This window comes from Moorena sp. SIO4A5, assembly GCF_010672005.1.
Lineage (GTDB): Bacteria > Cyanobacteriota > Cyanobacteriia > Cyanobacteriales > Coleofasciculaceae > Moorena.
In genome coordinates this window covers 1-99,651 of record NZ_JAAHHZ010000028.1, presented here as the reverse complement: position 1 = coordinate 99,651, position 99,651 = coordinate 1, and the positions used below count along the sequence as shown (strand labels likewise).

Below are 99,651 nucleotides of genomic sequence, written 5' to 3'. Positions count from 1 at the left end.
AGCTGCGGTATCTGAGGGAGCCTGTATGGTTCAGGGAACGATTAATGGTTATGGTGAACGTTGTGGTAATGCTAATCTCTGTTCTGTGATTCCTAACTTACAGTTGAAGCTTGGTTATTCCTGTATTGAGGATAATCAGCTGGCCAGACTGACCCAAGCTAGTCGTTTAATTAGCGAGATTGTCAATCTTGCTCCCAATGACCATGCTGCCTTTGTGGGTCGTTCAGCCTTTGCTCACAAAGGTGGCATCCATGTGTCAGCGGTGGCAAAGAATCCTCTGACCTATGAACATATTCAGCCAGAACAGATTGGTAATCAGCGTCGGATTGTAATTTCTGACCAGTCGGGATTGAGCAATGTCTTAGCAAAAGCCCGTAGTTTCGGTCATGATTTGGATAAAAAAGACCCCGCCTGTCGCGAAATCCTGGAACGCCTCAAAGATCTAGAAAATGAAGGGTATCAATTTGAAGCAGCGGAAGCCAGTTTTGATTTGTTGATGCGGGATGCTTTGGGATATCGAGAACATCCCTTTGAACTCAAAGGCTGTCAGATACATTGCGATATGCTACAAGGGGTCCGTAAACCCTACAGTAATTCTGTGGCAACCATTAAAGTATCTGTTAACAACCAGGATATTTTGGAAGTAGCAGAAGGGAATGGACCAGTGTCAGCCCTTGATGCAGCCTTGCGCAAAGCCTTAGTGAAGTTTTACCCAGAGATTGCTGATTTTCATCTAACTGACTACAAAGTGCGGATTCTAGATGGTGCTGCTGGCACATCGGCTAAGACAAGGGTGCTAGTGGAATCGAGCAATGGAGAAGAACGCTGGACAACTGTGGGGGTTTCTAGCAATATTCTCGAAGCGTCCTATGAAGCTGTGGTGGAAGGCATTGAGTATGGTTTGCTGTTGGAATCTTCAGCAAAAACACCATTGAGCAATTCCCCAGCCCTGAAAGAGCGGTAATTAGAGCGCTAATTAGTAATTAATATTTGCTATTTGCGCACTAAGGTGATACCCAAAGTAGACTATCTAGCTTAGCCTTGGTGAGAACCTCTTGGGGAGGTAACTTATGATAAGGTCCTTCCCAGTTAAGGGGTTGATAGACGTATAGGATTGAGGCATTTTCCTCAAACCTACAAATCACTTTACCAGTGGACCCTTCCTCACCTGGCAAGCAGTCTAGTTTCTCTTGTCCAGGAGTGGCTGAGTAGGCTATTCCTACTTTCACATCCTTTGGACCAGGGATGCGATCGCTTAGTATTTCAATCCTGCCGATTTTTTGCTGGGAGATGTCGGCATCGATTTCCACTACCGGGCTATCTTGCCAGTATGCTTTGAAAATATCGTAAGTTTCGCCTTCAGCAGAGGTGGTTTCTTTTTTTACGGTATAACTGGGCAAAGCACTCTTGATGGTATCAGCATCAAAGTTGCTGGTTTTGTTGAGTGTTCCCAAACCTTCCGGAGTCAGCCTGAGATTAGACTTAGTTTCAGGCGGGGAAGGTTCCTTGGTGCAAGCGCCCAGGATACTGGTGACTAGGACTATGCTGGTTAGGGTAAACAGTGTTTTTCTATACAATAGACCTCTCCAAAAACTTGAAAGTATCTCAGTAACTGCTTTTCAGCAGCCAAATTGAGCAAGTCAATTTTAGGTTGAGTTAACGCTATAACAGGCTTGACGAAGCTATTGATGTTAATTTAGCACCAAAACTATGAGTATAGAAAACCTCAATTGTTTCAGCCCTTTAATGAGATGCCTTTACCCTGCAAGTGAGTTTGAGTAAGCTTAATGAAGGCAAGCAGCAGGAACAGCAGGGAGATGGAAAACCTCCGGGTTCAGCAAAACCGAGTGTCTGGCTTAGTTTAACACTTTTCCCCCTGTTGGTTAAGCCACTCAAGTAAATGCTTATTAATTTCTTGTGGCTTTTCCAATTGAAGCCAATGATTGCATTTAGATATTTTTATATATTTCCACTCCGACTGCACTAGAGCACTCGATTTCCTCATCTGTTCCTCAGCCATAAAGTTGTCTCCAGAACTCCAAATACCAAGAGTTGGAACTTTTATTAAAGTTAGCTGTGATTGTTGTTGGCGAAGTGAAGATAAAATAAATGGAAGTATCGGATTAGCTTTTTCCCAGACTTGAATATAAAAAGGTTTTTTTTCAAGTAAAAATTTTTCAACTACATTTTCTTTGTCGGGGTGACCACGCAGTACCCACCTAAAAATCAATCCATTCATTGCACGATATATAGGGATTGCCACAGGTAAGGGGTTGAAAATTAGATACCAGCTTTTTAGGATTGACTCTAGGGAAAAGTTTTTTACTAATGCCAGAGGATGCCCTACTGATAAGGCAACATATGACACGAGCCGTTCTGGATACCTTGTGGCTAATTCCCAACCTACTACTGCACCGTAATCGTGAGCAATGCAATGGGCTTTTTCCAGATTCAGTGCGTCCATCAATCCGATCACATCAGCAGATAGGGAGGCGAGGGTATATTTATTTAAGTCTTCAGTTTTTTCACTCTGCCCATGACCAAGCCAATCAAGACAGATAACACGGTATCCAGATTGTATCAGAGCCGGAATCTGAAATCTCCATAAAGAACTGTCATCCGGCCATCCATGTAGCAGGATTACGCTATCGTTTCCATTACGCGAATCTTGGACATAATATTCACAACCGTTAATTTTGATATAAATTTCTTCCATATTCCCGTTAATCCGAACTTAGGTTGAATAAAACCAGCGAAAGTAGACCGCTACCAGCAGTGTAATTCCTAGCTCAACAATACCGAAAGCGATGACAGCACCCTCTATACCCATTTTTTGAAAATTCTCTACTGCAATCAGTAGTACAATTCCTAAGTTCCGCGAGGCAGTCGTCAAGGTCACTGATTTCCGCGTGCGAGTTTGAGAACCACCTAGTCCCCAACCACTGACCAAAGTCACGACGGTAAATAGTACCATAGCGGTAAAGGACAGCCATCCAATACTAAAGAGTATGTCGAAATTTTGGCACAGAACCAGAAGCAGGAGTGCTACAAACAGAATATCTGAGAGCATCTTGACTGGAGAAAGTAAGCGCTTGGCAAGTCGCACACTCTTGTGGCGAATAGCAAAACCAGTAAGTAAAGGAAGTAACTGAAAGAATACCAGGCTCCAAATAATGGGCAGAGTGTTGATGAGTGTATCTTCAACCCCAGCGTAACTTAAGCGAACCATCAAGGGTGTGATGCCCACTGCTAAGATCGATAAAGTAAATGTCAGGCCAATAGCAGAAGCCAGATCGCCACCAGCAATAACAGCTAATTTTGGTGCAAAGGGTGCTCCTGGCGCTGCTGATGCAAGCAAGAGAGTTACTGCTGTAGTTTTTGGTAAAGCAAGCCCCTGTGTGAGTAGCAAAGCCGCGATCGGTACAATCAGGAAGTTGATTAACAACGAACGTACTATCAAATCTGATTTGCGAAATGTACGCAGGATATCCTCTATCGTAAGTTTAAAGCTAACCGACAGCATTAGGGTTGTAATGAATAATTGCAACAGAAATGTAACTAGCACGAGCAATACAGCATCTCATCTAATTCGCGTTCTTCTCCTGGGAGAGTCTGTTCAATTTCGCCAATTGCGTTGGAATAATCGGATATTAGCTCAGTAATAGTGTCAGAGCTAGACATTACCAGTTCTGCCGGTGTCCCAGATAAAACTCTTTCAAGTTTCTGTTCAAAATTAAGTTTTGCCCAAGTAACAGTACGATATAGACGCTCCGAACCAGAACGTTTAAAAGCACCTTCAACTGCAGCTAGTAGGATTGCTAGAGTAACTACTTCGCCAGTACAAGCATAGAGCCAGCGACTAGCGACACTCCTCTCGGAAAAAGGAATTTTAGAACTAGTGTAGCGAGCGTTAATTTGTTCCACCGCTACTTTTAAGATATCAGCAATTTGAGGTGCTTCCAGACCCTGGCAAATAAATTGGTATAATTCTTCGCTTTTATTGCTGATTTTAGAGCCAATAAACATATTCAAGGTTTCAGTAGGTCCTTCATAAATGCGAAGAATCCTAGAATCGCGCAGAAGTTGAGGTGCAATATTTGTTTCGATATAACCCCGACCTCCTAGCATCTGAACCAGGCTATCAGCCGCTTGCCAGAAGAACTCTGGACCAACTATTTTGCAGGCAGCATAAGCCTCTACAGGAATAGCACATCCGTCATCCAGTAGCTTAGCAATTCGAGTTACTAAGCTTTCAACAGCCATAATACCTTCTGTAATATCGGTCAATTTAGCCAGTGTTACTGGATTTTTTAGCAATTGACCTGTTGATATATTTCGGCGTTTTGCATAACGAAGCATTAATTGAGCGCAACGTTTCATTCCCCCAAGACTAGCTGCTGTAATTCATAATCGCCCGTGCATCATCGCATCTTGGGCAGCTTTCATGCCTACGCCCATTTCACCTAACAAATGCTCTGAATCTATAGAAACGTTATCTAGATAAACAGCATTTTGAACCATACCACGCAACCCCATAGTCAGTGCTTCGGGACCTTGCCGTAGACCAGTGGTTCCTTGACGAACTACAAAACCACTAACTCCTAGGTATTGCCCTTCAGCATCAAAGGTCTGGACAAAAACATTGATTACGCTTGCCCATGCTGCGGAGCCAATCCAGATTTTTGTACCTTGCAATCGCCAACCTCCTTGACTATCGGGTGTGGCTTTTGCGGAAATAGCTTGAGGGTTTGACCCTGCTCCTGGTTCTGTGAGGGCAAAAGCAGCTAATTCTCGACCTGTAGCAATGAGGGGAAGAAGTTCATCTCTGAGTTGATCACCAGCATAGTTCATCAAGGGACGAATCCCAAGGACATTATGAACGCCAACAAATGAGGCCAAAGTCGGATCGATAGCCCCTAATTGCTGTATTACACGCAAAGTATCTTGATTACTCAGACCAATACCACCGTAGTTCGGTGGAACCTGCATCCCCAAGAGTCCACGATTTCCTAGATCGAGCACGATATATGGTGGGATGCAACGGCGTTCATCGATTAGCCGAGAATTGATGCGCTCATTTGCGTAGCTACGAAGCCACTCGAGTAAATCATCAGCACGTGCTTTGCTTTGTTTATCTTGAGATAACATCTGTTAATTGGTTCTTATTCCAAAACTATAACTCTTGACAAATCTTCATGTATTTGTTTTTATTAGTATTTTTATACTTACTTTATAAAGTAGTTTTACCTTCTAATGTAATCAGGTTTGTAGTTAACCCTAAATACCAAGTAATCAGTCGATCTAAGACCAGGTCTGGCAATAGTTTTGATAACCAAATATTGATCTTGGCATCTAATCCGATAACATATCGAGTTTTTGGCCTTTTCTCAATCAGTCTCAAGCTTGGGTACAATTATACCTCACGATCCCATAGCACAAGCGATTGAACAGAGCCAGAGTCAACATCAAAGAAAGCGTAGCCTCCCTACGGATGTAGTAGTTGCCCTGTTAATAGGGATGAGTTTCTGGGCAACTGACTCGATTGTCGATGTCTTCAAAAATCTGATGGCGGGACTGAATGGGACTTGGATTCGTCAGCTAGTCCGTCTAAAAACTCCAACTTCTTCATCAATTAGCGAAGCCCGCCAACGAGTTGGTCCAGCGGTAATGACTCGTTTATTTGAGTTAGTAGCACGTCCGATGGCAACAGTTAAAACTAAGGAAGCTTTCTTAGGTGGACTAAGATTGATGGCAATTGATGGCACTGTCTTTGATGTGCCCGACACCGAAACTAATAGCAGAGTTTTTGGCTATCCAGGAACGAGAAAGGGAACGAAAGCAGCTTTTCCGAAAGCCAGATTGGTGTTGTTAGTTGAGCTAGGGACTCATTTAATTACGGATGCCTTGATTAGTCCTTATCGAATCGGAGAAAGAGTCAGAGCCAGAAAACTCCTTCGTGGAGTTGGACCGGGAATGCTTGTCATGTGGGATAGAGGATTACATTCATTTAGGATGGTGTTGGAAGCCCTTAAGCAAAAATGTCACATTTTGGGTCGTGTTCCTGCTAATGTTAAGTTTGAAGTCGTCAAAATTTTGCCGGATGGCTCTTATCTATCATGGATTGCTCCTGACCGAAAATCCAAGAAGAAAGGAGCTACCCGGAAACCGGTTCGGGTGATTGAATATGTGATAGAAGAAAACGGAGTTGAACAAGTATATCGTCTGATTACAGATTTGGTTGATGTGGATCTATTTCCGGCTCTGTTACTGGCTCAAGAGTACCACTGGCGCTGGGAAGCCGAGAATACTCTTGACGAAATGAAGACTCATCTCAACGGTCGAAAAACGTTGATTCGCTCGAATAATCCCCGTGAAGTTATCCAAGAAATTTATGGTTGGTTGTTAGCACATTATTGCATTAGATGCTTAATGTTTAAAGCCGCCGAAAAAGCTGAAATTTCTCCTTTAAGATTAGGATTTACTGGAACCCTCAGAATAATGCGTCGTGCTGTTCCCTTGTTTCAGCAGGCAGTACCAGAAGAGATAAATTTATTTATGAGCTGGCTAATTGCAGAGATTTTAGATAATCAAATCCCTGCAAGAGAGGGTAGAATTAATCCACGAGTTGTCAAAAAGTCTCGGTCAAAATTCAATGCAGCTAAACCATACCATCGAAAACAAGGAACCAAATTACAACAATTAACCTTCAAGACGGTTAAAGTTGCTTAGATAAACAATGGTTTTGTTCTAACTCTTCAATTAAGTTACCTTATTATCAATTCTTCTGAGTTCTTCTTTCTTAGCCTCTTCTGATAGTTTGACACAAGGAAGGTAAAAATTCAGAATTAATCTGAGCCCTTGTTCGCGTAAATAACACGCGAACAAATACTTCCCTCTTTCCTTAACCGAGCAGTATTGGCCCAGCGCCTCCTAAGCGATGGCCGGATTGCCTGGGAAGTCTACACTGAACCCAACGGGTCAGTGTAGGAGCTGTCACCTAACTTCTCAACAAAAAAACTGATTTTGTTGACTGACTCAATCCTTTACTAAGTTAGACTTAAGTCTTCTTAAGCCATTACTGGGATACCCTCCTGACTACGCGATCGCTGAGTTTTCAGCAAAGAAATATTAGTAGTTAACAAGAAACTGGCAAAGCTAGCAATAGCAATAATTGGAAGAATCGATGTATCAGACAGAACGCTAAGAATAACCGTGCTACTGACCGGTGTTTTGGTGACCGCCACATTCACCGCTGCCATCAGGCAAAGCATAGCAATGGTGGGGTGAATTCCGGGTAAGGCGATGGAGATAGCTAAACCCAGATTGGCACCGATGAAAAATAGAGGAAAGATAAATCCGCCTCTAAACCCACCGTGGAGGGTAAAACTGATCGCAAACATTTTTGCCAAGGCAATCCCTAGTAACATGGTTACCCCCAAAGTGGGACCTTGTTCAATCACTGTTTCAATTTGCTCCTCACTAAAAAATAGGGTTTGGGGAAAGAATACAGCAATCAACCCAATAGATAATCCGCCTAGTGTAGCTAGCAAAATATGGCGATGTTCAATAGATTTAATCCAAGACTTGGTAAAGCGAAAGATATAGATAAACACGATAGCAGCTAATCCACCAGCAACCCCGAGTAATGCACCCTCAATTAAATTTAGCCAGGATAGAGCAGGTAACGTATCAAAAAGGTTAAAGCGGTAAATTCCTCCCACATCTAACCCAGTACCAAAGCGGAAAACAGAGAAGCTAAAAATTGACGCGACAATGGCTGGTACGATGGCTTCATAGTATTCCAGACTCCGGCGGTGGGGAATTTCTAGGGCAAACAATGCCCCCCCGATCGGCGCACCAAAAAAGGCACCAAGAGCAGCACTCATCCCGCAGAAGGTCAATATCCGGATATGGCTGATTGCCAGTTTAAGCTTGACTCCTAGCCAGCTACCTAAGCTACCATTAATCTGTACCAATGGTGCTTCTGGTCCTGCACTCCCCCCAGCGGTGATGGAAATTAGAGAGGTCACAATCATGCCAGGAGTTTGACGAGGCTCCATCCTACCTGGATCGTGGACTTTTTCGATCACCAACGCCATTTCACCGGGTAACCCCAAGAAGTAGAGGGATAAGCCCACGAAAAACCCACCAATGGTAGTGGCAATCCACACATAATTCCAAGAGGGTAGCCAACTCGGGAAATAGGGTTCTAGAAATTCGGGTAACCAATGCCAAACAAAATGCAAACACTGTTCTAGGACAAAATAGTAGCTAGTTGCTACTAATCCGCCAGCAATGCCAATTCCTGTAGCGCAGAGGATTAGCTTGATATAGCCTAGCTTGACGGGTTTATTGTCGCTATCTGATTTTTCCGTCTGATTAGTCCTTTGATTTACTGATGATACTTTAGCCGTCTCTGATGTCATTGTTGTCATGACCCAGTTGTCTTTTACGAAAATTGGTTATTTTTTCATCATGGACAACAAGAACTTAAATAGATAGAGTTACTATGTATGGGGTACATGAAATTAAATTGCTTTTTACATAAAAAATTGTTTAATGTATATTTTGCATAAATTTAAAATGTTTTTTGCATAAAGTAGTTTTCATAACCTTTAAAACTGACTTATCATTAACAATGGAAGCCCTTGGTGAATCAGGGGTGATCGGTTAGGGGAATTTTGCCCTCGTCTAGTCTGATGGTTCAATACCTAACATTGATTGAGGTAAGCCTGACAAGAGTTTGCCTGAGTCGGGGGTGTTGCTACAGACTACAACAAACCCTCCGAGTGCAACTCCTCTAATTGGTAAGCCAGATGCAGCAGCTAGTCCACAACTGCTCGCTTCAAATCATTGGTCTAGCTGCAAAGCACTGGCTTAAGGTTTTAGCTGTAAGCATTCAGCTGTAAAAAAAAAACAAAATTTGGGTTTGAGACGAAACCTTGGAGAGGGTAGCCAATGAGCGTCGGCAGGTTATGAGTAATAGTTTTAAGTCTTTTGTAATAAGGCTACCCTCTCCTACGGTAACTTTAAAGGACAGCAGCTGACAAGAAGTATCCCGGGATTTTAAACTTTATAGTTGGTGACCGTAGTGCTGAAACTTTTAAAAAGCTTTGGAAAATCGTAAAGCGATGCAGCGCGGTCTTGGGGAGGCAGTGCGGTCTTGGGGGTTCCCCCCATGAGCAACTGCCGTGGTTTCCCCCATGAGCGACTGCATCAAGACAAGGCTGGCATAGCTTTTGGTATGTCACTGATAAATATATTGTTTATCAAATATTTATCAGTGACATTGACCATTTAACAAAAAAAAGTTATATGACTAGAATCGAGAGTGAAAATACGAGATTGAGACACTACTTGGCTAGGCTACATCGACGAACTCTGTGTTACTCTAAATCTCAAGAGATGTTGAAGTTATCAATCAGGCTTCTTATTTATTATTTAAAGTTTCATACAATCCCAGTTTTTGCTTAACCATTCTATTATTCAGCAACGCCTGGCGTTTTACCACAGAAGATGCACGAGTCAAACTCAAACACCAAAACCGCTGTTTTTGAAACTACTGATGAAGACTCCTCTGTCTAATGCACTCTTTAAGAGTGGTCATTCCACTACGCCACTCCCTATTCCCTACTCCCTACTCCCTGTTCCCTTCGCTAAATAACAAAATTATAGGCAATCTTACCATAAATCACCACAATTTCAAGTTATCCTTGTTCAAAGATGTGGGATGGGGCGCGGGAAGGGTGGGAATAATGTGCCTCATCAGGATGAGAAACAATATAGTTACCATAATACTTATCATAGTTATCTAGTTATTGCTGGCTTCGTGCTCTGTTAAATCTGACCAAGTCTGACCAATTCTGACTAAGTACGGTTTCAGGTTCTTAGCCAAGAAATTTTTATAATGGTTCATAACTCAAGAGGGAAACCAGATTCCCCTGGTGAAGGGTCATATGCTAAGAGACTTTCAACTGCTGAACTTTGTTGGGTGAGGATTTATGTTAAAAGAGCGTAAACAGCAATTTCGGTTATTGGCTGGAGCCATAGTGTTATTGGTATCAGTATGCCTGGGAGTTGTATTCTTAGGTGTCACCGTAGCAAATCAACTAGAGGAAAAAGAGGAAAACAAGACTGCCAGCCAAGGCTTAACGGAGTCAACAGGCAAATCCGCTGTAGCACGGCTGGTTTCCCTGCCACCTCAACAACGAGCAACTAACCTAGATGCCTTTGCCTCCGGTCCGAAGTCTCGGGAACAGTATCGCGCCCGTTATCTGTTGGCATCGGATTTAATTCAACAAAATCAACCAGAACAAGCCCTAAACCATCTCGAAGGACTTGAGTCAGATTATCCGGTTTTAGCATCCCACGTTGTCCTCAAACGTGCTCAAGCTTACCAAGCCATGGGGGATAGCGCTAAGGCTACAGCAGCCTGGGGTACTATCCTGAAAAAGTACCCCAACCAAGCAGTGGCAGCAGAAGCCCTTTATCATCTAGGCAAATCTAATCCTAAGCACTGGGACGATGCGATCGCAAAATTTCCCAGCCATCCCCGTACTCTAGAAATTGTCCGACAGCGCCTCAAAGCCAATCCCAACCAACTCCCATTACTATTACTCTTAGCCAAGCACACTCCTAAAGCCTTAGGAATGCAGGAGATCCGAGACCGGATCGTTGACAAGTACCCTGAGCAACTCACCCCCGAAGACTGGGAAATGATTGGCACTGGTTACTGGGAAACCTGGAAATATGGCAAAGCTGGTAAAGCCTACGCTAAAGCCCCCCGCACTCCCCGCAATCTCTACCGGGCAGGTCGAGGGCTTCATTTAGATACCAAAGCAACCAAAGGCAAAATCTTTTATCAACAGTTAATCAGCGCCTATCCCAATGCCAAAGAAACCGGATTAGCCTTAAGGCGTCTTGCTAGTATATCTAAGCCACCAGAAGCCTTAGCTTATCTGGATCAAGTCATCCAGAATTATCCCGATGAAGCTCCTCAAGCCTTGCTCGACAAAGCCAAAATCCTAGAAAAGCTCAACAGCAAAGTGTCTGCTGGCCAAGCTCGGAAGTCGGTATTGACCCAATATGCTAGTTCTGATGCTGCGGCTAATTATCGTTGGCAAATGGCTCAAAAAAAAGCAGCAAAAGGCCAGCTACAACAAGCATGGCAATGGGCGCAACCGATTACCACCAACAATCCCGATAGTGACATCGCTGCCCAAGCTGGCTTCTGGGTAGGTCGATGGGCAAGTAAGTTGGGGCGTCCTAATGATGCTAAAGCTGCCTTTGAGCATGTACTAGCTCGTTATCCAGAATCCTACTATGCATGGCGGTCGGCCAACTATTTAGGCTGGAATGTAGGGGACTTCACCTCCGTGCGCTACTTAATGCCAAAAGTGGTCAGACCCCAAGCTAGACCTTTACTAACCGACGGTTCTGCTACTCTCAAAGAACTGTACAAGCTTGGTCAAGATCAGGATGCTTGGGCTCTGTGGCAAGTGGAATTAGGAGACCGTAAGGAACTCAGTGTCTCAGAGCAATTTAGTGATGGTTTATTGCGGCTAGGGATTGGGGATAATCTCAAAGGCATTAACCAAGTCTGGAGCCTAAAACGACGAGAGACTCCCCAAGAACAAGCCGAATGGGCAGCACTGCGTGACGACCCAAAATACTGGCATGCTCTATTTCCCTTCCCTTTCCTAAATTCAATTGTTAACTGGTCTGGTCAACGGGAGCTTAATCCCTTACTCGTAACTGCCCTAATTCGCCAAGAGTCTAGATTTGAACCAGAAATCCGTTCCGTTGCTGGTGCCATGGGTTTAATGCAAGTGATGCCAGCAACAGGTAGTTGGGTTGCCCAAAAAATCCAGTTGAAAGAATACAATCTTAAAAACCCTGATGACAACATTAAATTGGGGACATGGTATCTAAGCTTTACCCACCAACAAAATAGTAATAACTCCCTATTAGCCGTTGCCAGTTACAATGCCGGTCCCGGTAATGTATCCAAATGGGTGAATAGATACGGTTTTAGTGACCCCGACGCCTTTATTGAAAAAATCCCCTTTCGAGAAACCAAAGGTTACGTGAAAACAGTGTTTGGTAATTATTGGAATTATTTGCGACTCTATAATCCTGATATTTCCCGGATGGTAGAAGCTCACGCTGCTACTAAATCCGTAGCATCATCCAATTAATTTTAGGGAGTAGGGAGTAGGGAGTAGGGAGTAGGGAAGTGTGGGGAGATGGGGAGATGGGGAGATGGGGAGATGGGGAAATAGGGAGATGGGGAGATGGGCAAATTTTTTGGTGTTTTGATCAATCACCATTGGTTTTCATATTAATGAGATACAAAGCATTTTTTCCCGATTCCCGATTCCCGATTCCCGATTCCCGATTCCCGATTCCCTGTTCCCTTTTATCGCCATAAAACTGCCCTTTTGTATTCAGAAAATCAGTAACGAATCAATCTACTGGTTACAGTTTTGATATTTGCTATTAACTTAACCGGAGCTACTTTAGGATTGAGATCCACGAGCAGATGGAGGTGGTCACTTTCTCCGTTCAACTCTATCAGGTTGCATTCCCACTTAACACAAGTTTCAGAGCAGATTTGCTGCGCGCCTGTTCGCGCAGCGGAGGCCGTAGGCCACATCAAAATTTGTTGTGATCTAACTTGACGTCTGTTTATCGTCTTACTGTACACCTTGTAATAGTAAGACGATAAACAGACCTGTTTTCTTTTGTATAATTACCTTTCATAACTATAGGATAAATGCTACAATACTAGTATGATAATCACTTACTGCTACCGAATCAAGCCAAGTCCTGAACAAATTGTCACCATGGAACGGTGGCTCGAATTGCTTCGACGCCACTGGAACTATGCATGTTTGACAAAGGCTTGATTGGCTCAATCGGACTCGTTCCCCGATTGATAGGTGTAGTCTGGTAAGTGAGCCGATCGGTGAGATTCCAGAAGAGGTAAATTACTACACTCAACAAACAGCCCTTAAGGAGACAAAACGACTGTTTCCTGAATATAAAAAAATTTATGCAGAGACTCAACAAGTTAATCTGCAAAGGTTAAACAAAGCCTGGGAAAGATGGAGAAGACCTGACGCAAGTGGTAAACGTGGGGGTAGACCTCGCTTTAAAAAAGCTGGAGAACTTAGATCGTTTGTATTCCCTAGGGTCAATAATTCTAAGGCTGGGGCACACTTGGTTGATGGTGTTTTAAAGTTAAGTCGAATCGGGTCAATGCCTGTTGTAATGCATCGACCATTGCCTGTTAGCGAAGCTTGCCCGAAGGGCGTGGGTTTTGTCCTTAAGCAATGCACCATTGTCAAGAAGGCTGATGGTTGGTACTGCTGTCTTTCAATGAAAGACGACACTGTACCTGAACTACTATCCATAGATTCAGTTAAGTCTGCCGTTGGTATTGACGTTGGCCTAGAGAAATTTTTGACCACATCTGACGGAGAGGCAGTACCTATTCCGCAGTTTTACAGGAAAGCTCAGGATAAACTTGCTCAGGCTCAAAAAGTAATGTCGCGCCGCGTCAAGGGTTCTAAGAATTGGAAAAAATCAAAGCATAAAGTAGCTTTGTTGCACCTTCACTTAACCCGTTGCCGGAAGGAATTTCATTATCAGGTTGCTCATTGGCTATGTAGTAAATACGACCTAATTGCTCACGAAAATTTAAACATCAAAGGACTCGCTAGAACTAATTTAGCAAAATCAATACATGATGCGGCCTGGGGAGCATTCTTGGAAATATTGCAAGCAGTGGCGGTTAAACGCGGTTTGTTAGTTCAGGAAGTTAACCCACGTGCCACAAGTATCGAGTGTTTTAGTTGTGGTTCTAGGGTCGAAAAAACTTTAAGCGTTCGCATTCATTGTTGTTCCAGTTGTAAAGTTAAAATTGACCGCGACTGGAACAGTGGTATCAACATTTTGAATCGTGGACTATTGGCGGTTGGACTGCCGCTTAATGGCTGTGGTAAATCGGTACAGGATATCGTTCGCGTAGCGGAGGCATCCGCCGAGGAGCAGCAAGTCTCATTCGTGAGTTTGAGAAGCCCACATCATAATCTTTGATTTGATGTGAGAGTAGTCACAGCAGCTAATCCTAAGAAACCTAACAGTGATGTGGTTTCAGGAACAGGGGCAGGCTGAACATCAAGACTTTGGTTAGCTGGTTTAAAAAGACTGCTTACCTCTATACCATTGGCATCAATTGCAGAAGTAACAGTAACTGCTAAGTCAGGCAATCCATCATTCTTAAACCCAGGAAGTACTTCGTAAGTTGCCCCAACTATTTCTAGAGTAGAGTTTGGAGAAACTCCAACTGAATCACTACGTTGAAAAAGTACTGTAGGTATTCCAAAGGGTGGGTTTTCTACTGGGCTCCCGCTAAAGTCTGAAAAAGCAGCTCGATCTGCATCTGTCCTAAATACGTCTAGAGTAATAAGCTCAGTAGGATCTTGTTGAAAAAGAAGGTCCAATGACTGTAAATTAGCGGTGAGACCGCTAGTATCTAAAATGAAAGAGAAATCAATGGTGTCACCAACATTGACTTCAAGGTCATTGATGGCATCTTGGTCTAATTGTGACCCAGTCGGAGTGAAGGATACCGAGGCTCCATAAGCTGGAGTAACTGCGATCGGCGAAGCCGCGCCAAAGGCGATCGCTCCCAGGAATACTAAAGAAGCACTAATGTGAGTTAATTTCATCAGTTTTGATATAAAAAACTACTATCAATAGTTAATCAAACATTGTTTGATTTAATTTTGAAGAGTAAGTAAAGTTAACTAAAAGATTAAGTGATGAAAGGAAAAACTAAGCCTAAATGCGATTGACCTTGGCCTTTGGGCCACGCTACGCGAATGGTCACGCTTCGCGAATGCATCTGAATATATGGTTCTTCAGTACCTACTATGCTAAGAGGATATCTGAAAAGTTTTTTGATACTGAATTTTGCCCCCCTAGCCCCCCAACTTTGGGGGAAGAGTCAATTTGCTTCTAAAAGTCCCCCGAGCGAGGGATTGCTCGCTCGGGGGATTTAGGGGGCTTGGATGTAGCAAATGAGACTTCTCAGACAACCTCTAAATTTCCAGTTAAAAAAACTCAGAAAGCTTGCTGAATAAGGGTTATAAGGCAATTTAACTAATAAAATTTTCTGAATACTGCCTCTTTACCCTGCTCCCTGCTCCCTTTGCCAAAGTGTTTATTAGACCTCTTGTAAAAGTATTTTTCTGATAGTGTTTCCCTGGCCGTAGGCCACGCTACGCGAACAATTCTTGTCCACTGTTCCCTATTCCCTGTTCCCTGTTCCCGACTTCTGCAAGAAGTCTAATATTAAGTTATCTCCTTTACTTTAAGGGGTACCCAGAGCCAGCCTGTGGCCTAGGAAAACTCTTAGGCTGGCTCTTCCCGTGGATTTGATTGTCCACACTTTGATTATAGCATAAAAATTTAAATATTATAGCATATTTTTAAAAGTTTTGTAACAAATTATTGAGAGAGTCGCCAGAGGTATAGCGCTACGCGCTTTTCAGATTTATTTGAGGCTGATTTCCTGTCTTGATGCAGCGCAAAGTAGCCGATAATCTATCCAAGATTTCGGCTCTAATGGTAATCTATTTAGTTGGTAGACACCCGATGAGGCGTTCGCGTAGCGTGGCCTAAAGGCCATGGCTTGAGTATCTACTTCATTCTTCTGTGGACAGGCATGTGATTATTTCGAGTCTGGGGCTAACTGTTGCACTACTGTTTTGGGATCTTTGTCTATTTCCTCTGTATATGGATTGAGGTCAATATCAGGATAGAGTTTTTGCGCTTCTTTGAATTTTTTAACAGCACTCTTGAGATTTGGCTCTTTTTGTAAAATAGCCCTACCTTGTCTCACCAGAAATTCTGCTTTGGTTTTATCTTCCCAACTGGCATGCTTAAGACAAGCTTCTCCTGCTTTATTATTTTTAGGTGCAACGAGGTCAGGATGAAATTGCAGCTGATCACATCCCTCTTTTAACCAATCTTTCCAATTTCCACCCCGCCACAACCGCACTGTTTTGTCCCAACTCCCACTGAGAATCTGTTTGCCATCTGGGCTGAAGGCGATATCAGTGACATTATTAGTATGACCTTCTAATATATGGAGAGGTTGACCGGATTCTGTGTCCCACAAACGCACTGTTCTGTCCCAACTGCCACTGAGAATCTGTGTGCCATCTGGACTAAAGGCGATATCAGTGACAAAATTAGTATGACCTTCTAATGTATGGATTAGTTGACCGGTTTTTGTGTTCCACAACCGCAAGGTGTTGCCGGAACTGCCACTGAGAATTTGTTTGCCATCTGGACTAAAAGCGATATCAGTGGCATCCTTAGTATGACCTTCTAATTTATGGATTAGTTGACCGGTTTCTGCGTCCCACAACCGCAAGGTGTTGTCGTCATTGTCACTGAGAATTTGTTTGCCATCTGGACTAAAAGCGATACCAGTGGCATCCTTAGTATAACCTTCTAATGTATGGAGAGTAAGACCTGTTTCTGTGTCCCACAACCGCAAGGTGTTGTCCCAACTGCCACTGAGAATCTGTTTGCCATCTGGACTAAAAGCGATCGCATTGACAGTATTTGTATGACCTTCTAATTTATGGATTAGTTGACCGGTTTCTGTGTCCCACAAACGCACTGTGTTGTCGGAACTGCCACTGAGAATCTGTTTACCATCTGGACTAAAAGCGATATCAGTGACATCAGCTTTATGACCAACAAATGTATGGATTAGTGTACCGGTTTCTGTGTCCCACAACCGCAAGGTGTTGTCGAAACTGCCACTGATAATCTGTTTGCCATCTGGACTAAAAGTGATCGCATTGACCCCACTTGTATCACCTTCTAATGTATGGAGAGGAAGACCTGTTTCTGTGTCCCACAACCGCACTGTTCCGTCCCTACTGCCACTGAGAATTCGTTTGCCATCTGGACTAAAAGCGATATGATCGACAAAACTAGTATGACCTTGTAATTTATGGATTAGTTGACCGGTTTTTGTGTCCCATAACCGCACTGTTCCGTCCTCACTGCCACTGAAAATCTGTTTGCCATCTTGACTAAAAGCGCTCACATTGACACTACCAGTATGACCTTCTAATGTATGGATTAGTTGACCGGTTTCTGTGTCCCACAACCGCATTGTGCTGCCCATGTTACTGAGAATTTGTTTGCCATCTGGACTAAAAGCGATATCAGAGACAAAATTAGTATGACCTTCCAAGGTATGGAGAGGTTGACCGGTTTTTGTGTCCCATAACCGCACTGTGTTGTCGGAACTGCCACTGAGAATTTGTTTGCCATCTGGACTAAAAGCGATATCATCGACACTATCTGTATGACCTTCTAATGTATGGATTAGTTGACCGGTTTTTGTGTTCCACAAACGCACTGTGTTGTCCCTACTGCCACTGAGAATTCGTTTGCCATCTGGACTAAAAGCGATATCATCGACCCAGTCTGTATGACCTTCTAATGTATGGATTAGTTGACCGGTTTCTGTGTCCCACAACCGCACTGTGTTGTCGGAACTGCCACTGAGAATCTGTTTGCCATCTGGACTAAAAGCGATATTATAGACTCCACCTATATGACCTTCTAATGTATGGATTAGTTGACCGGATTTGGTGTCCCACAACCGCACTGTTCCGTCCCTACTGCCACTGAGAATCTGTTTGCCATCTGGACTAAAAGCGATATCATCGACCCAGTCTGTATGACCTTCTAATGTATGGATTAGTTGACCGGATTCTGTGTTCCATAACCGCACTGTGTTGTCCTGACTGCCACTGAGAATCTGCTTGCCATCTGGACTAAAAGCGATCTCAGTGACACTACCAGTATGACCTTCCAAGGTATGGATTAGTTGACCGGATTCTGTGTCCCATAACCGCACTGTTCCGTAGTCACTGCCACTGAGAATCTGTTTGCCATCTCTGCTAAAGACAATATCATAGACCAGCTGGCCAACATTTGTATAACCTTGTACGCGATTCCTTTCTCGAACCTTATCTAAAGCTGTCAATAAGATAGAATTAACTTCATTGATTACCTTTGGTTCTAAATTGATTACCTTTGCTTGTAAGGATTTTTGGTAATCTTGAATTTTAGCGGTTGATTCAATAGCTTGGAGCAATCCTTTTGGAGTAGATTCTACTGATAGAGAATACTTGATATTGGCAGCTTTTACTCGTAATTCTGAGTTAATTGCCTGTTTACGAGATTGTAAGCCAAAATAAGTCGATAACACTAAACCTGTACCTAACCCCAGCATAACTGCGATCGCAACACCCCAATTCCGACGAGTATTGAAGCTTTTTTGCCTGACGCTACGCTGCACAAACTCAGCTTCTACTTGGTTCAGCCAGTTATCATCAGAATTGAGTTCTTTATTCAATACATCAAGATAAGGATTGGCATTCCAAAGAAATTGTACGGTTTTATCTCTCGAATCTTTTTGTTGCTCCGGTGTCCGTTGCCACAATCGAGCCAACTGAGTATTTTTGAGTGTGTTTATTTTGTTAAAAAAGTTTTCAGCAAGGTCAAGTCTCCCATTCAACCAATTAATCGCAGCTTCAGCCTTGGCTTCAAAACCGGATGATTGTTTTTTGCTTTTAAGATTTTTCCACTCCACCGCCGCAGGAGTCAACCGCCGTTGTAGAAGTAAATTTTCCTCGTCTTTTTGTTTCCACTCCAGCAACCTTTGCCAACCCCGCACCAAAGCATCATGGGCTGGTTCCACATAGGGATTGCGATCAGCATCAACTCCATTAACCAATAACCGTACGTTAGTAAAGCGCCCAATTACTTCCTTCACTAAACCATCTTTCTGAGGCGGATATTTCAATTCTGATAACGATACGCGCCTACGGGCTAATTCTCCTCCACCTAGTGCCACCATCCGTAACATCACATGACGGATAACTTGGTCATAAGCGGGGTTTTTATTAACTAGCGCCTTATATTCTTCATCAGCCCTTTGAGTTAGTGATCGCATTACTCCCCCCAATTCAAGATAATCGGCTTGAGTCAACGCCCGGTCAATAGTAATACCCCTGTATTGTGCCTCCCGTTGCCGCCTTAAATACTTGATGAAGAATTCACTCAAGGCAAAAGACAGCAGGGGTAATGCTCCCGGCATATCCGCCACTTCATCAATTAATTGTTCAACTAAATCGTGGGGTTGAAAATACATTACCCGTGCTTGAGCCGGTTTTTCTATCGCTTCCCTTAGTTCCCCTCGTGTCATCCCTGGCACAATAAATCGTCCACTTTGCCAAAGATTTATCAGTACCGTAGTTCCCAATTGATTTAGTACTTCCGGTGCCAACTTTAAGCCCACATCTGTGATTTGGGGTTCAAAATCAGAACGTAGGGATAGTACTACCCGTAATTTATCCCCATGGGCATTTATGGCTGTGAGTATCTGTTGGAAAAACTCCTGACGCTCATCTAAGTTTTGACAGAGTGTAATAATTTCTTCGCTTTGGTCAATAAACAGTAATAACTTAGAGTTGGGGTTATTTTTCGCCCAAACATCAATGCTCATTGCCAGATTCTGCTGTGGGTTTTGTGGCTCTACCAAGGGTAACTTAGCTTCAGTCAGCACATTATTTAACCCTTGCAAGGGAGTCTCACCAGGACGGATGGGCGGCAAAATACACCATTTCTCGGTATTATCTTGCCGTAGTTTGGGAATTAATCCTGCCTTTACCAAGCTAGATTTACCCGAACCGGAAGCACCCAACACCACTGTCAGGGGATGACTTTTCACAAAATCTTCTAACTTTTCTATTAGTAATGTTCTACCGAAAAACAGTGAACTGTGTTTCTCGTCAAAGGACTTTAAACCGCGATAGGGATTTTGTGACTCATCTAATGGTGGTGCGGGGGGTAAATTAAGTTCATGTCCCGGAGAAAGAAAGATATATTCTCCCTTATCGTGCTTATTTAAACACCAAATACCAGGCGTTTGTCGTATCCGGCATTTTTCTGTGGGTATTTCGACTCGATCCCGTAAATATAAATATAATTCTGTGGCTGTAATTACCCCATCTCCAGCCGGTTTACCATTGGTAGCAGGAGGATAGATATCTGCTGCCCCTTCGAGGGCTTCTAATAATGCACTAGCAAAAGGGGAATGATGGCCGACTTGACTGCGTTCGCTATCTAAATAAAAGTTATCGAAAGCTTTTTGGTCAGAAGCTGAGGAGGTAATAATTTGCCAGGCTGGGTCACTAATAAAACGGTCGTATCGTTCTTTGTGAATTACTTCTGGTGATGTGAGTAGATCCCTAGTACTCGACCAACGGAAAGCACCAGCAAAACAGCAGTCGAGGATACCCAAGAAATGACGACAAGGTAATTGACTTAAAGCATCGTGTAACTTGGTCATGGGCAGATAACTATTAGTATCCCCCAGTAAAGCATCTTGAGGAATTAAGTAACCCGCCGGGCCATCATCCCCATTGAGAGCGACTCCATGACCAGCAAAGTAAAATAATAAGCGGTCATTTTCAGTAACTTGTTCGGGTAAGGTATGAGATAAAAATTTGTTAAACTTAGACAGAGTTGCCACTTCGTCTAGGCATTCCCAGACTTCGTAATCATGCTTCTCGCGGAGAATTTCTACTAGTTTTTTGGCATCGTTTACGGCAGTGTTGAGGGGAGAAATGCCGTTTCTGTAGTTATTGATACCGATGATAAAGGCGAGATTGCGAGAAAACATGTTATTCTCAAATGACTTCTGACTTCTGACTTCTGAACTTCTGACTTCTGACTTCTGACTTCTGACTTCTGACTTCTGCTATATGTGGGCAGTATAATCACGCTCACACAGCAGTGAGATGCTCCCTATTTATTCCTCAAGATAATCTGTTGACTTTACGCAGAAATTATTTTTTTCGTAATAAATCTTTACCTATTGATGAAAGCATCGAACAGAGAATTGCTATAGTTTATGCTTCAAGCTCCAACAATCCCCGTAAAGCCTCTTTCATCTCATCCTGACTAGTGGTGGCTGTCCCAAACTGACGCACCACAATGCTAGCGGCCAAATTCCCCAAAACCGCTGCTTCCCAGTAGGAAGCCCCCAGACACAAGCTCAAGGTCAGGGCTGCTACTACGGTATCCCCAGCACCAGTTACATCAAATACATCGGTGCGATTAAAGGCTGGGATATGCTCAACCTTACCATCACGACCAAACAAACTCATCCCCTGTTCACCACGAGTAATCAGAATTTCTTCCCCTTGAGTCAGTGCCAACAAATCTCTACCAGCTCTCAACAAATCCTCAAAACTCTTAATCCCATAGCCCACTGCTCGCTCCGCTTCTGGCAGATTGGGAGTAAAAACTATAGCGCCATGATAACGGGCCAGATCCTTCTGAGTATCTACAATGGTGCGGTCGTGAGACAAAACGGCTTCAATCACTGGTGGTGTAAACACACCATCTCCGTAATCAGAACAAACTACAGCATCCACCTGATCTAAATGCTGTTGTATTTGTGCTGCCAACTCTAACTGCTTATCCCGGTCGGGCAATTCATCTGACTTGCGGTCTATTCGCACAATCTGCTGAGTCACCGACTGACGGGCATGACCAGCAATCCGGCTTTTGGTCACAGTTGGTCGGTCTGGATCAATCACGATCGCACTAGTATCAATCCCCACCTCTTCAAACATCGTCCGCAGCACTTGCCCTTGAGGATCTTTACTCAAAAACCCAGCTACCTTAACCTTTGCTCCCAGCTTAGCCAGATTATAAACAGCATTTGCCCCACCACCAGGAGTTTGACGAGTGGTTTCATGACGTATTATTAATACTGGTGCCTCTCGTGAAATTCGTTCCACTTCACCTGTGAGAAACTCATCAAGAGTTAAATCACCAACCACCAGTACCTTGGATTGCTTAAAACCATCAATGAGCTCAAACAAACGTTGAGCTGAAGCAGCTACTTGAGTTTTGAAAGACGCAAATTCAGTCATATAGCAAAGAGAGTAGGGAGTAGGGAGTAGGGAGTAGGGAGTAGGGAGTAGGGATAATAAAATTTAATGTACTTGATAACTGTGAGCAACGCTATAGTTTAGTATTAATTAGTTTCTCCTTACTGTTACTTGAAATACCAGCGTGTCGCGTATCACCGTGTCGCGTATCAGCTTTTACCCAGACTTTCAATTCCCATTAATCTCGAACTATTAAATGCTCTCCTTTGGCCATTGCGCATTGCACATTGCCCACGCTACGCAAATGGCTGTTCGCGCACGCGTGGGCGTAGCGCATAGGCTGACGGATTAGTTGACCAGAATGTGTTTGGGATTTATTAACAAGTTTTTAACTAACTACTTGGACATCAATTCTGTTAACTGTGTTAATAAATTTAACGTTTATCAACCCTTTTCTATTCCCTGTTCCCTATTTCCTATTCCCTATTGCTATAGTATCAACCGTTATTCACATTTTTATGTAAACTTTATGTAAACTTTATGTAGTGTTTATAAATTCTACTGACCCTTGGTATAGACTTAATTTAAAAAATTAAAAATAAGTAATATCAACAAGTAATTTTCAGGGATAAATCAATGTTAAAGCTACAAAGTATCTGCCAAAACTTAGCACTAATCACTACTGGTGCGGCTTTAAGCCTAGCAGTGATTGACACTAATCCTGCCCAAGCTATTACCATTACCTATGAGTTTTCAACAGAAGAATTTTCTGGTAAGTTCAGCTATGATGACGCCAATGAAACTCGGAGAGAATTTGATTATCGTGAGCCTGATATTACCGTGGTCGAGTTAACGTATCCAGTAGATGAGATTGAGTTTTTTTTCAACAATAGAACCTATACCAAGGCGGATTCTACGAGACAGCCTGTATTGTCACTGTTTGAAGGTGCGGTAGGAGAGAGCGAGCAATTAAGTTGGGCTACAGAAGATTTTAGATTTAATCCTTATAGTGGTCCGAGTATTTTCGGAGACTTATTTACTGGATTCGAGGTAGATGGAGAGTTCGTAGACACAGCGATTGTTAGGCGGGTAGAAAATGAATCACCAGCAAGTGTACCTGAAGCTGGTACGGTTATAGGACTTAGTATTTTGGGTTTAGGTTGGCTCTCACAGAGAAAGATAGCATCTTCGCCAAGGGTATAGAAAAAACAGACTAAAAAAACCTAAGCATATCCGCTACGCGCACGCTACGCTAACAGCTATCAGCCGTCAGCCTTCAGCTTTTGAATGAAATAGGTAAGCATTTGCTAAATCTCAGTTCCCTGGCCTTTCGGCCAGGAATTCATAGTCTTTAGCCACGCTACGCGAATGGCCAACGGTTGATAGCTGAATGCTTACTCTTTTTCGAGCTGATGAGGCTTTCAATACGTGGAAGTAGCTACCATAGTTGAAACCCTTGACAAACCTTAACATACCTTGGTTAATTCACTACATATTTACCACTACCATTGATATTATTTACCTAAAACCTAGAGTTAATTTTCCTGACTATAGTACCGAAATGCAATCCCTTTTCAGGCGAACATACCGACCCTGACGTAACGCAAAATGTGGATATTTTTCAATTTGCTTAAACCCCTCAGTCTGTAGATGAGCTTTGATAATCTTCATAGTGGAAGTTGTTTCGTGATGCCGATCAACTAATCGAATAATGTGTGGGATAGCATAGGGAGATAAAAGTTCTTGCAAGTGAGTCAAGAAATCATCAAGAGTTTCACCTTCATCCAAAGACTCAATAGGTAAAATAGATGCCATCCCTACTTTACCCGATGCACCAGGAATTGGAACTCCATAAACAACCGCTTCTCGGACTTTACCCGTCGATAAAATTGCTTCCTCTACTTCCACACAAGAAACATTTTCTCCTTTCCAACGAAAGCTGTCACCCATACGGTCAACAAACATAAAAAAGCCGTCAGCATCTCGACATAGTAAATCTCCAGAACGCCACCACAAGTCACCTGGTTCAAATAAATTTCTCCAGAGTTTATCCTCATCTAGTTTTGGGTCAAGATAACCTCGATAGAAATTACCCGGAACCCGCAACACAGCCTCTCCAACTTCTCCCGGTGCAACAACTTTTCCTTGCTCGTTAACTAACGCTACATTGTTGGCATCAGGATGGTCTGGGGGAATAAAACCACAATAACCCGGTCTTCCCGTCCAATTTGTCAGTGCTGATGCTGGCATTTCTGTCGCACCGTAATGTTCTACTACTTTTTCAATCCCAAATCTTTCGATCACCTGCTCCCAGAGGGGAGATGTTAAACCATTACCAAAAATAACGCCCAGGGGATTTTTGGCATCCTCGGGTTGTTGGGGACTGTTGCTCAGATAACGCCACAGTTCGCCAATATAAACAACTGAATCACAATTGTAGGTACGCACATCCGTCAGAAATGCTCCCACAGAAAATTTATCGCGGACTACAGCACAAGCTCCCGCTTCTAAACAACTAGAAAAAGCCACAGCTAGCCCATTTCCATGATAGAGAGGCAAAGTGATGTAACACTTACTGTCATAAGACATCCCTGTTCGCAACGACCAAGCAATTCCCGCACCAATCATCCGGCGATGACTAAAGAGTGCGGGTTTACTGCGACCGCTAGTTCCGCTAGTAAAGATAATCACAACTGGGTCATCAAGCGTAACTTGACGACGGTGTTTTGCTGAAGTGCGACCCGACCAGGAACGTTCAAGAATCCAGTTTGGGTCATAGGTTTCTACTGATGGGATGGGCTGACCTATGGTAATCTTGACTCCTGAATTATGGGCTAAAGTTGATAATTTTTTATCTGATTCTCTGGCATTAAATAAAACTGCGACAATTCCTGCTTTAGCTAATCCCAAGACAGTAGCTAGGAAAACAGCACTGTTGTTTTGGTGAACCCCGATGTATTTTTGATTTGAGGAAATCGCCCATTCTGCTATTTTATCGGCTGCGCGATCAAGTTCTTGATAGCTCCAAGGGGATATAAAACCTACCTCATGAACTATTGGGCGGTGAGACAAATGAGCTACTGATTGTTCCCAGACATCCGCCCAACTATTGACGTTTTGTGCTGCTAAATCTTGCCATCTTTTGCTTTCATAACTTGCATATTTGTTGTATTGCTCAACAAGAGTATGTTCAGATATTTTTATCATCACCGATAATTCCCCTAATACCAACTGTGACAAAAGTTATATATAGCGCTTTTTATCCTAATGAAACACACAATATTTTTTCGATCTTACATGTTCCCTGTTCCCTGCTCTGAAGGCCCTGTTCCCTAACACAAAAAAATGTGTACCCCAGCTAATTTAAAACTCCTATATTTTTAATTAAAATTACTGATTACTTAACTTTTGTAGGTTTATTTATATTTTTTAAATCAATTTGTGGGCGTTAGTAAAATTCAATAGTCAGGGTTAATACTATCATAAAACTTATTTTGTTTGAATTTTATATAAAAAAATTACCATTAATTAACGCCATTTTTAATGGTTTTTTGTTGGGTATAACGAAGTTATACCCAACCTCCGATTATTCGTAATAGCCACCGTATGGGGTTATACAGTGAATTAAAAAACATATTTTTATCAAGTATTTTAAATTCATGTTTTTCATAAAATTATACAATTTATTTTCAAAAATATGTTTAGCACCATCATTTACAATCGTTATTTTATTCTTTTTGCATAGATAGTATAAAGTAATTATTGTGAATAATGATTGGTGAAAACTGGATTAGTGACTCCTAAAATTGAGTAAGCTAAAAATTTTGGTGGTGAACCTGCTTCTACATAGCATTCAAAGCCTTCTTTTTCTAACATATTTTTGATGATATTTAAGCGGTCTTGGATGTCATGAACTTCTATAACCAACTGCTGGATTTTTTGCCAGTCTGCGGAATTGATTCCCTCAAGAATTTTAAGTTCAGCTTTTTCAGTATCTAATTTAACTAAATCTATCTGACATAACTCATGTTTTTTGATTATTTCAGATATACTCGTTAAAGTTACACTAGCTTGTTTGGTTTTCAAGAAAAACTTTTCTAAAATAAATTCCACTAATCTTGCTTTCCATGGAAACGGACATATTTTAATGATTTGTGTTATGATATTATTAGTTTTTTTTGCATTTTTATTATTTAAGTTGTTAATAATTAAGTTGGTAAAGTTGTTTTTCTCTGCCGGGCTAAACTTGGCATCTGCTCCTGATAATAATGAGTAATGAGGGAAGTAATCAAACGTTGCTTTACTATCTTCGTTCCACAATCCACAATTATAGCTAATAACATTAGTTAACTGCATATTTTTTTGCATAATTTTATAAATTTGTTTAATTGGTTCAAAACAAAATAGATTGATATTGCCTTGACAATATTGATGAGCAAAAAGTGCAAACAAACCTATGTTGGCACCAATGTCAAATACTGTATAACCTGGTTTTAAAGTTATCCCATGCTGCAAATAACTTTGTCTGACAAAAATATCATCATAAAGAAAAAGTGCTTCCTCCTCGTTGAGGAAATAAATTTTTTGTTGGTTTGGCAATTCTAGTGACTTTTTCATTGTTGTTGAATCTGGTGAATTGACATCCTCCTGACGCTGCTCTTAAAAGACAGCGCACCGATTCCTATCCATCAATCAAACAACTGTGCGTTGAACGAATGACTCAAGGCGGGCTTCACTTGCAGTGCAAGTACGTTTTAGGGGTAGATTTACGCTTCCTCCACGTCCATTTAGAGTCTCATTATGCCTCTCAGCGACTGTAAATAGTAAGAGTTGAATTGATTTTTTTCAACTTTTAAAGCTTGGTTTATCGGCTGTATTAATATGATACCATACTTTGCCACTTGTCATTCCCAGACGACGCCAAACTATCGTTATGGGTAACTGCTCACCGCAATAAAGATGCTCTATTGACAACGGAGAAGCCAAATTGAACACTTGGGTGTATATAGCAATCCTAAATAGGATGTAATAAGTGATCGGCTAAAACCCAGGTAGAGCAAGGATCGAATTTCAGAAATTACCACGACCTATTAAGGAATTGCTATATTGGCTCTTATGACTCACCGTTCGCTCACCCTTGGTGAGCCATTCGGAATCACAATGTCAAAAAGCTACGACATAAGGGTTGAAGGAGATATTGGGGTTTCCCAAGACTGGGATCGCGAATCTCAAAATGCGATCGCGAATCTCAAAGTGCGATCACGAATCTCAAAGTGCGATCGCAAATCTGAAAGTGGGTTGGCAAATGAACAAACAGTGAGATATGAGTCATTGTTAGCGGACAATATCCGCTTTCGAAGAACCTGAGGACTGGAATAGCTTTACCATTCGACCCATGAAAATAAAACTATGGTTTACTCTAATTGTCAGGAAAACTCCAAGCCTGGGGGACTTCGACCAGCCAAAGACAATAATTCACATAAAGCAGCGATGTTCCAAAAGAACCGCTTCGCGAACGCATTATTTCCTTGCAACCGCATCGAAACCAAAAAACTAAACATTTGGGCGACTAACTGTGCCCCCCAATCGCTTCAAGCCCCACCACTGACTTTGCGATGTATCACAATTGGGCCATTGCTCGCTCAGCATCATTGTTATCAGGTTTGACCTCTGGATGAGACAAAAAAGTGAACCACTCATTCCAATGACGCTGTAGTCGTTGAATCAATCTCAAAGTATCTGAGGGAGGGTATCCAAGAGTGTCTCTTCTAAGACTTTTTTAAGAGAAGCTTCTACACTTTCTCGTTGGTCATTGAGAGTTTGGCAACTAAGTTTTCCTTCTTGATAATCCTGATAGCAACTGCGAGCTTGCCACAACACTAATTGCACTTTGCTCGCAAACTGTCGATTGCCTTCAAAGCGACTGGTTAAGAGGGCTTTTAAGTCTCTCTCGAGATGGGCTAAACACTTCTGCTTGGCCTGAGCTCCTTGTGGAGAGTAGGCACTAAAACAATCAAAGCGTGAGTATTCCCTCAAACTCAGCTCCCAGTAATTTCTCTAGTTCAGCACTACTGCGTGTGGGTGCTAACATCTTAGCACATACCTGGTCACTGGTAGCTACCCACAACCAATACTTAATGCCATCTATACAGTAGGTCGTTTCATCCACACACCTGACCCCTGGCTGTCTGACGTAGGGAACGCCATTGTTGGTAAGAAGGCTCCAAACTCTCTTGGAACCAGCGTTGCATTTTTGCCAGACTTCCCTGAGAAATAGGAACCCCCAAGACATATAAAGGCAAAATATTCCTGTTTACGCCACGTCAAGTTGCCCCCATACCCTAACCAGCCCACAATGCTACAGAGTCGTCCCCCATAGCTGAATCCTTCTTTGACTCCCCAAGGCATAGAGCTATAACCAGACCATCCACAATTGGGACAATTGTATAGAGGGCGGCGATATTCTCTGATTTCTATTGGTTGCTCGACTACTTCAGCTACTTGCTGGACTTTTTGTGGAGCTTCTTCTACTACCTCTAAGGAAGTAGCGCACATGGGACAGCTTTAATGCTCGATAGTCACTATTTCGTGACTGAGTGCCAAATCCGTTACGGGTAATTCCAAAGATGATTATACTTGGGACCGCGCTTTTTCCCCTTTTTGCGCTTACTTTTGTTGCTGGGCTTTTGGAGTTGGTCAGAGGAAGGAGGGACTGAACTATTTTTCGAGGAGCGGTTTTTGAGCTTCAATACGCTCCTCCAAAAATTGTTCTATCTCTTGCTGCTGCCCAAAGATTTGTCTTTGCTGCTGTTCAATCACTCGTTGTTGAAGGGATAGTTGTTGTTGCAGCTTCACGAGCCACTCAACCAGCAGTACATTGGTCACCAACTGTTCGGAGGCGACGCTCATGACGGACTGGGAATTCTCGGTGGCGGTTGGAGTCATAAGAACCAATATACATCCAAGTGTTCAATTTGGCTTCTCCGTTGTCAATAGAGCATCTTTATTGCGGTGAGCAGTTACCGTTATGGCTCGGGTTTTCTGCCGACATTATGATAAAATTGTATTTAGGTGCGGTTGAGGTTGAGGTTGAGAGTTTCTGGTGTTAATAGCTCTTGGGAACTATATTTAATTTCAACGGGTAAACCACCACTATCTAAACTGAGACGACCAGCTTCAAGAATAGCTGTTGTCTGTAAAGTTCGAGCAGCAGTCGCTAGGATATTGTCAAAATCTTTGGGTTCCGCTTTTCCCTCATTAATACTGCCTACTGCATCCACAAATCTTTCAAGACTTTGATAACCGTAGGCTCCCTGTCCAGCAAATTTGCCATCAGAGGGTTCGTACTTCATAAATAGGGGGTTAATACTAGCATATCCCCCAGATACTGTTGCAGTTGTATAACCTCGATGAGCTTGATCGACTTGTAACTCTCCTTGATGACCCATGTAGAAAAACCGTTGTTGGGAATGAACGTCAGATTTAGGGGCAATCCATGATGCCGTATGAATGGAGATTCCTAAATTCCTACTCTCGATGTTTTCCCACTGAACCGTTAGGGTAATGGTATCTTCGGTATCAATGCCTAACTCTGTCTTGGCGACTCCAGTAGCAGCTAAAGCATTTACTTGGATGGGTCTGGCCCGATCCCCTATCATCCAGTCTAATAAATCTATGTGATGAGAGTTCAAATAGTAGCTAATGTCAGAAGAGCGCCCTGCCCATTGACCAAAAGTGTTAAGTTGACTTCTCGGCTGACTCATATAGCTACTCATATAACTAAAATCTCCATAGCTGCGAGCGCGATCGCGTGCATCAGAGTACATGGGGTCAAACCTCTTGTGCATCTCTATTCCCACCAGTACATTATGTTGCTTTCCAGCCTCGATTAATTTCTGATGTTCTGCTAGAGTTTTCACCAATGGTTTAGCAACTAAAACGTGCATTCCCTGACGAATAGCAGTCATGGCGATCTCAAAGTGGGTATCATCAGGTGTCACTACAATTACCCCACTTCCTGGCTTCATCTTCTCGATAGCAGTTTGATAGGCTTGGGGATTATAGTCATTGTCATCAGGAAAAGTATGGACGGAAGCATCTATTCCCTGATACCGAGAACTAATTTGTTCGGCAAAATGATGGCGAATCCCTGGAAAACGTTTTCCATCTCGTCCACAGAGGGAAATTTGCTCTACTTTTCCACGACTTCGGAGGTCGAAAAGCACCAAGGCTACAACACCAGCACTTTTGTCAGAATTAGCTGCTGCTCCGTGAACAAAACCTGTGACATATTCACCTGTTCCGATGACTAAAATATCTGTTCCCATGTTCGGATTTTTATGAGTAATACAAAGGCGTTTTTTTAGGTTTTACGAGTACGCGATCGCTATAGGAGTTACCAAATATATTATCTGGTTCAAGTTGAGAACGTACTTTATGAAAGTCGTTCCAGTGGGGATACATTTTTTCTAATTTATCAGCATCAGGCCCGAACCTTTTTGCCCAATGGGGACGACCATCTAATTTAGCCATAATTTTTTCATAGTCATCAAAATAGGATTGACAATCAACATATTTACCGTAGGGCATATAAGTAATAACCCCGATATAGCAGCTATCTCTACCCTGACAAGGACTTAACCAAATATCATCTCCTTTGACAAAGCGCACTTCAATGGGCAAATGAACTTGATAGTCTTTTTCTTTAATCATCTGGCGAATTTGCAAGATGGCTTCAGCCGTATGTTCTATAGGAATCGCCCACTCATTAACCTGCTGTTTAAATAGACAATCAAAATTGAATTGACTGACACTGTTCCCTCGTGACTGTTTTGACTTGCTGAACATTTGTTGAACGTACCAGCGATTAACCAGGGGAATCAGACGTTGATTATAAGTAGCTAAATATAAGAGCAGTTCAAATGTATAGTAACCAATAAGTTTTTCTCTATACCAACTCTGGAAGCGTTGGAAAAAATTTTGTTTGGGAGCAGTTTTTCCAGGTGGTTTGCGAGTTGCACTCCACTCCCACACCCTATCTGCATGGGGTAAATACCAAAAACGATAGTGGTCAGCTTGCAGGCGTTCTGGTAGTTTATCCAATACAGTTTCTAGAGTTTCTGGTTGTTCTCGTACTTCTAAGTCAAATTCTTTTGTTACTTGTAATTTAAGTTCTGTGACTAATCCCAAACTTCCTAGATGGCATTTGGCTGCATTAAATAGTTGATAATTTTCATCTTTGGAGATTTTGATAACTTCTCCTAAACCTGTTACCAGTGTAATTTCCTGAATAATTGTTGACAGTACCCCATAATTTAATCCTGTGCCATGAGTTGCAGTTGCCATTGCACCTCCTACAGTTTGAGCATAAATAGAACCTAGATTGGGCAAGGCTAGTCTATGTTTTGCTAGGCTTTGATTCAAATCTTTGAGGGTAACTCCTGCTTGAGTAACAACAGTTTGACTATCATAGTTGATATTTAGGATCTGATTTAAGCGATCGCTACAAACCAAATCCTGATTACTCATAGCAATATCGCTTGGGGAATGTCCTGAACCAAATACTCGGATTTTTGTTCCCTGTTGCATTACTTGGCAAACAATGTCTCTAGCTTCTTCAGTTGAAGCAGGGTAATGTACAGAAGTAGGTATGCACTGATACTGCTCAGACCAATTGATAAATTTATTTTGATTCATATTTCCTTGTTTACGGGCAAAAAATGATTGTGAGCCGATAAATTTATTATTCCAATATTGTGACAACTCCACGCTTAATTCTGGAGTGTTTTAGTTGTTTTTATGCTCGCAACAATTTTGTCAACATTTTTTTTTTATGGTACTTTTGGCGTTCTTGACTATTCCAGGTAGTAATCCACTTAAGGTCTGATAGTTTAACCAATTTTGCCTGAGCTTGATTTTGATAAAGTTGTTGCAGTAAGGAAATAGTGGTTACTTCTTCCATGCCACCAGGTACATCCTTTATAAGTCCACTAGAAATTCCTAAAAACCCTGTTATGTTTAACTTTGATAAGTTCCACAAAGCTAAAGTATTCCAAGGAGAGGTCATACCATCTATAAATTTTACTCCAGCATCTCCTCCATGGGTTGAAATCATCTTTGCCCCCACTACCAGAGTGTCAGAGGTAAGGTGAGAATTCAAGGTTTCCACATCTGTTGATGATATATAGACTTCTAGACTTTGAAGCAAAAGTTTATCACCACCCAAATAAGTTGCTTCACATACAATCGCATTTAGGGGATGAGCTAGTCCTTTCCAGGGATTTATTAGCAGGGAAAGTACCTGTTCTGCAAACACCGAAACAATTTTGCTAATTTTGTCAAATAGTTGATTATCTGTAGCTCTTACTATATAATCAGCGTATTCTAGTACCTGATCACACCAATTTTCCACTTTACCTAATTCAGGGATATAACCATCAACACCACTATGGATTCTGGTTCCAACAATCAGAGACATTGCTATACTCAACACTAAAATTGGCACTAGTATAGTATATTGATAGGATAATGTTTATATTTCCACAATATATAAAATAACATGAAGGTACTGAGTTAATTTTATGGGGGGGTAACATGCAAGCTAAAATCATTACTCGGTAATACGTTCAACCGATCAGGACTCGTGTAAAAATAACCTGAACAGTTTTTTTTCTGGAAGCTATATCTCACAATTTATTTCCGATAAAATTTGTACAACTTATTTTAACATGGCTCCTCAGTTACTTAAAGTGCGCTTGACCCATTAAGAATTAAATTCGCCGTTCGCGTTTGGCCGTAGGCCAAAAGCGTCGCCTACGGCGAACGGAAAGCGCACCTGAGCATTCGTGGCTTCCCTTAAGGGGATTGTGCGAAAAAATAGTGGACGAAATGCATGCAAATTAACCGTCGTTGCCTCAACTATTACAAGAAGGGTGAGCGGGCTATAGAGTCAGAATTGTCTACGTTATAAGCTTTATGTCCCAGGGTAAGCGCAAGAAAAAATTGCCCATAATGTGCATTGGCTGGATCTCGGTTGCTCGTGGCTCGAAACCCCTATAATCTCGTCGAACTGTACTCGCAATAGAGTTAATTTGTTGAGAATGACGTGGTTTTTTTCTCAATAAGCTACGGCTTATTGATTCTTGCGCTTACCCTGCTTTATGTCCCCCTGTCAGGGAACATGGCCAAAGTAAATAGCGGTAGGCACAGTGACAGAGTGTGGCGCTGTCCGGCACGACGACGAGGAGCTTCTAGTCCAGCTTTCGCTTCTATAATTGCGATTTGAGACACGGGAGTAGATGCATTAAATGGAATTTGCTCTGAATCGTACCATATTCCGATTAGATTATAGCGGTTTGCGCTTAAATAGAGTATAATATAATAGATATTATAAAAATTCAATTATGAAAGCATATTCTGTTGACATAAAAACGAAAATTATCACAGCTTATCTAGACTGTGTTCGCGTAGCGTGGCCTTTGGCCAAGGCTCAATGACCCGGTTAGATAAAAGGTTTAAAGTGAGTCGCAATTTTGTATTTAAAATTATTAAAAAATTCAAATAAACTGGAAATATATCACCGGGCAAACAAGGGAATAACCGAGCATCTAAATTAGAACCATTCACGGAATTTATCAAATCTATGTTGTCAGAGCATCCATCATTAACTCTCTCGGAAATGGTGGAAATACTTGAAAAAGATAAACAAATTACTGTACACCTAACTAAGTAGGTGGGCTTAATTAAACGTTAAAAACTTGATCATTTTTACTATCTATATTTTCAGATATTGTCCACTGTTGAAGCTGATAACCTACTTCGCAACTTCGTTTGTTTATACCTTCTTTAACTGCTAAAGCTAGATCGTATTCATCCTCAAACATTCTACCAGAGATTTGATGAGTTTTAAGTTGATGCCACTCCCCCTCTATTAGATTAAGTTCTGGACTATAAGTTGGCAGAAAGAATAAATACAATCCCATTTCTAACCATTCTTTTTCTTTAGATCTTACCTGATGACTTTTATGACTTGAGGAATTATCCAAGACAATCACTGTATCTATTCCTGTTTTTAGTCGAGCTGTTTTTGCTTCTTAAGCTTCTTTGTCTTGATGCAGTCGCTCATGGGGGAAACCCCCAAGACCGCGCTGCATCGCTATCCAAAACTTTGATCAAATTATCTTTTTTTAGACTACCAAGCTTTAAAGTATAGTTAAAGCTTTTTTGGGGCTCATATATTCCTAATATATTTAGACGTTTTCCTCGTTTTTTACTTTGGGGAATTTGTTTCTGTTTTCCTACCTTTATATAACTATAACTTACAGGACTCCAAAGACTGAAACCTGCTTCATCTAAGTATTTTAGTCTGACATCACCACAAGAGGCTTGCAGACGTAACATATCTAAATCTGCTTTTTTATATTCTTTTTCTCTGGGGTTAGGATGTCGTCTTGGACTTGTTTTTGTTCGCTTCCATAAATATCCTTTTTTTTTAAGTATCTTACGGATTCTTTCGGGACTTAATTCCACTTGACGCTCTTTTTTTAAAAGAACAGATAGCTGCTTACTATTGTAAGTTCTTTCTTCATCATTACAAAGCTCTTCTAGATAGTCTATATCCGATTTTTTCCAGGTTTTTTTTTCTACCACTTCTTGGCTTATCCCAGAGTCCTTCTTTGCCTTGTATTATCCACCTATGAATAGTTTTTTTCACTGTATTCGGTGACCAATATATCCAGTCAGATATTTGATTGACTGTCCATACTTTAGGATTTCAACAGATAAATTATACTCTTTTTATAGTTCTTTTTGGACAATTATTATCAGATTTTAATTCTAACAACTCTTGAAGTTATAACTCACTTAGACGAATTTTTAATCGAGCTGGCATTACGATTTTGGGATTTTTAAACTACTTTTCTATTTTACACTTAATTACGCCCACCTACTTACCTTGAGTAGATTCCTGAAAAAACTCAACATAACACGAAAAAAAAAAGTTTATATGCCAGTCAAGCTAAAACGGAAAGAGTAGCTAATTTAAGACTTTTATATTGGCAAACAGTTACTAGTTTTTTAGTCGAAAACCTAGTTTTTTTGGATAAAACGGGGTTTAATTTAGGGAAAAAGCGCATTTATGGTCGTTCTCAAAGAGGAACCAGAGTTGTCGATTATAGCCCTTATTATAGAGGAGAACATATCACAATCTTTAGTGCTATTTCCTCCCAAGTAATATTAGGAAATATGACCTTAAATGGCTCGATTAATACTCAAATTTTATTACTTATATAAAATATGTTTTAGCCCCATCCTTATGGCCTGGTGCCGTGGTAATTATGGATAATTTATCTAGTCATAAAAATCAAAAAGTTATAGAAATATTATCAGAATTTGGAGCTAAAGTTTTATTTTTACCTCCCTATTCTCCTAATTTTAATCCCATTGAAAAATTCTGGTTTATTTTGAAAGAACATTTACGTTCATTAGTAACTATGACGAGAGATGAGTTAGAAAAGCGATGCAGCGCGGTCATGGGGGGAACCCCCAAGACCGCGCTGCATCAAGACAAGGTCTAGTTGATTGTTGTGATTCTTTGACTAAAAAACAAATAACAAAATTGTTTTCTTATTGTTGCTATTGTAACTAATCTAAGCGCAAACCGCTATAGACCTATTGCAAAAGTAGTTTTCTGATAGTGTTCTTGATGCAGTCGCTCATGGTTTGAAGTTACCGTAAGACAGTTGAGCCTTAATCAATGGAGGCGCGCTTTCCTATGGCGAATTAAATTACGGGGTCGCGCCTCAAGTTTTACCCATGCATCTGCATAGCCTACCAACCATAAAGGCTCAACGTAATCAGGTTTCGTCTCCGGGGGGAACCACGGCAGTTGCTCATGGGGGGAACCCCCAAGACCGCACTGCCTCCCCAAGACCGTAATGGTGCGTTTTCCGCATTAAGAATTAAATTCGCCACGGGTCGCACCTCTGCATCGCTGTAAGCCCCGTGGGAACCCCCTTTGGCGGCGCTGCCCCCCCAAGACCGTAATGGTGCGCTTGACCCGTAATTAAATTCGCCACGGGTCGGACCTCTACATCGCTTTGCGTCAATTCTTCTCCACTTTTCCAGTGATATGCTGTTCCGGTGATCCGCTTTTCCCTAGTTCTGCAAGAAGTCTATTTAGAATAAAATAGCCCTGGGTAAGCATTAGTTTAATCTGAGTTATTTCACAGCGTCGAAGCCTGTGCCACAAAGCTCGTTTATTTGAAACATGATAGCTGTCAGCTGATAACTGATAACTTATCCCTTACTTTGATACTCCTTCCGACCCAAACCCCCTCACTTCTGATAAAACATACAATGGTCTTCCTTTAACTTCTTCATAAATCCGTCCTACATATTCCCCCAAAATACCAATAGATACTAACTGCACAGCTCCCAAAAAGAAAATTGCAATCATAATAGTGGCAAACCCAGTCACAGGAGAATTCGGTTCAAAAATCCGCCAGTAAAGCACTAACCCTGCCATCAATAGCGCTATCGCTGTTGCTAATAATCCCAGATAAGTAGCGATTCGCAATGGCACTTTAGAAAAAGAAACCAGTGCATCTACTGCTAGGGCTAGGGATTTACGAATGGTGTACTTGATCTCACCAGCAAACCGGGGGTCACGCACATAGGAAACAGAGGTTTGCCGCAACCCTACCCAAGAACGCAATCCCCGCACGTAACGGTTGCGTTCTGGCATGGCATTGAGTACATCAACCACCCGTCGATCCATTAAACAAAAGTCCCCTGTATCTAACGGAATCTCGACATTGGCTAGACGGCGCAGTAAGCGATAAAATAGGTAAGCCGGAAAGCGCTTTAACCAACTTTCACGACGTCTCTGGGTGCGCTGAGCATAAACAATTTGATAACCCTGCTGCCATTTTTCCACTAGCACTGGAATGATTTCTGGTGGGTCTTGTAAATCAGCATCTAGGACAATAATCCCTTGACCCCGCACAAAATTTAGACCGGCAGTGACAGCAATTTGATGACCAAAGTTACGGGAAAGACTTAGGTAACATACCCTTGGGTCTTTTTGATGAAGGTCTCGCATCAGCTCTAAAGAGCGATCGCAACTGCCATCATTCACTAGAATTAACTCCACCTCCCCTAACTGATCCATTACTGTACTAATGCGTCGGTACAGTTCTGAAATACTGTTTTCCTCGTTATATACAGGAATAACCAGGGAATAGGTTGGGTTCATCGTTCTTCAACATTTTTGAATTAAGAATGTAGAATGCAGAATGTAGAATTCTAAAGTCTTAATTCTACATTCTGCATTCTGACAGACGACCTTCTAGCGCCCTAATTTATTAGGAATTCCCTGACAACCACCCGGGATTGTTTTTCTTGACTTTTCACCGCACCAAGCACAGCTGTAGTAGTGCTGCTTTTCATCCATCCGCTGGACACCGGTGAAGTTAACATTTTCGACTACTGCACCGGTGTAAGCTCCAGTGGGATAGTCAGGGGGATGGGTACGACTGCGGGGACTGGCAGTTTCTACTGAACCATAAAATAGGCGGACTCCCTTGAGGTCAGCACCAGTGAGGTTGGCTTCATATAAAACAGTGCGGGATAGATTCGCTTGCACTAAGTCACAGAAGCTGAGATTCGCTCTGACCATATTAGCTTCGCCGAGTTCTGTCCAACGCAAATCTGTATGACTCAGGTCTGATCCAGCTAACATTACATTCAGGTCAATAACCCTTATACCATAAACTCGGTCTTCTTGGTATCCTCCATAGCCATCCAACATGGGGCGTCCTAAATGATTATCCCGTCTGAGGGGAGTTAGTAAACGGGCTTGGGACAAAAATCTGAGCACTTTGGCTTTCCCATGGGCATCCACACTACTGAGAATTGCAGCGGTTCTTCCTTCGCAAAATGCCCTCTCCTGGGGCCAATCTTCTAGCAATCCCTGATCATCTAAGGCTAAATCTGAAACTCCCTGAAAGTAAGCATCAATGGTTTGCTGCTGGGTAATCATATTTTGCTGGATGGTCAGGTCTTTGGAAATGACATATTGTCGCCAAGCAATGAATACTGCTAGGACGGCAATCAAAATCTGTCCCAAAGCACCCACCCAATCAGCCCATGACCCAAATTCATCCCATTTAATCTGAACTAACCAATTGCTGATGTTTTGGTAAACACCAAGAAAGTTCAGTAAGCCACTTATTGCTGCTACCACTCCGATCGAGGCAATAACTTTGATTCTTTGTTGGGGTGGCAACAAATCAGTAAGCCATTGTTTGACAACCGGTAAAATCACTGGCAATGAAACCAGCAGCGCCACAGTAGCTCCGGATATCCCAATCCAGAGGTTATCAATCACTACCCCAAAAATCATGATAGCGATCGCACTGAGAATAATTACGCTTAGGGAGCGATTAGCAGGACTAACTGATCCAATAGTTGGTTTATTGGGCAGGTTTGACAACGGCAGGGTAGATAAATGTTGCTCCTCTTGAGTTTGGGGAGGAGATGGTGGTGAATTACCATTGGCTGAGTTCTTGGCGGTACCGTTGTTACTATGTTCAGGCTGATTGGGTGGCACAGGCTCAGGCAAGTTAGTCATGGCATTCCCAGGAAAATGAGCTCAAGGTAAAGCAACATTACAAAATAATACAGCTCTTGGACACTCTGATCGTTTTTTAGCATATTTGCACCTCAACAGATTAGCAAATTTTCAAGTGAAATCCGGTAGACTTGAATTGTGTTTTTTTGTAAGGATTCAGGTCACAGGCATTGCTACAATGCCAAAGAAGGGAGCTTCTTGAAAGTCTGCGGGATTGACTTTGAAGCAAACTAGGGTAAAGTAAACACATGAGTCACTCACCTCTCCCGCTAACTCGAGAAAGCCGTGCGCCAGTTGTCAAAAGCGGAACTGGTAAAGATGCTATTGACTCAACAGAAAGTGATTGAGGAACTACAGCTCGAAATTGAAAAATTAAAGCTTAGTCGGGACCCACGATAGTAAGACTTCCTCGAAACCCCCATCAACTGATCTACTGAAAAAATCCGAAAAAGCCCTAGAAAAGGAGGATTGTCCCACCACTGAGGCCAAAAAGAGAAAACCCGGAGGACAACCAGGTCATCGGGGAAAAACTCGTAAAGGGTTTTCCAGAATAGACCGAACCGAAATCTTGCAACCGTCTGTGTGTAGTCAGTGTGGTCAAAGAGAATTTTTAGATCAACCTATATTGGTAGACACTCAACAAGTAGCCCAACTGGTGAACAAACCAATCGAGGTAGTTGAGTACCATCGTTACCATTGTCAATGTAGCGGCTGTGGTGCGGTGACATCAGCCTCTTGGTCTGTTGAGATGATACCCGGACAAGATTTGGGGGTCAAGGTACAAGCTTTTCTGGGATGGTTAGGGAATTATGGACATCTCCCTTATAAAAAACAACAAGAGATGTTATGGGAACTGGGCAAGATAGAGATCGGTAATGGGACTTTAGTGAACACCAATCAACGGGTTGAACTGGCGATTAAACCTCATGTTGAGCAATTGTCAGAATGGGTAAAAACAGAACAACCATCTATTCATGTAGATGAAACTCCTTGGCCTGTAAAGGGAATTAAGGAATGGCTCTGGGTCTTTAGCAATCGAGATTTTTGTCTATTTCGGGCCGCTGACACCAGGGGACGTGCCGAACTGGAATCTCAGTTGGGCAGTAAATACAGGGGTGTTCTTAGTAGTGATGACTTGAATGTGTATAATGGCTATCCAGTCAGCGCTCAACAGAAATGCGCACGCCCATCTACGTCGTCATTTTCTGAGGTTAATCAAACAGCCTGGACTACACAACCGAGCGATGGTCGAAGCACTCGTGAGTCTGATTGATGAAGCTTTTCGCCATTATCGCCTCTGGCCAGAAAATGGCGATGAGACAGAGTACCAACATCTGCGTTAGGGGATTCAAAACTCAGGTACAGTTGACTCATTAAACCTGGTGGTCGGTGGCAGGAGCCGAAGCAGGTAAGTTACTGCGCTCCCTCAAACAGAAGGCTTCCCAATGGTGGTATTTTTTAGACCATCCCCAAGTTCCACCAGATAATAATCTCGCCGAGAGGTCAAAACGTTTGGCAGTCACCAAGCGTAAGGGAACGTGGTGGCTCTCGTTCTCTCTAAGGTTTCGAGCAGACCGCTAATTTACTACACGACCAGTCCAAACTTGCCGTTTTCAAAAACGGTCGGTGATGGATTTTTTGACCTTTGGTCACGCTACGCGAACGAGCAAGCTCTTATGGCTCAATCGGGTCATTTAACCCAACCTCCTTCCCTCATCCCTTCTCTCCACACCTGAATCCTTACGTTTTTTTTGGTTTTATACGTTATATCAATCCAAGCGGGAGCGACAATAACCCGTAACGTTATACCAATTTTTCAAAGTATAGACTTCTTTCAGAAGTCGGGAACAGGGAACTTCGGATCAGGGAACAGTGGACAAGAATTGACGCAAACAGTACTCCCGACTCCCGACTCCCGACTCCCGACTCCCGACTCCCGACTCCCGACTCCCTGGCCTTTGGGCCACGCTACGCGAACAAACCCAGAACTTTGTACCTCACCCGATGGAGAAGGGGTGCATCTCATATTTGTAAAAAAGATGTGAAGTGTGGGAAGTGTGGGGCGGGGGCGCGGGGCGGGGGCGCGGGAAGTGTGGGAAGTGTGGGGCGGGGGCGCGGGAATTTTTGCCTAATTGCAAAACTGAGATGCACCCCTTCCTTGGAGAGGTAGCTTAACCCTAGGTGGTCAGACTCAGCCAGTCAGTGGAGTGATCTTGGCGCGTCAGCTGGGTAAAAATGTGGTAGTGATGCTCATTTGCGCCAGAGAATCAGCTGAGGGAGACGTTAAAGATGCGATTGCACTTTTGGACATTACTCTCAAACCTCTTTAAAGTCAATGGCATGCTCCTTACGCTTTAGGGAAGCTGGTATTTGTCTATCGTCTATGGTGCATTAATTTTTATCCGCCAAACCTGCCTTTACTTACCAAATATAGGCAGTTTTTTGTGCTGATAACTTCTAGTAACATCGGATTAATTACCTCCTTGGAGGGTGGTTATTACTTTAGGATTTAGTAGTTAGTAAAAAAAATCAACTAACTACTAATCACTAACCACCCTTAACAAAATTTTCTGTATAGACCAGGGCACTCAGTTTTACTTTATTTCTTTTTAAAAATAGGAACAATAATCCGGATTTATTTGATTGAGCTTGTATTGATAATTAAGCTTTCACCCATGTAAATTATGAATCGGGGCTGATTGGGAGATTGGGAGATGCATTGAAGGCTTTTGCACAACTGGATCGATAATAAAATTTATAGCAACGGAAGTATAGTTTAAGACATAGTATTTTGGTTTAAAGGGAGCAGGGATCAAAAATATATCTTAAGCTTTACTTCCACTACTATAAATCCCTATTAGTTTACACCTGATGCTCTATAGCTTTTTTGGATCTATTTTTTTAATTAAATGGATAGTAAAATCAATCATAGTGTATGCATTTTGTTTTTTTAAATAACACCAACTTTATCCTAAAAATTAATATATATCTATTTTTTCTGAAAATAAGGATATTAATATAACGGTAAAATGGTAATACTTTTTATAAAAAATTATTGAAAACAAAGGAATTAATTTTATGCGTTTATTGATTATTCAGTATGCTGGAGATTACCGTAAAACCTTTGAACGCTTAGCTAACGGTGGACCTGAGACATACTATGCTCAGAAATATTCTGTAGATGCGGTAGCTGAAATTGGCAAACAAATTGGGGAAGTTGCAACTCTCTGTTGTATGACCGAAAAACCATACAATGAGCTACTGGAAAAAGGAGTTCGTGCCATTGGTGCAGGGTTTGATGGAAAGATTAACGTTAAAAAATTAATCCAATTGGTTGAAGATTACCATCCAACTCATTTAGTTGTTCGCACACCCATTCGGGAAGTTTTTCGTTGGGCAATTCACAATAATGTTTCAACCCTAGCCCTATTTGCTGAATCTATTCCAACCAGAAAGGTGCGTAACAAGTTTCGTAATTATTTACTAAGCCAATTATTAAATAATGATCAAATCCAATGGATTGGTAGTTATGGGATTGATTCCTCCCGAGTACTCCAGGACATAGGAGTCCAATCTGACAAGATAATTCCTTGGAGCTTTATTGTTACTGAAACCCCAGAATCTTGGTTACCAAAAACTCTACGATCAGAGGAAAAGTATTGGCAAATATGTTATGTTGGCTCAATGAATTTAGCTAAAGGGGTTGGTGATATATTAGAATCTATCGCTAAATTAAAAGCTAATAAATTTCCAATCAAATTGAAGCTAGCTGGTTACGATAAAACCGGTTTCTTTGTCAATAAAGCTAAGCAGCTACAAATCGAAGACTGTGTAGAGTTTCTCGGACTAGTACCAAGTAATACGGTAGTTCCTCTGATGAGAGAATCTGATCTGGTATTAGTTCCTAGTCGCCACGAATTTCCAGAGGGTTTCCCACTAGTAATTACTCATGCCCTTTGCGCTCGAACTCCAATTATTGCTTCAGATCACCCAATGTTTATCAATAAACTAAAAGATGGCATCAATGCGAAAATTTTCGAAGCTGGCAACTCTGTTGCTTTAGCAGAATCTATTCAAAAGCTGCTTTCCGATTCAGATCTTTACCATAATCTGTCTATAGCCTCTTACGAAACCTGGAAGAGTTTGCAGCTTCCAGTAAAATTTGCTGACCTAATTCAGCGATGGCTACATGACTCACCAGAAAATGAACAATGGTTAATTGAGCATCGTTTAAGTTCAGGGCGCTACAACTCAACATCTCCCTAATAATAATTTAATCATAATTATTATTCCTAGCAACAATAAGCCATATCAATAATTTCTAATCTATAGGATTTAAGGTGCATCGTAAAAATTGATCGCATTAATACCAAGTAGAAACTAATAATTACTAACTAAAAATGGAAGTTACTTTGTCAAAAATACCTTTTAATCGCCCTGTTACTGTTGGAACAGAATTTGAGTATATCCAACAGACCATCAAGAACATGGATCTTTCCGGTGATGGTGCTATTACCAAAAAATGTCATGCTCTACTCGAACAAATATTGTCAGTTCCCAAGGTTCTGCTAACCACTTCCTGCACTCATGCTCTGGAAATGGCGGCACTACTATTAAACATCCAACCAGGGGATGAAGTAATTGTTCCCTCCTTCACCTTTGTCTCTACCATTAATGCCTTTGTCTTACGAGGTGCTCAACCTGTCTTTATTGACATCCGCCCGGATACCCTCAATTTAAACGAAGAGAAATTAGAATCACTGATTACCCCCCGCACCAAAGCTATTGTTCCCGTACATTACGCCGGTGTCGGGTGCGAGATGGATGCTATTTTGGAGATTGCTGGACGTTACGGTATACCAGTTGTTGAGGACAATGCTCATGGGCTATTTGCTAAGTACAAAGGCAAGTATCTAGGTACATTTGGTTGTCTAGCTACCCAGAGTTTTCACGAGACTAAAAACTTTACTTGTGGAGAAGGTGGCGCACTCTTGATCAACGACCCCCAGTATATCGAACGTGCTGAGATTATCCGCGAGAAAGGAACTAATCGCACTCGCTTCTATCGCGGTCAAATTGATAAGTACACCTGGGTAGATATTGGTTCAAGTTATCTCCCCTCAGGCATACTCGCAGCTTTCTTGTATGCTCAGCTAGAAAGTCGCCAACAGATTCAGAGCAAGCGACAGCAAATTTGGGAGTACTACTACGAAAATCTCAAGGATTGGGCACCGGAGTACGGTATTCGCTTACCAATTGTGCCAGAGTACTGTGACCAGGCATACCATATGTTCTACGTACTCTTACCGTCCCTAGAGAAGCGCCAAGCCTTGATTGCTCACTTGAAAGCTCAAGGCATCTACAGCGTTTTTCACTATCTGCCATTGCACTTGTCTGATATGGGACGAGAGTTTGGGGGCAAAGAAGGAGACTGCTTGGTGACTGAGGATGTAAGCGATCGCTTACTTCGTCTGCCCTTTTACAACGATATGACTGAGGCTGACCAAGCAAGGGTTGTGGCATCAATCAAGAAATTTTTCTGAACTCTAGCAGAACTCTAAGACATACATAACTGAGGTAAAACTCGGTAACAAACACTATAAATAGTAGGGTGAGACCCTACAAGTAGAGTTACTGCGTAAGTCCTGAAATAAATAGATAGGCGAAAATCAGCGCAGCTATCTAAATCGATAAATCCAATACTCAAGCGTTCGCGTAGCGTGACCTTTCGGGCAAAGCCCGACGCTGCGCGAACGGTCAATCGCATTTTTATCTTTGTTGATGTTTCCAGGTAAGCGATTGACCGTAGGTCACGCTACGCGAACGCTTACTTTGTCTTACCTTTGGTCAAGATTAATCAAGGAATTCACTAGGGCATTTCTAATACTTATGGTCACAAAAATTAATTATAGGAGTAGTGAATGAGCCTATCAATTACCAAAACCTATCTCGCTAATGCTGAAGAATGGGATAAAATTTGGCAAGAATGCAATTATTCAACTTATTTTCATTCAAGAGAATGGGCCGAAATCTGGAATACCTATACTCAAGGAGAATTTCGCCCAAACCCTCAAATGATCGTAGTCTCAGATCAAAAAAGAGCTTTAATCCCCCTTTCTTATAAACTTGGAAATCCGAAATTTATCAAGAAATACTCATCCTCACCAGACGGAACCTTTGGAGGATGGATTTCCGCAGACGAACTTACCATTGACCATGCCATTTTACTAGTTAAATTTCTCGATAAAAATTTTTGGGGTAAATTAAGTTGGCGAGTAAATCCTTACAATGAACTAGCTAGTAAAGCTGTAGCCCTAAGTTGTGTCAGTGAACAAGAGGAGGATACCACTCACGCCATTAACTTAGACGTGGGTTTTGAAACAATTTCCAAAACTTGGAAAAAGGGCGGTAGTTCTATGGCTCGAAAAGTCCGAAAAGCTATCAAGGAAGGAGTTTCAGTAACTACAGCATCTACCCTAGATCAATGGTGGGAATATTATCAAGTTTATCAAGATTCATTACGACGATGGGGAGATAATAGTCTTGGTAGCTATAGTTGGGAACTTTTTAAAACAATTTTTCAACTTAAGTCACCTAACGTTAAGCTTTGGCTAGCCCACTATCAAGACGAAATTATCAGCGGAGCACTATGCTTCTACGCCAAGAAACATGTGGTGTATTGGCATGGCTCATCTTTAGAAAAATACTTGAATCTAAGACCAGTTAACTTAGTTATGTATGAAATTGTCAAAGATTCTTGTGAACAAGGATATTCTTGGTTTGATTTTAATCCTAGTGGTGGATTGCCAGGAGTTATAGCATTTAAGAAAAGTTTTGGAGCAGAGCCTCTTGACTGTTATATGATATATGTTGATCATAAGTTGAGGCGTATGGTGAAACCCCTAAAACCTTTAAAGAAAATATTAATGCCGTATTACCCTAGAGCTAACTAAGCAAAATTGCTTAGTTAGTTTTAAATACCTAAAAATGATTACATTAAAAAGTAAACTACTGGGGAGCAATAAATTATCAAGCAATTTAATAATACGGCTGGTTTGACATCAAATACTTTACTAATAGGGAGCTATAATTGAAGCGGTACATTTGATAGCAAGATTCAACCTTGGTAAAACCGATGATGCAGCCCTTGAGAGTTGGTTTTTTATCTTCTCAGAATTATTTAGATAAAAATACTTTTTCTGGCACCCTTTATTATATGCATAGGTCTCTGGCATCAAGAGACCTTCAGTTGATTAATCTCGGCAATCCCAGAAAAGTATCCTATTGGCATAAGCTAGTCAAGCCTATCCAATTAATTGATTCATTTTTAGGTTTCAAGTCTTCTGATCAAAATGAACAGCTTAATCGATTCATAATTAACGTTCAAAGACAGTTAAATGAAACCCCATGTGATTTACTTTTTTGCCCTGTTGCATCAGCAGAAGTAAGTTTAATTGACACTAGTATTCCTATTATTTTTTTATCCGATGCTACTCCGAAGCTAATCAACAATGACTACTATAAAATTTACCGAAACCTAGAAGAATTTGAACTAGGAGAAAAACATGAATTTTCTGTATTATCAAAATCTCATAAACTAGTTTATTCTTCAGAATGGGCTGCCAAATCTGCCATTAGCGACTATCAGGCAGATCCAGAGAAAGTTGAAGTAATTCCCTTTGGAGCAAATTTAGATGATATCCCGTCAGTAGATCAACTATTTTCCAAGTGTAATGCTTCCCGTTGCCGTTTATTGTTTATTGGTAAAGATTGGCAGAGAAAAGGTGGAAATATTGCCTTTGAAACTCTGATGTCTCTGCTGAACATGGGAATTGACGCTGAGCTAGTTATGCTTGGTTGTGTGCCACCGGATGACATTAAGCATGAGCGGCTAAAGGTCATTCCTTTTTTGAATAAAAATAATCCTAAGCAACGAGAGGAACTTAATCAATTATTTCTGCAATCCCATTTTTTGATGTTTCCCACTCGTGCTGATTGTTCACCAATTGTGATTTGTGAGGCTAATGCATTTGGTCTCCCTGTAATCACAACTGATGTCGGAGGAATCCCGACAATTATTAAAGATGGCAAAAATGGTTATATGTTACCGTTATCTGCCTCAAGTGATCAGTATGCTAGTGTGATAGCAAATAACTTTGGTGATCGGGCAGTCTATGAACAATTAGTCAAGTCTTCTAGAGAGGAATACGATCAGTCTCTCAATTGGGATACATGGGCAGAACGTATACATCGTGTGATGATAAGCATGTTCAATTGATTCCTGTCGGATTTGTGAGATTTGGAATAAAATGAAGAGGGGAAAGAGGAGTAAAAATCTCCTCATCCCCTCTTTACCTTATCCCTCATTTCTAATTTACAAAGACTTAACTATGAGGGCAACGTTTCTGACCACACTCTAAGGCAGTAGGCATATTAACCGTTGACAAGCTCTTTTGCTAGCAATGGTAGTGGCTTACCTTCAAAGTATTCAGGAATTGGTGCACCCATCAATTCCAAAATTGTGGGGGGAAGATCAAGAGCATGACCGCCTCCGAAATCAACACCGGACGCAATATCTGGACCTGCGGCGATGATAAATCCCTCAGGGCGATGGCTGCCAGAACGATAATGGGGTACAGGACCAATACGTCCAACATCAGGACTTTCCACCACATCTGTGGCATACTCATCTTGCCAGACAAGTACCAAGTCGGCATCAGACAGCTTACAATTTCGCTCAGTGGGCGACTTCCGTGTCCTGATGATATCCTTGACCATCGGTACACCTTTTCGGGCATCTTTAAGAGCGTAAAGCTTTTGGATCAGTTCATCACAGAAGGCATCATACTCCGATTCCGGTACCAATCCTTGGGGTTCTCGTCCCTGAAGATTGATGCGGATATATCCTTCTGAAAAGCTTGGTAGGGCAAACGCTTTCATCTTGTGCCAGACCGGTGCATACCAAGCGGCTGGTTGGAAAGGTACTACATCGGTTTGCTTAGCTAGCCTGAATGGCGAGATTAGATCGGGTTCTTGAGAAGAATCTAACCATGGCTCGATTAGTTTGAAAAGCTTGGTGGGCATTTCTCGTCTCAAAAACCTTTTAATGGCATTAGGATCATACTTGGTACCCCACAGATGTCGCTCCCAATAGTTCCATTTCATTTTGGTAATTATCGGTTCAGGGGGTGTTCCCAACTCAGTACCATTAGCCAGGCCAAATTTGCCAGGGAAACTCAGGCGATATAGAAACTCAGGCAGGAAGGTCGTGCTGGGGGTATCCATGGTGTTAGGACCCATGCCATGAGCGGAGAAAATGACGACATGAGCATCCTTTGGTGCTTTGGCTAAAATCTTGCCGATTGCCCGATCAATGGCTTGAAAGCCTTCGAGCATTGGATCACCTGAAACACGGGAACTAAAATGCTCATACAGAGGATGCTCCGGTTGACTCAACTGCCAGAAATTGTGACCCAGTGCATGGGCTTCGCCAAACACTGTTAAAAACAAGTCCCAAGAACCTCGTTGCAAGAGATCTTGACAAATAGTAGCGCGACGGGAGATCCCTGTCTCAAGAACTTTCCGAAGTCGAAGTGTTCCTTTTAAATCAAGACACACTGCATAGTCTTTATGGAGTCCTGGATGTTCTCCATGTTTGTCAACCAGTTCTTGAAACAGTGAAGTCGGTAAAGACCCACTAGCTACTTGAGGAGAATGGGCTCCCCAAGCTAAAACCTGCGGACCATTTACCTTCTCAGAAAGCCGAGTTTGAGGCATGTCAAAAACTGCCACTCGATAATCTTCACCCAGGGCATAAAATGGAGGATACTCACTATAGTCATAGGCGGCCTTGGTGTAGCACTCATAGCTACCTTCTCGAAATCCCAAGGGAGACCAGTACCCAGTTGTGTGAGGCGAGCAGCCAGTCAAAAATGTTGTCCAAGGGGTTTCTGCACTAAACGCTTCAAAGTTTTTTAGGCGTCCATAGGTTCCCTGGTCGCGCAGACGACGCATAGTCTGGAGATGTCCCTGAGACATCCATTTCTCAAGGACAGAGGGCTCAGCTGCATCTAGTCCAATGGCAATAACGGGCTTGTTCATTTCTCTGAAAGTAAATGTTAATACTGGAGATGCAACCTGCAACTTAACCAGGGGCATTCGTGAATCTTGGCAAGTCTTAGAGTGACATTAAACTCGATTTGGTCTATGTTATACAACAGCTAAGTTTACCGTTATACCCCTGCTTTGATCTTTACCTATGGATTTCTAAAAATCCTTCTCGTTATTATAACTTTATAACAAGATTAACTTAAATTCATATATAGCGTAAGCTTTTGATAAAAATCTCTAGACCAAAAATCCGGATAGCTGTTTTTTATTAAGTATATATTAGTGGTGATAATTACCAGCCATGTAAGCAGTCAGCTAATGGGCGTGCGTCACAGGCTATAAGCCTGTGCCACGAACGCTACTTGAGTGAAGTCAGCTTACCAATAACTTCCAATTATCAAGTCAGTTTTGCTAGCCCTGATAGTTAAAATTAGTGTACAGTATAGTTTTCACAAAAAACCAAATAATTACATTATTTATTTTTAGTTTTTGTCTAACTTTATTCATTGCGCTTAATCCAACACATCCTGAACAATTTTATCAAAAAATTAATATTTTTTTCAGTAAATCAACGGTTCAAAACTCTCTGGATAAAACTAGTAACTTAGGAACTAACCTGAATGGAATTGCTGATTGGTCAACTGAACTTCCTTTCTTAGATGCCTTCAAATCGTCGAGACCATGGATTACTCAATGTGTCTCTGGAGAAACAGGCTGTAGTGGTTCGTGGGATACTGAGGAATACGATAAACTGGATTTAGACGAACAGGGCTGGGTTAAGTCTTTACCTGCTCCAGAAGCTCCTCCTGAATATACTCGTGTGGCTACACTACTTTTTACAGGGATGAAAAATTATCCAGCTGGAAAGTATGTGGTTTTATACGATGGAGAAGGCACTATAGAATATAAGTTTGATGCCACCAAAGATGAGGTAGCGTCAAGGCCAGGAAGAGATGTAATTAATGTAACGCCATCCGGGGCTAGTATCTATTTAATAATTACCGCTACGGATCCTAATAACACGGGTAATTATATTCGCAACATTCGTGTTGTTCAAGCTAAGGATGAAGATACTTACGAGTCTGAACTTTTTAATCCGGAATTCATCAATAAAATTAAAAAATTTAAAGCCATCCGTTTTATGGACTGGATGGAAACCAATCATTCTAAGCAAAGGGAATGGGCAAATAGACCAAAAGTAGATGATGCCTCCTACGCTTACGGTAAAGGTGTACCTGTAGAAATCATGGTTAAACTAGCCAATCGCATTGGTGCTGATCCATGGTTTAATATGCCCCATCAAGCTACAGATGACTATATCACTAATTTTGCCCAAATAGTTAAAGATACCTTAGATCCAAATCTAAAGGTTTATGTGGAACTGTCTAATGAAGTGTGGAATTGGCAATTCCAACAAGCTAACTATGCCTTAGCTCAAGGTCAAGCTAGGTGGGGCAAGGATAAAGGAGATGCATACATGCAATGGTATGGCATGCGTACTGCTCAAATGTCTGATATTTGGAAAAATATATTTGGTAGTGACAGCAATCAAGTTGTGTCTGTTATGGCTACCCATACCGTGTGGCTTGGTTTGGAAAATGCTGTTTTAGATTGTCCTCTGTGGGTAGCAGAGGGTAATGCTCCTTGTTATCAACATAGTATTGATGCTTTTGCGATCGCGGGATATTTTAATGGCAGCTTAAACGCGGAAGAAAATGAAAGCACCATAGAATCTTGGTTGAATGAACCCGATGGCGGAGTGTCAAAAGCGTTTAAGCAGATCAAATCCGGGGGTTTACTTCCCACAGAAGAAGACTATGAGAGTTTAAGTGATATTGATAAAATTTTTAAGTATCATCAACAAGTAGCAGCTAAAAGAAAACTACAGTTAGTGGCTTACGAAGGTGGTCAACATCTTGTCAAGTCCGATAATCAAAAACTAACTGAGTTTTTCATTGAGCTTAATAGACATCCAAAAATGTACAAAATTTATACAGAACTCCTGAATGAATGGAAGAATCAGAACGGTGGCTTATTTATGCACTTTTCTGATATCAAGAAGCCGAGTAAATGGGGAAGCTGGGGGGCTTTAGAACATGTATACCAAAAGAGTTCACCCAAGTATGATGCCCTGATAGACTTTATCGATCAAAATTCCTGATCCTGTAAACTTCCCTAGAAAGCTGTACAAGGGTGAATCTGCTACAGTTTAATCTGGCTAAAATCTTTCACCCACAACGAGAGCGTTAGGGAAACAGCGTTTCAGTGCTACCTCTACGTTTCAATTCTTTGCCTCGTCCAAGAAAAGAGCTAAATTCTCAAAGCAGTTAAACGATGAACACTCTCTCAGCTGTAGAATACAAACCCCAAGGTGTGAAGCAAATTGGATTAGTTGTGATTGGACGCAATGAAGGTGAACGCCTACGTCAGTGTCTACTGTCTGTAATTAAGAACGCCGCTCGTGTGGTTTATGTCGATTCTGGCTCCACAGATAACAGTGTGGAAATCGCTCATTCTTTGGGGGTAGAAGTAATTGGACTCGACCTATCTAAACCGTTTACTGCAGCTCGTGCTAGGAATGCGGGATATATCTATCTTAAACATTTAGAGCCAAATCTTAAGTTTGTCCAATTCGTGGATGGGGATTGTGAGGTAGTAGCGGGATGGCTCGACTATGCTCAAGGGGAACTGGAAGCCAACCCTAATGTCGCTGTAGTCTGTGGTCGCCGACGAGAGCGCTTCCCTGAAAAATCTATATATAACCGATTGTGCGACATGGAGTGGGATACACCAGTAGGTGAAGCTTCCGCTTGTGGTGGTGATGCAATGATGCGCACAGAAGCTTTTGAACAAGTCGGAGGGTTTAATCCGACCCTAATTGCTGGTGAAGAACCGGAACTGTGCTTGCGGCTGCGCCAGAGGGGTTGGAAGATTTTTCGCCTAGATGCTGAAATGACTTGGCATGATGCCCAAATGACACGTTTTAGTCAGTGCTGGAAACGGTTCTTAAGAGCAGGTCATGCTTACGCTGAGGGAGCCTGGTTACACGGTCACACTCCAGAACGCCATTGGGTGAAAGAAAGCCGGAGCATTTGGTTCTGGGGGTTACTCTTACCCCTGTTAGTATTTGCGATCGCATGGCTCACCCATGGCTTGAGCTTATTGCTGTTGCTGGGTTATCCTCTGATGACTTACCGGATCTATCGTCATAAGTCCCAGACAGGTTTTAGCTCAACAGATGCTTTACTTTATAGTCTCTCTTGCATGATCGGCAAGTTTCCTCAGGTCCAGGGTCAGATTCAATTTCACCTAAATCGATTGCTAGGACAGCGTAGTAACTTGGTTGAGTACAAAACTGTACTTAATAGTAACAGTTAGATATAGCAATTATCATAGCTATGAGGTAGACAATTTCTGGATTTTAGGGAACAGGGAACAGGGAACAGGGAAGAGAGAATAGGTAATAGGTAATAGGTAATAGGTAATAGGTAATAGGTGATAGGTAATAGGTGATAGGTGATAGGTGATATATAACATTATTAAATAGAGCTAATTAGGTTTTTATTATACTTTAAAGAAAATTATATAACTTACTTATAGTTAGTTTAGAGCTGGTTATAGTTTACTAATTAGCGATTATTTATTGGATTTAATATATAGTCTATTATTCCTATTAATGATGATGGAAACAAAAGGTTTATTTTTGTTAAATTAACCCTCTTATCTGTTCCCTGTTCCCTGTTCCCTATTCCCTATTCCCTATTCCCTGTTCCCTGTTCCCTGTTCCCTGTTCCCTAAAAAAAAATAACTTATTTTAAGCTTTAAGGATGTTGAATTGTGTTAGCTAATCAGCCATTAATCTCATTTATTGATATTCCATTTTTGGTAATAGCATTTGCCCTTATCGTTCCAATTACAGTTCTTTTTATTGAATGTAGTGCAGCAATTTTGCCTAATGCCTCTGAGCCATGGTCGGATGCTAGGAAACCCCGACCAACGGTGGCTGTTTTAGTTCCAGCTCACAATGAAGCCTCTGATATCAGTGCCACCCTGGAAACATTACTACCTCAGCTTACGGAGCAAGACCGACTAATAGTCATTGCTGATAATTGCACTGATGACACCGCAGCAGTGGCTCGGAAATCTGGTGCTACCGTAATTGAACGACAGGATCATGAGCGCAGAGGTAAGGGATATGCCTTAGACTTCGGTATGAGCTTTATCGAGCCTAATCCACCGGATGTAGTGGTGGTGGTTGATGCAGACTGTATCGTTACTGAAGGAACGATTTCACGGATTTCCCGCCTTGCGTACGCTAGACAACGACCGGTTCAGTCAACTTACTTAATGACACAACCAGACAAACCGGTAGTAAAGGATTTGATCTCTACCCTGGCGGTTAAATTCAAAAATACAGTCCGTCCGAGTGGGTTACATCGACTGGGCTTGCCTTGTTTGTTAACAGGTTCAGGAATGGCGTTCCCTTGGTCAGTGATTCGCAAAATCTCTTTGGCTGGCAGTAAAACAGTTGATGATATGCAGTTGGCTTTGGATTTAGCGATCATCGGACATTCCCCAATATATTGCCAACAAGCAGGAGTGACAGGTCGTCTGATGAAAGACGCTTCAGCAAAGAGTCAAAGGTCACGCTGGGAGCATGGTCATATCGAGACTTTGCTAAACCAAGTTCCTAAGTTGCTCAAAGAGTCTATTCGTCAAAGACGTTTCGATCTATTAGCGTACGCATTAGACTTATGTGTGCCACCATTGTCCCTATTGGTTCTAATTTGGGTAGCTGCTACAGGGGGAGCTTTACTCGGGGGAGCATTGGGAGCATCATGGATAAGTACCATTGTGTTACTAATAGAAGGGGTGCTGCTGTTAATTGCGATTGTTGAAGGTTGGGCTAAATTTTGCCGAGCAGACTTTCCGATCCTGATGCTCTTAGCTGTTCCAATTTACATTCTGTGGAAAATTCCCCTCTATCTGGCTTTTCTGGTGGAACCTCAGACCAAGTGGATTCGCACAGAGCGGGATGCAGTCGATACCCCATCATCCTAATCAACTGATTCTACTAGGGGAGATCAATTTCTGGTCTTTTCTTTAGCCTAGGTATAGGATTCTTAAGTAATTGTTTGAGAATCCGGGTTAATTAAATTTTTAATACCATAATTTAGCCCAAGTAATTATCCTTGGGCTTACCTATTTTGGATATAAATATTTGAGATTTATACCACAAAATATAGCAGAAGTCAGAAGTCAGAAGTCAGAAGTCAGAAGTCAAACTCTTGCGCTTACTTAGGTTTGAGACTTTTGTCATGTCCTAACTGCCCTGGCGACTGCTATAAATCAAAAAAATTAGCATCCTAAGTGTATATTAAAAGATAATTTAAGCGGGGAATAATCCCAAGTATTAAAAGTAATAATCAAGAGCAATATCAGGATATTTTAATATTAAATTAATCTGTCAAATTAATTTACATAATTGGTATAAAATATTTTGACATTTATTAATATAAAAATATTTTGAAATTACCAAAGTCTTTTGAAAAAAAAAAGACTATAAATAACCGAAATAAAAGGAGTTGAGGGCACTCCGGAATATTGATAAATTTTTCTTCGACATCGATCAACTATAGCATCGATGTGAACAGGGTTATAAACCTGGACAATCCGGATTATTGCCCTGAGAGTTGGTAATTATTAGTGTCTCCCTGCAAAAATTAGCATCCTCTTGGATATACAACAGGGGGCTGAAACCTTATCAACTAGTAAAAGGGGCAGACAATTGCAACAAATAACATTAAACGAGCAAGATGAGTTAAATACTCCTCAAAAAGGATTAAATCTCGGTCCGCTTTTGAGGATTGCCCGACGCCAAGCCATGGTGGTTGCAGGGATTGCAGGTTTAGTGACTGTTGCTGCTACCTTTTTGAGTAGCAAATCTCCCTCTACATATTCAGGTAATTTTCAGCTGTTAGTGGAACCAGTCACATCTGCTGCAGCAATATCCACTGAACCAATGACACTTACTCGGGGTCAGGGAAGAATACCTGGTGAGAGAAATTTTGAACTGGACTATGCAACTCAAATTAAAATCCTAACCAGTCCTGAAATCTTATCTAAAATCGTCAATAAAATTAAATTCCAGTATCCAGAGTTTAACCTTGGACTACTTCAGTATTCTTTAACAGTTGAACGTCTCGAAGAAGAAAGTCAAGGTGAAAATACTAAAATCCTATCAGTTAGTTATAGTGGGACAGATCCCAAACTAGTAGAGTTGGTCTTAGAAACAACAGCTGAAGAATATGAAAAGTATAGTTTAGAAGACCGCACAACCCGCATTGGTCAAGGGGTTAAGTTTATTAATGATCAACTTCCTGAATTACAGAATCGAGTTAAGAGTATCCAAGGAAAGTTGCAAAATTTGCAACAGCAGTATCAGCTAATTGAACCTCAATTTGATGGGGGACAATTGTCAGATAAAGTTCGTCAAATTAGCGACCAAAAAAGAGATACAACCAGGCAGCTACAAGAGCTAATCAACTTAAAAAACAGCTTACAAAGACAATTAAAGCTATCGCCAACGGAAGCTTTAGCTTCTTCTGCCTTGAGTGAAGATCCTAACTATCAGAAGTTACTGGCGGATCTTAAAGAAATAGAAAGTCAAATTGCCATAGAATCCGCCCGCTTTCAGCTAGAGAGCCCTAATATTCAAACCTTACTAGAGCAACGGCAAAACCTAGAAAACCTTCTCAATCGGGAAGTACAACGGATTCTGGGTCAGAACTTAGGAGGTCAACCGATTAACCCCCGAGTGCGAACCCTTCAAAATCCAATTCGTTTACAACTGATTCAACAATTGGTTGATACCACCAACCAAATTGAGGTACTACAGGTTCGTAATCAGGCTCTGATACAAACCAAAAACACTGTTGATCGCGAAGTCCAAGAATTCCCGATTTTTGTCCGTAAGTATAATGATCTACAGCGGCAGTTACAAATTGCTACTCAAACTCTCAACCAACTGGAAACTCAGAAAGAGACCTTGCAGGTGGAGAAAGCTCAACGGGAAGTACCTTGGGAGATAGTTTCTCAACCTCAGCTTTTGCGCGATCCGACCGGTCAACCGATCGCAGAATCTAGTCAGAATAAGTTGATACTTCTAGGAGTTATGGGTGGTTTAAGCTTAGGGATGGGTACAGTTCTCCTTTATGATAAGTATCGGAATATCTTCTATGAAATCAAGGATATTGAAGAAGGCCATAATTTACCTGTTTTAGGAGAAATACCATTTAGTAAAAATCCTGAACTATTCAATAATTTGAGTGTAGATTATGACAACGATGAGGACAGAAGTTCTGAGGATAGTCGATTTCAAAAAGCATTCGACTCTCTCTACACTAACATGCATTTCCGCTTCTGTAATCCACCCCTTCGCTCCATCGCCATTTGCTCGGCTATGGCTGGGGATGGTAAGTCTAGTGTCGCCTTAAACCTAGCGCACATCGCAGCCTCCAGAGGTCAGCGAGTTCTATTAGTAGATGCTAATTTCCATTCACCTCAACTTCACACCAATTTGAATTTACAGAACTTGCAAGGACTGAGGGACTTGCTATCAAACGACCTAGAGGTTGTGATGGAGCGATCGCCTTTCTCAGATAATCTTTTTGTGTTGACTTCTGGGCAATCCTTAGTAGAATCTGCTCCAGAGCTGGGGTCTACTCGCATGGAAAAGATTATGGGGCATTTTCAGGAAAAATTTGACTTGGTTATCTATGACACTCCTAATCTACTGAACTATACAGACGCCAATTTCCTGGCTGCCAATACAGATGGAATCTTGATGGTGGTCGGATTAAGAGGAACTAAGAAATCTCAATTCAAGCAAGTCCTCGATCAAATAGACAGGTTTGGCTTAACTTGTCTGGGGGTAGTAGTTAATCGTGTTCAACCATCTTCCTTGACTGTCTCACCCTAGAACATGGGTTGTTGAAGGTTAATCGGTTGTTCACCATTTTTGAATGAAGAATGAAGAATGAAGAATGAAGAATGAAGAATGAAGAATGAAGAATGAAGAATGAAGAATGAAGAATGCGCGCATTCTAAATTCTACATTCTTCATTCTGACAGACAACCTTGGCCAAAAGGCCACGCAATCGCGTTCAACCTGCCACCAAAACGAATTCTGCCGGATACGATATTACCTATCCCCGATGCGATCGCAATCCGGATTCTGAGTTCACACTTAGTAAGAACAATTAGGAACATACTGCCACCAAAGTTGCTTTCGCCTGAGGAGGCGGCAAAATTGGTACGGACAATGGAGCCTAATCAGGTGATGTTAATGAAGGCGTTACATCCCTTGAAACATTTGAGGATTTTTCTCGATCTATTCCATCTCTTAGATAAGGTGTAAATCTACGAACTACGAATTCATAGAAACAGACATACCGTTGCCCCGAGTTCACGATGACAATTGCCTATCTAGTTAATCAGTATCCTAAGGTAAGTCACAGCTTCATCCGGCGAGAGATTGCAGGCCTTGAGGCTTGCGGTATTCAAGTCAAACGTTTTTCTATCCGTTCCTGCGCCTCTGAACTAGTTGATCAAGCCGATCAACTAGAGCTACAGAAGACTCGATTTGTCTTAGGAGTTGGCATCGTGGGCTTGTGTTTTAGCCTATTACGCACTGCCTTAACCAGACCGATACGTCTTTTGAAGACCTTAGGGCTGACCCTCAAAATCGGCTGGGGTTCAGACCGAGGAGTTTTGAATCATCTAGCCTACTTAGCTGAGGCTTGCCTTGTGCTGGGTTGGTTTTCCGAGTCAGATATTGAGAAGGTTCACGCCCACTTCGGAACAAACTCAACTACAGTAGCTATGTTATGTCATGCTCTCGGTGGACCATCTTACAGCTTCACAGTTCATGGTCCAGAAGAGTTTGATAAATCCCAACTTCTCGCCTTAAGAGAAAAAATCAACCGAGCTGCTTTTGTGGTCGCTGTTAGCTCCTTTGGCAAAAGCCAGCTTTATCGATGGTGCAGCCACAATCAGTGGTCAAAAATCCATGTGATCCACTGTGGTGTGGATGAGATGTTTTTGAGTAAACCCCATACCCCCATACCAGAGGTGCCACGCTTAGTTTGCGTTGGTCGCCTCAGTGAACAAAAAGGACATCTACTCTTGATTGAAGCGGCGCATCAGTTAGCGGCTGAGGGCTTGCAGTTCAAGTTGGTACTAGTGGGTGATGGACCGTTGCGATCGCAAATTGAAGCAACTATTGCCCAGTTGGGTTTGCAAGACCACATTCAGATTACTGGCTGGGCTAGTAATACTGAGGTTCAGCAACAAATTTTAGCAGCACGAGCCCTGGTACTGCCCAGCTTTGCGGAAGGATTACCAGTCGTGCTCATGGAAGCTTTAGCCCTGGGTCGTCCAGTGATTACTACTTATGTTGCCGGAATACCTGAGTTGGTGAGTGATGGTAGCTGTGGTTGGCTGGTGCCACCAGGCTCTGTTGAAGCCTTAACCGCAGCAATGGCTGAAGCCTTAAACTCCCCGGTGGAAACCCTCGAGGAAATGGGTAAAGCTGGGGCGGAGCGGATTGCTAGGCGGCATGATGTCGCAACAGAAGCCAAGAAATTGTCAGCCCTATTTCTATCTAATCCTGAACTACCTCCAAAGCAAGCTCCGATTGAGGCACCACCAAGGAGTGCTAAGCTCTCACGCCTTTAAATTGTAAATCGGGGCAACAGATAACCATTTTCAATAATTTCCCTTATTTTTAAAAGTTAGCTGATGCGTTTTGTATTTTTGCTTTCAGACTTTTCAACAAGCACCACTTGGCAGCTAATATACCGTGTCCTTCGCCGTCCTAAGCTAAAGCCAATTCAGAGTTGGGTCAGGCGTAGGTGGCTTTATAAATCCGAAGTAAACGGCGGAGACCTGAATATCATGCGTCACTGCTTGGCAGCTCGGGAATCTGGGGCTGATGCAGTAATTGCCACCATGACTGGTCGTAACACCTTTGGGAATACTTGGGGGATTCACGATTTACCCTTTATCCGTTGGGCAGATCGTCGTCCGGATGATGTATGCATTATTCCTGATTGGCTGACACTATTGATTAATGATGTCAAAGGACCAGCGATCGCTTATCTCCAGGTTCCAATTTTGGTTAAAGCTGATTTTGACTATCGAGATAGCCGTGTGGCTCTTTGGACAGACTCTCCCTTCATGAAGGAAATATGCGAAGCCACTTATCCTGGCAAGGAAATTGAGATTGTTCCCAATGTAGTTGACAACCAGGCATTTCCATTTATTCCTCAAGCAGAAAGAGAAGCAGGTTTGGTCTTCGCCTTTCCCAGAAAAGGTCCTGAGTTCATCACCGAGACTGAGGAATGGTATCAAAAGCTAGGTGGTACCTACTGGAGATTTGAGCGTGTGGATGGACTTCCCTTTCACGAACTAGCAAAGCAGTTTAGACGACCACAAGTCTTCCTGGCATCTGCAGAGGTTGAGGGTTGTGCCCTTCCTCCCCAAGAATCCATGGCAGCAGGAATTGTGGTAGTCGGTAAGACTGCCCGTGGGGCAAATTTCTGCATGGAACACCGTAAGACTGCTATGGCTGCCGAGACTCCTGAGGCTGCAGCACGATGTCTTTTGGAACTAGAGAATGCAGAACTTCGTGACAATATTTCACGCAATGCTCACGACTATATCAGTCGTTATTTCTCATCTCAAGAGCCAGCCCGTTTCTGGCAAAATACGGTTCGGGAGTATTCATCTGGTGCTCAACAACTATTATCTACCTAGCTGTAACGTACCTACATTACACAACATGCTCAGATATCAGCTGTAGAGCCAATCTTTAAAACTAATCAAATTATCTGATGCCTTTAAGTCTGCAACCCCACCCATCCCGTCTACCTACTCGGAAATCTAACCATGTCCTCATCACTTAAAAAACAACTCCTCCGTGGGGCTATTTGGACAGTAGCTGGTTATGGAACAAGTCAGTTTCTGAGACTGGCAAGTAATCTTGTTCTGACCCGCCTGCTTGCACCAGAGTTTTTCGGCTTAATGGCTCTAGCCAACGTTTTCATCATTGGCTTACGGTTATTCTCCGATGTCGGGATTGGTGCAAGCATCATCCAGAATAAACGTGGGGATGACCCAGTTTTTCTGAATACTATCTGGACTATTCAGGTTTTGCGGGGCCTTTTGCTGTGGGTGGCTTGTCTTATAATTACTTGGCCGATTGCCCATTTCTATAATAACCCGCAGCTGTTAGGGCTGATGCCAGTCATTGGTGTGATCCCACTGATTGAGGGATTCAACTCCACTGCTGTGTGGAGCCTCAACCGCCACATGGCATTTGGCAAGATCATGATGTTTGAGCTGGTGGGGCAAGTGTCCGGCCTGATCTTGATGGTCGCTTGGGCTTTTGTCAATCGGACAATCTGGGCTCTTGCTATTGGAAATGTGCTGACGGCATTGGTCAAAATGGTAATGAGTCATTGGTTAATTCCTGGAATATCAAACCGCTTTACCTGGGAGAAAGAGGCAGCCAACAGCATCTTTTCCTTCGGGAAATGGATATTTATTTCAACGGCGCTTACCTTTCTCGCGACCCAAGCCGACCGACTAATTCTAGGCAAATTGTTTTCATTTGAGTTATTGGGAATTTATGGTGTTGCCTTTAATTTAGCGTACCTACCTTCTCAGGTAATCTCGGCAATTAGTTCCAAGGTGCTTTTGCCAACGTTTTCTCAACTGGCTGACTTGCCTCGGGAAACCTTTCGGATTAAGATTTGGTACAATCGCCAACTTATCCTAGTGGTTGCAGCATTGATGTTGACAGTCAGTACTGCTTTTGGAGATATTGCGATTTTTGTCTTATATGATGAGAGGTTTTATGAAGCGGCTTGGATGTTACCAATCTTGACCCTAGGCATCTGGCCTGCATTATTGATTGATACGGTTCAGCAAGCTCTGATGGCTCTTGGGAAGCCAAACTATAACGCTTACAGTCAACTTGTCAAGAGTCTTAATGTTTGTATTGGCATACCCCTAGGATTTTATCTGATGCAAAGGTTCGACAATGGACCACTCGGAGCAGTAGTCGTGATTGCTTTCAATGACATTCTCCCTTATTTAGTAATAACTTATGGTCTCTGTCGTGAAGGGCTTTCTTTTATTAAGCAAGACCTCTGGGCTACTTCACTACTGTTGACATTACTGATGTGGGTGATTTGGGCTCGATATATGTTGGGTTTTGGATATCCTATCAGTGGACTTTTTTAAAACAGGGAACAGGGAGCAGGGAGCAGGGAGTAGGTAACAAAAATTATCACGTTCTATTTAGTATTGCTATTCTTAATTAAGAATAAAAACTATAAAATAAACAATGGATAACAAAATGGATTCAAAATTAAACTATTGCCTAGACCCGGAAAAGTTAACTAACTTTGCGAAGGAGCATTGTGAAGCCTACGCCCAGGCTGAGCCATTCCCACACATTATCATGGATAACTTCTTTCCAGAAGAGATTCTAGATAATATTCTGAATGAGTTTCCTCAAGCTGATGCAATTGATTGGCAAAAATTTGAGGCTGCCCCAGAAAAAAAACTGGCTTCAAAATCGGAATTACAAATGGGAGAATACACCCGTTTTTTTCTGTATCAGCTCAATTCATCAACTTTCCTTAACTTTTTAGAAACCTTAACTGGTATTGATGGAATCATCCCTGATCCTCATTTTGTTGGTGGTGGCTTGCATCAGATCGAAAAAGGTGGTTACTTAAAAATCCATGCTGATTTCAATCGCCATACAAAATTGCGCCTTGACCGCCGCTTAAATCTTCTGATCTATCTCAACAAAGATTGGAAAGAAGACTATGGTGGTTATTTTGAAATGTGGGATCAAGAGATGACTCAGTCTCAGAAAAAAATTCTCCCCATCTTCAACCGATGTGTCATATTCAGTACTACCGATTTTTCCTATCACGGACATCCTGAGCCATTAACTTGTCCAGAAGGAAGGACTCGGAAATCCTTGGCACTTTACTACTACAGCAATGGCAGACCAGCTGAAGAGCTTTCCAAGAGTGGCGATCATTCCACATTATTTAAGGCTCGACCAGGAGAAAAATTACAACTTAAAAAATCTCCAGTAACCAAAGTCAAGAACTTTCTTAAGAAGTTAATTCTTGAGTAATAATTCAGCAGTCAGCGGTCAGCGGTCAGCGGTCAGCGGTCAGCGGTCAGCGGTCAGCGGTCAGCCATCAGCGGTCAGCGGTCAGCCATCAGCGGTCAGCCGTCAGCCTTCAGCTTACTCTTTTATTCAAAAGCACCTCAAGTACCGTGGCACAGGCTTTGGCCTTGGCCTTTAGGCCACGCGGGGCGCGTTTGGCCACGCTGTGCGAACGACGCTGTGACTTAAGGCATATGCTGATAGCTAATAGCTAATAGCTGATAACTGATAACTGATAACTGATAGCTAATAGCTGATAGCTGATAGCACCTCAAGTAGCGTGCGCGTAGCGCTTAAGCTAATAGCTGATAGCTGATAGCTTACATTACTTAAGTCAGAAATTACTCAAGCAACTCTGTTGACGTTTATGCCCAAAAAAGCCAATGAGTTTTTTAGTCCCCATCGTCATGTTCGGCTGGATTCCAGTTGTTCTTTATCTCTTCATGAGAATTCCAGCTCAGCGGGCAGTCATTGTGAGTTTCATCGTAGCATGGCTATTTCTACCTGTGGCAGAATATGCTTTGCCTGGTCTACCTGACTATACTAAGATGTCGGCAACTTGCTACGGTATTTTGTTGGCTACGTTTATATACGATGTTGGGCGTTTTAGCTCCTTTAAATTCAGCTGGATTGACTTGCCGATGCTAATTTGGTGCCTATGTCCATTGGCTTCATCTCTTACGAATGGGTTGGGGGCTTACGATGGGTTCTCTACTGTTTTGACGCAAACCTTGACCTGGGGAGTACCCTATTTTCTCGGTCGGATCTATCTCAATAACTTGAGTGGATTACGTGAATTGTCAATTGGCATTTTCATGGGCGGCTTGATCTATGTTCCCCTATGTTTGTACGAAATTCGCTTTAGTCCGCAGCTCCATAGGATATTTTACGGCTTCTTTGCTCATCCTGACTTTTCTCAAACCATGCGTTACGGGGGATGGAGACCGACAGTATTTATGATCCACGGTTTGCCAGTGGGTCTGTGGATGATGGCAGCTAGTTTAGTGGGAATTTGGCTATGGCACACTGGGGTGATCAAACAACTGTGGAATATTCCGATGAAGTGGCTGGTAGCTGCCGTGTTGATCACATTTATATTGTGCAAATCCACTGGTGCCTATTTCTTACTACTCTTAGGAGTTGGGATCTTGTTTGTGGGCAAGCAATTTCGTACTGCTTTGCCAGTCTTTATCCTAATTGGGGTTATTTGTTCTTACTTATACATTAACTCACAGACTGAAACCTACGTTAGTGATCAGATTATCTCACATGTATCGAATGTGGTTCCTGCAGACCGTATCCAATCCTTACAGTTTAGATTTGATAATGAAGAGCTACTTGTAGATAAAGCACGGGAACGGATCGTGTTTGGCTGGGGAGGATGGGGAAGAAGTCTGATATTTAATGACAAGGGTGAGCAAGTTACAGTTCCAGATAGTTTGTGGATTCTTGCGTTTGGTGAAACTGGTACCGTTGGACTAGCCAGCCTGACCACATCCTTACTAATGCCGGTGTTGACTATGTTTTGGTTCCGTTGTCCAGCGGAGTTGTGGCCAAAGCGGCAAGCGGCACCAGTGGCGGTGCTGACCGTGGCTGTAGCGTTGTACATGGTGGAATTTCTGCTCAATGCCCATGGTAATCCTGTCTTTGTATTGGCTTGTGGAGGACTATCAGGATTGGTGATCCAAGAACCTACAACCAATAAGGTTAAAAAAGTCCCGGCATTGGTAGCCCAGCGTTCTCGGAATCAAAATCGGAATCAAAATCGGCATCAACGGAGACAAGTTCAAAGGAATTAGGGATGATATAGCAGGGAGTAGGGAGTAGGGAGTAGGGAGTAGGGAGTAGGGAGTAGGGAGTAGGGAGTAGGGAGTAGGGAGTAGGGAGTAGGGAGTAGGGAGTAGGGTAAAAAAACGTGTTAATTTTTACGGTTTTAAAAACGCTATTTTTTGAATTTAAAAAATAGCAAAATAACTAACAATTAATTCTTAATGTATAAGCTAAATAAAGCACAAAATTAGTTATGTATAATGAAATAAAAAACAATACCATAAATTCTTTACTTATAGTAATTGTTAACTACAAAACCCCTAGTTTAACTATTGATTGCTTACGCTCTCTAGCGGATGAAATCCCAGGTTTATCGAATACTACGGTAGTAGTGGCAGATAATGCCTCTGGGGATGGATCGGCTGTTGCCATTAAAAATGCGATCGCAAACGAAAACTGGGGTAGTTGGGCATCGGTGATGCCACTAGAGCACAATGGTGGATTTGCTTTTGGCAATAATGCTGTGATCCGCCCAGCCCTGAAGTCTAATCAGCCACCGGATTATGTGTTGTTGCTCAACCCAGATACCATTGTTCGTCCTAGGGCAATCAAAACCCTGGTCGAGTTTATGAGTGACCATCCCCAGGTGGGTATTGCTGGCTCTCGCCTGGAAGAGCCTGACAGTACCCCTCAGTGTTCAGCATTTCGGTTTCATACCGTCCTCAGTGAGCTAGATTCTGGTTTGCGTCTCGGTGTGGTATCGAGATTATTATCGAAGTGGGTAGTTTGGCCACCGATTCCTGACCAACCCTGTCCAACGGATTGGGTTGCTGGGGCAAGTATGATTATTCGTCGGGAAGTGTTTGAGCAGGTTGGCCTGATCGATCAAGCTTATTTCATGTATTACGAAGAAATGGACTTTTGCCTACAAGCCCAGAGAGCTGGTTGGGAATGCTGGTATGTCCCAGAAAGTCGCGTAGTCCACTTAGTTGGACAAAGTTCAGGTGTTACCGACACCAAGCGTCCACCCAAACGCCGACCCCAGTATGTCTTTGATTCTCGACGACGGTATTTTCTTAAAAACTATGGTTGGTTTTACGCTGCTCTAGCGGATCATGCCTGGGCTTCTAGTTATTTATTGTGGCAATTGCGCCGAGTGGTTCAAGGTAAGCCCGATAATGACCCACCCCAGTTACTTAGTGATTTTCTCCGCAATAGTGTGTTTTGTAAAGGTGGTGCCTTTAGTAGTCCGAAGATTTCGTGATTAGCTTTTAGCTATCAGCTTATAGCAAATCTTATACCCATGAGGTACAAAGGGATCCCCCTAAATCCCCCTTAATAAGGGGGACTTTGAGGTTGAGAAGTGTACCTCATATAATGCGGGTGCCACAGCATCGAAGCCTGTTATACAAAGCTGATGGACTATTCCCGATTCCCAATTCTAAATTCTTCATTCTAAATTCTTCATTCTAAATTCTTCATTCTAAATTCTTCATTCTAAATTCTTCATTCTAAAAAAATATTATGGTGATGCCAACAGATTTAACGGCAAATTCTACCCAGCCAAAAACCGATAAGTTGGGACTTTGGCAACAAATTAAAGAAGATTGGAAGGCCCATGGTTGTGATTGGACTAAGCCTGGATTTCGGGCTGTGGCGGTGCAGCGGTTTGGAGTCTGGAGAATGAACATCCAACCGAAGTTACTACGGGCTCCCTTTAGTATTCTCTACCGAGCATTATATCGTAAAGTTCGTAATACCTATGGGATTGAATTACCTTACACCGTAAAGCTTGGTCGTCGAGTAATTATTGAGCATCAAAGTGCGATTGTTATTCATGGGGATTGCACTATTGGTGATGATAGTATCCTACGTCAAGGAGTCACTTTAGGTAATCGTTATTTAGATCGTCCTTTCGATGCCCCCATCTTAGGAAAACGTGTCAATGTTGGTGCTGGTGCTAAGATTTTTGGCAAGGTTACTATCGGTAATGGGGCAAATATTGGTGCTAATGCTGTAGTTTTATCTGATGTACCTGCTGGGGCTACGGTAGTGGGAATTCCTGCTAAGGTTATTAAGGTGCGTTCTTTAGATGAGAACGGCTCTAGTTGAGATGTCAACAAATGAAGACTAACCACAAATGAACCGCCGCCGCATTCTCAAAGCTGGACAGCCTTACAGTTTTAGCCAATATTTTCACCTTCCCTTTACCCTAGAAGATATCTTGGCTGAATTTGACTGTACCCTTGTGCGATCGCATATCGATCTACCTCGTCAGCCCTTCACTGCGCCTATTGAACCCCTGCTGCACCAAATCGAGCGTAACCGCAAGCGCATCGAGCTGATCAACGAAACTGCCCGTCGCGAAGCCCTGATCGCACCAATTCTGTTTGAAGTAGTCGATCTAACTAATCACCGCATTTACATTGAATATTCCATCGCCGTTAGCGAACACCTGCGGGGAACCTTAGATTATTACATTGCCAACCATAACGTGATTGTGATCGAAGCCAAACAATCTGATCTGGTAAGGGGCTTCACTCAACTGGCGGTGGAGTTGGTTGCCCTTGATCAGTGGCTCCAGTCTGACCAGAGAATTTTGTACGGCATTGTTACCACCGGAGAAGACTGGCGTTTCGGTACTTTTAATCGCCAAGAACGTTCTATACAACAAGACCCCAAGCGCTACATCGTCCCAGAAGAGCTAACCGAGTTGCTGGAAATTTTAGTCGGGATTATGAATTGAAACGGTTAATTAATTATAGTGGTTTTTAATTAGGGAATCGGGAATCGGGAATCGGGAATCGGGAATCGGGAATCGGGAATCAGAGGGGAGTAGAGACTTAGATAATTTACAGAAATAAATACAGATGAAAAACCACTATAGTATCTTAATTCAATGGTCAGAGCAAGACCAAACCTACATTGCTAGTTTACCAGAATTTGGTCCTTATGCTCATACCCATGGCAGCAGCTACGAAGAGGCTCTCAAAAATGCTAAAGAAGTGTTAGAGCTTTTGGTAGAAGATTACCAAGCTAGAGGTCAAGAGTTACCTTTATTAAATTATTCAAAAATAACCGTTTAATTAAAGATTACAAAAACCGACTTTGCCACTGCTGATTTTTTCTTGATTATACAGCATCAGCGCAATTTCAAGTTTGAATTCATCCTCAGTCATTTGGCTTTACGGGACAGACTGTCCCAATACTTGCTACCGAATTCTAAATTCTTCATTCTTCATTCTTCATTCTTCATTCTTCATTCTTCATTCTAAACTGACTCCACCCACAACTGGATTGTCTCCAAGTCCCCAAATGGGATCATCTACACCATTGCTATTTTCTTGTAGCTGTTGATTGTTTTGCTGTAACTGTTTAATTTTTACAATTTCATGATGCAAGGCTAATACAACTAATTACTCAAGATTCTTTACTAGTCCTGTCTGAATTAGTTCTTCTGTAGTTTTCAGCAAATCTGTGGGTAAACTTAAAGTGATTTGATTGACGTTTTCCATGGATAGTATTGTTTGGATGAGAGTGTTGATTATTATTGATTGAGCTTACCTATAGTCTAGGTGAGTTAGCAAAACGAAACTTGCCCATGATTAAGCTAACATTAGCTTAGCGCAATTCTTCCCCATGGCACAGGCATCAACTGAATCCTAACACTGGTTCACTTCACACCCAGTAAGGCTAATCATAATTCCTCTATCCTTGATTAACTCTTCCCTACTCCCTACTCCCTACTCCCTACTCCCTACTCCCTTTTCCCTACTTCCACCATCGACTAACATCATCAACCGCTGCCACCGTTTCTCTTAGGGCTTCAATACCCCCAAACTTGATGATTAAAGGAGCTAATTGAGGAAGAGCTTTAATAAAATTGGGACGGGTTAGACTAGCTATCCCTCTTTTGTCAGTCTCCGGGACACCAATCTTCAGAAGTATTATCAGTCAATCAATACAAGCTATTCTATTAGAAAAAATTGGATACTGTATTTGTTGCTAGAAAAAAATCTGGTAATCCCTTGAACTACAAAAGTTCTAGAATTTAGAAAAGACAAAAGATTTCGGAGAGTGACAGAAGAGGGATAACGGGCAAGATGCCCATTCCACCCACCGGGTCAAACAGCTTTAATGAGATGCACCCTGACACTTTCGAGCTTTGTAGGCGGCGAGAGTCTGTTTTAAGCTGCCCAAATTGGTTCAATCGAGACCCTTGTGACGCTGGGTTCTTTCCACACGGGGCTCTAGCTGCTGAGATGTCAGCACAAGCAAGCCATAAGCCCTTTGACATGATCAGCGATCGCGAAATAAAAACTTTTGCTGATCTTCAGGTTAACCCGTTGGGCTGCTGGGAGGTAGCCTCAACAGTGACCAAACTAATATATAACTTACCTGAATATTTGTCAAGTACATTTTATACAAAAAAATATTAAATTCCCCTGAGATATAGCTTTTCCATTTGAGATGTAAACAGAGGATTGAGGAAACAAGGGAATCTAAAATAGACAACAAGCACTATTATAAAAGAAATACAAGGATTTTTTGGGGTTATTTTAAATCAGCCTTATAGTTCACGAGCTATTTGTAAATTTTATTTATTCGAATACAAAAAAAATACAAAGGCTAAGGTTAGCACACAATCTTGACAAGATGGTCTAGTATAAGAGTAAAATAATGGTTAACTAATTCCTGGAAAAATACGGCTAAGTGGCAAGAGAGCGAATAGCTCCACTTCCTGATAGGCTCAAGGGAGTTAGTGTAACGATAAGCCAGGTCAATTTCACATAGGGGTTAGACTCATTTAAGCTCAGGGCTTAATCTACGTCGAAAGCAGGGTAAGCGCAAGAAAAAATGGCTCATAATGTGCATTGGCTGGATATCGGTTGCTCGTGGCTCAAAACCCCTATCATCTCGTAGAACTGTACTCGCAATAGAGTTAAGTTATTGATAATTGTGCCGTCTTTTTATCAATGAGCCACAACTTATTGATTCTTGCGCTTACCCTGATGCCGAAAGGCCTATTAACTCTTAGCCCAAGGCCAAAAAATTTAATTAATTTATGAACCTGCTAGGTTTTTTGTGCTAATTCCTAATGAGCACAGATAACCGAGATTGTAGGTATCCATCGACAGGTCTTGGAATCAATTCCTTGGCCATGATTCCCATACCACTGTGGATTGCCACAGCTGCTAGTGGGAAAGTATTTATTCTTATTCTAATTATTACTAATGTCTCGACAAAAGCGCAAAAGGTCAAGGTGCAGCAGCGGTTGGAGGCTGCAAAGCTGGAAAGTTTGCTTGCCCGCGATCGCAATCATCATTTTGTTGTGTGCCGAGGTAGCAGTAGCCCAGAATCCACCTTCTGAGCTTACATCTCTCCAAAACCAGCTTAAATCTCTCCAAAACCAGGTTAAATTTCTCGAAATCGCCCTGGATACTATCTGGGTGATATTCACTGGTTGTTTAGTGTTCTTTATGAACGCGGGCTTTGGGATGTTGGAGGCTGGTCTTTGCCGCCAAAAGAACGCCGCCAACATTTTGACTAAAAACCTGATTGTGTTTGCCCTGTCTACAGCCGCTTACTGGGCAGTTGGCTTTGCTTTCATGTTTGGCAATGGGAACCCTTTTATAGGTTTGAGTGGCTTTTTCCTTAAAAGTAACGATGTCTTCGATTCACTAACACATATTGATATACCCCTCAACGCCAAGTTCTTTTTTCAACTGGTTTTTGCTGGAACTGCTGCCACTATTGTGTCTGGAGCAGTGGCTGAGCGGATCAAATTTTCCGCCTTTTGTCTGTTCAGCCTTCTCCTGGTGGCAATCATTTACCCAATGACGGGTCACTGGATTTGGGGAGGAGGCTGGCTAAAAGGGATAGGATTTGAGGACTTTGCTGGTTCAACCGTAGTTCACTCCGTAGGCGGTTGGTCTGCCTTAGTGGGTGTTTACCTTCTCGGACCACGCAAGGGTAAATATATAGATGGCGTGTCCTATGGGCTGTCCGGACACAATCTCAGCCTCGCGATTCTAGGTTGCTTGATTTTATGGCTAGGCTGGTTTGGTTTTAACCCGGGCTCAACGATGGAATTAGATCCCAAGGCAATTAGCCATATTGTCCTGACGACGAATACAGCAGCTTGTGCAGGGGGTATTGCCGCAGCTATAGCTACCTGGTTGAACCCATGGGATCTTAACAGTAAGCCTGACCCCACTATGATTATTAACGGAGTACTGTCGGGTTTGGTAGCCATTACCGCATCCTGTCGATTCGTTACCATTGATAGCGCTATCGCTATAGGTCTGCTGGCAGGAATAATTGTGGTCTTCTCAGTGGAATTTTGGGACAGGATGGAAATTGATGATCCAGTAGGTGCTATTTCTGTCCATCTTGTCGGTGGAGTCTGGGGAACCCTGGCTTTAGGCCTTTTCAGTGAAGGAAGTGAAGGAGCTGGTGCTTTGTATAGTGATGGTCCAGTAGCAGGACTATTCCGTGGTGGCGGGATAGATAGTATCCGGCAGCTTTCTATTCAACTACTTGGCATTGTTGCAGTAGGTCTGTCAACAGTTGTCCTGAGCTATCTTGCGTGGTTATTAGTTAAAAGCATACTTTCCTCAGATCTCAGAGTTTCACCAGAAGCAGAAAAGGAGGGTCTAGATTTGCACGAACACCGTATGAGCGCCTACAGTGGCTTTTTGTTTAAGGCAGATGTCAAGGAATCAGCGCTCAAGGATCCCCCAAGAAAGAATTAACAAACTAAAGAATTAACAAACTCAAGAGTTAGGAGAGTCATCATGACGATTATGGACGATGAGCTAAGAAAAATCGTTGAAGAAATGGAAGTTCCCAATATAGCCATAATTGGTAAGACTGGTACGGGTAAAAGTACTCTTATTAATAAGGTATTTGGGGTAGAAAAAGCCGAAACAGATGCGGGATGGCCTGTAACTCAATCATTCAAGCTTTATACTCCAGATCATAGTTCTGTCGATACACGGAAACCCATTAATTTATACGATTCAGCCGGTTATGAAGCGAATAAAGAACAAGAGTTCAAAGTAAATCTGTTTGATTTTATAGAGACCAAACAAGCCGAAGGATTAGAAGCTCAAATCCACTTGATTTGGTATGTTATCAATGCGGCCTCAAAAAGAGTTGAAGGCTTCGATGCGGATATCATTAACGAACTCAACGGATTAGCAATTCCTGTGATCATAGTTTTGTCTCAGTGCGATATTGTCAGTCCTGAAGACATTGATAAGCTTAAGGATGTGATCAGAAATTGTGAATTTAATAAGGCTTATGACATTCTCGAGGTAGCCGCTAAACCTTTAGAGAGGTACAATGGACCCATTTGTAAAGCTTTTGGACTGGAAGAATTGGTCAGTAAAACCGTTGAGTTATTACCGACTATATATTCAGATGCCATCGTTGCCAACCAAATAGTCAATATTGGATACAAGAAGAAGGTAGCCTGGAAATACATTGCTGCTGCTGCTACAACTTGCTTTGGAGCTGGGTTTTTTCCCGTCCCGCTTTTAGCGGTCATAGCCATGACTTCCTCTCAAGTTGGTCTTCTAAAGGTTATAGCAAAATTATATAAGTCCGATGATATTATCGAAATTATAGACCAAATTAGCGGTCAAACAATTGTGACAGCAATTAGTGTTCCAGCAACTGGGGCTTTAGAAATCTCAGCTACCTTTTTGGTCGGCTTGTTTCCTCCTGGTTTTCTGGCAACAGAGGCAGTAGCAGGAGCACTAGCTGCTACCTATGTAGTAATGATGGGGCTGACATATACGTCCGTTTTTGAGAAGTTTTATAAAAGGCGCTTGAATCGCCCGCAGAGCAAGCAGGAAATCAAGGAGTTTCTTGAACGAACATTTAGAGAAGAACTTCATAAATATCTAAGAATCAGAGTTAATTCTAAAGAAAGCCTTGATCATATAAGAGACGATTTTTTATCGGATCGCGATCAAGACGATCAAGATTAGTCTACCCACCATTAAGTCCCTGGCAATAATCGATATGTCAAAAAAAACACAAAATTATGATAGCATTGTTAGGGAGTTAGTAGATGCTCATGATGACATTATAGGTGCAGTTATTATCTCCGACGAAGGGCTACCATAAACTGATTATATAGGCGAATTATCTGAAGATGAAATTATCGAAATAGCAGAGGCAATAATCAATGTTGCTAGTATTAAACGACCCAACCGAATTTGGTTTGAATATCAAGATTTTGATCTAATTGTTGTTTTTAACGCTAAGGATTATTTATTGCTAGTTAAAGCTAAAAAAACTAATAGACTTGGGAGCCTTAGAAAGACTATTAAAAATACCTCAGAAAAGATTCAGTCTTTAGTTGACCCTAATCCAGCTTCTGGCAATGGTGATCAGCCCAGTGTTAGGCAAAATAATAATGAAAAAAGATACAGGAACAAACCGGAAAGTCCTGAATCTTAGTCAGTTGCTCCACTTCCAGGGCAAAGGCATCTCCCGATCAATCGTCTTGATTATGGGTATTCAACTGAACCCTTAATAACGGGGGGCATTTTGCCCTTGGCCTCAACTCAGATATTCCACCAAGTTTATTAATATTTACCTGTGTCTTGATGCAGTCGCAGGGAGATAGGGTTTGAGTTTTTTGTGATAACTGAGTAGTATCCAATTTGAATTTTCAAAAAACCTTAGCTATTCTATCATGTAAACCGATTTTTTATATATTCACTGTTCCCTGTTCCCAGATCCGCTGTTCCCTATTCCGTGGTATATCAAAATATAAGCCAATGAAAAATACTGTACAAATTCAACATAATTGAGTAGACAAATCCCTAAAACTTTTATTTGTAAATAAATGTAAAAAAAAAAATACCCCTTGCATTTTTTCGAGGAGTTATGTATACTATAGAAAGTGACGACCGATACTAATAGCCGCGCTGGTTACAACTGTTAACCACGACCAGCGCGGCTTTCCTCCCTCCTAAAAAGGAGTTACTTCCATGATGCAAAAAAAAATCACGATCATCAATCCTCGCTGGCTACATCTCAGTAAGCATTCAGCTTATGCACTACGGGCACGCTACGCGAACAGTTATCAGCTTATGGGCGATGGGCACGCTAGCTGACGGCTGACGGCACCTCAAGTAGCGTGAGCTTTTAGCTCACGGCTGACCGCTGACTGCTGACTGCTGACTGCTGAATAATTAAATTTTACGATAGTAAAAAAACAGGAATATATTTCGACGAATAAAAAAAGAAAAAGGCTAAGGTTAGCATACAACATTGACAATATCCTCTACTATAAGAGTAAGATAGAGCTTAACTGCTTCCTGGAACAACACTGTCAAGTGCCCAGGTAACAAATAGATTCAGTTACTCATAGAATCAAGGGAACTAGTGTAAGGATAAGCCAAGTCAATGGTCACTCATGACTTAGGCTGATTTAAGATTAGGGTGTTATCTACGCCAAAATTTTATCTACGCTAAAAGAGTTTTCACTAGTAGCCTAAGGCCAAAAAAAATTAATTAATTCAGGGGTCTACGCTGAAAGCTGAAAGCTGACGGCTGAAAGCTGACGGCTGAATGCTTACAAGTATTGATTTTTATTCTAAGCACTAAACCTTTGATTACTAATGTCTAAACAAAACCGTAAAAGGTCAAGGTGTACCACCGGTTGGAGGCTGCAAAGCTGGAAAGTTTGCTTGCCCTTAATCGCAATAATCATGGTGTTGTGTACCGAGGTAGCAGTAGCCCAGAATCTACCTTTTAAGACTACCCTTGCATCTCTTCAAATTGCCGTGGATACTATCTGGGTGATATTCACTGGTTGTTTAGTATTCTTCATGAACGCGGGCTTTGGGATGTTGGAGGTTGGTCTTTGCCGCCAAAAGAACGCCGCCAACATTTTGACTAAAAACCTGATTGTGTTTGCCCTGTCTACAGTCGCTTACTGGGCAGTTGGCTTTGCTGTCATGTTTGGTGATGGAAACCCTGTTTTAGGTTTCAATGGCTTGTTCCTTTCAGGATTAGATAATAGTCCAGCCATAGGAGAAGCCTACAACGGTGTCTTCTATTCACTAAAAGATATTGGTATACCCCTTAACGCCAAGTTCTTTTTTCAACTGGTTTTTGCTGGAACTGCTGCCACTATTGTGTCTGGAGCAGTGGCCGAGCGCATCAAATTTTCGGCGTTTTGTCTGTTCAGCGTTCTACTTGTGGGCATCATTTACCCAATCACGGGTCACTGGATTTGGGGAGGAGGCTGGCTAGGAGGAGGCTGGCTACAAGGGCTGAAATTTTGGGACTTTGCTGGTTCAACGGTAGTTCACTGCGTAGGCGGTGGCTCTGCCTTAGTAGGTGCTTACCTTCTCGGACCACGCAAGGGCAAATATATAGATTGCGTCTCCTATGGGCTGCCCGGACACAATCTCAGCCTGGCGATTCTAGGTTGCTCGATTTTATGGCTGGGCTGGTTTGGTTTTAATCCCGGCTCAAGCATTTTTAATCCCGGAACAACGAATTTAGATCCCAACTCCATTAGCCATATTGTCCTCACGACGAATATAGCAGCTTGTGCAGGGGGTATTGCCGCAGCTATAACTACCTGGTTTGACCCAAGGGATCCTGACAGTAAGCCTGACCCCACTATGATTATTAACGGAGTACTGTCGGGTTTAGTAGCTATTACTGCATCCTGTGCATTCGTTACGATTGGTAAAGCTATTGCTATAGGTCTGCTGGCAGGAATAATTGTGGTCTTTTCAGTGGACTTCTGGGACAGGATGAAAATTGATGATCCAGTAGGTGCTATTTCTGTCCATCTTGTCAGTGGAGTCTGGGGAACACTGGCTTTAGCTCTTTTCAGTGAAGGACCTGGTGATTTGTATAGTATTGGTAACGGTCCAGTAGCCGGACTATTCTGTGGTGGCGGGATAGATAGTATCCGGCAGCTTTTTATTCAACTACTCGGCATTGTTGCAGTAGGTCTGTCAACGGTTGTCATGAGCTGGCTGGCTTGGTTATTTGTTAAAAGCATACTTTCCTCAAGTCTGAGAGTTACAGAAAAAGCAGAAATTGAAGGTCTAGATTTCCACGAACACCGTATGACTGCCTACAGTGGCTTTTTGCTTAAGGCAGATGTCAAGCAATCATCGCTGAGAGATCAGCAAAGACATAATTAATATCATGTCCGGTTGAATACTTACACTTTGGCTAAAGTAAGGCAGAAGGCAGAAGGCAGAAGGCGCTTAGTATAAGTACTCAACCGGACATGATATTACCTGTTCCCTGTTCTAGAGTAGTTTAATCAAAAATAATCCCATGACCAGAATCAATATGATGTCAAAACAACCACAATATTACGATATAATTGTTAGGGATTTAGTAGCTGATAATGATGACATTGTAGGTGCAGTTATCCTCTATAAACAGTTACCTATTACTGAATATATAGGTGAATTAAATAAAACTGAAACTCTAAAAATAGCAGATCAAATAATCGAGTTTCACAAATCTATTAACCGCTTACCTAGTCTGGTAAACAACGAAAAAATATTGATGGAATCTAGAGATACTTTGCTGATTGTTGTTTTTTATCCTAATCAGTGTTTGTTGCTAGTTAAAGCTAAGCAAACTGATATCCTTGGCAGGATTATACATGCTATTGAAGAAACATCACAAAAGATTCAGTATTTACTTGACCCTAGAGCAGCTTATCGGAATGGTTATCAGTTCTTTGATCAGCCAAAGGATAATGAAATAATATACAGGAATAAACCCCTAAGTCCTGAATTTTAGGACGTTCCCAAATTTCAATACAACTGGGGCACAAAGAATTGCTCATACAGAGGTGGGCGCACATAATTATTGGGAGCCTTCTTGCGTGGGGGTAATTCTAGAGGTTCCGGTGTCATATCAACATAGGGAATCTTGCTGAGAATATGACTGATGCAATTAAGCCGAGCACGCTTTTTGTCATCAGCTTCCACCGTGAACCAGGGGGCTTCTGGAATATTGGTGTGAGCCAACATGTTGTCTTTTGCTTGAGAATATTCCACCCAGCGATCGCGAGATTCTAGATCCATCGGGCTGAGCTTCCAGCGACGAGCGGGATCGGTGGTGCGAGATTGGAAGCGTCGCTCTTGCTCCTCATCGCTTACTGAAAACCAATACTTCAGCAAAATTATGCCAGATCTGACCAACATCCGCTCAAATTCTGGGCAGGTTTGCATGAATTCCTGATACTGTGCATCGGTACAAAAACCCATCACATGCTCCACCCCAGCTCGATTGTACCAACTGCGGTCAAAACAGACAATTTCACCGGCTGCGGGCAGATGAGCTACATAGCGCTGGAAATACCATTGGGTCTTTTCCCGATCACTCGGTGTACCCAATGCCACAATTCGGCAGCCACGTGGATTTAGGGGTTCGGTAATCCGTTTAATAGTCCCTCCCTTACCCGCTGCATCACGTCCTTCAAACACAATCACAATCCGGGTCCCAGTATGCTTAGTCCAGTATTGCATTTTCACCAGTTCCAATTGCAGACGGGCAAGCTCCTTTTCATAAATTTTCCTGGGAAGTTTAGAGCTGCCTTCTGCCTCAGAAATGTGGTAGAACACTCTTCGTTCTGAATTGGGGAGATTGGCCTTCTTTTGTTTCTTGAGTTTTTTCTTATTTAATTTTTCCTTATTTAATTTTTTATTATCTTTCTTTTTACTATCTGCTGCTAGTAGATGCTTCTTTTTGCTCGCCCGTTGGGACTTATCCCCATTCATAGATTTAGTTTTCATTGCTATACAACCCTGTATTTGTATTGAGCTTGATGTAGGGTGGGCAGTGGATCAGGCAGATTCACCAAGCTAGCCATCGGTTTGCTAGGCACTGCCCACTTTAGGATTTGCCCTTTGCCTAAAACCAAGCATTAATTGAGCTAAGAGGGAATTCACCGATTTTCTAATCCTCTAACTCGTTGCTCTAAGGCATTCATTCTTTCCTCTAAATCTAATTTATCAGATTCCTGGGTGATGCTATATCCAATCAATTGTTCTAATATCCTTTCTTGTCGTTGTTGGTTCTCTTGAGACCTTAATTGTCTTTCTTGTAGTTCAAGTTGACCAGCTTGTAGTTCAAGTTGACCAGCTTGTAGTTCAGCTTGAACAGCTAGCATCTGTTCTAATATTGTCTCTTGTCGTTGTTGGTTCTCTTGAAACCTTAATTGTGTTTCTTGAAACCTTAATTGTGTTTCTTGTAGTTCACGTTGAACAGCTAGCATCTGTTCTAATGTTGCTTCAATTCGATCTAATCTGTTCGAGCCGTTGTTAGTCATTGTTAATTTATTAATTTAGTTGGGTTCTATTTAGAGCTATTGGCCAATGCCTCTAATTTATTATGACTCCAAGCTTTTAACTCCTGACTCCAACAGATGTAGGGTGGGCAGTGGATCAGACAAATTCACCAAGCTGGTCATAGGGTTGGTAGGCACTGCCCACCCTACGATTAATGTGCTGGATAAAGTTAATGCGTTCGCTAGCCAACGCCCTTCGGGCTAATCGCAACTCTAGATCGCCTTGGCAAAGTTAGCTGGATCTTGGTCACGTCGGTGACGGATGGGAATAGCAGAACCTTGACCATTTCCTACTAAAGAGGCAGTTTTTTCCAGAGACTCTCTGAGCCTCTTAGCAGCATAGATAGACATATCCCGAGGAACACTAATTCTGTCGCGCAAATATCTAAGAGCAGGATCTGAACCCAACGGTGGCATACAGGTTTCCCCGGTAATCATCTGTGTCAAGGCACAACGCAGGGCTGGATCAAACAGTGTCTCGTCGGCGGGGTTAACTCGAATGATATTAGTGCGGTGTTTAAGCACTCGTTGGAGAGCTTCAGTACGGGAAGTCTCCGGTTCTGGGTAAGTTACATCCGGTAGCCCTTCCCAAGGACCATTGTCCACCCGTGCCTGATTGATTAACGTCTGGGGTTTATCATTTTGCCAGCAGCCCCCCATCTGGGGAGGCAAATCATGGACATGGGTGTGGAAGTCGCTCTGTGTGCCACGATAGGTAGGTCGGGTTTCCATGGCTTCAAACCAAGCTGCCAATCGGGGATTTTCTTCCCTCATAGAATAGCCTTTGTAGTAATAAAGACTGGCATTCATGCGTTCGACATAAGGCATGAAAATCACATCAACAGTACCAAACTGATCCAGAAAGTAAGGACCCGGAGTGCGACTGAGGGCATTTTCCACCATCCCCACCACTTTAATAAATTGGTCTTGGTGATGTTGCTCTTCTTTAGATGAACGTGTAGGATAGCACAGCCAAGTACACCAAGCTCTAAACAGAAGTCTCTCCAACTGCCTTAGCTTTATGACAGCCGGGTCTTTCATGCTTTGCTCTAAGGGTTTAAAAACCCGCTCTAATCCGATTAAAATGTCATCACTTTCGGTGATAAAGTTACCATCTAGCTCTAGGGCTGGTAGCATTCCGGATGGCACTTTCTGCTTGTACCAACGTTCTTTCTTACCATAACAAAACATGGTAATTTTTTGGATACGATAAGGAATTTGTTTTTCTTCCAACCATAGCCAAATTTTCTGGCAGTAAGGGCACCAAGCGTGGTTATCCCGGTATAGGGTAACCCGAATATCAGATTCACTAAAACCAAATAGGCGCAAACAAGATTGAGCGTTAGTAGCTCCATTAACGGTATCTATTTTAAAATCCGTCAGAGCTTCTAGTTCTTGCCAGCTTAGGGGGGCGATACTCATGGGGGTGGGTTTAATTAAAGTTTGTTACAAAAGATACTATCGCATATTTTGTGTAAGCTATCAGCTATCAGTTATCAGTTATCAGCTATTGAATAAAATAAGCTGACGGCTGATCGCTGACAGCTGATAGCTGAGGATCAAGACAGTGATAAACCTGAGCTTGGTAACCATCCACGGATATTAAATTATTAACAGAATTCTCAGCAGAACAATTAGGTAACTCTTCAACTGTTGCGTTAAAATTCACCAACCATAAATCTAGGGTACTTGACAAATCAGCGACAGTTTGTTTAAGAGTGAGAGCAGCCGGACAATTGCTCTGCTGGCACTGAATTTGGTCTTGATGTGCCAATATAAATTGGGGATTAACTGAGGATAGTTTTTGATCAGCCTTCTGTTGGAATTCCCAAGCCAGCCCCATCATTTCACCAGTCTGTACCAAGGTGTTGTGAGTAGTAGCAATTAGTATCGGTACTGATGACTGTTGTTCAATTATGGGTACCAATAAATCTGGACGATAGTATTTTTGATAGCCTAGATTGCTGACTACGGTAATACTACTCAAAAACCCCATTATCAAAACTAGCGCTATGGTTTTTGGTCTACTAGGGCTACTATTGTCAGTGGAATTTGTGGTTGAGGCGCGAGGGTTACTCACGGCTAGGGCGGCTGCTACTAAGACAATCACAGCAGGGAAGTAAACGAAACTATACCGAGCACCACGGGTGAGGTCAGTACCAAGGCAGTAAGTAATACCAAAAAATAATGCGATCGCACTAATCAAGAAACTCCCTAAAACCCCTGTGACCAAACCAGTCTGAGGGTGATTTAGTTGTATTTTTAGATAGCGATAGAGAATCGGGAGCAACCAGATTAGAAACACTAACATCACCAAACCCGAAGCAATGACCACGATCAGGGAAGATGACTCTACCGGCAATAGCGATAACATGGTGATCCAAGCAGCGAAAGCTTGAAAAATTGGCTTGCTCCAAGCCCAACTCCCTTCAGTGCTACTGATAATCCATTCAGTCATCTGAGCATCGTAACTCGATAGCCACACCGGTAACCAAACTAATCCTCCCATAGCACTACCTACAGCAACTGCACCAATGCGCCGGATTGGATAGGGTCGAGAAGGAGAAAGTTTGGCTAATCCCCAAAGTCCTAACAAAACCATGGCCTCAGCACACAGGGTCAGGAGAAAAAAATAGTGGGTTGCTATACCTAAACAATTAACCACTACCCAAGACAGGGATATCCAAATCGGTAGAACAGTCTGGCGTTGAAGATGTTGTACAGCAATAACTAAGCAGCACAGGGATGCCATTACCCACAAAATAGCTAAGGTGTAATGACGGGCTTCCTGGGCTAGAAAGACACCGTAGGGAGACACAGCCATAATTGCTGCTGCTAGTTGAGCCACTAACCGGGAACGAAACCCTACCCAGCTCAGTCCATAGATTACTGGAATTGATACTATACCGAACAGGGCGGGAAGCGATCGCATCCCCCAAATTACTAAGTCGCTATGCTGTAACGATGTTCCATCGAACGCCTGTACACCGAAGGAAAATAGCCTCATCCACCAGTTCGCCAGGACAAAATATAGGGGAGGGTGGTGATCCTCAGTAAATAAATGATGAATAACTGCTGATGCTCCCGATTCTGGATTAAATGCCAGTGGTTGTAACAGGGTAGATAGGGAAATGGCTTGGTCTAGGGGTAAGGTTTGATAACTATTGCCCAAGCTGAACACGATTGTGGCAAATTCATCGGTCCAGGGGGACTTCAGGGTGAGGTTAGTGAAGCGTAAAACACTGCCAATAGTAATCCAAAATAATAGCAACAGGGGCTGAAACCAGAGACTTCTCAGGAAAGTTTTCAAAAATAGTAACCTCAATCAGCAAAGGAGCACACTTGCCAATGGAATTGAACAATGATACGACGCATTCCCCCACCTGGCCTATGGCCACGCTACGCGAACGGCTTGCCAGGTGGGGGTTAAGGAGTAATCAGTTATCTCTAGCCCAGCGCTCTATTAGTTCTCCAACGCTGATATTTGTTTCTTTGGCAGAAGCTCGCAATCTATTCCATGCCGTATCGGTCAGCATTATGGTGTGTTTTTTTTTAGTTCATCATAATAAACCGGGATTCCTCTCATCCTTTTTTGAGTTTTCTTTTGCCTTGTGCTTGACCTATCTAGAATAGCCGTATTTACTAAAAATAGAGTAGCAAAGAAACAGATGAAAACGCCAGCCAAAGTTATCCGCACCGATAAATGGAGTGCGGCTCGTTCCTAGGAAGAGCCTCCTGAAACAGGAGGGGTAAAACTAGGGGGATTCGCGGGGAAAACCCAGAAATCCTAACTATCTGTAGGATGGTGGTGAAAACCCACCCCTTGAGGAGAACAAGTGACTCCCTACCTTGGCCACACCGAACAAGCGGCAACTTGTAGAGTGAAGCTGGCACCAGGGCGGAATTAGAGGCGAAGCAGATTAACCACACTACCGCTAATGGGGAGGCGACAAGGGTAACAGTAGTGAAAGTCCTGAAAAAGTGTCTAAGTCGGAAGCCGCAATCTGTCAAATATGCGAGACTTTATCCTTTAATTCTCACAACGTTTTTCCATTGACAGTTGTAATCTCCGAGAAGAGGATAGGCAAAGTGGACTGCCCTAAATCGCCAAAACAATCCAACAGATGGAACGAGTAAAAACGACAGCAATAATAGGTCTAAGGAATTAGTCGAACCTGAGTAAGTTATGCCAAACTTAATCCCTACTGTCGGGTAGGATGTAGTCGAAAAACTGGCTACGGGTATCAAGATAAACAAATCTGAGAAGAGCATGGGTAGACACATATCAAATAGATATAGTGACCTCTGGAAGAGTGAACGCTGGAAACAGCACGAAAAAAACTTATTCCGCCTACAAAGAAGAGTTTATAAAGCAGTTCGAGTTGGCGACCTAAAGAAAGCTCGGTCACTTCAAAAACTGATAATGAAATCCCGCTCAGCACAACTTTTGGCCGTCCGACAAGTAACACAGCTCAATCAAGGAAAAAGAACCGCCGGAGTAGACGGGAAAGCATCCTTAAACTACAAAGAAAGGTTCCAGGTACTTGAAAAACTAGGCTCCAGTGCGGAAAATTGGACGCATCAAGGCTTAAGGGAAATCCCCATAGCCAAGAAAAACGGGAGTACGAGAATGTTGAAAGTACCAACAATCCAAGATAGAGCATGGCAATGTCTAGCAAAATATACTCTAGAACCTGCTCATGAAGCAACGTTCAGTGCCTACAGCTATGGGTTTAGGACTGGCAGAAGTGCCCAAGACGCACAAAAAATGCTATTCCAAAATCTGAACTCAAGAAAAAACGGCATTAATAAAAGAGTAATCGAACTGGATATAAAGAAGTGTTTTGACCGCATATCCCACAGCTCCATTATGGATAGATTGCTAGCTCCTGCGGGTCTGAAGATAGGGATATTCAGATGTCTAAAAGCAGGCATCAATCCAGAATTCCCGGAGCAAGGAACGCCCCAAGGAGGTGTGGTCAGTCCACTTCTCGCCAACATAGCACTTAACGGAATCGAGGAAATAAATCCAAAAAATAGGTGCATTAGATATGCTGACGATATGGTAATAATCCTCAAGCCAAAAGATAACGCTGAAAAAGTACTAGAGAAAATTAAAACCTTTCTCGCAGAAAGAAGGATGGAAATCAGTGAAGAAAAGACCAAGATAACTAATACGACAGACGGATTTGACTTCCTGGGGTGGAAGTTCCGCGTACAGAAAAACGGAAAATTCCGATGCATTCCCTCAGAGGAAAATCACCGGAACATACGTGAGAAGATTAAAACCGTGGTCAATAACTCGAATTATGGAGCCGAAGTAAAAGCCAAAAAGCTAGCACCAATCGTGCGTGGATGGAGGAATTACCACAAAAGCTGTGACATGAGCAGTTCCCGAGATAGTCTCTGGTTCATGACCAAAACTGCAAATCGAAAGTTCCGAAAGGAAAAGAAAATTAGCAGACATAAGGCCACAGAGCTATGCAAGAAAGCCTTTCCAGAAGTAAGGTATGAACAAAATCAGCACGTAAACGTCAAAGGCACCAAGTCTCCATATGATGGAGACCTGGTTTACTGGAGCAATAGGAACTCCAAACTCTATGATAACGCTACAGCAAAAGCTTTAAAACGGCAAAACCATTCCTGTGGGCATTGCGGGTTGAAATTTATTAATGAGGAAAAGGTACACCTTCACCACATTGATGAAAATCATGACAACTGGAAGGAAAACAACCTGATGGCTGTACACCAAAGTTGCCACCAACAATTACACTGGAGCCAAAAAGATACTTAGGAGCCGTGTGAGGCGAAAGTTTCATGCACGGTTCTGAAGCGGAGGTGCGGGGTTCAATAGCCCCCATCGACCGTAACGACTCAACCCGACCACCGAGCAGCGTGTACTGCTTAGTGAGACGGTCGAGGTCTACCGTCGTGCTTGTCGGTACTTGGTTGGCATCATCTATACTCACTGGGGGGAACTTGGGGATTTAACGGCAGATCAATTGACCCCTGCCGTTGAGAAATTGATGCACAAGACTGCTAAGCGTCCTAATATCAAATATCCCCAATTCAATAAAACCTTCTATAAATTCCCTAGTTACTTACGTCGGGCTGCAATCGCATTTTCCGCTGGTCAGGTTAGTAGTTTTGTTACTCGTTATCGGGATTGGCAATCAGGAAGTAGAAAAAGAAAGGACGCCAAGCCTCCAAGACTGAATGCAAGTACCGGTTGTTATCCATCCCTCTACAAAGGGCAGTGCTATAAACTACATGGTTTCAATACAGTAGAAGTTAAGGTCTTTAATGGCTCTGATTGGATCTGGACTGATGTTCATATCACCGGTTTAAGAGAGCGTCACTTGGTAGCATCTAACAAGATGATGTCTCCTTCTCTAGTAATAAACAATCGGGGGTATTACCTGTCAGTTCCATTTACCTGTAAGCCAGAAAAAATAAAACCAGAGGCAAATGTTACAGCAGTCGATCTAGGAATCAACACAACAGCCACAATAGCAGTCGTAACTCACAGCGGAACTGTAATCCATGCTGAATTCGTTCATCCTGGAAGAGACATAGACCGCCGAGATAAAAGACTAAAGTCCGTATCTACACGGGCATCATTGACCATGGGTAAAGGCGGGAAACTCCATAAAGGTTTCTGCTCTAAAACCTACGATAAATGCCGAAGAATCAATCATCAGATCGGCCATATTGTTTCAAAGCGGATTGTCGAGATTGCCAAAAAGTTCAATTCTTCAGCTATAGTGTTTGAGAATCTTAAAGGCTGGAGGCCAAAGGGTGGCAAAAAGCGATCGAACCTGCGGCAAAAATTCCATGGATGGCTCAAATCTAAAATCCGAGATTTCACCGAAATGAAATGGGCGGAATTAGGCGGAAGAGTTGTAGAAGTTGTGGCAGCTTATACTTCAAAGTTGGCCTATGATGGTTCCGGCGTGGTCAAGAGGAATTCAAAAAAATACTCTTTAGCAACCTTCACCTCAGGTAAACGCTTTAATGCAGATTTAAATGGCGCTTACAATATCGGTGCTAGAGGTGTGTTTAAGCTCGTTTGCAGAAATGACAACGAGGGTCGTTCCAGCAAAAGATCTGGACGACCACCTAGAAGCTGGGTCTGCCTGTGTGACTTGTGGGTTAGCGGTAATCCTAAGTTAGCATAGGACACCACCACCTCGGGCGAAGCCCGACGCTACGCGAACGGCTTGCCAGGTGGTGGAGCTTCATATAGATGACAGACAAAATATATCGAATCAGGGGGTTTTAGCCCCTAAGTTATTTTCACCTTCCGGCTACACCATGGAGATGTTCAACTGCGATCACTGCGATCATTGTAGATTTACTGAGTGTAGGTTTACTGAATATGCCTGTGATTACCACTAGTGTTGATACTATTCTCAACCGTGCCTTAGGGGGTATTGATATATCACCCGATGAAGGGGTTGTGCTTTTGAAGCAAACTGAACCTCAGGCCGTAGCGTCAATTCAAGAAACTGCGGATCGGTTGCGCTATAGACAAGTCGGGGATACCGTTACCTATGTTATCAACCGTAATATCAACTTTACAAATATCTGTACCCAGCACTGTAGTTTCTGTGCTTTTCGGCGGGATGCCTCTGACGAGGGTGCTTATTGGCTCGATTGGCAGCAAATTCATCAAAAAGCAGGGGATGCGGTGCGGCGGAATGCTACAGAAATTTGCATGCAGGGCGGACTCAACCCCAAGGCAAAGATGAATGGGTCAACCTTGCCCTATTACCTAGAGTTGGTAAAAACCATTAAGCAAGACTTTCCTCAGCTGCATCTCCATGCTTTCTCTCCCCAGGAAGTGCAATTTATTGCTGACCAAGATGGACTTAGCTATGCCCAGGTGATTGCTCAACTACAAGAGGCTGGGGTTGGTTCAATGCCAGGAACAGCAGCCGAGATTTTAGATGATGATGTCCGACGTATTCTCTGTCCGGAAAAGACCAATACCGCCACTTGGCTAGAGATTGTGTCAACAGCTCATCAACTGGGAATGCCCACAACCAGTACCATGCTCTCGGGTCATATTGAGACACCCCAACAACAAATGGCACACTTGGAAAAATTGCGATCGCTTCAACAAACAGCCCGTAACCAGGGATACCCTGGCTTAATCACTGAATTTATCTTACTGCCCTTTGTCGGACAGGAAGCTCCCAAACCATTACGTCATCGTGTTGGACGGGATCAACCAGTCTTGAAAGATGCTCTGTTACTCACAGCTGTAGCTCGGATTTTCCTAGGGAACTGGATTAAAAATCACCAACCCAGTTGGGTAAAACTTGGTCTTGCTGGGGCGACAGATGCCCTTAAATGGGGTTGTAATGATATTGGTGGCACATTAATGGAGGAGCATATCACCACCATGGCCGGAGCTATGGGGGGTACCTGTATGGAAGTAGAAACATTACAAGCAGCCATTCAATCCCTTGGGCGTCCCTATCAGCAACGAGATACGATCTACAGCTAAGATCAAGTCCAGTTAATCACTTCTAATCTGGTTGATACCATACCTGTTAATTAATAATTGGTAATTGATAATTATTAATTATTAATTATTAATTTACGAACAACCAATTTTAATCAGATTCAACGGTCACACAGAGATATAAGCCCTTATATTGATGTCCCTAGCAATCAAATCCATGACAAAAAAAAAGAAATCTTCTCTACTGCTAATTTTTGCAGCAGCCGTCTTGGTAGTAGGCGGTGGAGTAACCGCTTACTGGTTGCTAGTGCGGCGGCAGATTTTCCAACCAAATATTCAGGTAAGTACCCAGTTAGTTCCGCAAAATGCCTTCTTTACTGCATCAATTTCTACAGATTCCAAACAATGGCAGCAGTTGCTAAACTATGGCACAACTGAATCTCGACAAGTTTTGGAAAAACAGCTTGCTCAGTTGCAGGAAAATTTACTAACTGCTAACGGCTACAACTATCAGGAAGATATCAAACCTTGGTTGGGTCAAGACGTTACCTTAGCATACTTTAGCCCTAGAGAGTTATCACCAGCAGTCTTATCAAACGATCAATCAGTTTTTCCCAGTTTGATTGTACTACCCATTGACAAAGTAACCCAAGCAATGGAGCTGTTCAAAAAAGCCAAGTCTCAATCAGGGAAACAGTGGGTTGAGAGAACCTACAGAGGTATTCAGGTTTACGAAACGAACAAGAGTAACTCCCAAAAGTACTCAGTAGCAGTGCTGGGGCGTTTTCTAGTGGTGAGTGAAAACCCCAAAATTATTGATCAGGTGATTGACACCTACAAAGGAGCTATCTCGGTAGCTAGTAAAGCTGGTTACCAAGATGCGATCGCTCAGATTAAAACTGATCAGTCCTTTGCTCAGTTGTATATTAATCTACCAGCTTTTTTAGCCGCAGTAGCCACTGATTCCCAGGAGCAGCCTGAAACAACAGCAGCTAAACCCTTAAAGCAAGACATAGTCACAACAGTAACCCTAGCACCAAAGGGGATAAGTTTTGAAGGGATTTCCTCGCTCAAACCCAGAAGCGCTGTTAAGGTCAGTAACCAAAATAGCGGTTCTTTTTTGCCTAGACGGATGCCAGCGAGTACCCTAGCCATTATATCTGGGGGTAACATCAGACAATTTTGGCAATACTATACCGAACAAGGAGCATTAAATTCTCTAATCCCCATTTCCCCAGACAATTTCCAAGCTGGATTGAAAACCACCTTAGGGTTGGATTGGGAAAAGGATTTACTGTCTTGGATGGAAGGGGAGTTTGCCCTAGCCTTAATACCAATGTCTCCCGAACAACTGGCGCTTCAGGATAACCCTTACTCTGCTCCCTTAGGAGCTGGGATAGCATTGATGGTAAAAGTAAGCGATCGCTCTCGTGCTCAAGCAACCCTACAGCAATTGGATGACTTAATCACTAATAGTTATCAGTTACCGGTGGTAGAAACTCAGGTGAACGGTCAACCAATGGTGACCTGGACAGCTACTTTAGGAGGGGTGAATGCTACCCACGGCTGGTTAGAAGGGAATGTAGTCTTCTTCACCCTAGGAGCCCCCATTGCTAGTGAACTGGTCCCTCAACCCCAAAAGACACTACTTCAAGCACCTCTGTTTCAAAACACCGTACCAACCAAACCTAATCCCAACACTGGTCAATTTTTCCTTGATGTTGAGCGTACCCTCAACAGCAGTAATCTCAATCTCGCCCAACTATCAAGCCAGCAAGAAATCTTAGCAAAGGCAATTAATACCATCGGCTTAACGGTTGCTACAATCGACCCCAATCGTACCCGCTTTAAACTTTTTGTTCAGTTGAAAAAACAGTTTCAACCCAGTAAAGCTGCTGAAACTAAGAAGGGAGATAATCAGCAAAAGCCGTAAAGACGCTATTAGGTATTAGGTAAGCATTCAGCGGTCAGCGGTCAGCGGTCAGTGGTCAGTGGTCAGTGGTCAGTGGTCAGCTTTCAGCAGACGTAACAGAGATTAAACGAATGCTTACCGGTTTTATTCAAAAGCAGCTCAAGTACCGTGGCACAGGCTTCGACGCTGTGAGGTAACCCATAAGCTGATACCTGATAACTGATACCTGATAACTGATACCTGATAGCTGATAGCTGATAGCTGATAGCTGATAGCTTAATAGCACTAGGCATTAGGCTTTAACTCATCCCTAAAGCCTAATGCCTAACACTTAACACCTTGAATTAACCCTCAAAAGTAAATTAACCAAGTCGTAGTTTATGCCATCGATATAGCACCAGATTTACCAGCAGCTTCCTTAAGGATTTCTGCTTTATCAGTTTCTTCCCAAGGCAAAATCAAATCGCTACGCCCGAAATGACCATAAGCTGCTGTGTCTTGATAGAAACGACCACCCCGTTCTGCGGGTAATCGGCGCAGATTGAAAGTTTGGATAATTCCAGCAGGACGCAGTTCAAAATGCTTGTTGACCAATTCCAGCAAAATCTCCTCGTCCACCTTACCAGTGCCAAAGGTTTCTACAAGGATACTCACGGGTCTAGCCACCCCAATCGCGTAACTCAGCTGGACTTCGCATTTGTCTGCTAAACCTGCTGCCACAATGTTCTTAGCTGCATAGCGACAGGCATAGGCAGCGGAACGGTCTACCTTAGTGGGGTCTTTGCCAGAGAAAGCACCACCACCATGGCGTGAGTAACCGCCATAGGTGTCTACAATAATTTTGCGACCAGTTAAACCTGCATCACCTTGGGGACCACCAACTACAAATTTCCCTGTGGGGTTCACCAGGAAGCGTGTGTTGTTATCCGGCTTAATCTCGATATCTTGGAAACAGGGTTCCACCACTGCTGACCACAAGTCATCTTTAATTTTTGCCTGGACAGCTGCCTCATCGGTAATATCACCAATAGTGGCATCGTGTTGGGTGGAAACCAGAATCGTATCAATCCCAACCGGCTTGCCATCTTCATAAACCACACTGACTTGGGTTTTGCCATCAGGACGCAGGTAAGATAAATCACCAGTTTTACGTACAGCTGCCAGACGGCGAGAAACCCGATGAGCCAGGCTGATGGGCATGGGCATCAGTTCTGGGGTTTCGTTGCAGGCAAAGCCAAACATCAGACCTTGGTCCCCTGCACCAATGGCATCTAGTTCATCGTCACTCATTTCCTGCCGACTTTCCTGGGCAGTAGTCACCCCTTGGGAAATATCAGGAGATTGTTCATCAAGAGCAACTAAAACAGAGCAACTGTTGGCAGAGAAACCATTGTCGGCATCAGTGTAACCGATTTCAGCAATTTTCTTCCGCGCCAAATCAATCAAATTGACCTGGGCTTGGGAGGTAATTTCACCAGTAATCAATACCAAACCGGTGTTAACGACCACTTCTGCCGCAACACGGCTTTGGTGATCTTGAGCGAGCATAGCATCTAGGATAGTGTCAGAAATCTGATCACAGACTTTGTCAGGATGACCTTCGGTAACCGATTCAGACGTAAATAAATAGCGACGAGACAATTATCAATTCTCCTTTAACTATTTCTGAACCTGTATAGCATAGATCATTTTGAGTTGCTTTAACTCGTTACTATCAAATCTTTAATCTTTAAATATAGCATTTTTCATAAATTGATGCTCAACAGATGCTGAATAAAAATCCTAAATCCTTTTTCAGAATGATTTGACGAGTAAATAGTCAAAAAAACTAGACTTTTTGACTATTGACCTATTTTTAAATTGATGAATGATTAAACTCCATCATCCGAGCAAAATTTTATCCTCTTGCTCTCGTTTTTATGAAATTTTTAACATTTCACCCTTTGTGGTATTTTTCCCCTTGGCAAGGGTAATGATTCAGCTATCAGCAGTCAGCTATCAGCTAATGAACAGATTTCTGAACAAACAAGATGCACCCCATCTGTTACATCCCTTCTTGATGCAAAGCGCGAGTGGGGGGAACCACGGCAGTCGCTCATGGGGGAGACCCCCAAGACCGCGCTGCCTCCCCAAGACCGCGCTGCATCGCTTACCAATCCCTTGCCATTATGTTTTATTTAGAATCCCCTAAAACCTCCTTTAAAGCACTCAAAACTTGCTCCACATTTTCTCGCCGAGAGTTATAACCCATTAAACCAATGCGCCAGACTTTACCTGCTAATTCACCCAAGCCGCCACCAATTTCCATGTTGTAATCATCCAGCAGTTTGCGGGTAACTGCCTTGCCATCGACCCCCTCTGGTATCCGAATCGTAGTCAGGGTAGGCAAACGAAATTCTTGCTCCACGTGACATTCTAGACCCAAATCAGCCAAACCTTCCCAAAGCAATTCAGCATTAGTTTGATGCCTTTCCCAACAACCGGTTAGTCCTTCTTGAGCAACCAATCGCAACGCTTCGCGCAAGGCATAATTCATATTAATTGGAGCTGTGTGGTGGTAGGTGCGCTCGTCACCCCAATATTTGCTCAACATTGATACATCCAAATACCAATTAGCGACTTGGGTACGACGCTGGTTGAGTTTTTCGAGGGCACGAGCTCCCATAGTGAAAGGGGAAATGCCTGGTGGACAGCTAAGCCCTTTTTGGGAGCAACTATAGGCCAGATCAATCCCCCATTCATCAATAAACAGTGGCACCCCACCTAAACTGGTGACTGTGTCAACCAGCAGCAAGCAATTGAAATTTCGGCACAACTCAGCCACACCCTCCAGAGGCTGACGGGCACCGGTTGAAGTTTCAGCATGAACCAAAGCCAAGACAGCAGGACGATGGGTTTCCAAGCCTTCTCGGAGTTCATCAAGGGTAAAGACTTGCCCCCAAGGCTTGATTAGTTTACGGACATCAGCACCATAACGACCAGCCATATCCACGAGTCGGTGTCCAAAGTAACCCTTAACCCCAACTAAAACCACATCACCTGGTTCTACTGCATTGGCTAGAGTAGCTTCCATGGCCGCACTACCTGTCCCACTCATGGGAATGGTCATCGGGTTATCAGTTTGCCAAGCGTAGCGGAGTAAGGTTTGCACTTCGTTCATCAGTGCGATGAAACGGGGATCCAGGTGACCAACTGGGGGCAGTCCCAAGGCTGTTAATATGGAGGGATGGGCATTAGATGGCCCTGGTCCGAGTAACAGCGTCGGAGGCATGTCTATATCGGTCAGGGAGACGCGATTATTATCTTTGATTGATGGAGTTGAGGTCATTTATTATATTAAGTGTTTAGTAAAGTAAGAGTTAACCAAAATAAATAATAACCCGAACGCGGCTATCCCCGTCTTCTAGGAAGTAAGACGGGACAAGAAATCAGCTTGAGCCTCAAGCACAGAGGAGATTAAAGAGGTCAACAAAACCGGGTGTATCTCATATTTCCAAAAAAAAGGGAAGTGTGGAAAGTGTGGGAAGTGTGGGGATTGTGGGGATTGTGGGAATTCTCGCGCGAATTTTTGCTTAATTTCATCCATTGAGATGCACCCAACAAAACCTAATCTGCTGGGATATCGGCAAAGATGCCAATGGCAATGGTGAGGTAAGCAGTTAAGCTGTTATGTATTTTTAATACACAACAGTTTACCAAAGATGTGATCCTCAAACAAAAGGAATTTGAATCTAGTTTGTTGACCTATAAAGGTAGGGCAAATGCATCTAAATTATGAAACCTTTATCCACTAAAAAAATAAATAACACCAGTTTGAATAAAAATAAATAAATAAATACCCTGAAACCATTATACCTGGGTTAGCCGGTTGTCAGGTTACCCGGTTGGCAGGTTGCAGGAAACAACCTTTAACCTTCAACGGATTAACCTTGGCCAAAAGGCCACGCTACGCGAACAACCGCAAAGTAGGCTAGAAAATAAAAAGATTCGCGATCTGCACGCTTTAAGCGATGGACTGCGTCCCGCTTTCAGCGAACGCATGTTTGGCAAGCAATAGATTCAGGATAAATACTGTGGTTTTTAAGATTGCTTTATTAGGATTAGGGACGGTTGGTACAGGAACAGCAAAGATTTTACTCGACACAGCTGGACGTAACCCACTACTGCAAGGGATAGAAATTGCCAAGGTGGGAGTGCGATCGCTTGATAAGCCCAGAGAAGTGCAACTACCACTGGAGTTGATGACAACCGACCTAGAAGAAATTGTCACCAACCCAGAGATAGATATTGTAGTAGAGCTACTGGGAGGATTAGAACCAGCGCGATCGCTTATGCTCAAGGCGATTGCCGAAGGTAAACATATTGTCACTGCCAATAAAGCCGTTATTTCCCGCTATGGGGATGAAATTTTTGCGGCGGCGGAAGAGGCTGGAGTCTACGTCATGTTAGAAGCAGCCGTTGGGGGGGGTATCCCAGTAATTCAACCCCTCAAACAGGCATTGGGAGTGAACCGTATTCACAGTATTACTGGCATTGTTAATGGTACTACCAATTACATCCTGACCCGGATGCAACGGGAAGGGGGAGAATTTGGCGATATTCTGGCTGATGCCCAACGGTTGGGATATGCTGAGGCTGACCCTACTGCTGATGTGGATGGATTAGATGCCGCTGACAAGATTGCTATTTTAGCTTCTATTGCTTTTGCAGGACGGATTAAGTTATCTGATGTCCACTGTGAAGGGATTCGTCAGATCAGTGCAGCAGATATTGGTTATGCTGAGAAACTGGGGTTTGTAATTAAACTCTTAGCTGTAGCCAAGCGAGACCCCATGGCAACTGGAGATAACCCAAAGTCTGAAACTATTCAGCTGAGGGTACATCCTACCCTTGTTTCCAAAACTCACCCCCTTGCCAGTATCAATGATGTTTACAACGGGATTGTGGTAGAAGGCGAACCGATTGGACAAGTGATTTTCTCTGGTCCTGGTGCAGGTTCTGGTCCGACAGCCAGTGCGGTAGTGTCGGATATCTTAAACATTGCTGCTGTCCTCAAAAGCGATCGGGAAGCCAAGCAACTACATCCTCTACTTAGTTGTGCTCATCAGCACTATTGTACTGTTGCTCCTATTTCAGACCTGGTCACCCGCTTTTATGCGCGGTTCCTTAGTCAAGACCATCCTGGTGTAATTGGGCATTTAGGCACCAGTTTTGGCAAACATCATGTCAGTTTAGAATCTGTGGTGCAAATTGGTTTCCAAGGAAACTTAGCAGAGATTGTGGTCGTCACTCATGATGTGCGTGAAGGGAACTTCCGACAGGCTCTAGATGAAATTCAGACTCTAGAGGCAGTGGATAGTATTCCTAGCATTTTAAGAGTGCTGTGAAGGTTTAATAGTTGAAGGTTTAATAGTTGAAGGTTTAATCTTTTAGAGGGTTGAGGAAAGTCCTTCCGGGAAAGTTCAAACCATAGCCATTCCCGAAAGCTAGGTTGTTTGGTTGAAGTCTAAAAGTTGAAACCGTTTACCTCTGCCCTAGTCTTGATCTATGACTCAATCATTAACAATGAATCTAGTGCGCTGGCTCCCAATTGTTTCCACAATTTTTTGGCTAGTGACCCCAACTGTTGCTACTTCAAACTTGGGAACAACTGATTCCTATCCTGGTTCTTTATCTGTAGATGATGGTTGGCGATGGACTTCGTCCCGCTTTCAGCGAACGCAAAGCCAGTTAAATTTCACAAATTCCACACTTCAACCAGGCAACCTGCAACCTTGGCCAAAAGGCCACGCTACGCGAACAACCCTGACAGTACAAACAGTACAACAGTCACAAAACACAGTAACTCAAAACACAACAATACAGGATATCTGTCCACCGCCAGTGCTCTCCCGCTTAACTCGCCACCAAGTGGTTGCAGGTGAAACCGTCGAGAGTATTGCCAACCAATACAACCTTGAGGAGGCTACACTACTTCGATTCAATCCAGCCTTAAACCGGCAGTCAATGCCAGTGGGTCAAGAGATTCTGATTCCGCCATTCAATGGCATCTTGGTGAATGTGCCATTGAATGCCACTTGGCAAGACTTAGCCGACGCCTACGGTGTCCGTGCTGCCGTTTTATTTGAGTTAAATGGTTGTCAAAAACCCTCTAAGCAAGCCTTTATCCCAGGGTTGAATTCCCTTAACAGAAGTATTCCCACAACAACAGGGGAAACTCAGACTGTAGATAACTACACTGGATTGACTAATTATCCCTTACCAACTGTGGCACGGATAGGACTGGATTACGGCTGGCGGCAAGATGCTGGTGAGGATGAAAAGAAGTTTCACGCTGGTGTAGATTTACTGGCACAGGAAGGTACTCAGGTTTTTGCCAGTGATAGCGGTATCGTTGCCTATGCTGGATCACAAGATACTTATGGCAATTTGGTGGTGATTAATCATGAGGGAGGACGCCAAACCCGCTATGCTCACTTAAACCGTACTACTGTCAGTCCAGGTCAGCAGATTAATGTTGGACAGTTATTAGGGACAGTGGGAACTACGGGAAATCCTGACATTGACCAACCCCATCTACATTTTGAGGTTCGTTTGAATTCCCCTGGGGGTTGGGCAGCACAAGATCCAAAATTGCATTTGAAAATGACTCCATAGTAAGCATTGAGCTGACCAAATTGATCGTGGATATCCAATAGTCAGCTATTGCTGATCCTGATATAAACCCACTTTCCGCACTTCATTTTGTAGCACAAAAGAACTATCGAGTGCGATCGGCGAAGCCGCGCCAAAGGCGATCGCAAATTCTCTAATATAATCCGAGTAAAAATACTTAGTTGACCGAGAGTTCGCTGGTGCTTGCCGCGAACTTTTTTCAACTGAAGTTATTACGTATAAATAAACTAAAGCATTATATCCCTGTAGGGTGCGTTAATAACGCTACACCATAAGCGCGTTTAGAGGCCAGTTTTGCGTAAGTCCTATTCAATTTATGGTCAATTATCGCCAGTTTACGGGGTTTAACCCCCCATAGATAATATCCATTCATAGCTTAATATCAACCCAAGATTCCAACTGCGTACATTCTAAGGGTTTTGTTATCGAAGTCTTTACCTACTCCTGAGCAGGAAGAAAGTAGATCAAATTCCATAGCCTCTCAGGTGTGGAGTGAGGCAATTGACGATAACACAAGGTAACACGTATCACCATTCACAATTCGGGTTTAGGAAGGCTGTTCATGGGATTTCTCAACAATTTCAGTATCAGGTCAAAACTTATATTTATGTTGCTGGCTCTGAGCACTTGCTCGCTGTTCGTGACTGCTTATATCGGTTATCGGAGTGGTCAGTCTCATCTGAGCAAAACAGTATCAAACCAGTTAACCAGTCTACGAGCTTCCAAAGCAGATCAAATAGAATCATACTTTGAAGATATTCGTTATCAAACCCAGACCCTAAGTGAAAACTTAATGGTGGTCGAGGCGATGCAGGAATTTAAGACAGCCTACAACCAACTGCAGCAATCTAGGACACCAAATGATACACCAACTAATTTAGAGGACACCCTCAAGAAATACTACCGTAAGGAATTTTTGACCAAACTAGCGGAAACTAGTGACGGCAAACCTGTATTAGAATCTTACTTACCAGAAACCTCTGCGGCTCGTTACCTCCAGTACTATTACATCGCTACTAACCCCAACCCAGCTGGGGAGAAACATCTCCTCGATGATCCAGAAGACAAAAGTGAGTACAGTAGTATTCACGCCCGCTACCACCCGATTTTACGCAATATTGTTGAAAAGTTTGGTTACCGGGATATGTTGCTGATTGATCCTAAAACCGGTGAGATTGTCTACTCAGTTTTTAAAGAAACTGACTTTGGCACCAGTCTCACTACTGGACCATACAGTGATAGTAACTTGGCTTTCGCCTTAGGCGACCTCCGAAAAGCCAAGGGAAAGGATTATGTGCAGATCTTTGATTTTGATTCCTACCGTCCTTCTTTTGGAGCCCCAGTAGCATTTATTGCTGCTCCCATCTATGACGGCTCCCAATTTATAGGTGTTTTGGCATTCCAGCTTCCGGTTAATCAGATTAACAATGTCATGACAGGTTACCGTAAATGGAAGAGTAATGGTCTGGGGGATACAGGAGAGATCTATCTAGTCGGAGAAGATTATCTGATGCGATCAGTTTCCCGTTTCCTAATTCAAGACCCGACAAAATATAGTAAAGACTTGCGAGAACATGGTGTAAAGGAACAGATCCTGAAGCGAATCGAGCAGTTCGGTACATCAATTCTTCAACAGCCAGTCAAGACAGAAGCTGTAAAAGCAGCCTTAGCTGGGCAAGAAGGCACCCAGATTATGGATGATTATCGGGGTATTGAAGTTTTGAGTTCCTACGCTCCCTTAAACATCGACGGATTGGAGTGGGTGATCGTCTCCCAGATGGCTCTTACCGAAGCCTATGCCCCAGTTTACGCTTTTCAAAAGAGAGTTTTGGTTTCAGCTGCTTTGCTCATACTGCTGATCACCCTAGTTGCTATGGGGCTCGCCCATGTGTTTGTCCAACCAGTAAGAACTTTAATTGCTAGCGCCCGAAAAGTCAGGGATGGACAAGTTGATGCGGTTGTGAATCTAGACTCGGAAGACGAATTTGGGGAGTTAGCTGAGTCATTTAATCAAATGGTTGGCAGCTTACGCACTCAAACTAAACTGGTCGAGGAGAAAAATCGCGAAAATGAAAAGTTACTGACAAGTGTATTTCCAGACTCCGTAGCCAAACGTCTGAAACGGGGAGAGACAAACATTGCTGATAGTGTTTCCAATGTTACGGTTTTGTTCTGCGACATTGCTGGATTCTGCAAGCTCTCTAGGTCTATGGATACCCATGAAATCATTGCCATTCTTAATGATATAGTAAGTCTGTTCGATCAAGCCACCGCCAAATACGGAATAGAGAAGATTAAAACCATTGGGGACAATTACATGGCAGTCTGTGGATTATCAATCTTACATCTAGACCATCAAAAACGGGCAGTAGATTTTGGCTTAGAAATACTAGCATTGACCCACCGATTCAGTCATGAGCGAGGATTTGATATAGACCTTGAAATCGGTATCCATTCCGGAGATATTGTTGCTGGCATTGTAGGTCGAGAAAAAGTTGTATACGACGTTTGGGGCGATACAGTAAATGTTGCCAATAAGCTAATGTTTGACTGCCCACGGGGAGCTATATTAGTGTCTCAAAATGTCTACAACAGTCTCCATGATATTTACGACTTTGAGCAGGCTGAGGACATCACAACTAATGGTAAAAATCAGCCGAAAGCTTGGTTGTTAAGAACTGCACAGGAATTAGTAGCTTCAACAGTGTAGACATCGGCTTTGCCCAGTTTTTTCCAATTATTAAAGACCCAAGGGTAATGGGGAATTGGTAACTGACCAAACTATACGTGATTGCATTCTTTTAAGATTAGCATAATACACGAAATTAAAAACCACCGCGCGAGCATTATCCCGTGGGGGATGAAAACTTTTTTAGAGGGTTAACCCTCTTGTTCAAGGGATCGTAAAAGAACGGGACAAGGAGATTGTTTTGATGAGCAAAGTAATATGGGAAAACGATTGGTTTATCTGGGCAATAGCCTTAGGGATAGGGTTTCCGTTCCTGGTAATTATTCTCACAGAAATTACTCATCGTTTACAAAGACGCGGTCAGCCTCTAGCAGCTACACTCTTTCTAGTTCGTAACCGTGTCCTACCGGTCTTAGTATTCCTGCTATTTATCCAGAATGTGCTTGAGTTAGACCTGGATAACAATCTTGTCAAGCTTGTCGAGACCCTGGTGTGGTTCTTTGTTATAGACGCCTCTCTGTCTCTAATCAATTCGGTTTTGTTTGAAGCCGCTGGGGAAAATACATGGCGAGGACGGATCCCAAAACTACTCCTAGATTTGTCAAGATTTTTTTTGGTAGCCCTTGGTGGTGCCATTGTGCTATCGAGAGTGTGGGGAGCCGACCTCGCTGGTCTAGCTACTGCCTTGGGTGTGGGTTCTATTGTTATCGGCTTGGCACTTCAGGACTCTCTGGGCAGCATCTTTTCTGGCATTACCCTACTGTTCGCTCGTCCCTTTGAAGTCGGTGATTGGTTGCAGATGGGAGACAAAGTTGGTCAGGTCATTGATATGAATTGGCGAGCTGTTCACCTGTTAACCCGCACAGGGGACATGATTATTATTCCCCATCGGGTACTTGGGGGAGAAATAGTCCTCAATTACAGCAAACCGAAACGGATTCATGTAGAAACCTTTAGGATTGACTTCGACAGTGATGATCCACCCAACCTAATTAAGCAAGTACTAAAAGAAACAGCACTGGCCACAGAAGGGATATTGAGTGATCCTTCCCCAGAGATCCGCACCATGGAATATAACGACTATCGCGGTAACTATGAGGTTAGGTTTTGTATCGAAGACTATCAGGATGCCCCCAAAATCCGTGAACAGTTGATGACCCGTATCTGGTATGCAGCCCAACGCAACAATCTTGGACCTACCATTCCGATCTATAGACTCCGTAAACTCGATAGTGAACCTAATCAGGCAGATAGCACTTTGACGAAGTTTACCGAGAGCCTGAAGTCAATACCTGTCTTTGTTCCTGTAGCTAAACAGCAAAAGAACTTGGAGAATTTCTCGAAAGGAGCAGTCCTACAACATTTCGGTGTGGGAGAAACAGTGATTCGTCAAGGGGATCCTGGTCATGCTTTGTACATTATTATTGCTGGGAAAGCTGTAATCACCGTCAAAGATAGTTATGGTGAACAACAGGAGATGATGACTCTGTCAAGTGGTGAGTTTTTTGGGGAAATGGCACTGTTTAGCGGCAAACCAAGCTCCGTATCCGTTACCGTTGTGGAAGATTTACAAACTATTGCGCTTTATTCAGATCTGGTTAATCAGATGATAGAAAGCACACCAAGTCTCGCCCGTGAAATCGGTCAAATTATCGAAGCACGACGAAAAGCGATAGATGAGGTGAAACAAGCCAATCTTGCATCCAGTAATGGTGCCGAGTTATCAAGTCAAGGTTAAGTTGACTATCAATCAACCATCATGGGATTGGCCTTGGCCTTTGGGCCACGCTGCGCGAATGGCCACGCGGGGCGCGTTCGCAACTGTAATGCCATGGGATTGGCCTTGGCCTTTGGGCCACGCTGCGCGAATGGCCACGCGGGGCGCGTTCGCAAAAGCTACACAGGGGGACGGTATTGCCTATAAGGTGGAGCCAGTGGTAGTGTAATCGGGGGAACACCAGTGCGATCGTGCGCTATCTTAGTGATTGTTACTGATTGCATAAATCAGGTTTATCTGGACTTCAGCACTAAAAGTGCGTACCTACACAGCATCAGTATTTTCAGCATTAGTATTCAGGAAAAAGATAATTGGTAATTGTCATTACTCCTGAGCCATTACCGATTATCCATTACCGATTACCTATGCCAAGCCATGCTTAGAGTACAATCCCCAAGGTTCTAGTATACCCAAGGTTCTAGTATAAGCGACTCAAGACATAGTCGCTCAGATCAATCAGAGCTTGCTTCGATTCTGAGGGTTTCAACACTGATATATTCTTAACTGCTGCCTTAGCATATTTGGCAGCCATTTCCCGCGATCGCTTAATTCCTTTACTATCCCTGACCAGTGCCAAGGCTTGTTCTTTATCCTCCGGCTGGGCAAACTCTCGCTCTATGAGCACCTCTAGGTAGGGTTTTTCTTCGAGGGCAAATAAAACTGGTGCTGTGAGGTTTCCACTAACTAAATCTGACCCTGCGGGCTTACCTAACACATCTGTGGAAGCTGTAAAGTCTAGAATATCATCTACAATCTGAAACGCCAACCCCAAATTACGTCCATAGTGATATAAATTGTCGGCTACCTGATCTGAAACACCACTTAGGCATCCTGCTGCTTTAGCACTATTAGCCATCAGTGAAGCTGTTTTGTTATAAGTCTTTGCCAAGTAGCCTTCTATAGTTGTCGTGGTGTCAAATCGACTCAGTCCTTGTTGGATTTCTCCCTCTGCCATATCTTTAATCACTTCAGAGAGCAGCTTAACTACCTCTAAGT

At 42.7% G+C, this 99,651-nt stretch carries 74 protein-coding genes and 7 pseudogenes; 48 read left to right on the top strand and 33 right to left on the bottom strand.

Going from position 1 to position 99,651, the window contains the following annotated elements:
* On the top strand, positions 1-964 hold a 964-nt coding region (gene cimA, locus F6K57_RS10710), incomplete at its 5' end, for a citramalate synthase (RefSeq protein ID WP_293067307.1).
* Between the two features lie 40 nt (positions 965-1,004).
* Here the strand turns inward: cimA and F6K57_RS10705 are convergent.
* The 5 genes from F6K57_RS10705 to F6K57_RS10685 all read right to left on the bottom strand — a co-directional run bounded on the left by F6K57_RS10705 (position 1,005) and on the right by F6K57_RS10685 (position 5,148).
* Positions 1,005-1,577 carry a DUF1131 family protein gene (locus F6K57_RS10705; RefSeq protein ID WP_293067304.1) on the bottom strand — a complete coding sequence of 191 codons (573 nt, stop codon included), beginning with the start codon at positions 1,575-1,577 and terminating at the stop codon, positions 1,005-1,007.
* A 284-nt stretch (positions 1,578-1,861) separates the two neighbouring features.
* Positions 1,862-2,716, bottom strand: a complete 855-nt coding sequence (locus F6K57_RS10700; protein WP_293067301.1) for an alpha/beta hydrolase — start codon at positions 2,714-2,716, stop codon at positions 1,862-1,864.
* Positions 2,717-2,734: 18 nt separating this feature from the next.
* Positions 2,735-3,565 carry a bile acid:sodium symporter gene (locus F6K57_RS10695; protein WP_293022457.1) on the bottom strand — a complete coding sequence of 277 codons (831 nt, stop codon included), beginning with the start codon at positions 3,563-3,565 and terminating at the stop codon, positions 2,735-2,737.
* Positions 3,559-4,404, bottom strand: a complete 846-nt coding sequence (locus tag F6K57_RS10690) for an acyl-CoA dehydrogenase family protein (RefSeq protein ID WP_293022526.1) — start codon at positions 4,402-4,404, stop codon at positions 3,559-3,561. Before F6K57_RS10690 ends, F6K57_RS10695 begins: the two co-directional genes overlap by 7 nt.
* Positions 4,405-5,148 carry an acyl-CoA dehydrogenase family protein gene (locus F6K57_RS10685; RefSeq protein ID WP_293022455.1) on the bottom strand — a complete coding sequence of 248 codons (744 nt, stop codon included), beginning with the start codon at positions 5,146-5,148 and terminating at the stop codon, positions 4,405-4,407.
* Positions 5,149-5,376: 228 nt separating this feature from the next.
* Between F6K57_RS10685 and F6K57_RS10680 the strand changes: the two are divergent.
* Positions 5,377-6,561: pseudogene (locus tag F6K57_RS10680) on the top strand (IS4 family transposase); the annotation flags it as partial.
* A 506-nt stretch (positions 6,562-7,067) separates the two neighbouring features.
* On the opposite strand, the gene F6K57_RS10675 reads toward F6K57_RS10680, so the two are convergent.
* Entirely contained in the window at positions 7,068-8,435 is a 1,368-nt protein-coding gene (locus F6K57_RS10675) for a chloride channel protein (RefSeq protein WP_293022452.1), read from the bottom strand.
* Between the two features lie 802 nt (positions 8,436-9,237).
* Here F6K57_RS10675 and F6K57_RS10670 point away from each other — a divergent pair.
* The 4 genes and pseudogenes from F6K57_RS10670 to F6K57_RS10655 all read left to right on the top strand — a co-directional run.
* Positions 9,238-9,474: pseudogene (locus F6K57_RS10670) on the top strand (IS1 family transposase); the annotation flags it as partial.
* A complete protein-coding gene (locus tag F6K57_RS10665; protein ID WP_293022449.1) occupies positions 9,467-9,664 on the top strand; it encodes a hypothetical protein in 198 nt (65 codons plus the stop codon). The pseudogene F6K57_RS10670 and the gene F6K57_RS10665, both read left to right, overlap by 8 nt.
* Positions 9,665-10,001: 337 nt before the next feature.
* A complete protein-coding gene (locus tag F6K57_RS10660; RefSeq protein ID WP_293022446.1) occupies positions 10,002-12,197 on the top strand; it encodes a transglycosylase SLT domain-containing protein in 2,196 nt (731 codons plus the stop codon).
* A gap of 56 nt (positions 12,198-12,253) precedes the next feature.
* On the top strand, positions 12,254-12,430 hold the full coding sequence (locus F6K57_RS10655) for a hypothetical protein (RefSeq protein WP_293022443.1): 177 nt from the start codon (positions 12,254-12,256) through the stop codon (positions 12,428-12,430).
* Between the two features lie 24 nt (positions 12,431-12,454).
* On the opposite strand, the pseudogene F6K57_RS41960 reads toward F6K57_RS10655, so the two are convergent.
* Positions 12,455-12,709 (bottom strand): annotated as a pseudogene (locus F6K57_RS41960) (transposase); the annotation flags it as partial.
* Positions 12,710-12,791: 82 nt separating this feature from the next.
* Here F6K57_RS41960 and F6K57_RS10650 point away from each other — a divergent pair.
* A pseudogene (locus F6K57_RS10650) lies at positions 12,792-14,100 on the top strand (transposase).
* Here F6K57_RS10650 and F6K57_RS10645 read toward each other — a convergent pair.
* The 4 genes from F6K57_RS10645 to F6K57_RS10630 all read right to left on the bottom strand — a co-directional run bounded on the left by F6K57_RS10645 (position 14,088) and on the right by F6K57_RS10630 (position 22,049).
* Positions 14,088-14,735 carry a hypothetical protein gene (locus tag F6K57_RS10645; protein ID WP_293067295.1) on the bottom strand — a complete coding sequence of 216 codons (648 nt, stop codon included), beginning with the start codon at positions 14,733-14,735 and terminating at the stop codon, positions 14,088-14,090. The pseudogene F6K57_RS10650 and the gene F6K57_RS10645 sit on opposite strands and share 13 nt — an antisense overlap.
* Before the next feature lie 827 nt (positions 14,736-15,562).
* Positions 15,563-15,697, bottom strand: coding sequence for a hypothetical protein (locus tag F6K57_RS10640; RefSeq protein WP_293067292.1), 135 nt, complete (start codon positions 15,695-15,697; stop codon positions 15,563-15,565).
* 42 nt (positions 15,698-15,739) lie between these two features.
* Positions 15,740-20,788, bottom strand: coding sequence for a caspase family protein (locus F6K57_RS10635; RefSeq protein WP_293067289.1), 5,049 nt, complete (start codon positions 20,786-20,788; stop codon positions 15,740-15,742).
* A 229-nt stretch (positions 20,789-21,017) separates the two neighbouring features.
* Positions 21,018-22,049 carry a PfkB family carbohydrate kinase gene (locus tag F6K57_RS10630; RefSeq protein ID WP_293067286.1) on the bottom strand — a complete coding sequence of 344 codons (1,032 nt, stop codon included), beginning with the start codon at positions 22,047-22,049 and terminating at the stop codon, positions 21,018-21,020.
* A gap of 594 nt (positions 22,050-22,643) precedes the next feature.
* On the opposite strand from F6K57_RS10630, the gene F6K57_RS10625 reads away from it, so the two are divergent.
* The gene (locus tag F6K57_RS10625) at positions 22,644-23,210 is read left to right on the top strand and encodes a hypothetical protein (protein WP_293022432.1); all 567 of its coding nucleotides are present in this window, start codon (positions 22,644-22,646) and stop codon (positions 23,208-23,210) included.
* Between the two features lie 345 nt (positions 23,211-23,555).
* Here F6K57_RS10625 and F6K57_RS10620 read toward each other — a convergent pair whose 3' ends face one another.
* Positions 23,556-25,214, bottom strand: a complete 1,659-nt coding sequence (locus F6K57_RS10620; RefSeq protein ID WP_293067283.1) for an AMP-binding protein — start codon at positions 25,212-25,214, stop codon at positions 23,556-23,558.
* A 552-nt stretch (positions 25,215-25,766) separates the two neighbouring features.
* Positions 25,767-26,624: an FkbM family methyltransferase gene (locus tag F6K57_RS10615; RefSeq protein ID WP_293067280.1), complete on the bottom strand. Its 858-nt coding sequence runs from the start codon at positions 26,622-26,624 to the stop codon at positions 25,767-25,769.
* Between the two features lie 543 nt (positions 26,625-27,167).
* On the opposite strand from F6K57_RS10615, the gene F6K57_RS10610 reads away from it, so the two are divergent.
* On the top strand, positions 27,168-27,374 hold the full coding sequence (locus F6K57_RS10610) for a hypothetical protein (RefSeq protein WP_293030268.1): 207 nt from the start codon (positions 27,168-27,170) through the stop codon (positions 27,372-27,374).
* Positions 27,375-27,433: 59 nt separating this feature from the next.
* Here F6K57_RS10610 and F6K57_RS10605 read toward each other — a convergent pair.
* From F6K57_RS10605 to F6K57_RS10575, 7 genes and pseudogenes are all read right to left on the bottom strand, one after another.
* Positions 27,434-28,961, bottom strand: a pseudogene (locus tag F6K57_RS10605) (IS66 family transposase).
* Positions 28,962-29,074: 113 nt separating this feature from the next.
* Positions 29,075-30,334, bottom strand: coding sequence for a Gfo/Idh/MocA family oxidoreductase (locus tag F6K57_RS10600; RefSeq protein WP_293067277.1), 1,260 nt, complete (start codon positions 30,332-30,334; stop codon positions 29,075-29,077).
* Between the two features lie 10 nt (positions 30,335-30,344).
* The gene (locus tag F6K57_RS10595; RefSeq protein ID WP_293067274.1) at positions 30,345-31,703 is read right to left on the bottom strand and encodes a D-arabinono-1,4-lactone oxidase; all 1,359 of its coding nucleotides are present in this window, start codon (positions 31,701-31,703) and stop codon (positions 30,345-30,347) included.
* Positions 31,704-31,803: 100 nt separating this feature from the next.
* Positions 31,804-32,484 carry a hypothetical protein gene (locus F6K57_RS10590; RefSeq protein ID WP_293026001.1) on the bottom strand — a complete coding sequence of 227 codons (681 nt, stop codon included), beginning with the start codon at positions 32,482-32,484 and terminating at the stop codon, positions 31,804-31,806.
* A gap of 680 nt (positions 32,485-33,164) precedes the next feature.
* A complete protein-coding gene (locus F6K57_RS10585; protein ID WP_293025999.1) occupies positions 33,165-33,296 on the bottom strand; it encodes a hypothetical protein in 132 nt (43 codons plus the stop codon).
* Between the two features lie 452 nt (positions 33,297-33,748).
* On the bottom strand, positions 33,749-34,060 hold the full coding sequence (locus tag F6K57_RS10580) for a transposase (RefSeq protein ID WP_293025997.1): 312 nt from the start codon (positions 34,058-34,060) through the stop codon (positions 33,749-33,751).
* A gap of 67 nt (positions 34,061-34,127) precedes the next feature.
* On the bottom strand, positions 34,128-34,655 hold the full coding sequence (locus F6K57_RS10575; protein WP_293025995.1) for a hypothetical protein: 528 nt from the start codon (positions 34,653-34,655) through the stop codon (positions 34,128-34,130).
* 629 nt (positions 34,656-35,284) lie between these two features.
* Here F6K57_RS10575 and F6K57_RS10570 point away from each other — a divergent pair.
* Complete coding sequence (locus F6K57_RS10570; protein ID WP_293067313.1) at positions 35,285-35,581, top strand: transposase; 297 nt, start codon at positions 35,285-35,287, stop codon at positions 35,579-35,581.
* A 253-nt stretch (positions 35,582-35,834) separates the two neighbouring features.
* On the opposite strand, the gene F6K57_RS10565 is transcribed toward F6K57_RS10570, so the two are convergent.
* The 3 genes from F6K57_RS10565 to F6K57_RS10555 form a co-directional block, all read right to left on the bottom strand.
* Entirely contained in the window at positions 35,835-35,978 is a 144-nt protein-coding gene (locus F6K57_RS10565) for a hypothetical protein (RefSeq protein WP_293067269.1), read from the bottom strand.
* A 331-nt stretch (positions 35,979-36,309) separates the two neighbouring features.
* Positions 36,310-37,260, bottom strand: coding sequence for a glycosyltransferase family 2 protein (locus tag F6K57_RS10560; RefSeq protein WP_293046417.1), 951 nt, complete (start codon positions 37,258-37,260; stop codon positions 36,310-36,312).
* 93 nt (positions 37,261-37,353) lie between these two features.
* Complete coding sequence (locus F6K57_RS10555; RefSeq protein WP_293067265.1) at positions 37,354-38,637, bottom strand: pentapeptide repeat-containing protein; 1,284 nt, start codon at positions 38,635-38,637, stop codon at positions 37,354-37,356.
* Positions 38,638-38,922: 285 nt separating this feature from the next.
* On the opposite strand from F6K57_RS10555, the pseudogene F6K57_RS10550 reads away from it, so the two are divergent.
* From F6K57_RS10550 to F6K57_RS10525, 6 genes and pseudogenes are all read left to right on the top strand, one after another.
* Positions 38,923-40,373 (top strand): annotated as a pseudogene (locus F6K57_RS10550) (IS66 family transposase).
* A 15-nt stretch (positions 40,374-40,388) separates the two neighbouring features.
* The gene (locus F6K57_RS10545; RefSeq protein ID WP_293067262.1) at positions 40,389-40,682 is read left to right on the top strand and encodes a hypothetical protein; all 294 of its coding nucleotides are present in this window, start codon (positions 40,389-40,391) and stop codon (positions 40,680-40,682) included.
* Between the two features lie 1,033 nt (positions 40,683-41,715).
* Positions 41,716-42,903, top strand: coding sequence for a glycosyltransferase (locus F6K57_RS10540; RefSeq protein WP_293067259.1), 1,188 nt, complete (start codon positions 41,716-41,718; stop codon positions 42,901-42,903).
* Between the two features lie 134 nt (positions 42,904-43,037).
* Positions 43,038-44,180 carry a dTDP-4-amino-4,6-dideoxygalactose transaminase gene (rffA, locus tag F6K57_RS10535; RefSeq protein ID WP_293067256.1) on the top strand — a complete coding sequence of 381 codons (1,143 nt, stop codon included), beginning with the start codon at positions 43,038-43,040 and terminating at the stop codon, positions 44,178-44,180.
* A gap of 378 nt (positions 44,181-44,558) precedes the next feature.
* Positions 44,559-45,590 (top strand): GNAT family N-acetyltransferase, encoded by a 1,032-nt coding sequence (locus F6K57_RS10530; RefSeq protein WP_293025981.1) that lies wholly within the window; start codon positions 44,559-44,561, stop codon positions 45,588-45,590.
* Positions 45,591-45,760: 170 nt separating this feature from the next.
* Positions 45,761-46,915 (top strand): glycosyltransferase family 4 protein, encoded by a 1,155-nt coding sequence (locus F6K57_RS10525; RefSeq protein ID WP_293067252.1) that lies wholly within the window; start codon positions 45,761-45,763, stop codon positions 46,913-46,915.
* Between the two features lie 155 nt (positions 46,916-47,070).
* Here F6K57_RS10525 and F6K57_RS10520 read toward each other — a convergent pair whose 3' ends face one another.
* Positions 47,071-48,738, bottom strand: coding sequence for an alkaline phosphatase family protein (locus tag F6K57_RS10520; protein WP_293025977.1), 1,668 nt, complete (start codon positions 48,736-48,738; stop codon positions 47,071-47,073).
* A 442-nt stretch (positions 48,739-49,180) separates the two neighbouring features.
* On the opposite strand from F6K57_RS10520, the gene F6K57_RS10515 reads away from it, so the two are divergent.
* Both F6K57_RS10515 and F6K57_RS10510 read left to right on the top strand, forming a co-directional pair.
* Positions 49,181-50,908 carry a cellulose-binding protein gene (locus tag F6K57_RS10515; protein ID WP_293067248.1) on the top strand — a complete coding sequence of 576 codons (1,728 nt, stop codon included), beginning with the start codon at positions 49,181-49,183 and terminating at the stop codon, positions 50,906-50,908.
* Between the two features lie 173 nt (positions 50,909-51,081).
* Complete coding sequence (locus tag F6K57_RS10510; protein ID WP_293025974.1) at positions 51,082-52,125, top strand: glycosyltransferase; 1,044 nt, start codon at positions 51,082-51,084, stop codon at positions 52,123-52,125.
* An 18-nt stretch (positions 52,126-52,143) separates the two neighbouring features.
* Here F6K57_RS10510 and F6K57_RS10505 read toward each other — a convergent pair whose 3' ends face one another.
* A complete protein-coding gene (locus F6K57_RS10505) occupies positions 52,144-52,284 on the bottom strand; it encodes a hypothetical protein (RefSeq protein ID WP_293067244.1) in 141 nt (46 codons plus the stop codon).
* Positions 52,285-52,584: 300 nt separating this feature from the next.
* Between F6K57_RS10505 and F6K57_RS10500 the strand changes: the two genes are divergently transcribed.
* The 13 genes from F6K57_RS10500 to F6K57_RS10440 all read left to right on the top strand — a co-directional run bounded on the left by F6K57_RS10500 (position 52,585) and on the right by F6K57_RS10440 (position 66,861).
* Positions 52,585-53,808 carry a glycosyltransferase family 2 protein gene (locus F6K57_RS10500; RefSeq protein ID WP_293067241.1) on the top strand — a complete coding sequence of 408 codons (1,224 nt, stop codon included), beginning with the start codon at positions 52,585-52,587 and terminating at the stop codon, positions 53,806-53,808.
* Positions 53,809-54,535: 727 nt separating this feature from the next.
* Positions 54,536-56,728 carry a tyrosine-protein kinase domain-containing protein gene (locus tag F6K57_RS10495; protein WP_293067238.1) on the top strand — a complete coding sequence of 731 codons (2,193 nt, stop codon included), beginning with the start codon at positions 54,536-54,538 and terminating at the stop codon, positions 56,726-56,728.
* A 158-nt stretch (positions 56,729-56,886) separates the two neighbouring features.
* Complete coding sequence (locus F6K57_RS10490) at positions 56,887-57,012, top strand: hypothetical protein (RefSeq protein ID WP_293067235.1); 126 nt, start codon at positions 56,887-56,889, stop codon at positions 57,010-57,012.
* 207 nt (positions 57,013-57,219) lie between these two features.
* Positions 57,220-58,485 carry a glycosyltransferase family 4 protein gene (locus F6K57_RS10485; protein ID WP_293067232.1) on the top strand — a complete coding sequence of 422 codons (1,266 nt, stop codon included), beginning with the start codon at positions 57,220-57,222 and terminating at the stop codon, positions 58,483-58,485.
* Positions 58,486-58,548: 63 nt separating this feature from the next.
* Positions 58,549-59,565 carry a glycosyltransferase gene (locus F6K57_RS10480; protein ID WP_293029365.1) on the top strand — a complete coding sequence of 339 codons (1,017 nt, stop codon included), beginning with the start codon at positions 58,549-58,551 and terminating at the stop codon, positions 59,563-59,565.
* A gap of 132 nt (positions 59,566-59,697) precedes the next feature.
* Entirely contained in the window at positions 59,698-61,056 is a 1,359-nt protein-coding gene (locus F6K57_RS10475; protein WP_293067228.1) for an oligosaccharide flippase family protein, read from the top strand.
* A gap of 103 nt (positions 61,057-61,159) precedes the next feature.
* Positions 61,160-61,969, top strand: coding sequence for a 2OG-Fe(II) oxygenase (locus F6K57_RS10470; protein ID WP_293067225.1), 810 nt, complete (start codon positions 61,160-61,162; stop codon positions 61,967-61,969).
* Positions 61,962-62,144 (top strand): hypothetical protein, encoded by a 183-nt coding sequence (locus F6K57_RS10465; protein ID WP_293067222.1) that lies wholly within the window; start codon positions 61,962-61,964, stop codon positions 62,142-62,144. The genes F6K57_RS10470 and F6K57_RS10465 overlap by 8 nt, the downstream gene beginning before the upstream one ends.
* A gap of 244 nt (positions 62,145-62,388) precedes the next feature.
* Positions 62,389-63,804: an O-antigen ligase domain-containing protein gene (locus tag F6K57_RS10460; RefSeq protein WP_293044969.1), complete on the top strand. Its 1,416-nt coding sequence runs from the start codon at positions 62,389-62,391 to the stop codon at positions 63,802-63,804.
* Between the two features lie 224 nt (positions 63,805-64,028).
* Positions 64,029-65,039, top strand: a complete 1,011-nt coding sequence (locus tag F6K57_RS10455; protein ID WP_293067218.1) for a glycosyltransferase family 2 protein — start codon at positions 64,029-64,031, stop codon at positions 65,037-65,039.
* Between the two features lie 260 nt (positions 65,040-65,299).
* Positions 65,300-65,887, top strand: coding sequence for a serine acetyltransferase (locus F6K57_RS10450; RefSeq protein WP_293067215.1), 588 nt, complete (start codon positions 65,300-65,302; stop codon positions 65,885-65,887).
* Positions 65,888-65,915: 28 nt separating this feature from the next.
* Positions 65,916-66,521, top strand: coding sequence for a hypothetical protein (locus F6K57_RS10445; RefSeq protein WP_293067212.1), 606 nt, complete (start codon positions 65,916-65,918; stop codon positions 66,519-66,521).
* Positions 66,522-66,645: 124 nt separating this feature from the next.
* Positions 66,646-66,861 (top strand): type II toxin-antitoxin system HicB family antitoxin, encoded by a 216-nt coding sequence (locus F6K57_RS10440; RefSeq protein WP_293017232.1) that lies wholly within the window; start codon positions 66,646-66,648, stop codon positions 66,859-66,861.
* A gap of 180 nt (positions 66,862-67,041) precedes the next feature.
* Here F6K57_RS10440 and F6K57_RS10435 read toward each other — a convergent pair whose 3' ends face one another.
* On the bottom strand, positions 67,042-67,176 hold the full coding sequence (locus tag F6K57_RS10435; RefSeq protein ID WP_293067209.1) for a hypothetical protein: 135 nt from the start codon (positions 67,174-67,176) through the stop codon (positions 67,042-67,044).
* A 1,697-nt stretch (positions 67,177-68,873) separates the two neighbouring features.
* Between F6K57_RS10435 and F6K57_RS10430 the strand changes: the two genes are divergently transcribed.
* The 6 genes from F6K57_RS10430 to F6K57_RS10405 all read left to right on the top strand — a co-directional run bounded on the left by F6K57_RS10430 (position 68,874) and on the right by F6K57_RS10405 (position 75,580).
* Positions 68,874-69,146, top strand: a complete 273-nt coding sequence (locus tag F6K57_RS10430) for a hypothetical protein (RefSeq protein WP_293017235.1) — start codon at positions 68,874-68,876, stop codon at positions 69,144-69,146.
* Positions 69,103-70,530, top strand: a complete 1,428-nt coding sequence (locus F6K57_RS10425; RefSeq protein WP_364302231.1) for an ammonium transporter — start codon at positions 69,103-69,105, stop codon at positions 70,528-70,530. Before F6K57_RS10430 ends, F6K57_RS10425 begins: the two co-directional genes overlap by 44 nt.
* 42 nt (positions 70,531-70,572) lie before the next feature.
* A complete protein-coding gene (locus F6K57_RS10420) occupies positions 70,573-71,772 on the top strand; it encodes a GTPase domain-containing protein (protein ID WP_293067206.1) in 1,200 nt (399 codons plus the stop codon).
* A gap of 1,011 nt (positions 71,773-72,783) precedes the next feature.
* A complete protein-coding gene (locus F6K57_RS10415) occupies positions 72,784-72,909 on the top strand; it encodes a hypothetical protein (RefSeq protein WP_293017238.1) in 126 nt (41 codons plus the stop codon).
* 507 nt (positions 72,910-73,416) lie between these two features.
* The gene (locus F6K57_RS10410) at positions 73,417-74,964 is read left to right on the top strand and encodes an ammonium transporter (protein ID WP_293067201.1); all 1,548 of its coding nucleotides are present in this window, start codon (positions 73,417-73,419) and stop codon (positions 74,962-74,964) included.
* 139 nt (positions 74,965-75,103) lie between these two features.
* On the top strand, positions 75,104-75,580 hold the full coding sequence (locus tag F6K57_RS10405) for a hypothetical protein (protein ID WP_293067198.1): 477 nt from the start codon (positions 75,104-75,106) through the stop codon (positions 75,578-75,580).
* A gap of 14 nt (positions 75,581-75,594) precedes the next feature.
* Here the strand turns inward: F6K57_RS10405 and ppk2 are convergent, their stop codons facing one another.
* From ppk2 to F6K57_RS10385, 4 genes are all read right to left on the bottom strand, one after another.
* On the bottom strand, positions 75,595-76,578 hold the full coding sequence (gene ppk2 / locus F6K57_RS10400) for a polyphosphate kinase 2 (RefSeq protein ID WP_293067195.1): 984 nt from the start codon (positions 76,576-76,578) through the stop codon (positions 75,595-75,597).
* A 152-nt stretch (positions 76,579-76,730) separates the two neighbouring features.
* Positions 76,731-77,114 carry a hypothetical protein gene (locus F6K57_RS10395; protein ID WP_293067192.1) on the bottom strand — a complete coding sequence of 128 codons (384 nt, stop codon included), beginning with the start codon at positions 77,112-77,114 and terminating at the stop codon, positions 76,731-76,733.
* A 231-nt stretch (positions 77,115-77,345) separates the two neighbouring features.
* Positions 77,346-78,554 (bottom strand): glutathione S-transferase family protein, encoded by a 1,209-nt coding sequence (locus tag F6K57_RS10390; RefSeq protein ID WP_293067189.1) that lies wholly within the window; start codon positions 78,552-78,554, stop codon positions 77,346-77,348.
* Between the two features lie 85 nt (positions 78,555-78,639).
* Positions 78,640-80,442, bottom strand: a complete 1,803-nt coding sequence (locus tag F6K57_RS10385; protein WP_293067186.1) for a phospholipid carrier-dependent glycosyltransferase — start codon at positions 80,440-80,442, stop codon at positions 78,640-78,642.
* 38 nt (positions 80,443-80,480) lie between these two features.
* Here F6K57_RS10385 and F6K57_RS10380 point away from each other — a divergent pair, with 38 nt between their 5' ends.
* The 5 genes and pseudogenes from F6K57_RS10380 (at position 80,481) to F6K57_RS10360 (ending at position 87,535) form a co-directional block, all read left to right on the top strand.
* Complete coding sequence (locus F6K57_RS10380; RefSeq protein WP_293017245.1) at positions 80,481-80,765, top strand: hypothetical protein; 285 nt, start codon at positions 80,481-80,483, stop codon at positions 80,763-80,765.
* Between the two features lie 637 nt (positions 80,766-81,402).
* Complete coding sequence (locus tag F6K57_RS10375) at positions 81,403-82,926, top strand: reverse transcriptase domain-containing protein (RefSeq protein WP_293030546.1); 1,524 nt, start codon at positions 81,403-81,405, stop codon at positions 82,924-82,926.
* Positions 82,927-83,005: 79 nt separating this feature from the next.
* Positions 83,006-84,310: pseudogene (locus tag F6K57_RS10370) on the top strand (transposase); the annotation flags it as partial.
* Between the two features lie 200 nt (positions 84,311-84,510).
* Entirely contained in the window at positions 84,511-85,644 is a 1,134-nt protein-coding gene (cofH, locus tag F6K57_RS10365; RefSeq protein ID WP_293067180.1) for a 7,8-didemethyl-8-hydroxy-5-deazariboflavin synthase subunit CofH, read from the top strand.
* Between the two features lie 175 nt (positions 85,645-85,819).
* Positions 85,820-87,535 carry a DUF3352 domain-containing protein gene (locus F6K57_RS10360; protein WP_293067177.1) on the top strand — a complete coding sequence of 572 codons (1,716 nt, stop codon included), beginning with the start codon at positions 85,820-85,822 and terminating at the stop codon, positions 87,533-87,535.
* A gap of 357 nt (positions 87,536-87,892) precedes the next feature.
* On the opposite strand, the gene metK is transcribed toward F6K57_RS10360, so the two are convergent.
* Together metK and F6K57_RS10350 are read right to left on the bottom strand one after the other, a co-directional pair.
* Complete coding sequence (gene metK / locus F6K57_RS10355; protein WP_293067175.1) at positions 87,893-89,155, bottom strand: methionine adenosyltransferase; 1,263 nt, start codon at positions 89,153-89,155, stop codon at positions 87,893-87,895.
* A 532-nt stretch (positions 89,156-89,687) separates the two neighbouring features.
* Positions 89,688-90,842, bottom strand: a complete 1,155-nt coding sequence (locus F6K57_RS10350; protein WP_293067172.1) for an alanine--glyoxylate aminotransferase family protein — start codon at positions 90,840-90,842, stop codon at positions 89,688-89,690.
* 564 nt (positions 90,843-91,406) lie between these two features.
* Between F6K57_RS10350 and F6K57_RS10345 the strand changes: the two genes are divergently transcribed.
* The 6 genes from F6K57_RS10345 to F6K57_RS10320 all read left to right on the top strand — a co-directional run bounded on the left by F6K57_RS10345 (position 91,407) and on the right by F6K57_RS10320 (position 98,802).
* Entirely contained in the window at positions 91,407-91,571 is a 165-nt protein-coding gene (locus tag F6K57_RS10345) for a hypothetical protein (RefSeq protein ID WP_293067169.1), read from the top strand.
* A 16-nt stretch (positions 91,572-91,587) separates the two neighbouring features.
* Positions 91,588-92,901, top strand: a complete 1,314-nt coding sequence (locus tag F6K57_RS10340; protein ID WP_293067166.1) for a homoserine dehydrogenase — start codon at positions 91,588-91,590, stop codon at positions 92,899-92,901.
* Between the two features lie 178 nt (positions 92,902-93,079).
* A complete protein-coding gene (locus F6K57_RS10335) occupies positions 93,080-94,171 on the top strand; it encodes a M23 family metallopeptidase (protein ID WP_293067163.1) in 1,092 nt (363 codons plus the stop codon).
* Positions 94,172-94,829: 658 nt separating this feature from the next.
* Positions 94,830-96,899 carry an adenylate/guanylate cyclase domain-containing protein gene (locus F6K57_RS10330; protein ID WP_293067160.1) on the top strand — a complete coding sequence of 690 codons (2,070 nt, stop codon included), beginning with the start codon at positions 94,830-94,832 and terminating at the stop codon, positions 96,897-96,899.
* A gap of 223 nt (positions 96,900-97,122) precedes the next feature.
* Positions 97,123-98,616 (top strand): cyclic nucleotide-binding domain-containing protein, encoded by a 1,494-nt coding sequence (locus F6K57_RS10325; RefSeq protein ID WP_293067157.1) that lies wholly within the window; start codon positions 97,123-97,125, stop codon positions 98,614-98,616.
* A 21-nt stretch (positions 98,617-98,637) separates the two neighbouring features.
* A complete protein-coding gene (locus F6K57_RS10320; protein ID WP_293017255.1) occupies positions 98,638-98,802 on the top strand; it encodes a hypothetical protein in 165 nt (54 codons plus the stop codon).
* A 271-nt stretch (positions 98,803-99,073) separates the two neighbouring features.
* Here the strand turns inward: F6K57_RS10320 and F6K57_RS10315 are convergent.
* On the bottom strand, positions 99,074-99,651 hold a 578-nt coding region (locus tag F6K57_RS10315; protein WP_293067154.1), incomplete at its 5' end, for a polyprenyl synthetase family protein.

Excerpts from the sequence above, each read along its gene's own strand:
- F6K57_RS10700 (WP_293067301.1), bottom strand. The coding sequence starts at position 2,716 with ATGGAAGAAATTTATATCAAAATTAACGGTTGTGAATATTATGTCCAA.
- F6K57_RS10685 (WP_293022455.1), bottom strand. The coding sequence starts at position 5,148 with ATGTTATCTCAAGATAAACAAAGCAAAGCACGTGCTGATGATTTACTC.
- F6K57_RS10675 (WP_293022452.1), bottom strand. The coding sequence starts at position 8,435 with ATGACAACAATGACATCAGAGACGGCTAAAGTATCATCAGTAAATCAA.
- F6K57_RS10660 (WP_293022446.1), top strand. The coding sequence starts at position 10,002 with ATGTTAAAAGAGCGTAAACAGCAATTTCGGTTATTGGCTGGAGCCATA.
- F6K57_RS10655 (WP_293022443.1), top strand. The coding sequence starts at position 12,254 with ATGGGGAGATGGGGAGATGGGGAAATAGGGAGATGGGGAGATGGGCAA.
- F6K57_RS10645 (WP_293067295.1), bottom strand. The coding sequence starts at position 14,735 with ATGAAATTAACTCACATTAGTGCTTCTTTAGTATTCCTGGGAGCGATC.
- F6K57_RS10640 (WP_293067292.1), bottom strand. The coding sequence starts at position 15,697 with ATGGCCTTTAGGCCACGCTACGCGAACGCCTCATCGGGTGTCTACCAA.
- F6K57_RS10635 (WP_293067289.1), bottom strand. The coding sequence starts at position 20,788 with ATGTTTTCTCGCAATCTCGCCTTTATCATCGGTATCAATAACTACAGA.
- F6K57_RS10630 (WP_293067286.1), bottom strand. The coding sequence starts at position 22,049 with ATGACTGAATTTGCGTCTTTCAAAACTCAAGTAGCTGCTTCAGCTCAA.
- F6K57_RS10625 (WP_293022432.1), top strand. The coding sequence starts at position 22,644 with ATGTTAAAGCTACAAAGTATCTGCCAAAACTTAGCACTAATCACTACT.
- F6K57_RS10620 (WP_293067283.1), bottom strand. The coding sequence starts at position 25,214 with ATGATAAAAATATCTGAACATACTCTTGTTGAGCAATACAACAAATAT.
- F6K57_RS10615 (WP_293067280.1), bottom strand. The coding sequence starts at position 26,624 with ATGAAAAAGTCACTAGAATTGCCAAACCAACAAAAAATTTATTTCCTC.
- F6K57_RS10610 (WP_293030268.1), top strand. The coding sequence starts at position 27,168 with ATGTCAAAAAGCTACGACATAAGGGTTGAAGGAGATATTGGGGTTTCC.
- F6K57_RS10600 (WP_293067277.1), bottom strand. The coding sequence starts at position 30,334 with ATGGGAACAGATATTTTAGTCATCGGAACAGGTGAATATGTCACAGGT.
- F6K57_RS10595 (WP_293067274.1), bottom strand. The coding sequence starts at position 31,703 with ATGAATCAAAATAAATTTATCAATTGGTCTGAGCAGTATCAGTGCATA.
- F6K57_RS10590 (WP_293026001.1), bottom strand. The coding sequence starts at position 32,484 with ATGTCTCTGATTGTTGGAACCAGAATCCATAGTGGTGTTGATGGTTAT.
- F6K57_RS10560 (WP_293046417.1), bottom strand. The coding sequence starts at position 37,260 with ATGAACCCAACCTATTCCCTGGTTATTCCTGTATATAACGAGGAAAAC.
- F6K57_RS10555 (WP_293067265.1), bottom strand. The coding sequence starts at position 38,637 with ATGACTAACTTGCCTGAGCCTGTGCCACCCAATCAGCCTGAACATAGT.
- F6K57_RS10540 (WP_293067259.1), top strand. The coding sequence starts at position 41,716 with ATGCGTTTATTGATTATTCAGTATGCTGGAGATTACCGTAAAACCTTT.
- rffA (WP_293067256.1), top strand. The coding sequence starts at position 43,038 with ATGGAAGTTACTTTGTCAAAAATACCTTTTAATCGCCCTGTTACTGTT.
- F6K57_RS10530 (WP_293025981.1), top strand. The coding sequence starts at position 44,559 with ATGAGCCTATCAATTACCAAAACCTATCTCGCTAATGCTGAAGAATGG.
- F6K57_RS10520 (WP_293025977.1), bottom strand. The coding sequence starts at position 48,738 with ATGAACAAGCCCGTTATTGCCATTGGACTAGATGCAGCTGAGCCCTCT.
- F6K57_RS10510 (WP_293025974.1), top strand. The coding sequence starts at position 51,082 with ATGAACACTCTCTCAGCTGTAGAATACAAACCCCAAGGTGTGAAGCAA.
- F6K57_RS10505 (WP_293067244.1), bottom strand. The coding sequence starts at position 52,284 with ATGTTATATATCACCTATCACCTATCACCTATTACCTATCACCTATTA.
- F6K57_RS10485 (WP_293067232.1), top strand. The coding sequence starts at position 57,220 with ATGACAATTGCCTATCTAGTTAATCAGTATCCTAAGGTAAGTCACAGC.
- F6K57_RS10480 (WP_293029365.1), top strand. The coding sequence starts at position 58,549 with ATGCGTTTTGTATTTTTGCTTTCAGACTTTTCAACAAGCACCACTTGG.
- F6K57_RS10475 (WP_293067228.1), top strand. The coding sequence starts at position 59,698 with ATGTCCTCATCACTTAAAAAACAACTCCTCCGTGGGGCTATTTGGACA.
- F6K57_RS10470 (WP_293067225.1), top strand. The coding sequence starts at position 61,160 with ATGGATAACAAAATGGATTCAAAATTAAACTATTGCCTAGACCCGGAA.
- F6K57_RS10460 (WP_293044969.1), top strand. The coding sequence starts at position 62,389 with ATGAGTTTTTTAGTCCCCATCGTCATGTTCGGCTGGATTCCAGTTGTT.
- F6K57_RS10455 (WP_293067218.1), top strand. The coding sequence starts at position 64,029 with ATGTATAATGAAATAAAAAACAATACCATAAATTCTTTACTTATAGTA.
- F6K57_RS10450 (WP_293067215.1), top strand. The coding sequence starts at position 65,300 with ATGGTGATGCCAACAGATTTAACGGCAAATTCTACCCAGCCAAAAACC.
- F6K57_RS10445 (WP_293067212.1), top strand. The coding sequence starts at position 65,916 with ATGAACCGCCGCCGCATTCTCAAAGCTGGACAGCCTTACAGTTTTAGC.
- F6K57_RS10440 (WP_293017232.1), top strand. The coding sequence starts at position 66,646 with ATGAAAAACCACTATAGTATCTTAATTCAATGGTCAGAGCAAGACCAA.
- F6K57_RS10430 (WP_293017235.1), top strand. The coding sequence starts at position 68,874 with ATGAGCACAGATAACCGAGATTGTAGGTATCCATCGACAGGTCTTGGA.
- F6K57_RS10420 (WP_293067206.1), top strand. The coding sequence starts at position 70,573 with ATGACGATTATGGACGATGAGCTAAGAAAAATCGTTGAAGAAATGGAA.
- F6K57_RS10415 (WP_293017238.1), top strand. The coding sequence starts at position 72,784 with ATGATGCAAAAAAAAATCACGATCATCAATCCTCGCTGGCTACATCTC.
- F6K57_RS10410 (WP_293067201.1), top strand. The coding sequence starts at position 73,417 with ATGTCTAAACAAAACCGTAAAAGGTCAAGGTGTACCACCGGTTGGAGG.
- F6K57_RS10405 (WP_293067198.1), top strand. The coding sequence starts at position 75,104 with ATGACCAGAATCAATATGATGTCAAAACAACCACAATATTACGATATA.
- ppk2 (WP_293067195.1), bottom strand. The coding sequence starts at position 76,578 with ATGAAAACTAAATCTATGAATGGGGATAAGTCCCAACGGGCGAGCAAA.
- F6K57_RS10395 (WP_293067192.1), bottom strand. The coding sequence starts at position 77,114 with ATGACTAACAACGGCTCGAACAGATTAGATCGAATTGAAGCAACATTA.
- F6K57_RS10390 (WP_293067189.1), bottom strand. The coding sequence starts at position 78,554 with ATGAGTATCGCCCCCCTAAGCTGGCAAGAACTAGAAGCTCTGACGGAT.
- F6K57_RS10380 (WP_293017245.1), top strand. The coding sequence starts at position 80,481 with ATGGAATTGAACAATGATACGACGCATTCCCCCACCTGGCCTATGGCC.
- F6K57_RS10375 (WP_293030546.1), top strand. The coding sequence starts at position 81,403 with ATGGGTAGACACATATCAAATAGATATAGTGACCTCTGGAAGAGTGAA.
- cofH (WP_293067180.1), top strand. The coding sequence starts at position 84,511 with ATGCCTGTGATTACCACTAGTGTTGATACTATTCTCAACCGTGCCTTA.
- F6K57_RS10360 (WP_293067177.1), top strand. The coding sequence starts at position 85,820 with ATGACAAAAAAAAAGAAATCTTCTCTACTGCTAATTTTTGCAGCAGCC.
- F6K57_RS10350 (WP_293067172.1), bottom strand. The coding sequence starts at position 90,842 with ATGACCTCAACTCCATCAATCAAAGATAATAATCGCGTCTCCCTGACC.
- F6K57_RS10335 (WP_293067163.1), top strand. The coding sequence starts at position 93,080 with ATGAATCTAGTGCGCTGGCTCCCAATTGTTTCCACAATTTTTTGGCTA.
- F6K57_RS10325 (WP_293067157.1), top strand. The coding sequence starts at position 97,123 with ATGAGCAAAGTAATATGGGAAAACGATTGGTTTATCTGGGCAATAGCC.
- F6K57_RS10320 (WP_293017255.1), top strand. The coding sequence starts at position 98,638 with ATGGGATTGGCCTTGGCCTTTGGGCCACGCTGCGCGAATGGCCACGCG.